Source organism: Nostoc sphaeroides (genome assembly GCF_003443655.1).
In the GTDB taxonomy this organism is placed as follows: Bacteria; Cyanobacteriota; Cyanobacteriia; order Cyanobacteriales; family Nostocaceae; genus Nostoc; species Nostoc sphaeroides.
Genome location: NZ_CP031941.1, coordinates 864900 through 980242, shown reverse-complemented (window position 1 = coordinate 980242; position 115343 = coordinate 864900). Strand labels below are relative to the sequence as shown.

Annotated in this window: 105 protein-coding genes, 1 tRNA gene and 2 pseudogenes (1 of these 108 only partly in view); 48 read left to right on the top strand and 60 right to left on the bottom strand. The window is 42.0% G+C overall.

Annotated elements, in window-relative coordinates:
- The 6 genes from D1367_RS04515 to D1367_RS04490 all read right to left on the bottom strand — a co-directional run.
- Positions 1 to 131 carry the 5' portion of a hypothetical protein gene (locus D1367_RS04515; protein WP_118163573.1) on the bottom strand. 244 nt of this gene lie to the left of the window's left edge, so the window shows 131 of its 375 coding nt (coding positions 1-131); the start codon lies at positions 129 to 131; the stop codon falls past the left edge of the window.
- On the bottom strand, positions 121 to 1128 hold the full coding sequence (locus tag D1367_RS04510) for an LLM class flavin-dependent oxidoreductase (RefSeq protein WP_118163570.1): 1008 nt from the start codon (positions 1126 to 1128) through the stop codon (positions 121 to 123). Before D1367_RS04510 ends, D1367_RS04515 begins: the two co-directional genes overlap by 11 nt.
- 136 nt (positions 1129 to 1264) lie before the next feature.
- Positions 1265 to 1627, bottom strand: coding sequence for a hypothetical protein (locus tag D1367_RS04505; protein WP_181985069.1), 363 nt, complete (start codon positions 1625 to 1627; stop codon positions 1265 to 1267).
- A gap of 541 nt (positions 1628 to 2168) precedes the next feature.
- On the bottom strand, positions 2169 to 2480 hold the full coding sequence (locus D1367_RS04500; RefSeq protein WP_100900567.1) for a hypothetical protein: 312 nt from the start codon (positions 2478 to 2480) through the stop codon (positions 2169 to 2171).
- A 2-nt stretch (positions 2481 to 2482) separates the two neighbouring features.
- A complete protein-coding gene (locus D1367_RS04495) occupies positions 2483 to 2764 on the bottom strand; it encodes a hypothetical protein (protein WP_100900566.1) in 282 nt (93 codons plus the stop codon).
- Between the two features lie 35 nt (positions 2765 to 2799).
- Positions 2800 to 3222, bottom strand: coding sequence for a hypothetical protein (locus tag D1367_RS04490; protein WP_118163561.1), 423 nt, complete (start codon positions 3220 to 3222; stop codon positions 2800 to 2802).
- Between the two features lie 1016 nt (positions 3223 to 4238).
- Between D1367_RS04490 and cysK the strand changes: the two genes are divergently transcribed.
- From cysK to D1367_RS04475, 3 genes are all read left to right on the top strand, one after another.
- The gene (cysK, locus tag D1367_RS04485) at positions 4239 to 5198 is read left to right on the top strand and encodes a cysteine synthase A (protein ID WP_118163556.1); all 960 of its coding nucleotides are present in this window, start codon (positions 4239 to 4241) and stop codon (positions 5196 to 5198) included.
- 640 nt (positions 5199 to 5838) lie between these two features.
- On the top strand, positions 5839 to 7065 hold the full coding sequence (locus tag D1367_RS04480) for a vanadium-dependent haloperoxidase (protein ID WP_118163553.1): 1227 nt from the start codon (positions 5839 to 5841) through the stop codon (positions 7063 to 7065).
- A gap of 179 nt (positions 7066 to 7244) precedes the next feature.
- Positions 7245 to 8138 (top strand): hypothetical protein, encoded by an 894-nt coding sequence (locus D1367_RS04475; protein ID WP_118163547.1) that lies wholly within the window; start codon positions 7245 to 7247, stop codon positions 8136 to 8138.
- A 124-nt stretch (positions 8139 to 8262) separates the two neighbouring features.
- On the opposite strand, the gene D1367_RS04470 is transcribed toward D1367_RS04475, so the two are convergent.
- From D1367_RS04470 to fdxB, 7 genes are all read right to left on the bottom strand, one after another.
- Positions 8263 to 8733, bottom strand: coding sequence for an ArsC/Spx/MgsR family protein (locus tag D1367_RS04470; RefSeq protein ID WP_118163543.1), 471 nt, complete (start codon positions 8731 to 8733; stop codon positions 8263 to 8265).
- A 56-nt stretch (positions 8734 to 8789) separates the two neighbouring features.
- Complete coding sequence (locus tag D1367_RS04465) at positions 8790 to 9401, bottom strand: cysteine dioxygenase family protein (RefSeq protein WP_118163540.1); 612 nt, start codon at positions 9399 to 9401, stop codon at positions 8790 to 8792.
- A 336-nt stretch (positions 9402 to 9737) separates the two neighbouring features.
- Positions 9738 to 10223 carry a hypothetical protein gene (locus D1367_RS04460; RefSeq protein ID WP_118163536.1) on the bottom strand — a complete coding sequence of 162 codons (486 nt, stop codon included), beginning with the start codon at positions 10221 to 10223 and terminating at the stop codon, positions 9738 to 9740.
- Positions 10224 to 10339: 116 nt separating this feature from the next.
- Positions 10340 to 10939 (bottom strand): cytochrome c oxidase subunit 3, encoded by a 600-nt coding sequence (locus D1367_RS04455; protein WP_118163533.1) that lies wholly within the window; start codon positions 10937 to 10939, stop codon positions 10340 to 10342.
- A 529-nt stretch (positions 10940 to 11468) separates the two neighbouring features.
- The gene (ctaD, locus tag D1367_RS04445; protein WP_118163524.1) at positions 11469 to 13157 is read right to left on the bottom strand and encodes a cytochrome c oxidase subunit I; all 1689 of its coding nucleotides are present in this window, start codon (positions 13155 to 13157) and stop codon (positions 11469 to 11471) included.
- Between the two features lie 39 nt (positions 13158 to 13196).
- Positions 13197 to 14186, bottom strand: a complete 990-nt coding sequence (locus D1367_RS04440) for a cytochrome c oxidase subunit II (RefSeq protein ID WP_118163519.1) — start codon at positions 14184 to 14186, stop codon at positions 13197 to 13199.
- Positions 14187 to 14700: 514 nt separating this feature from the next.
- The gene (gene fdxB, locus D1367_RS04435) at positions 14701 to 14994 is read right to left on the bottom strand and encodes a ferredoxin III, nif-specific (RefSeq protein ID WP_109012311.1); all 294 of its coding nucleotides are present in this window, start codon (positions 14992 to 14994) and stop codon (positions 14701 to 14703) included.
- A gap of 1032 nt (positions 14995 to 16026) precedes the next feature.
- Here fdxB and D1367_RS04430 point away from each other — a divergent pair.
- The gene (locus D1367_RS04430) at positions 16027 to 17616 is read left to right on the top strand and encodes a helix-turn-helix domain-containing protein (RefSeq protein WP_118163514.1); all 1590 of its coding nucleotides are present in this window, start codon (positions 16027 to 16029) and stop codon (positions 17614 to 17616) included.
- Between the two features lie 159 nt (positions 17617 to 17775).
- Here D1367_RS04430 and D1367_RS04425 read toward each other — a convergent pair whose 3' ends face one another.
- Entirely contained in the window at positions 17776 to 18753 is a 978-nt protein-coding gene (locus D1367_RS04425) for a sucrase ferredoxin (RefSeq protein ID WP_118163511.1), read from the bottom strand.
- A gap of 924 nt (positions 18754 to 19677) precedes the next feature.
- Complete coding sequence (locus D1367_RS04415; RefSeq protein WP_181985231.1) at positions 19678 to 20052, bottom strand: hypothetical protein; 375 nt, start codon at positions 20050 to 20052, stop codon at positions 19678 to 19680.
- On the opposite strand from D1367_RS04415, the gene D1367_RS04410 reads away from it, so the two are divergent.
- The gene (locus tag D1367_RS04410; protein WP_118163499.1) at positions 19950 to 20702 is read left to right on the top strand and encodes a Mut7-C RNAse domain-containing protein; all 753 of its coding nucleotides are present in this window, start codon (positions 19950 to 19952) and stop codon (positions 20700 to 20702) included. The genes D1367_RS04415 and D1367_RS04410 overlap by 103 nt on opposite strands.
- 17 nt (positions 20703 to 20719) lie before the next feature.
- Here the strand turns inward: D1367_RS04410 and D1367_RS04405 are convergent, their stop codons facing one another.
- Positions 20720 to 20941, bottom strand: a complete 222-nt coding sequence (locus tag D1367_RS04405) for a hypothetical protein (protein WP_118163495.1) — start codon at positions 20939 to 20941, stop codon at positions 20720 to 20722.
- A 114-nt stretch (positions 20942 to 21055) separates the two neighbouring features.
- On the opposite strand from D1367_RS04405, the gene D1367_RS04400 reads away from it, so the two are divergent.
- Positions 21056 to 22027, top strand: coding sequence for an ROK family protein (locus D1367_RS04400; protein WP_118163491.1), 972 nt, complete (start codon positions 21056 to 21058; stop codon positions 22025 to 22027).
- Here D1367_RS04400 and D1367_RS04395 read toward each other — a convergent pair.
- The 9 genes from D1367_RS04395 to D1367_RS04355 all read right to left on the bottom strand — a co-directional run bounded on the left by D1367_RS04395 (position 22011) and on the right by D1367_RS04355 (position 28804).
- Positions 22011 to 22226 (bottom strand): hypothetical protein, encoded by a 216-nt coding sequence (locus tag D1367_RS04395; protein WP_118163488.1) that lies wholly within the window; start codon positions 22224 to 22226, stop codon positions 22011 to 22013. The genes D1367_RS04400 and D1367_RS04395 overlap by 17 nt on opposite strands.
- 102 nt (positions 22227 to 22328) lie before the next feature.
- The gene (locus tag D1367_RS04390) at positions 22329 to 22916 is read right to left on the bottom strand and encodes a Uma2 family endonuclease (RefSeq protein WP_118163484.1); all 588 of its coding nucleotides are present in this window, start codon (positions 22914 to 22916) and stop codon (positions 22329 to 22331) included.
- 52 nt (positions 22917 to 22968) lie between these two features.
- Positions 22969 to 24078, bottom strand: coding sequence for a glutamate 5-kinase (proB, locus tag D1367_RS04385; protein ID WP_118163479.1), 1110 nt, complete (start codon positions 24076 to 24078; stop codon positions 22969 to 22971).
- Positions 24079 to 24335: 257 nt separating this feature from the next.
- Entirely contained in the window at positions 24336 to 24875 is a 540-nt protein-coding gene (locus D1367_RS04380) for a YqeG family HAD IIIA-type phosphatase (RefSeq protein ID WP_118163474.1), read from the bottom strand.
- A 230-nt stretch (positions 24876 to 25105) separates the two neighbouring features.
- Positions 25106 to 25687, bottom strand: a complete 582-nt coding sequence (locus tag D1367_RS04375) for a hypothetical protein (protein ID WP_118163470.1) — start codon at positions 25685 to 25687, stop codon at positions 25106 to 25108.
- 251 nt (positions 25688 to 25938) lie between these two features.
- Positions 25939 to 26511: a DUF3727 domain-containing protein gene (locus tag D1367_RS04370; RefSeq protein ID WP_118163466.1), complete on the bottom strand. Its 573-nt coding sequence runs from the start codon at positions 26509 to 26511 to the stop codon at positions 25939 to 25941.
- A 144-nt stretch (positions 26512 to 26655) separates the two neighbouring features.
- Entirely contained in the window at positions 26656 to 27132 is a 477-nt protein-coding gene (gene ruvX, locus D1367_RS04365; protein WP_118163462.1) for a Holliday junction resolvase RuvX, read from the bottom strand.
- A gap of 2 nt (positions 27133 to 27134) precedes the next feature.
- Positions 27135 to 28373: a GNAT family N-acetyltransferase gene (locus tag D1367_RS04360; RefSeq protein ID WP_181985068.1), complete on the bottom strand. Its 1239-nt coding sequence runs from the start codon at positions 28371 to 28373 to the stop codon at positions 27135 to 27137.
- A gap of 224 nt (positions 28374 to 28597) precedes the next feature.
- Positions 28598 to 28804, bottom strand: a complete 207-nt coding sequence (locus D1367_RS04355; protein WP_118163454.1) for a hypothetical protein — start codon at positions 28802 to 28804, stop codon at positions 28598 to 28600.
- An 89-nt stretch (positions 28805 to 28893) separates the two neighbouring features.
- On the opposite strand from D1367_RS04355, the gene D1367_RS32640 reads away from it, so the two are divergent.
- Positions 28894 to 29019 (top strand): hypothetical protein, encoded by a 126-nt coding sequence (locus tag D1367_RS32640; RefSeq protein WP_267255563.1) that lies wholly within the window; start codon positions 28894 to 28896, stop codon positions 29017 to 29019.
- 12 nt (positions 29020 to 29031) lie between these two features.
- Here D1367_RS32640 and D1367_RS04350 read toward each other — a convergent pair whose 3' ends face one another.
- Entirely contained in the window at positions 29032 to 30012 is a 981-nt protein-coding gene (locus tag D1367_RS04350; protein WP_118163450.1) for a LysR family transcriptional regulator, read from the bottom strand.
- Positions 30013 to 30132: 120 nt separating this feature from the next.
- Here D1367_RS04350 and D1367_RS04345 point away from each other — a divergent pair, with 120 nt between their 5' ends.
- Entirely contained in the window at positions 30133 to 30906 is a 774-nt protein-coding gene (locus D1367_RS04345; RefSeq protein WP_118163447.1) for an iron-containing redox enzyme family protein, read from the top strand.
- A 263-nt stretch (positions 30907 to 31169) separates the two neighbouring features.
- Here the strand turns inward: D1367_RS04345 and D1367_RS04340 are convergent, their stop codons facing one another.
- From D1367_RS04340 to D1367_RS04330, 3 genes are all read right to left on the bottom strand, one after another.
- Positions 31170 to 31661, bottom strand: a complete 492-nt coding sequence (locus D1367_RS04340) for a hypothetical protein (protein WP_118163442.1) — start codon at positions 31659 to 31661, stop codon at positions 31170 to 31172.
- A gap of 153 nt (positions 31662 to 31814) precedes the next feature.
- Positions 31815 to 33971 carry a pentapeptide repeat-containing protein gene (locus D1367_RS04335; protein WP_118163437.1) on the bottom strand — a complete coding sequence of 719 codons (2157 nt, stop codon included), beginning with the start codon at positions 33969 to 33971 and terminating at the stop codon, positions 31815 to 31817.
- A 181-nt stretch (positions 33972 to 34152) separates the two neighbouring features.
- Complete coding sequence (locus tag D1367_RS04330; RefSeq protein ID WP_118163432.1) at positions 34153 to 34494, bottom strand: hypothetical protein; 342 nt, start codon at positions 34492 to 34494, stop codon at positions 34153 to 34155.
- Positions 34495 to 34880: 386 nt separating this feature from the next.
- Between D1367_RS04330 and D1367_RS04325 the strand changes: the two genes are divergently transcribed.
- Positions 34881 to 35321, top strand: a complete 441-nt coding sequence (locus D1367_RS04325) for a hypothetical protein (RefSeq protein WP_118163426.1) — start codon at positions 34881 to 34883, stop codon at positions 35319 to 35321.
- A gap of 42 nt (positions 35322 to 35363) precedes the next feature.
- On the opposite strand, the gene D1367_RS04320 is transcribed toward D1367_RS04325, so the two are convergent.
- The 6 genes from D1367_RS04320 to petB all read right to left on the bottom strand — a co-directional run bounded on the left by D1367_RS04320 (position 35364) and on the right by petB (position 40954).
- Entirely contained in the window at positions 35364 to 35735 is a 372-nt protein-coding gene (locus tag D1367_RS04320) for a hypothetical protein (RefSeq protein WP_118163422.1), read from the bottom strand.
- A 65-nt stretch (positions 35736 to 35800) separates the two neighbouring features.
- Positions 35801 to 36982: a glycosyltransferase gene (locus D1367_RS04315; RefSeq protein WP_118163418.1), complete on the bottom strand. Its 1182-nt coding sequence runs from the start codon at positions 36980 to 36982 to the stop codon at positions 35801 to 35803.
- A gap of 10 nt (positions 36983 to 36992) precedes the next feature.
- Positions 36993 to 37982: a GDP-mannose 4,6-dehydratase gene (locus tag D1367_RS04310; protein ID WP_118163413.1), complete on the bottom strand. Its 990-nt coding sequence runs from the start codon at positions 37980 to 37982 to the stop codon at positions 36993 to 36995.
- A gap of 519 nt (positions 37983 to 38501) precedes the next feature.
- Entirely contained in the window at positions 38502 to 38945 is a 444-nt protein-coding gene (locus tag D1367_RS04305) for an ATP-binding protein (RefSeq protein WP_118171114.1), read from the bottom strand.
- 527 nt (positions 38946 to 39472) lie between these two features.
- Positions 39473 to 39955, bottom strand: coding sequence for a cytochrome b6-f complex subunit IV (gene petD, locus D1367_RS04300; protein WP_069068452.1), 483 nt, complete (start codon positions 39953 to 39955; stop codon positions 39473 to 39475).
- 351 nt (positions 39956 to 40306) lie between these two features.
- Positions 40307 to 40954, bottom strand: a complete 648-nt coding sequence (gene petB / locus D1367_RS04295; protein WP_100900603.1) for a cytochrome b6 — start codon at positions 40952 to 40954, stop codon at positions 40307 to 40309.
- Positions 40955 to 41572: 618 nt separating this feature from the next.
- On the opposite strand from petB, the gene ctpA reads away from it, so the two are divergent.
- A complete protein-coding gene (ctpA, locus tag D1367_RS04290; protein WP_118163409.1) occupies positions 41573 to 42817 on the top strand; it encodes a carboxyl-terminal processing protease CtpA in 1245 nt (414 codons plus the stop codon).
- A gap of 83 nt (positions 42818 to 42900) precedes the next feature.
- On the opposite strand, the gene D1367_RS04285 is transcribed toward ctpA, so the two are convergent.
- Positions 42901 to 43653: an MBL fold metallo-hydrolase gene (locus D1367_RS04285; RefSeq protein WP_118163406.1), complete on the bottom strand. Its 753-nt coding sequence runs from the start codon at positions 43651 to 43653 to the stop codon at positions 42901 to 42903.
- 193 nt (positions 43654 to 43846) lie between these two features.
- On the opposite strand from D1367_RS04285, the gene D1367_RS04280 reads away from it, so the two are divergent.
- The 3 genes and pseudogenes from D1367_RS04280 to D1367_RS04270 all read left to right on the top strand — a co-directional run.
- Complete coding sequence (locus tag D1367_RS04280) at positions 43847 to 45367, top strand: site-2 protease family protein (protein WP_118171111.1); 1521 nt, start codon at positions 43847 to 43849, stop codon at positions 45365 to 45367.
- Positions 45368 to 46033: 666 nt separating this feature from the next.
- The gene (locus D1367_RS04275; protein ID WP_147337329.1) at positions 46034 to 46675 is read left to right on the top strand and encodes a hypothetical protein; all 642 of its coding nucleotides are present in this window, start codon (positions 46034 to 46036) and stop codon (positions 46673 to 46675) included.
- Positions 46676 to 47230: 555 nt separating this feature from the next.
- Positions 47231 to 47920, top strand: a pseudogene (locus tag D1367_RS04270) (IS1 family transposase); the annotation flags it as partial.
- Between the two features lie 129 nt (positions 47921 to 48049).
- Here the strand turns inward: D1367_RS04270 and D1367_RS04265 are convergent.
- The 3 genes from D1367_RS04265 to D1367_RS04255 form a co-directional block, all read right to left on the bottom strand.
- On the bottom strand, positions 48050 to 48616 hold the full coding sequence (locus D1367_RS04265) for a phycobiliprotein lyase (RefSeq protein WP_118163399.1): 567 nt from the start codon (positions 48614 to 48616) through the stop codon (positions 48050 to 48052).
- A 75-nt stretch (positions 48617 to 48691) separates the two neighbouring features.
- Complete coding sequence (locus D1367_RS04260) at positions 48692 to 49372, bottom strand: HEAT repeat domain-containing protein (RefSeq protein ID WP_118163396.1); 681 nt, start codon at positions 49370 to 49372, stop codon at positions 48692 to 48694.
- A 354-nt stretch (positions 49373 to 49726) separates the two neighbouring features.
- Positions 49727 to 49811: transfer RNA gene (locus D1367_RS04255), tRNA-Ser, on the bottom strand.
- Positions 49812 to 49917: 106 nt separating this feature from the next.
- On the opposite strand from D1367_RS04255, the gene D1367_RS04250 reads away from it, so the two are divergent.
- From D1367_RS04250 to D1367_RS31655, 8 genes are all read left to right on the top strand, one after another.
- Positions 49918 to 50286 (top strand): 2Fe-2S iron-sulfur cluster-binding protein, encoded by a 369-nt coding sequence (locus tag D1367_RS04250; RefSeq protein ID WP_118163393.1) that lies wholly within the window; start codon positions 49918 to 49920, stop codon positions 50284 to 50286.
- On the top strand, positions 50276 to 50863 hold the full coding sequence (locus tag D1367_RS04245; RefSeq protein ID WP_228674633.1) for a thermonuclease family protein: 588 nt from the start codon (positions 50276 to 50278) through the stop codon (positions 50861 to 50863). The genes D1367_RS04250 and D1367_RS04245 overlap by 11 nt, the downstream gene beginning before the upstream one ends.
- 220 nt (positions 50864 to 51083) lie before the next feature.
- Positions 51084 to 51896: an inositol monophosphatase family protein gene (locus tag D1367_RS04240; protein ID WP_118163390.1), complete on the top strand. Its 813-nt coding sequence runs from the start codon at positions 51084 to 51086 to the stop codon at positions 51894 to 51896.
- Positions 51897 to 51970: 74 nt separating this feature from the next.
- Entirely contained in the window at positions 51971 to 52921 is a 951-nt protein-coding gene (locus D1367_RS04235; protein WP_118163386.1) for a J domain-containing protein, read from the top strand.
- Positions 52921 to 54135 carry an ATP phosphoribosyltransferase regulatory subunit gene (locus D1367_RS04230; RefSeq protein ID WP_118163383.1) on the top strand — a complete coding sequence of 405 codons (1215 nt, stop codon included), beginning with the start codon at positions 52921 to 52923 and terminating at the stop codon, positions 54133 to 54135. Before D1367_RS04235 ends, D1367_RS04230 begins: the two co-directional genes overlap by 1 nt.
- Positions 54136 to 54320: 185 nt before the next feature.
- A complete protein-coding gene (locus D1367_RS04225; RefSeq protein ID WP_104907250.1) occupies positions 54321 to 54545 on the top strand; it encodes an indolepyruvate ferredoxin oxidoreductase subunit alpha in 225 nt (74 codons plus the stop codon).
- A 94-nt stretch (positions 54546 to 54639) separates the two neighbouring features.
- A complete protein-coding gene (locus D1367_RS04220; protein WP_118163369.1) occupies positions 54640 to 55368 on the top strand; it encodes an ABC transporter ATP-binding protein in 729 nt (242 codons plus the stop codon).
- 757 nt (positions 55369 to 56125) lie between these two features.
- On the top strand, positions 56126 to 56344 hold the full coding sequence (locus tag D1367_RS31655) for a hypothetical protein (RefSeq protein WP_220451004.1): 219 nt from the start codon (positions 56126 to 56128) through the stop codon (positions 56342 to 56344).
- Positions 56345 to 56658: 314 nt separating this feature from the next.
- On the opposite strand, the gene D1367_RS04215 is transcribed toward D1367_RS31655, so the two are convergent.
- Entirely contained in the window at positions 56659 to 57045 is a 387-nt protein-coding gene (locus D1367_RS04215; protein ID WP_118163363.1) for a hypothetical protein, read from the bottom strand.
- 293 nt (positions 57046 to 57338) lie between these two features.
- Here D1367_RS04215 and D1367_RS04210 point away from each other — a divergent pair, with 293 nt between their 5' ends.
- From D1367_RS04210 to D1367_RS04140, 12 genes and pseudogenes are all read left to right on the top strand, one after another.
- Positions 57339 to 59192 carry a response regulator gene (locus tag D1367_RS04210; RefSeq protein ID WP_118163359.1) on the top strand — a complete coding sequence of 618 codons (1854 nt, stop codon included), beginning with the start codon at positions 57339 to 57341 and terminating at the stop codon, positions 59190 to 59192.
- A complete protein-coding gene (locus D1367_RS04205) occupies positions 59189 to 62083 on the top strand; it encodes a PAS domain-containing protein (RefSeq protein ID WP_118163353.1) in 2895 nt (964 codons plus the stop codon). The genes D1367_RS04210 and D1367_RS04205 overlap by 4 nt, the downstream gene beginning before the upstream one ends.
- Positions 62084 to 62096: 13 nt before the next feature.
- Entirely contained in the window at positions 62097 to 62474 is a 378-nt protein-coding gene (locus D1367_RS04200; RefSeq protein ID WP_118163350.1) for a response regulator, read from the top strand.
- A 119-nt stretch (positions 62475 to 62593) separates the two neighbouring features.
- Positions 62594 to 63013 (top strand): response regulator, encoded by a 420-nt coding sequence (locus D1367_RS04195; protein WP_118163346.1) that lies wholly within the window; start codon positions 62594 to 62596, stop codon positions 63011 to 63013.
- A 494-nt stretch (positions 63014 to 63507) separates the two neighbouring features.
- Positions 63508 to 67263, top strand: a complete 3756-nt coding sequence (locus tag D1367_RS32030; protein ID WP_147337328.1) for a diguanylate cyclase domain-containing protein — start codon at positions 63508 to 63510, stop codon at positions 67261 to 67263.
- Between the two features lie 921 nt (positions 67264 to 68184).
- On the top strand, positions 68185 to 68907 hold the full coding sequence (locus D1367_RS04175) for a carbonic anhydrase (RefSeq protein ID WP_118163332.1): 723 nt from the start codon (positions 68185 to 68187) through the stop codon (positions 68905 to 68907).
- Positions 68908 to 69407: 500 nt separating this feature from the next.
- Positions 69408 to 74228 (top strand): family 16 glycosylhydrolase, encoded by a 4821-nt coding sequence (locus tag D1367_RS32020; protein WP_118163329.1) that lies wholly within the window; start codon positions 69408 to 69410, stop codon positions 74226 to 74228.
- Between the two features lie 553 nt (positions 74229 to 74781).
- Entirely contained in the window at positions 74782 to 76290 is a 1509-nt protein-coding gene (locus D1367_RS04165) for a UbiD family decarboxylase (RefSeq protein ID WP_118163326.1), read from the top strand.
- Positions 76291 to 76873: 583 nt separating this feature from the next.
- On the top strand, positions 76874 to 77413 hold the full coding sequence (locus D1367_RS04155) for an SH3 domain-containing protein (protein ID WP_181985067.1): 540 nt from the start codon (positions 76874 to 76876) through the stop codon (positions 77411 to 77413).
- A gap of 70 nt (positions 77414 to 77483) precedes the next feature.
- Positions 77484 to 78220, top strand: a pseudogene (locus D1367_RS04150) (DUF4058 family protein).
- 311 nt (positions 78221 to 78531) lie between these two features.
- Positions 78532 to 78900: a transposase gene (locus tag D1367_RS04145; RefSeq protein WP_118171103.1), complete on the top strand. Its 369-nt coding sequence runs from the start codon at positions 78532 to 78534 to the stop codon at positions 78898 to 78900.
- Positions 78901 to 79028: 128 nt separating this feature from the next.
- Positions 79029 to 79826, top strand: coding sequence for a hypothetical protein (locus D1367_RS04140; RefSeq protein WP_118163317.1), 798 nt, complete (start codon positions 79029 to 79031; stop codon positions 79824 to 79826).
- 159 nt (positions 79827 to 79985) lie between these two features.
- Here the strand turns inward: D1367_RS04140 and D1367_RS04135 are convergent, their stop codons facing one another.
- Positions 79986 to 80372 (bottom strand): hypothetical protein, encoded by a 387-nt coding sequence (locus D1367_RS04135; protein ID WP_118163312.1) that lies wholly within the window; start codon positions 80370 to 80372, stop codon positions 79986 to 79988.
- Positions 80373 to 80502: 130 nt separating this feature from the next.
- On the opposite strand from D1367_RS04135, the gene D1367_RS30445 reads away from it, so the two are divergent.
- Entirely contained in the window at positions 80503 to 80643 is a 141-nt protein-coding gene (locus D1367_RS30445; protein WP_181985066.1) for a hypothetical protein, read from the top strand.
- 44 nt (positions 80644 to 80687) lie between these two features.
- Here D1367_RS30445 and D1367_RS04130 read toward each other — a convergent pair whose 3' ends face one another.
- Positions 80688 to 81152 (bottom strand): endonuclease domain-containing protein, encoded by a 465-nt coding sequence (locus tag D1367_RS04130; RefSeq protein ID WP_118163308.1) that lies wholly within the window; start codon positions 81150 to 81152, stop codon positions 80688 to 80690.
- A gap of 263 nt (positions 81153 to 81415) precedes the next feature.
- Complete coding sequence (locus tag D1367_RS04125) at positions 81416 to 81583, bottom strand: endonuclease domain-containing protein (protein WP_181985065.1); 168 nt, start codon at positions 81581 to 81583, stop codon at positions 81416 to 81418.
- Positions 81584 to 82070: 487 nt separating this feature from the next.
- Here D1367_RS04125 and D1367_RS30440 point away from each other — a divergent pair, with 487 nt between their 5' ends.
- The 3 genes from D1367_RS30440 to D1367_RS04115 are packed head-to-tail and all read left to right on the top strand — an operon-like array spanning position 82071 to position 82688.
- Positions 82071 to 82241 carry a lipocalin/fatty acid-binding family protein gene (locus D1367_RS30440; RefSeq protein ID WP_181985064.1) on the top strand — a complete coding sequence of 57 codons (171 nt, stop codon included), beginning with the start codon at positions 82071 to 82073 and terminating at the stop codon, positions 82239 to 82241.
- Positions 82242 to 82245: 4 nt separating this feature from the next.
- Complete coding sequence (locus tag D1367_RS33200) at positions 82246 to 82440, top strand: chromophore lyase CpcT/CpeT (RefSeq protein WP_244944980.1); 195 nt, start codon at positions 82246 to 82248, stop codon at positions 82438 to 82440.
- Complete coding sequence (locus tag D1367_RS04115) at positions 82350 to 82688, top strand: CpeR family transcriptional regulator (protein ID WP_118163300.1); 339 nt, start codon at positions 82350 to 82352, stop codon at positions 82686 to 82688. Before D1367_RS33200 ends, D1367_RS04115 begins: the two co-directional genes overlap by 91 nt.
- Before the next feature lie 310 nt (positions 82689 to 82998).
- Here D1367_RS04115 and D1367_RS04110 read toward each other — a convergent pair whose 3' ends face one another.
- The 5 genes from D1367_RS04110 to D1367_RS04095 all read right to left on the bottom strand — a co-directional run bounded on the left by D1367_RS04110 (position 82999) and on the right by D1367_RS04095 (position 85675).
- On the bottom strand, positions 82999 to 84246 hold the full coding sequence (locus D1367_RS04110; RefSeq protein ID WP_118163297.1) for an RNA-guided endonuclease InsQ/TnpB family protein: 1248 nt from the start codon (positions 84244 to 84246) through the stop codon (positions 82999 to 83001).
- A gap of 206 nt (positions 84247 to 84452) precedes the next feature.
- Positions 84453 to 84611, bottom strand: a complete 159-nt coding sequence (locus D1367_RS33045) for an HAD family hydrolase (RefSeq protein ID WP_323808647.1) — start codon at positions 84609 to 84611, stop codon at positions 84453 to 84455.
- Between the two features lie 8 nt (positions 84612 to 84619).
- Positions 84620 to 84844: an HAD family hydrolase gene (locus tag D1367_RS33040; RefSeq protein WP_323808648.1), complete on the bottom strand. Its 225-nt coding sequence runs from the start codon at positions 84842 to 84844 to the stop codon at positions 84620 to 84622.
- 235 nt (positions 84845 to 85079) lie between these two features.
- Entirely contained in the window at positions 85080 to 85451 is a 372-nt protein-coding gene (locus D1367_RS04100) for a type II toxin-antitoxin system PemK/MazF family toxin (protein ID WP_118163294.1), read from the bottom strand.
- Positions 85430 to 85675: a ribbon-helix-helix domain-containing protein gene (locus D1367_RS04095; protein WP_118163290.1), complete on the bottom strand. Its 246-nt coding sequence runs from the start codon at positions 85673 to 85675 to the stop codon at positions 85430 to 85432. The genes D1367_RS04100 and D1367_RS04095 overlap by 22 nt, the downstream gene beginning before the upstream one ends.
- A 285-nt stretch (positions 85676 to 85960) precedes the next feature.
- Between D1367_RS04095 and D1367_RS04090 the strand changes: the two genes are divergently transcribed.
- The 3 genes from D1367_RS04090 to D1367_RS04075 all read left to right on the top strand — a co-directional run bounded on the left by D1367_RS04090 (position 85961) and on the right by D1367_RS04075 (position 87951).
- Positions 85961 to 86575, top strand: coding sequence for a Uma2 family endonuclease (locus tag D1367_RS04090; protein ID WP_118163287.1), 615 nt, complete (start codon positions 85961 to 85963; stop codon positions 86573 to 86575).
- Between the two features lie 624 nt (positions 86576 to 87199).
- Entirely contained in the window at positions 87200 to 87616 is a 417-nt protein-coding gene (locus D1367_RS04080; RefSeq protein WP_118163283.1) for an element excision factor XisH family protein, read from the top strand.
- Positions 87604 to 87951 (top strand): XisI protein, encoded by a 348-nt coding sequence (locus D1367_RS04075; RefSeq protein WP_118163280.1) that lies wholly within the window; start codon positions 87604 to 87606, stop codon positions 87949 to 87951. Before D1367_RS04080 ends, D1367_RS04075 begins: the two co-directional genes overlap by 13 nt.
- Positions 87952 to 88286: 335 nt before the next feature.
- Here D1367_RS04075 and D1367_RS30435 read toward each other — a convergent pair whose 3' ends face one another.
- The 6 genes from D1367_RS30435 to D1367_RS04050 form a co-directional block, all read right to left on the bottom strand.
- Positions 88287 to 88457, bottom strand: coding sequence for a hypothetical protein (locus tag D1367_RS30435; RefSeq protein ID WP_181985063.1), 171 nt, complete (start codon positions 88455 to 88457; stop codon positions 88287 to 88289).
- Between the two features lie 17 nt (positions 88458 to 88474).
- Positions 88475 to 93550 carry a WD40 domain-containing protein gene (locus tag D1367_RS04070; protein WP_118163275.1) on the bottom strand — a complete coding sequence of 1692 codons (5076 nt, stop codon included), beginning with the start codon at positions 93548 to 93550 and terminating at the stop codon, positions 88475 to 88477.
- 209 nt (positions 93551 to 93759) lie between these two features.
- A complete protein-coding gene (locus D1367_RS32635; RefSeq protein WP_276469597.1) occupies positions 93760 to 93885 on the bottom strand; it encodes a hypothetical protein in 126 nt (41 codons plus the stop codon).
- 247 nt (positions 93886 to 94132) lie between these two features.
- Complete coding sequence (locus D1367_RS04060) at positions 94133 to 95437, bottom strand: P-loop NTPase fold protein (protein ID WP_118163271.1); 1305 nt, start codon at positions 95435 to 95437, stop codon at positions 94133 to 94135.
- A gap of 333 nt (positions 95438 to 95770) precedes the next feature.
- The gene (locus D1367_RS04055) at positions 95771 to 97126 is read right to left on the bottom strand and encodes a (Fe-S)-binding protein (RefSeq protein WP_118163268.1); all 1356 of its coding nucleotides are present in this window, start codon (positions 97124 to 97126) and stop codon (positions 95771 to 95773) included.
- 63 nt (positions 97127 to 97189) lie between these two features.
- A complete protein-coding gene (locus D1367_RS04050) occupies positions 97190 to 98527 on the bottom strand; it encodes an FAD-binding oxidoreductase (protein ID WP_118163265.1) in 1338 nt (445 codons plus the stop codon).
- A 222-nt stretch (positions 98528 to 98749) separates the two neighbouring features.
- On the opposite strand from D1367_RS04050, the gene msrB reads away from it, so the two are divergent.
- Positions 98750 to 99244, top strand: coding sequence for a peptide-methionine (R)-S-oxide reductase MsrB (gene msrB / locus D1367_RS04045; RefSeq protein WP_118163261.1), 495 nt, complete (start codon positions 98750 to 98752; stop codon positions 99242 to 99244).
- Between the two features lie 480 nt (positions 99245 to 99724).
- Here msrB and mreD read toward each other — a convergent pair whose 3' ends face one another.
- The 3 genes from mreD to D1367_RS04030 form a co-directional block, all read right to left on the bottom strand.
- Positions 99725 to 100342: a rod shape-determining protein MreD gene (gene mreD / locus D1367_RS04040; protein ID WP_118163258.1), complete on the bottom strand. Its 618-nt coding sequence runs from the start codon at positions 100340 to 100342 to the stop codon at positions 99725 to 99727.
- A gap of 25 nt (positions 100343 to 100367) precedes the next feature.
- A complete protein-coding gene (gene mreC / locus D1367_RS04035) occupies positions 100368 to 101162 on the bottom strand; it encodes a rod shape-determining protein MreC (RefSeq protein ID WP_118163255.1) in 795 nt (264 codons plus the stop codon).
- 218 nt (positions 101163 to 101380) lie between these two features.
- Positions 101381 to 102388, bottom strand: coding sequence for a rod shape-determining protein (locus D1367_RS04030; protein ID WP_118163251.1), 1008 nt, complete (start codon positions 102386 to 102388; stop codon positions 101381 to 101383).
- Positions 102389 to 102749: 361 nt separating this feature from the next.
- Between D1367_RS04030 and D1367_RS04025 the strand changes: the two genes are divergently transcribed.
- Entirely contained in the window at positions 102750 to 103109 is a 360-nt protein-coding gene (locus D1367_RS04025) for a single-stranded DNA-binding protein (protein WP_118163246.1), read from the top strand.
- Positions 103110 to 103439: 330 nt separating this feature from the next.
- Here the strand turns inward: D1367_RS04025 and D1367_RS04020 are convergent, their stop codons facing one another.
- Positions 103440 to 104186, bottom strand: coding sequence for an SIMPL domain-containing protein (locus D1367_RS04020; protein WP_118163240.1), 747 nt, complete (start codon positions 104184 to 104186; stop codon positions 103440 to 103442).
- A 29-nt stretch (positions 104187 to 104215) separates the two neighbouring features.
- Here D1367_RS04020 and D1367_RS32630 point away from each other — a divergent pair, with 29 nt between their 5' ends.
- The 5 genes from D1367_RS32630 (at position 104216) to murI (ending at position 112099) form a co-directional block, all read left to right on the top strand.
- Positions 104216 to 104344 carry a hypothetical protein gene (locus D1367_RS32630; RefSeq protein ID WP_267255564.1) on the top strand — a complete coding sequence of 43 codons (129 nt, stop codon included), beginning with the start codon at positions 104216 to 104218 and terminating at the stop codon, positions 104342 to 104344.
- A gap of 226 nt (positions 104345 to 104570) precedes the next feature.
- Positions 104571 to 106049, top strand: a complete 1479-nt coding sequence (locus tag D1367_RS04015) for a cation:proton antiporter (protein ID WP_118163237.1) — start codon at positions 104571 to 104573, stop codon at positions 106047 to 106049.
- Positions 106050 to 106813: 764 nt separating this feature from the next.
- Positions 106814 to 108691 carry an N-acetylmuramoyl-L-alanine amidase gene (locus D1367_RS04010; protein WP_118163233.1) on the top strand — a complete coding sequence of 626 codons (1878 nt, stop codon included), beginning with the start codon at positions 106814 to 106816 and terminating at the stop codon, positions 108689 to 108691.
- A 494-nt stretch (positions 108692 to 109185) separates the two neighbouring features.
- On the top strand, positions 109186 to 111105 hold the full coding sequence (locus D1367_RS04005) for an N-acetylmuramoyl-L-alanine amidase (RefSeq protein WP_118163230.1): 1920 nt from the start codon (positions 109186 to 109188) through the stop codon (positions 111103 to 111105).
- 127 nt (positions 111106 to 111232) lie between these two features.
- Entirely contained in the window at positions 111233 to 112099 is an 867-nt protein-coding gene (gene murI / locus D1367_RS04000; RefSeq protein ID WP_118163226.1) for a glutamate racemase, read from the top strand.
- Positions 112100 to 112258: 159 nt separating this feature from the next.
- Here the strand turns inward: murI and D1367_RS03995 are convergent, their stop codons facing one another.
- Positions 112259 to 112456: a hypothetical protein gene (locus D1367_RS03995; RefSeq protein WP_118163223.1), complete on the bottom strand. Its 198-nt coding sequence runs from the start codon at positions 112454 to 112456 to the stop codon at positions 112259 to 112261.
- A 936-nt stretch (positions 112457 to 113392) separates the two neighbouring features.
- Here D1367_RS03995 and sds point away from each other — a divergent pair.
- Positions 113393 to 114364, top strand: a complete 972-nt coding sequence (gene sds / locus D1367_RS03990; protein ID WP_118163220.1) for a solanesyl diphosphate synthase — start codon at positions 113393 to 113395, stop codon at positions 114362 to 114364.
- A 303-nt stretch (positions 114365 to 114667) separates the two neighbouring features.
- On the opposite strand, the gene D1367_RS03985 is transcribed toward sds, so the two are convergent.
- Positions 114668 to 115141: a hypothetical protein gene (locus D1367_RS03985; protein ID WP_118163217.1), complete on the bottom strand. Its 474-nt coding sequence runs from the start codon at positions 115139 to 115141 to the stop codon at positions 114668 to 114670.
- Positions 115142 to 115343: the final 202 nt, after the last annotated feature.

The following is a 115343-nucleotide window of genomic DNA, read 5'->3' as shown; positions in this document are numbered from 1 at the left end:
ATGCGATCGCACGCTAAAAAAAAGCATCTACCAGTAGACTGTTCTAGCTCCATTTGCAGCATTCCATCCTGTTTCGTTACCTCAGTTGGAGGTAAATCATCGGGAGGAAGCAAATATAGTTTAGAAGACATAATTTCGCACCTCTTGGTTGTAGCGCGTCAAACTCTCTAAGTTTTTTTGCAAATCCGCAGACGAGGGTTTGAGTGCTAGCGTACCTAAATTTAATTCGTCCTGAAATTTCTTGATTTTGTCTCGACAAGTCTCCACATCACCGATAATTGAGTTCTCAATCAAATAATCTTCATCGAAACAAATATTTGTGCGGTCGAATGGTTTTTGGTTGGGATTCGCACTATTTTTCAATACTTCAGCCGAATTAGCTTTCATTTTCTGGCTAAATTGGCGAACGAAAGGTAACGCTTCACTCACAGCCTCGTCAAATGTTTTGGCAACAAAAAAGAAGCGTGCAAGCACAAAGTTTTCCGCACCACTAGAATTTAAGGCTCGATATTTGGTAACAGTATCCTTCAATCTGTGTAGGGAGAATGGCGGCCCACCCATCAAGCTGAAAGAATGTTTAGCAGCAAACTCGATACCATCATCGCTGCCAGTGGCAACATACACGGGTATTTGACTCTGCAATGGTTTTGGGTGAATTGTTAAGCGATCGCATTGATAATACTTGCCATTAAATGATACATCAGTTTCATACAACAGCTTGTGAATTAGTGCGATCGCCTCTAGCATCTTGGGACGGGCTTCACTTGGGAGTGTCGCAAAATGCTTGTTTTGTTGGGGAAAGGGGCCGCCTTTGGCAACTCCAAATAATAATCGTCCATTGCACAGGTTATCCAGAGTGGCGATATCTTCCGCTACCCGAATCGGGTTATGGAATGGCAGTAACACCGCCGCAGTGCCTAATTGGATAGTTGAAGTCAGCCCCGCCAAGTGTGCCATTAACAGCAACATGGAGGGGCTGAGATTGGATTCACTAAAATGATGTTCACTCACCCAGGCTGACTCAAAACCTAAACTTTCTGCCTGTTTTATCAGCGTGACTTGCTCAAAGATGGCACGACGAGCATCTTGGTGATGATTATCGTAATTGCAGAAAATTCCAGTTTTCATTACTTGCGTTAATACTTTGTGCTGGCTATTCTAGTGGTCGATAGGTTCGTAGTAAGCACAAAGCGTGCTTAAATATTTGAGGACTAAAGTCCCCACTACAAACACCTTTACTCCTCTCAATTAATGCGCTCAAAGACTAATTTGCAACCCACTGCAACTCCAACCATAGACGTGGGTTATTGTGTTTGACCTTCGACATCGGATCGCGCAATAATCGCTTGGCATTCATGCAGACTACTTGTACTAGACCCATGTTGTCTGCTACTTCTCTGAGTATTTCTTTGTGGGCTTGCACACAGGAAATCATTTCGTCAGAGCAATAAATTCCTATATATTGCAAGCGTCTCGCAGGTCGTCCCCAAAAACAGGTGATGACTTTCACATAACACCCGTCTAGTAATTCTCCAACTTTTGGGTAGTAGTCATTGAGGACTCTTGTGAATTCTTTGGCTAAGATATCTTCAGCAATCATTGGAACTGATATTTCTGTAGCGTCCATCACGCTATTTAATATAACATAATTTTATCAATAAAATATGACAAAATAGCCTAATAGGCTTAAATAAAATATTAAATATTACAAAAAAAAGAGATGTACCTTATTTGGTATCACCTCCTATTTGCGTAAAGCATCTTTATATTTCAATATGAAAGTATTGGTTGAAATACCCCTAGTCTAGGCGAATGGAATTCGCAGCTATACGACATACATTTGGCTTTGTGTAAAATTGTAGGTTGGGTTAAGCAAAGCGCAACCCAACATTTCCAGGGCTTTGTTGGGTTTCGTTCCTCAACCCAACCTACTAGCGCTAAATCAATCTTAATTTATTTAATTTTAGTGCGTTTTAACGCACTTTAGCTATGAGCAATCAATTTATTGTAGGGCGGGAAAGCAACACCAAACAAAGATTTTATCGGCAGGGATATTTGCAAAGGTAAGATGCACCCAAATACTCTAATATCAAAAATTATGAATTCAAAGAAAATGCATTTAACTAGCACATCCTAATATTGAATTCTCAATTTTGTTTTTTTAATTATTATCGAGCATTGCGTTCACAAACTAATACCTCTGCTACAATATCCGGCACATTTACAAAGTCCGTAAATCCTTCAGAACCACGGATTGGTGATATAAATGTGTAGTTTGGATCGCACACTCCATTGTCATATACTTGAATAAACCATCTATCGGGAAATCCTTCTACACCTAATTCCACAGTGTACCAACTCTCGCCAATCAGACGAGAGTTAAAGATTGTAAACCACTCCCGATTCTCTTCTGAAATATTCCAATCTGCCATCAGCAGTTCTAAAGCTATTTGCCCTGCATCCGTTGAAGTCAACAGCATTTTTACTCCTTATTTGCAGCTTCAGTATTTGCAACTTCAGGGTTGGAAACTTCCGGATATAAACCCAATTCTTTAGCTAGCTCACGCGCTACAAAAAATAAGAACTTAGCACCATCTTGATTGCCTTCATGGGCAAACATAGTTGCTACTTGTAACATTGTTTCTACAAATCCAGAATCAATTAATTCTGGTTTACTTTCCAAAACTTCTGGTTCTTGACCATTTGGGCATTTCAGTAGCTCATCAATCAGATTGAAATAGAGTTGTTGGCGTTGTTCTGACATAATAAGCTTCTTGATTTTGGTGAGTTGTGAATTAATTACTGTTCGATACTGTGCTGCCACAGCCTTTCCAACATTTCAACTTGTTCTTTTAAAACAGCCGCACGATGAACAAGGTATCTGTCGTAAAAAAGAATCCCTAACCCAACACAAATAGGGGTTAGCAAGAAGAACCATTGTAGGATTGTGGCAAATTTATATTGTTCAGCAACAGTCAGCATTTGATGAATCACATTACGGTCAGAGGATTGGATGCTAGTCTGAGGGGAATGTGTACCCTCTGTCCGGGGAGCCAAGATAGGAGTATCTCTACTAGTCTTGTTAACTTCGCAGGCTAAATTCTGGGATTTTACTAACTCCAAATGTCGCTCCCAAACTATGCCAAATACTACTACTCCGGGAGAAAGTACTGCTAAGGTAACTACGCAAACTGTGAGAACATTTAAAAGTTTCGCTTTCATCTTGGCTCTCCCTTGCTAGGTAGTATGCACTCAGCAAGAAAATATCTTTTGCTGTTTATTTTAAGTAGTTATATATTTCTACTTTTCAAACAGGTTTGATATTAAAATATGTGTAAACGGGAATTTTTACAATCGTTAGTTGTCAGTTTTTTATAATTACCACTGACTACTGACCACTGAAAATTTACCAAGCTTTTCACAAAAAGTAGGATTAATCAGTCAGAAATAACGCACTCAAATTCAGAGAACCTGATTTCATCTTCCTCTCAAAAGAGAGATTAAGAAGTCCCCCCTAGTTCACTAAGCTTTCACTCAGGAATGTTGGGGGGTAGAGGGGAATCTCTGCGTAAATCCTATACGATTTATATCAGCCCCTCTCCACAAAACAGTTTACCCTAGCCCCGTTAAGATTATTAAATTCATTAGAATAGTACTCAAAGCTTGTAATCCCCACTTGATAAGCCTTACAAAAATTTATTGGGGTATGGGTGCTAGTGTTTTTGGGACGGGGTTCTAGTATTTTCGAGGTGGGGTTCTGGTATTTCTGTACTCAACCTAAAAGCAGTGTAGGTAATGCTTAAGGACTGTTTTGATGTCTTTTTTGAAAGAAAAAAACTGCACTCAAAATAAAATATCAATGTCTTTTGATAAAGATAGACTAATAATTGGGAAAAAACAATTAAATGTTTGGAAAGTACATTATATTTCTATAACAAATAGAAGATATTGAGAATAAAGGTAAAAATTATGCATATATACAGAATTATGCCCAATAAGCAATAGTCAGCAATTCCAAATGGTAAAATACAAGTATGGTAAGCTAGCCCTCTGCTGAGGTAATAATCAATGGGAATGAACATCTGATAAAGGTTCTTCCTAAACTTTCATATTTTGTGGTTTAGTTAGAATACATAGTATATGCACTCATTGACATTAAACTGCGAATTAAATACACAAAAGCTTATTGTTATAAGTAAATACTCTGTACTAAGATTTAGAATTTTAGGAGTTAAATAATGCGGATTGCTCAAGACATAACAGAACTGATTGGACGAACTCCTTTAGTTCAACTGAATAAGATTCCTCAAGCTGAGGGAGTAGTAGCAAGGATAGTTGTCAAATTAGAAGGGATGAACCCAGCAGCTTCAGTGAAAGACCGCATTGGGTTAAGTATGGTACTCTCAGCAGAAGCAGCTGGCTCAATTTCCCCTGGAAAGACGATTTTAGTTGAGCCTACCTCTGGTAATACAGGAATTGCTCTAGCGATGGTAGCTGCGGCGCGTGGCTACCGTTTGATTTTGACAATGCCAGAGACGATGAGCCAAGAACGACGCGCTATGCTTAGGGCTTATGGTGCTTCTTTGGAATTGACACCAGGCGTTGAGGGAATGCGGGGAGCTATTCGCAAAGCTGAAGAAATTGTGGCTAAGACTCCTGATGCTTTTATGCTGCAACAGTTCCGCAACCCTGCCAATCCCAAAGTTCACCAGGAAACCACCGCAGAAGAAATTTGGGCAGATACAGACGGGGAAGTTGATATTGTCATTGCTGGGGTAGGTACTGGTGGAACGATTACTGGGATTGCAGAAGTACTCAAACAGCGCAAGCCGACTTTTAAAGCGATCGCAGTTGAACCCAGCAACAGCCCAGTTCTCTCCGGTGGTGAAGCCGGGCCACACAGAATTCAAGGTATTGGTGCCGGATTTATCCCCGATGTTCTCCGCCTAGAATTGGTTGATGAAGTAATTAGAGTCAGCGATGAACAAGCGATCGCTTATGGGCGACGTTTGGCAAAAGAAGAAGGCTTATTATCTGGGATATCCTCTGGTGCAGCTTTGTGTGCTGCAATTCAAGTAGGTAAACGTCCAGAAAATGCCGGACGTTTAATCGTGATGATTCAGCCTTCCTTTGGCGAACGTTACCTCAGTACCCCTATGTTTCAAGACTTATCCTTAGAAACTGCTGGCGTTCGTTAAGGAAACCACCAAGAGATACAAAAACTGAGGAGCCAGAGGTCACGATTCTTCTGGCTCCTCGACTGTATTTATATACTTTTGGGTACGTAACTCTACTATTGAGTTAGCTGTACACTTAAGGTTGTTTTCGTGCGATCGCTAGTTTAACCCTAACAAAAGTTCACGTCATAATGATATTTTTATCTATCTTAAGATAGATTTTAAAAGCCAACAGGAACAAATATAATGTAGTGTTATCAACAGTATTTTATGTTCCTGATAGATTATTTATAAAGTAAATTTTAAGATATTAACTGGTATGTGTTTCTGGTAAAGTATAAATTAATGCATCCAACATGGAAGTAAATGTTGGGCTTTGGTTTGTAATAATCAAAGTTTTTTTTTACCTAGAAATCCATCTAGCGTGCTGGCTTTGTCAGCTAGACAGGCTCAATCTTTACTTTATAAGTCATCTTTGATTCATAGCAATCATTTAGATTCTTCTCTAGTGCTTTGCACAACACATTTAGCCTTTACTTCGTAAGCCCCGCACTGTAACTGTGTTCAGTTTGGTGTCGGGATATATACCAGAATTCTAAGCCGTATTTTACGGTAGCAAACACGGTTTAGGCAGTTCACTATTTTCTCTCAATTGGTAAAAATGAAAAATTCGTTCTTTATTAAGAGTGCATCTGCTGCATTTCTGCTTGCTATTGCTGCCATTCCAGCAGCTTTTGCTCAGGTTCCCAATCAGCCTGATAGTGTACGCTTCAATCCTAAAGATACTTTCGCAAATCCCCAGTTTCCAACAAGCTTAGACGACTCGCAAATTGTTGCTCCTACTGCCCCCAACTGGGTGATCCCCGAGAATCCGGTGAGAAAATTTGACAAATTCATCCTTCCTCCACCGCCCTCTAATACCTCTGTCCAAACCGCAGATGAACTAAGGGAATTGAACCAATTGGCAGCTACTCGTAACAATCCCAATGTCATCAAGACTATCACTCGTTGGAATTTTGACCCACCTGCTTCAAACTACAACTACTATTTTGACCATTTAGTTCAACTTTATAAATACAGTCCACCCTTAGCAGCGCGTTGTAGCGCCATGCTGAACGAAGGCATCTATGCTGGTCTTTTAGCTGCCTGGTACAACAAATTCACGTACCTGCGTCCCCGCCCAGATCAAGTAACTAATTATACTTTTAAAGCTGCTAATCCCATAATGCCCACACCTTACCATCCGGCTTACCCCTCTGGTCACTCGACCTCCGCCGGTGTCTTTATCGCTGTGGGGGCTGCATGTTTTCCTGAAGAACCAGTGGAGAACTTCGTTGCCTTGGGTAGAGAAGCCTCCCTTTCGCGCAGACAAGGAGGTGTACACTACTACTCTGACTCAGTAGCTGGTGAAGCCCTGGGGTATACCATTGGTAGTGCAGTAGTAAGGGGTTATAGAGACGATGCTTCCCCACTTGGTGGCAATACTGCCGCTTCTGTGTATAGTCGTCCACCGTCGTTTAATTCTAATGGTACGCCGACTACTACCCTCGTACAAAAGAAAGCCACCATTACTGTAGGGCCACAATTGAGTTCAGACCCAGGTAATCCTGGCAAGCAGAGGATCATCTTGGCGCCCATAAAGCCGAACGGACAGTTTTCAAATGCTCCTGTGGTACAGAATCCACCTAATTCACTGTTCATTATCCCAGCAACTAGTACAACACAGCTTGGCCCTGTTGCACCAACAACTGTCAACCCGACTGGAAGAGAAAACAACGCCCCAGCTACTTTCTCTGATCCAAACCCAGTCCCTGGTTTGTTTATCATAAATAATTCTGGCCCTATAGTTCCGTTAAATCAGATAGATTCTGCTCCCTCAAGCAAATAAACTTCCCAAAGCATTGGTTTAGAAGTCCTTCAAAATTAGCTGTTGTGTATGTAAGTTAAATACACAACAGTTTAAATCTGCTTCATCTATTTGAAGTGATTGGGCTTTGAGTCAGCGCCCTTTATTAATTACCAATATAGCGGTGCTTATCAAGGTAAACTACAGCTTTATTTACTATCATGCCATTACAAGAGTTTATTCCAGTGAAATTGCCTCTTCAGTTATGCGTTGTAGCATTCAGCCTCACAGCTACCGCTACACCCTTAATAGCTCAAACTCCTAACCCCAGACAGAATCAAGTTCACACTGAGTCCCAAGGCAATAACAAACCTTCCTTTTTGCCGAAAATCCTTAGTGATATTAAGATTAAGCGTCAACCTGTGAAATCTAGCCTGTTATACGAAGGTATGACTCAAGCTGAGGTAGAAAAGGTAATGGGAAAATCAACCGATATCAAGGTGTTTTCCAATCCAGATATGCACATCGAAATCCTGAATTATCGCCAAGAGTCAGTTATCACTAAAGTCTCAATGATTGATGGTTATTTGTCAGGTATTGCTTGCGAAGTCAAAACCATAACTACTAATGATGTTCCTGCTTTTGCTCAGGGCATTAAAATTGGCATGAGTCGTCAAGAGGTGCTGAAATTAATGGGCGAACCCATCTCGGAGCAACGCAATGACATTTCTATTTACAAACTTGAGCGACTCGCATACGCAAAAGATGGTCAACTACCAGTAAATATAATTCTCACAGATGGTCGGGTGGAGGCTATGAATGTCGGATTGGAAACTCCAGCCAAAATTCTGGGGATCATATTGCCAGCAGAACCAGCCATGCCAAAAAGCGGGTCTGTCTCCCAACGTATCCGAGTTGGAATGAACCCGCAACAGGTGATATCGATTTATGGTCAACCTACTTTTGTACAACCTTCAGTGTTTAAGCAACAGAAGGTTGTAGACTTCGTGTACGCTGCGCTCAATACAGATGCTTCCACTAGATTTACATTTATTGACGACGTGCTGACACGTTTCTCTTTTATTCCTCAAGCAAATTTATATCGTTCTAAGTAGTGTGGCACGAGTAGCAAATTACGTTTATATCGGCTATATCGGCTTTTAGATCAATGTGATTTTCCAGAAAACTGGAAAATCACAAATCTTGTCTGACTGTAGGTGTTAGTGAACAATATGTCTATTAATGTTTACAGCCACCTTCCTTATGGTGTTTATGCCCATGATCCTTACCGTGGGAACAGCCTTGCAAATTCTCCTTCATGAGATTGTCGCTGATTTGTTGCAAGGATTCATCCACAGCTTGTAAGCCAATCCAAGCATCAATTTTTTGGACATCAAATCCTACCTCGCGCTGTTCGCCTACTTCTAATAAAGGACGGCGAATCAACAATGGCTCTTTCAGCATCAGCGCCAAAGCGGTTTGTTCATCCACTTTTTCAGGAACCACCTCACCAGATTTTACCTTTGGGGCGGAAAGATTAAACCATTCGGCTACGGGGCGATCGCCAAAAAATGAACGCAACCGCTCAACTGTCCAAGGTTCTGTTAGCAGGTTGTGTGGTATCACCTCATGACCAGCAGCTGTAAGCAAAACTTTTTGCTTAGTACCACCTTTACAGCCTGGTTTGCTATAGAAAATTACTCTTGCCATTTAACAAACTCCTAATTACTCTTTAGCGCTAAAGCGCCAACTACGAACCGATGAAATTAAAAATTCCTAGCTTTATGGCTAGCTAAGTCAAACTCAAACCTCTCATTTGGATCAGTTTCGCCATAAATATTAAAAGTCACAGTTGGTTCATCACCCACTGCTTCTACACAGTGAATTGCATCGGGAGTAAAGCTAATAATATCTCCTGGGAAGAGAGTTAGCTCTCCCGTTGCTTCAATTTTGTCCTGAAATTCTGGGCTAGGAGTGCGTCGCCAAAAACTATTTTTTTCCTGGCCTTTTAGCACCGCCACGATTCCCCACGTCCCATGATTATGAATGGTTGATCGGGTTCCTGGTGCAAATGTTACTACTTGCACAGTCAACGGAAAACCCAATTCATCATATAGGAGTAAAACAGAGGTTCCCGTTTTGGGCGAAGGTTCTAAATATTGACTTCGCACCCAGTAGGAATTCACTATCAAGCGCCTTACAAGCATTCGGATTTCTGGCAGACGACTGGTTTGATCGTCCACACTATTGAGAACATCTTCGATTTCAGTTAAGAACCGATAAACGCGATAATTTTCTCTCAATAAATCCCATGCTCTCACAGCTTTACAGGCTTGATGCTGACCATCCCCCGTTAGCAGCCAATCCTGACCTTTCATAACTTTTAAATTGATAGCTGAGAAGATTTGATGATCAGGATTGGAGAGACATTAGGAATCTTATTATCTCCAGGAAGTTTAGTAGGTATGGTGATTGGAGGAAAGATAGAGTTACTATCAGTAGCTGCTCCTAATAAGGAGTAAGAGGAATATGATGTGGTAGATAACCAATTGTTCATGATTGTTCACTAAAAGAGAATTGGGAATTGGGAATTGGGAATTGGGAATGGGTTCTTCTGCTTGTGTCCTTGTTTCCCTTATCTCCCCACTTCTTACAGACGCGATGAATCGCGTCTCTACAAGGTACATTGTCTGGTCTAGATGGGCATTGACTAATTAATCATCTTCTTCTGCTGGACGTGTCAAAATATCCAGGAGAATTCCGGCTCCAAAATCATGCTTTTCGTCTATCTCTTTGACTTTGGTGCTGATTTCTTTTGCTTCCTCGATTGCTCCTAACTTTGCTAGTACTAATCCAGAAGCAGCATAAGCATTTAAGTACAATCGAATTTGTGGGTCTTCTTTGCGATTGACTAATATAGGCTTAAGTTGCTCCCAGCCATCAGGAAGTTTTTCTATTTCTTTAATTTTATCTAATAATTTGGCTGTTGTTTGTAATGCAAGAGAATAATTATTTTTATAATAGAAAAATCTATATGCTGATACCAATACATCTGTATTCTCACCAGTTTTTGCTAATGCTTGTTGAATATATTTTTCTGACTGTGATGTGTTCTCCCAGGTTTGTGCAGCTAAAATTAATAGATTTTTGATGTCCTCTGGAACCTGGAACCATGAAAATTTATTTGTATCAAGTTGCATAATTAACTCCTGAATAGAGATAAGGAGGATCAGGGATATGAGGCAAGAGACGCGACAAATCGCCATTATTGTAGAGACGGCGATTTATCGCGTCTTTGCTTTGCCCAATGCCCAATTTAAAACAAAGTAAGAACGTACACCAAGGTGAATAAAACAATCCAAATAATGTCTACGAAGTGCCAGTAAATTTCTGTCATTTCGATGAAAGTATGATTGGTTGCAGAATATTCACCCCTGAGACGCGATCGCCACAATGCACGTAATATCAATAACAGTCCCACAAAAACGTGCAAACCGTGGAATCCTGTCATGATATAAAAGCAGTTGGCGAAGACGTTGGTAGTCAGTCCGTATCCTAATGTTGAATACTCATAAACCTGACCACCTAAGAAAATTGCCCCCATGATTGCAGTAATTGCATACCACAGTTGCATTCCCTTAACGTTATTCTTTTTAATCGCTGTATCACCGAAGTGAATCACGAAACTACTAGACACCAGAATAATGGTGTTAATTGTCGGCACAAGTAATTCTACTTCGCTTCCTTCTGGAGGCCAAACTGCTGTAGTACCACGGAAAAACAAATAAGTGGCAAAAAATCCCCCAAACATTAGGGATTCAGAAGCGAGGAACGTCAACAATCCCCAGACTCTTAAATCTGGATGTTCTTCGTGTCCTGCACTGTGATCTTCGCTTGTGGTTGTAGCTATAGTCATAGATTTTTTGACAATATTATGCGCTGCGTCTGTTGTGGAAGCTTGAATGAAGAATGAAGTCTGAAGCGGCAAAATATTTCATTCTTCATCCAAAATCCTTGTTTAACATCAATTCACAAAAATCCTGATACATATAGATTTCTCGTAGGGGCATGGCATTGCCATGCCCTTACCAGAGTATTTGTATCATTATTAAAGTGAAATGGTATTAACTCTTGACTTGTTCAGGAATTCTCAAAATTCCGAGTTCCGAGTTCTGAAGCTCAAGTTCCGAGTTCTGAAGCTCAAGTTCCGAGTTCTGAAGCTCAAGTTCCGAGTTCTGAGGCTCAAGTTCCGAGTTCTGAAGCTCAAGTTCCGAGTTCTGAAGCTCAAGTTTCGAGTTCTGAGGCTCAAGTTCCGAGTTCTGAGGCTCAAGTTCCGAGTTCTGAGGCTCAAGTTCCGAGTTCTGAGGCTCAAGTTCCGAGTTCTCAAATCAAATCACTAGAAATTGTAGTCAGCTTGAGAGCGATCGCAATACTCAATATACTACCTAAGCACTAGCTGACGGCGTTGCAGATGGCTGCACTTCATTACTATGACCATGACCGTAGTCATAAGGGCCATGAGTCACAACCGGCAACACTTCCCAGTTTTCAATTGCAGGTGGTGAGCTAGTTGTCCATTCTAAGGTCAAACCTTGCCAAGGATTATCACCAGCCAAAGGCCCTTTCAGCCAACTGTAGATCATGTTGATGGTGAAAGGAATTACCGATATCGCCAAGACAAATGAACCAAAGGTACAAATTTGATTGAGGTCGATAAATTGGGGGTCATACATTGCCACTCTTCGCGGCATTCCTTTTAAACCCAATTCGTGCATAGGTAAAAAGGTTAGATTAGTGCCGATGAAGGTAAGGGCAAAGTGAATGCGTGCCAAGTTTTCATTCAGCATTCGTCCGGTCATTTTGGGGAACCAGTGATAAATGCCGGCGTAGATGCCAAACACGGAACCGCCAAACAGAACGTAATGGAAATGTCCTACTACATAATATGTGTCGTGGACATGAACATCAAAGGGGGCTGTTCCCATCGTCACACCACTTAAGCCGCCCATGACAAACATTGATAACAAGCCAATGGCGAAAAGCATCGCACCTGTGAAGCGGATTTTACCACCCCAAAGGGTAGCAACCCAGGCAAAAATCTTCACGCCAGTGGGAACTGCAACTATAAGAGTGGAGATAGTGAAGAACATCCGCATCCAGCCGGGTGTGCCACTGGTGAACATGTGGTGTACCCAGACGAACAAACCGACAACGCAGATGGCTACACTAGAATAAGCGATCGCTTTATAACCAAAAATTGGCTTACGGGCGTGAACTGGAATTACCTCCGACATGATGCCGAAGATGGGCAGAATCATTAAATATACTGCCGGGTGAGAATAAAACCAGAATAAGTGTTGATAAATTACAACGTTACCGCCTGCATCTGGTTTAAAGAAGGAAGTGCCAAAGTTGAGGTCAAACAACAGCAGAACTAAACCGGCTGCTAATACAGGTGTGGAGAGCAACGCTAGAATGGAGGTTGCCAAGATTGCCCAGCAAAATAGGGGTACTTGATCCCATTTCATGCTAGGAACCTTCATCATCAAAATGGTGATTACGAAGTTCAGTGAACCCAAAATTGAAGAAGTTCCCACCAAGACGATCGCTAATATCCACATAGTTTGAGCGATTGGTGCTGTTACCAAACTCAAAGGTGGGTAAGCTGTCCAACCAGATTGCGAACCGCCAAAAATGAAACTACCTAAAATCAGCGCACCGGCTGGGGGATTTAACCAAAAAGCGATCGCGTTCAGCTTTGGAAACGCCATATCCCTGGCACCAACCATCAACGGCACCAAATAGTTACCAAATCCCCCAATGGCGCTTGGGACAATCCACAGGAAGATCATAATCGTCCCGTGATTGGTCATGAAAGCGTTATACAGATTGGGGTCGAGTACGTCTGATTCTGGTGTTGCTAATTCCACACGGATAGCAACAGCCATCAGTCCGCCGATGAGATAGAACACAAACGCCGTCACTAGGTATTGAATACCAATAACCTTGTGGTCAACATTAAATGTAAAATAGTCCTGCCATTTCCACGCCTTCGGATGAGAGGTGTGGCCAGCCACTATTTTCGGTTTATTCTCTTCTGGTGGAGTATTCCGTGGAAATTCTACCTGCGTCATATTTTTGTACCACTATGCGCGACTCTTGTACAGACGCGATTAATCGCGTCTCATGACTACTGACTCTAGAGTTGCTGCACTAATGCCCATATCATGGGTGTGGGGCGCGAGAAACTCTGATGTTGATAAGTCGGCTGGATTAACTGCAACAACTTGATTGAGGTTTTGCTGTTGAGCAATCTGGTTTTCTGTCCGCCAGTTATTATATTCTTCTGGTGTGTGGACAATTACTTGTGTCCGCATTGAACCGTGATAACCACCGCACAATTCAGCACAAACTACGGGATATGTACCTGGTTTAGTGGCGACAAATCGTAGTTCGGTAGGGATACCAGGAAGTGCATCTTGTTTCAAGCGGAAGTTTGGCACCCAGAATGAATGAATTACATCTTGTGCTGAAAGGTTGAGTTGGACATCAGCACCAACGGGTATGTGCAATTCCCCAGAGGTAATGCCACTATCAGGGTAATTAAATATCCAGGCGTACTGTATGCCTTTGACATCAACAACTAAATCGGCTGGTTTGTTTAGGGTTTGAGGAGACGCGCCGATGCCGATTGTTGGGGCGATCGCTGGGGCTGTTGTTGCTTCAGTATCGCTTAATGTGGCTGCGATCGCACTCCCCGGTATATGAGCAACATGAGCTGCTGAATGAGGATGACCCGCAGGCTCAAAGCCGCCCATTCGGTTAAAAACATCTACACTGTAGATGCCCAAGCCGAGAACAATCACTGTTGGGATTGCTGTCCAAAAGATTTCTAAGGGAACGTTGCCTTCTACTCGCACACCATCGGTATCGTCACCGCGACGGCGACGAAACTGAATCAAAAAAAGTACAATTGTTCCTTCTACCACTAAGAAGAGTGCGATCGCAATGGTAAACATGACGTTAAAAAAACCGTCTACCAAAGGCGCTTGTAACGATGCTTGCATCGGCATCAAAGTGTGATTCTGACCAATCCAAATACTGATTGCTGTAACTACTATCCCAGCAACCAGAGTCCATAGTGAAACAGGAACTTGTTGCATACATGCTACCTGTGTAAACAGTCTTTTATAGGTACTGGGTATTGGGTATTGGGTATTGGGTACTGGGGATTGGTAATTGATAATTGGGCATTGTTATTTATTCCCTATTCCCTATTCCCCATTCCCCATTCCCTATTCCCTTTTCACTTATTAACTTTCTAACGTGCAGCCATAAAAAATGGGGGAAACTTCCAGATTTTTTCCATATCTTTCCCCCAGAAACTTACAAATTATATTTCAACTCCTATGAAAAAGGTAGCCCCCTGCTCCCAGAAAGAGCTAGTTGTTCCAAGAGGGCACTGTTAGACCTAATATTGATTAGGCTATATTAGCAGCAAGTTTAAATTTGTTAATAGCAAACATTTGGCGATTTACGGATTTGTTTACTGTGAACTTTCTATTAGTTACAGTAAATATTTAATATTCCCCTCAAGTTACCTTGCCTAGCGCATTTGCGCTTTATACAAACAGTGCCTCCTTGAATGAACAACAATTTTGACTAACTTCAAAAACCTTAGTTGTTTAATGCAACATGGGTGTAGCAATTCTTGGGGCAAATCCGTGAACACGCTTCACAACCAATACAGTTTTCTGGAGAAGTAACTGCCATTACTTTCCGTTCAATTTCATCATCATCTTCATCATCTACAAATTCGCCTTCTTCATTGAGCGCCTTTAAACCCAAAACATTGTAACCGCATACTTTAACGCATCTGCCACAACCGATACATTTATCCTTGTCAATTTCTTGAGCGAATTTTGGTGTCCAAGCCTTACCGCCAAATGTCAAACCTGTTAGCTGTGCCATGAATAATCCTTCGGCAATTTTGCCTTTCAATCTGTTTGTGCATTAATCATCATATTATCCTAATCTTTTATTCGTTTATATTCAAAAGTTACTTTTTAGTCATCAAATTACGATGGCTTTGAACACAAAATTACATTGTTTTTAATTTCAAATTACAGATAAAACTTATTGATAATAATTATCCAGTTTTAGGGGGCTAAAGTAGCTACTTACTACTGTGTATAGATAATTATTATTTCCACCAGATACAAATATCTCTATAAGACAATACGGTTCAGTTAAGCATTTCTTCTTCTCTCTGCTCCCTCTGCGCCTCTGCGGTTCGTTAAAAAACTTGACTTTGATAAAGAGTTTTAGCTTTAACTAAACCGTATTGCCCCATAAGAGTGATGATATTCTTTTTCAAGTATTTTTTTGATTAATCAGATAAATATATACAAATAGTAGTAACCGATACAAAAATAAATGTTTGTGAATTACATTTTTATATATGCAATATGTATTTTAAAAGCCAACAAGTTTTGATTTTCCTTGAATCAATCTATTTAGATAAATGATGACAAAAGAGATTATTCTCTTATATCAAGAAAGTAAAGCTAATTATGAAGTAACTGTAAACTTGGTAGCAGAATATTATCATGCATTAAATATTAAAATCATTAATAAATCAGATGAAATGTAATTACAACAGGCTTAAATGTTTCCTAAAAGCACTTTATGGTTAAAGGTAAAATGTTCAATGAGGTAGATTTTCTCAAATATTAATATTTTCTTTAAGCTCGACACGAACAAATTAATGATTATTTTTATGAAATGTATAGTTAATAAATAAGTTTTATCCATCTCGGTTTTAAAGCCTTAAATAGCTTCCAATTGGATGCGAACTCAAAATATGGATGTGGGGAGTGAGTGTGGTGAGAAAAGATTATTCTCGCCAGAAAGATAATGTGGTAGCGAGTCATGAATAAACAGGACTCATCCAGGGGAGACCTGAGCCAGACATCTCAACGATTAGAGTGGGAAAAGAGCCTTATGCCTTATACAATTCCTAACAACAGTTGCGTTGGATGTGACAACTGCCGCCCCCAATGTCCTACGGGTGCAATCAGAATAGAAGACAATGAATACTGGATTGATCCTGGTCTTTGTAATAATTGTGAGGGCTATTATTCAGAACCGCAATGTGTAATAGCTTGTCCAACAAATTCTCCGATTCCCTGGCAATCGAAAAAGGGGAGATGCAAAATAGAACCGAGAGATGCTAGCAGTTTAGACTTGTTTTCTAACGGCAAGAATAATCCATTTGCTTCAGCGATCGCAATTTGGGAAGCTTGTAATGTATTAGCACAACGCACATCACTACATTGGGAAACCGATGAAGAAGGCTATATAAGTTACAGCCGACAAATCAATCAGGGACGAGGTGCGATCGCTTTTCACATCCAAGATCCATTCAAAGTTAACGATAAAGCCACAGATTTAGCAGCAGTTGAGGGGCTTGACATCAGAGCCGCTTGCATACATCTAATTTTTGCAGCTTATGCTACAGCCTTAGATCAATCTTGGGAGCAAGAATTTGCGATCGATGAGCGGCAAATTGAGAAATATTTGGGGATGGAGAAACGCAAAGATTTAAGTAAAGCAGCCAAACTCGCTTTAATGAAAAATCTTGTCCAGCAAGCTTGCTCCCTGGTTATCTCCATTGACTGGCCTCAACAAGGGCGAATTAACGGATTCTCTATTACAGGTAGCCGCCTATGGCACTTAGTAGATATTCAGCACCACTTTCAAGAAGACAATCTTGGATGCAAATATCTGATTGGGCTAACTTTTAAAGTAAAAGCAGGCTTATGGGCGCAATATTTCTTAAATAAACAAGCATGTAAAGAGCGAACCGCATTCTATCAATACGGCAGTCTCCCCAAAACGCTGCTAACCACAGTTATGAGTATTTGGCAGCAACATGAAGGGGCAGTTCGACTAATGCTGTGGTTGCTGTTTAAAACCAAAATGGGTAAAGAACAACGCATTACCATTCCTACCTTGCTGCGGATTGCTTACGGCGAAGAAAAAGTTGCCCTTGCATCCAGACAACGGGAAGAACGCAAACGTCTACTGCGAACTTTTGAAAGCGATTTGGAAATTCTCAATCACTATGGAATGAAACCACTTTTCGATCCAGTTACCTACCCGCCAGAAATTCAACCTTTGTGGGCGAAGTTAATTGATCTTCCCGAAGATCCAGATGAAGCATTAGAATTTTGGACTAATGACGGTGGTGCTGAAACCCGCCTCACAGACACAGGCCCCCGTGGTAAGTGGAATCTCTTAATGAATGCGCGGATTTTAGCTTTTGAACTTCCACCAGAATGGGAACAGCAAATCTCAGAATCGGAAAAAAAGAAAACAAGAACAGCTAAAGCCAAAAAGAAGCCCAAAGCTACAAACGATTTGCTGGGTGAACAGATTTTGCAGGCGCGAAAAAATTTGAATCTCTCCCAAAGAGAATTAGCAAAACTTACAGGTAAAAGCCAAAGCTGGATTCGAGATATTGAAAATGGCCGTTTAAAAGCCAAATTAGAAGACCAAATACTTTTAAGAAAACTCTTAAATATGACTTAATCTTGATTCGGAATTTAAACGCAGAGGAACGCAAAGGGAAACGCAAAGGTACGCAGAGATTTTATTAATCATTTGTGCAACGTTATACTAAATACAGCAATACTCCGCGTACCTCTGCGCTTCCCTTTGCGTCCCTTTGCGTTTAAAAACTCTCCTCTTTTAAGTACTATAACTCATCACCTTACTAGAACTAACCCAAAGACTACCCACAGCATATTTAGTAACTACCAACTCTCGTGTAGCATTGCATGAACTCTTCAGTTGTTGAGTCTTAGTTTCATCTCTCACAAGTTTAGCCTGATAAGTGTAAAGAGAACCAGAAGGTTGTTCAAAACTTAGCTCACCTAGAATAGTATTATTATCTAAACTTTGCTCCAAAATTTTGCCTGCAACTTTGTAATTAAACCAATCCCACCCATTGCAAAGCATTAGTTCTCTTTCCAAAATCTGAAGTGCAGCAGGCAAAATCCCCCAGCCTCGATAAACTTTATTTAAGCATTCAATATCGCCAGTCCGAGCCAAAATCGATCTAAATGAATCTATATCTATACGACCGTAATATCTTCCTTCTGGCAAGTCTATAATTGTTGGTGCAAAGCGATGTCCACCAAAGTGTGATGATTTCCAAATTCGCACATTATCTAAGCACAAATCAGCATTCTTTGCTGTAACATTGAAGTAAAAGGGAGCGCCATATCTGGCACAACATTTATCATGGCTACCGTGGGTACAAACTAAAATATCTCTAGTTGTACTAGTTTCCATCTCAGAATGAGAACTGATACCCCATATCCATTTTTGGACAACTGCTGCTACTTGCTCAATATTTGCTAGCTTAAACTCTTTTTTCTGGTATCCATTACTTAGCCCCTCTTCTTTTTGATAAATCAGAAGTGTAGTGTGATTTACCTTGTGCGATACATCATTAGCAATTAAGAGGAATCTAATCGGTAGATTAGCACGCTTCACTTCCTCTACCAAAATCCTCAAATTATGGGGCACCCATTTGGAATTAAAGGCTTCTGATGTCCAAGGTAAAGGACACTCAACTAAAATATAAGTTTGATAATTGGTGGCGCTACCAATAACATCTTCTCCTATTTCACGTGAATCGTCAGAACAAAAAAAAGTATTCATCTCGCTGTACTCATTAGCGTATTCTATGGACAAAAAGTATAACAAAATACAATTGTGTTCTTAGCTACAATATCCTTGGCTAAAGGAGATAAAAAAGAACAATATTCATTTCCCAGTTAAAACTAGGTAGCCACTTTATAACATCATTATTGATCGAGGTCTTTCCGGTTAATAAACTCTCCACAATAGAGATAAACAGTGTCAAGATAGATTTTTCCGTATAAGCGGCGTTAATTTTGTATCTAGTTTTATCGTTATTTGGTATCTTGTAAATTTTCACTTGCTGAAGCTGGCCTTTTCTGAACTTGGTTTCTTTCGCAAAATCAAATATGTTCAATCTTGAGCGTAGATGCATTAGCGTTGGCGTTCGCGGAGCGTCTCGTAGAGAAGCGGTAGCGACGTTCGCGTAGCGTCTCCAAGAGTTGGAGCGTCAGCAGCTTGTCGTCAGACATCGCTTAGAGAGTAACAGGCGATCAACTTGCTTACAATATGAATGTAGCTGATATTACAATCAAAAATATTGCTAGCAGCAACATAATTATTTAAAGTTTTGCTGAACTTTTTTAGATAGCTAGTTACAGTTGTTGTTTTTACACATAAAGATATAATTTTATGTTGTTTTTGTTTGAACATATTCCTAAAAGTAGATGCGAGAACACCTGATAAACAGGTAAACTTTTGAAAATTCAATATCTTTTTAAACGTTTTTATCTGCTTTTAATGTATTTATCCATATTGAAAATAATTCTCAACTAGCTTAGAAAAAATAAAGACAATTAAATTAGGGGTAAATACTTTATTGCCCCATACTTCATGCACAATAAGTTAACGATCAAAAATAGTGACTAATTACTAGCAGCGTCACTAACATCAACATTAACAAACCTGGTATTTACCCTTTTATCTAATCTAACTTCCTGAAGCTCATGTCAGGGTTTGATTATATGCCTCTGCCTTGACTGTAACTGAACTCAATAATAAATGCAAGTTTTTGAGAATCTTTCTAATTCCTTTACCGTTTGTCGCCTCTAGAAGGTTGGTTAAATCAAGGTTAACTGGGCTTTTATAGTGGAGATAGCTCACTTGAGCAAGTATTGATTCTTTCAATAGAATAGATAAAGTTTGGCAATTGTGAAAAATTGTTGCCATTAAGGGGACACAGCAGTGCGCTCCTAGTAATCCAAAGATTTTTAAGTATGGCGATCGCATATTTCTATTTTCATGGAGAACTGAATCATTTTTTACCACGGCATCATAAGCAGGTGAAAATATCCCATTTTTTTGAGGAGAGGGCGTCAATTAAGGACATGATTGAGTCCTTGGGTGTCCCTCATCCAGAAGTTGATTTTATAAATGTTAATGATGAATATGTAAATTTTTCTTACATAGTTGCGGATGGAGATATTATCAATGTTTATCCAATTTCTGCTATGTCTACTATTATACCAAGCATTTCTGTCATGCCAGAACCGCTTAGTATTATCCGTTTTGTTTTAGATATCCATTTGGGGAAGCTGGCGACATCTCTACGACTTTTAGGTTTTGATACTTTATACCGCAATGACTACGAGGATGAGAAACTAGCCCAGATATCCTACAGCCAAGCACGGATTCTCTTGACTCGTGATAAGGGTCTATTAATGCGTAGTTTGGTAACGCATGGGTATTACGTTAGAAATACTAACCCTCAACAACAAATCTTGGAAGTATTACAACGCTACGACTTGTTTAAATTAATCTCACCATTTAAACGGTGTTTGCGTTGCAATGGATTATTAGAACCTGTAGATAAGCAATCGATTATTGAGCAAGTGCCAGAAAAGGTGCGATCGCTCCTTTATGAATTCCAGCGTTGCCAAGACTGCGATCGCATTTATTGGAAAGGTTCACATTATGAACGATTGCAACAATTTGTTGACAAAGTACTCAACTCACAAAGAGATAAGTAACTTAGTAATGGCAATATTCAACCAGCTGAAATATTGCCACTAATTATTTGACTACCCCCGATTCTTGGATCTTCATCTTCCCTATTTAAATCATCAGGAGTGGGGTTTTGCTTACTCTCTCCAGTTACTTCTTCAGGTTCAATGGGATCTGCCTCTTGAGCTTTATCGATATCAAGAGAAATAGGAGGTTCTTTGGCTTGAGAGAAATCGATGAGTGGATCGGGTTGTTCGGGAGTCATAAGTTACTAAATTATTATGCCGTTTTCTATAGTGTTGAATTTATTTTGCTTGCAAACATCTTTCTTGAGAAAGAAACCATGTATTGTAATAATTCAAAAGAGGTATAAAAAACTATGACATTAATTTTATCTCTAGATTTTGGCGGAACTAAATTGGCGGCAGGATTGGTAAATGTCGGTTCTAGAAAGTGGTTGCGTTATGAACGTCGTCTCTCGCCAGCGAATGCAAATGCTAGTACTGACTTGGAAATTATGCGATCGCTAATATACTCTCTGTTAGAAGACACAAAACCTGCTGCGATCGGTGTCAGCTTTGGCGGCCCTGTAGATGCTTCCACGGGGACGGTGCGACTATCTCATCATGTGGCTGGATGGGAGAATATTCCTCTCAAAGGTTTGTTGGAGGAGGAGTTTGGCGTGAGTGTTGGTGTAGATAATGATGCTAATGTTGCTGCTTTGGGTGAACATCGTTTTGGTGCGGGACAGGGGTACGATAGCTTGTTTTATATAACTGTCAGCACTGGTGTGGGTGGTGGTTGGATACTCAACGGCCAGCCTTGGCGGGGTGCTGGTGGGATGGCTGGCGAAATTGGACATATTGTTGTAGATCCTGCGGGGCCAGTTTGTTTGTGTGGGAAGCGGGGATGCGTGGAACGTTTGGCGTCGGGGCCTTATATGGCGCAAAATGTTAGGGAAATTTTGGAGAACGAACCGCCAAGTCGCCAAGTACGCCAAGGAGGAGAGGTGTTGAGGGGTTTGGTGGGGGATGATTTAACTTTGCTGACGGGGCAGTTGGTAAGTGAAGCGGCGGCGGCTGGTGATGATTTGGCTAAGGAAGTTTTGCATAAGGCTGCTTGGGCGCTGGGTGTGGGTATTGGCAATGTGGCGAATTTGATGAATCCGCAGCGCTTTGTGTTGGGGGGCGGTGTGATGAAGGCGGGGGAAGATTTTTGGCAGGTGGTGCGTCAAGTGGCGCGGGAGACGGCTTTACCGGAGGTTGATTTTGAAATTGTGCCGGCGGTTCTGGGGGATGATGCGCCGTTGTGGGGCGGTGTGGCGATCGCTTCTATTATGGTAAAGGCATAATTTCACCATGTAAATTATCGGGTGTTACTCGTGACAGTAGTTCATCAAGGTTATGTACTTTTTCAGTCAAGTAAGGTACATTGTTCGTAATGCTTTGCAATGCTAAGGATTCTATAGATTGACCAGTTAACTCAGCAAGATAATGCAATTGCTCAAACAAAGATTCTGGAATTTCTAACGTTAGTTTTTGGTTAGTCATTTTTCACCAGATTTGATTGTAGTTTTCTTTAATTATGAGTCTCACAATCAAAATTAACATTTTTAGCGATATTCAAATATTTTCTTTTATTTAAACCTACTATTACTGCTGAATACCCTGGCGAAACTCTCTAAGCGCTTCCAAGGGAGACGACAACAAAATACAACGATTGAGCAGGGATAAATCTAATTCTGGTAATAGCTCACTTGTAACAACTTTCTCATATTCTTGCTCTCGTAAGCAGTAAACTTCAATTGTGCCATCTTCCCAAAACCAAACTTCCGGGACTCCCATTAATTTGTACTTCTGTAACTTTATGGGACTACCGCTAGTAATCACTACTTCAATGCACAAGTCTGGTACAGATTTGTCCGTTCCAAAGCAATAAGATAAATCTGCTTGATATTCTAATATCTTGGGAATAATCTGGCTAAAACTACCACTAGGAAAAAATTCAATACCTTTGATTTCAAAATAATTAATCAATAGTCCAGCAATTAAACACTTAATCACCTCATGAGGTTTACCAATAGTCACAATTTCTAAGATCCCCTCACAATAAAACAACCGTACTCCCGGTACATTTTCAAAGCTGGCTTGAATCGCTTTAAACTGTTCCCAACTTAATCCACGTTTGAAGAAGCGTTGTTCTTCTGGTAAGTTAACAGCATTTTCTAACGTTTGAGTCATAATATTTTTCACTCTTGCAGTTAGTAGTCACGAAATTTATCTTATTTCCATCCTAAATCAAAACCAAATTATCCCGATGAATCACGGTTTCCACACCCGCATAGCCTAAAATTGCGGAAATTTCCCGCGAATGACAGCCGCGAATCTTTTGCAATTCATCGCTGTTGTAATTCACAAGTCCTCTAGCAATTTCGTTGCCGTTACTGTCACACAATTGCACAGCATCCTGTGTGCGAAACTCTCCTTCTACTAGCTTAATTCCAGCTGCTAATAACGATTTTCCCGCTAGAGAAATTGCCGCGATCGCACCTTCATCTAAATACAATTTACCCGCAGGTAAAAGTCCGTAAGCTATCCAACGTTTACGCGCCGAAGTTGGTTCAGGTTGCGGTTCAAAATGCGTCCCAATCAGTTCACCCTGGATAATTTTTTCGATATTCTGGGGAAATCGCCCTTGGGTAATTACAGTACGAACTCCCGCCGCGATCGCAATTCTGGCAGCCGAAATTTTTGTCGCCATACCGCCAGTACCCCACTGAGAACCTTGGGAACCTGTTTGTATTTGTAATTGAGCTAATTCTTTAATGCTACTCACTAAAGCGATCGGCCGCGCATCTGGTACGGAACGCGGATCGGCTGAGTATAGTCTATCGACATCGGTAAGTAAAAATAGCCAATCTGCTTCTACTAGGCTGGCAACCAATGCCGAAAGGGTGTCATTATCACCGAATTTTAGTTCATCTATGGCTACAGTATCATTTTCATTGACTATAGGGATCACTCCCAGTCCTAGTAGTTCCTGAAAAGTGTTGTAGGCATTGAGATAGCGGCTGCGCTGTACCAAGTCGCTGCGAGTCAGTAATACTTGAGCAATCGCCTGTTGCAAGGTAGTAAATAAATCATCGTATATCCGAATTAACCTGCCTTGTCCAACTGCTGCAACAGCCTGTTTTAGTGCGATCGCTTTGGGACGTTCAGTTAAGCCTAACCGCGCACAACCTACGCCCACAGCCCCAGAGGAAACCAAAATTACCCGATGTCCCTGGCGTCTTAAATGGCAGAGTGTCTCCGCCAAGGTAGCGATGGTAGAAAGTGCTAATTGTCCTGTTTCTGGTTGGGTTAGGCTAGAAGTGCCGATTTTGACAACAATTGTTAATGACATCTAAAAAGTTAGGAGTTAGGAGTTAGGAGTTAGGAGTTGAATTTAATTCATAACTCATAACTTCTAACTCCTAACTCAATTTGTAAAGCGCCAATCCCTCTATAGTGAAGGTTGACGCTTTACGGGTTTATATTTATTTTGTATGCTGTAGGGTCTTTTTCGGCTGACCCCATGTTATTAATACTTATGATCCCAGATTTTTGGATTCCAGTAAGATTCTGTAATCATTTCTTTAGATTTACTTTCCTGATGATTTTTTACCTTTTATGAATCTTGCTTTTCTTGGGGGTAATAGAGGCTCCCAGAATTTCAGATACCCAAACTTCAAAGTTGCGGACAGGATGAGAGCGGAGAGCCGCGTCTGCATGGATAATCGGTTCAACTAGAATGGTAAACATCCCCAGGCGATTACCTGCGATGACATCGGTAAATAAGCGATCGCCTACCATCCCCACTTGATGCACTGGTAGATCCATTCCCCTAAGGGCTGCCCTAATTTTGCGTCGGGAGGGCTTGGCTGCACCCAAATAGTAAGGTAGATTGAGCGATCGCGCAATTCCACCAATTCGCGCTTCACTCAGGTTGTTACTCACCAAGCACAATGCAGTACAGGTACGAATTTGCTCCACCCACTCTCGTAGTTCTGGGGAAGCTATTCCTACTGTAAAGGGTACTAAAGTTTCATCTACATCCAACACCAGCCCTTTAAGCCCGTATTTTTGGATAATATCTGGTGTTAAATTCAACACTGAACCTTCTAAAATCAAGTCAGGCTGTAAAAGATTGTTCCAGGCCATAGTCAACAGTGAAATTTAAGTAGCTCTAGACAAATGAGCATAACCCAATATAGTTTAGTTAGTCGAACTCGATCCTTGTATCTCTCCCTGAACACTTTCAGATAAAATCCCTAAAATCTTATCGATTTCTTTGATGTAATAATTACTCAGGGAACTCCAAAAAATAAATTATTCCACATTAAAGTCGTTGACTGTTGACTGTTGACTGAAAACTCGTGAACCGTCAACGGTCAACAGTGAACAATAGCAATGGAATATTTTTTTACTTGGAAGTCCCTCAAATCAATAAATATATCGTTTTCTTCTAACTTCAAAAACTTCCAAATATCCCCCGTTGTTACCGCGCCATAAATTTTCCTAATTTCATTTCCTTCTTGTTGATTAAACAATTGTGCTGCCAACATTGCCGCCGCACATTCACCTAATCCACCTTTAATATTTTCATTTTTGGCTTCAATAATAACCACCACAGGCACATTAATTGTTAATTGTTCTTTAGCACGACTGATGATAAAATCACAATAGCCATTTAGACCTTTTTCGGCATCTACATTAAAATCTGTTCCCGAAAATAAACTAATTGGATAATTAGCCCTGCGTCTTACCTCCAACAATATCGGAGTGGTGATCATTTCTGAACGAGCTTTTTCAGTATTAATTGCTAAAGCCAGTTCTGTCGTTTCTTCTAAAGAATTTGTGAGTTTATCGCTTGGCTGTAAAGGTTCTATGTCGGCATATAAATCAGTTTCTTCATCAATGTGGATGCTGAATGACTTTTTAAATTTACTTAATGTAAAGTCGCTATAAGCCATTTTCAGCACCTCATACCAATTTTGGATTTTGCGAAAAGTTGTAAGGAGGGTTTCCCTCCGTGGCAAACTTTTCAAGACGGATAATGAAATTTAAAATCACAACCAAAATGCTTTTTACCGAATCTTAAACAACACTAATCGCTTCCACATTTAATGGGACATGGTAAAAGGTTTAAGTAGATTTTGATTACAATCAAAAATTTCCAATTAAAAAACTCAAAATGAAAACGTTACATTTTGAATTTTTAATCTTATTCCACTTCATTAAAAAGATGTTCCTCTAACAGAGGTTGCACTTTGCGAAACTCTTCTGGAGAGAGTAATTCAGGTTCACCTGTTTTTGTTATCCGTGCAAAAAATAATAGGGGATCGAGGGGTGTATAAATTGCATACTCCTGATCTTCATCATAGAAGCTAGCGAGTAGCTGTAATTGTTCCGGATCTAAATCCGCCTCTTCGTCTTCGATTTCTAAGGTGAACAGTTCCGATTCTTCAACAGGCGGTAAGTCACCTGCAACAGTCAGAGCATAAGCTGTGTTCTTCAATATCAGGTTCTGCTCAGATAGTACAGCTTGGGCAGTGGCAAAAATTTGCTCAATAATGCTGTCATCTTCTACCAGAACCGCTTCTTCTTCCTCACCGTCACCTTCCCAAGAAAAAATTTCTACAGGTGAGTCTACAGGAAGAAGTAAAACGTATTCTTGTTCATCGACTTCGAGGGAATGCTCTATGTAACATTCGAGCGATCGCCCTTTTTCGTCGGTTAAAGTGATGGAACCCGCATGAGCGTTATCATTTTCTTCAGAGAATGGAGAGGAAAACATAGCCGAAATGTAGAAATTTAATAAATACCAGCAAGTTTGGAAATCGCTTAACTATTTTTTAATAACATATTATATCAAGCAAATAGCTTTATACGTAGATACAACTGCTGGCTAATCGTTTTCAGAATATCATGTTAAAAGGTATCAATACTCAATAGCCGCCACTGAACTGCGGGAACTGGCACGCTTAACATCCAACCATTGTTGTAAAATCAAAGCGGCTGCCTTACGGTCAATCAAACCTTTATGGCGTGACGGGGAGCGGTTCTCAGCTATCAGCAGTTGTTCTGCTTGATATGAAGTTAATCGCTCATCCATATATTCCACAGGCAGATTCAGTGCTTTAGCAAGTCTTGTAGTAAATTTCTGAACTTGACGCGCCTGAAATCCTAGTGAGCCATCCATTGAATAAGGTAAGCCCATAACTAGGATTTGCACCTCGCGTTCATTAACTATTTGCCGGATTTGCTCGACATCCTGCTCAAAAGATGTGCGCTCAATTGTGGTAATCCCTGTCGCAATTAAACCTGTGCGATCGCACCCGGCCACACCAATCCGCTTGCGACCGAAATCTAGTCCCAACGCTGAAATAAAAGGTTTTGGTTGCTCTTGGGATATCACAATTAATTCTCCTGCTGTACATCTGCTGATTCAGGAATCGGCCATGCTTCCATGCTAGGATTTTTTACCGAAAAGTTAATCGGTTCTGACAAGCTTTGCAGTGGTTTATCTGAGGATGGCAACTTGCCTGGTTGTATCCATGACATTCCACCTGGTATCGGTTTACGTGCCGGTTGTAAACCTTGTAGCATATCAGTCCACTGAATCCCTTCTAAGGAGACGAATTTAGACTCCCGTAGCTTGTGCCACACGGAGCGAGACATAACTAATGTATGTTCTATCCGTTTTGCTCCAATTCGCTCCAAATACTCTTCTCGCTCTGCCTGATAGTCTGAGGAAGCGAGTTGTAAACCTTGGTGGGGAAAATCTTGGGCAATACGAGCCAGCTGAGATAATAATTCTGGATACAGCCAGGTATAAGCAGGATGAACCGTCAGCGTTGCAACGTGGGGGACTTCACCCTTACGGTCAATTTGCACCTGAAAATAGCCGATCGCAGCTTTGCGTTGCGGTTCAAATACGTAACCACTCACTACTTCTATTTTGCTCACCCATTGCATTACCGCATCAGTTAAAGCACCAAACAAACTGGTTTTAAAGTCGCGCGTGTTCCGGTCAAAAACCTGACGTACCAAAGGTGGCATCGATGCCGTATCTAGTTGATATAGCAACTGGGCATCAGCATTACTTACTGGCAAGAGGTTGGGTAAGTCTGGCTCTGCTTGTGCTAATTCAGCCAGTAATTCTGGCCCAATTTCCCAGTAGGTCATTTCTGCCAGACGCTGAAATCCATTTTGTCGATATAGTGCCAGCGCCTCTATGTCATTGATATTAACTTCCAGTAACCAAGTCCGAGCTTCCAGAATCGATTCAAAGCAATGACGCAAAAGTTGCGAACCAGTTCCTTGTTTATCGATACCACGCTCTAACAGCACTTGATCGATGCGCCAAGTGCTGCGTGTCCGGTTAAAGGGTGACACTTGAATCATCCCTAGAAGCATCCGCCCTTGCTCTGCTATGTACGCACAGAGGCGATACTGTAGCGGGTTAGGAAACCAACTCAAAAACTTGAGTAATCCATACCAGCGACGCAGCATGAGCATCTGGCTGATGGCAAAACCTGCTCCCTTGGGAGTGAGGGCTGCGAATGACTCTTGAGTTATGCGCTCAATCCCGTCCAGATCCCGGTATTGGACTGGTCGGATAACAACGCTGAGGTTTCTGGGAAGTAATGAAGTCATTTTTATTCGAGCCGCTATTTAGCCTTAATTAACTGCTCTTCAAAGGTACTGCTGCAATAATATTAACTGCTTTTTGCCCTTTACTATTGCGCCAAAAGGGTGATTTTGGTAACTCAATACTTAAAAAAGCAGAAAAGGCAGACCTTGTGAGAACACCATTGGCATTAACCCAACAACATCTGCCTTATATTTTATTGGAATTTTGATTAAAATTTGTATATATTTTATAGCCCTTGTCGAGAAACTAGCTTTTCAAAGTGGGCTTGGGTTTGATGGAGTAATTGCTGGCGACTATCTACCAGTGTTTGCTTCAGGGTTGGAACAAGATTGCGAGCTTGCAGAGTCATGTGAAGTTGCAAGTTGGCGACATATTCACTGAAATCTTGATTCACTTCATTTGCGCCCGCATCTGTTAATAAATTTGATTCCATTGCCACTGTGTTCTCCTGTGTTAATCCTGTGCTGTCTCTCTTCATCACCAAAAACTATCACGTTGTTTGGACTAACTTCTTAATTTGCAATGAAGTTTAACGCTTATAGCAAGATAGCGATCGCAGTAGGGTTTGGGTTCGAGGTGGGAGATTTGCTTTTCATGGCGATCGCTAGAAAAGCAAACGTTGTTAGACTCCTGTTTCGCCAGGGCTGAAACTCTTATTGGTTAATTAGCAGGCGATGCACAACGTTCTGCTATCTCTTGAACTACCGTGAGGAATTGGCGCAGCAAGATCGAATCGGTCGGTGCTGGCTCTAACAAAGCCTTGATATCTGCCCGTCGCCACACCACCGCAATTGCTCTTGTAAACGGGGTGTCTTGAAGCTCTCGGTACACCACACCTTGACGTTGAAGCGTTTGCACGTTATCCGGTAGAATCGATACGCCTACGCCTGCTGCCACTAAACTGAGGTTGATTACCATCCAAGTGGCTTTGACCGTTTCCAGCAATGTTGGCTTGAATCCCCGAAGCTCAAATTGTGATAAGACCACTTCGTAGGAAGGCACCGCATCAAGCGGCGGCAAAATCAGCTGCTCGTCCTTGAGTGCTTCTAGTGGAATGTGCTTGAGCGCCGTCAGGGGATGATGTTCTGGCAATGCAACCACAAAGGACTCTTGCACAATCGAGAGAAAATTCAGAGTTGAATCACCTGAATAAGGATTGGGCAGATGTTCAAATCCAACATCGATTGAGTTATCCCGTAGTCCTTGGATCATTTCCTGGATCGTCATCGATCGCAGTTCTAATTCCACCTTCGGATAACGATCGCGAAAGATTTTGAGAATATCTGGAAGTAAACTATTGGCGATCGCAGTGTTCACCACCACAACCAACTTGCCAATTTCGCCACGACTCGCTTCTTGCGCCCGTGTCACCGCCCGTTCCAGTGCAGTGACGGCAACCTGAAGTTCGGTGAGAAAAACCTTTCCCGCCGCCGTCAACACCGGAGGGCGACGAGTGCGATCAAAGAGTTCTACGCTCAACGCCGCTTCCAATGCCGCGATCGTTTTGCTGAGATAAGATTGTTCCACATCTAGGCGTTCAGCTGCTTTGCTAAAGCTTTTTTTATCGCCTGTTTCTGCAACAAGCTCTATAAAATAGTGTAGCTGTCGCATTTCAAGCTGATTCCAAGGTCGAAGGGTCATTTTATCAAAATAGTATAATTAAAATATCATACTAATATAATCAAAATCCTCTTACTATCATAGTAATCATCTTCTAAGCTTGCTTTCATGAACTCATAACTTGCAACTAGGAGATTATTTATGAAAGTGGAACCTGCGATCGCTCAGACCTCTAGCCGCTTAAATCGAGACATCGAACTATCGCCTGCGGTGAAAGCGCAAGAATCGGCAATCAGTTCTAGAACAATCGCTTATTGTCATGAAGTCCTTGATCGCAGTCGTTTTTTTTGCCTACTCAAAGCTGGAGCCATTACTCCACCACTAATGCAATATGTTTTTCTTCAGTATCATTTTTGGCGCGATCGGCTGCATCAGTGGTTCGGCTTATGCATCGTCAAAGCTAGCAGTTGTACTGACCCAGACCAAAAATCTGCCATTATGTCTCTAGCAGATCATACCTTCACAGATTTGCAAGATGATCATAGTGAGATGTACGTAGAATTTCTTCACGATCTGGGATTGAGTGATGCTGAAATTGCAGCATCTCAACGAAGTGCCGCGACTGCATCCTATGAACGCTCGTTTTTCGATGAATTCGGCTACGGAACCGATAACTTCTACGAAGCCCTGGCTGCGCTGAGTGGTCGAGAACTGTGTGTGTCAATCCGAAATGCCAGAATTCTCCAATCCTACTTTGATGCTCGTGACATGAAGCACCCAACTTGGTTGAGCTTGCACGCGGAATTAGAGGTGAATCATTTCCAAGATTCTATTCGTCCGGTGCTGACTCGCTACGATGGGGATTCAACCAAACTTCATAGCGTAATTAAAGCCGTCGAGTGTGGGATTGATCGACACGTACAATATTTCGAGGATCTGCTGCATGAGTACGAATCCCTTGGCAATGCTGTTTAGCTGCTCCACAAATCCCCAAATTAAAAAACACGCGAAAACGCTCAGTGCTATTTTATTAATGAACTGCGCGTTTTAATATAATTTTTCAGGCGATCGCCCAAAACAAAACCCCCAGTACGACTACTGGAGGTTGGTTATTTTTTGCACTATAGCTACCATCTCAAACACGTTGATAATGCTAAAATAAACAATGAGTAGCAATTTACACTGATGACTTGGTACTCTTTGCTCGGCACTGTTTTGGTGACTCTTTCCAATGCCCATTAAAATCTCAAACCAACACCACCTTGTACAGAGATAGCTGTACCACCGCTATCACGGTAGGCATCAAAAGCAATAATGGCATTGCCAAAAAGCACAGTATTGCTATTTGGGATCATATAATCGATGCCCGGTTGTAAAGCAAAACTAATTTTGTCGCCCACAGGAGAAGATCCACCACCACCAGCCAAAACTAACCCAGCGCCCAAGTAAGCATCAGCTTGCCAGTTGAGGGGAAAATCGTAAGAAACCGTTGGCACAATTGCTGTATTATTACCAACTAACACTTGGGCGCGGAGAGAAAGTGGCGCTTCCAAAAGCTTGTAACGGCCAGCTATAACCCCCCCCAATTGGATACCATCAGTAAAACCAATAGCGGGGCCTATACCGATATAACTGCCATAGGCTACTTGAGCTTGTGCTGGCTTAGTACTCGCCAGACTCAAGACCAAGCCAGCCCCCAAAACTGAAACCAAATATGGAATATATTTCATAACCGAACTCCTCACACCAATTAGTCATTAGTCATTAGTCATTGGGCATTGGGCATTGGGCATTAGTCATTAGTCATTGGTTATTTATTCGCCTCATCTCCCTCATCTCCCTCATCCTCCCCTGCCCCCTGCTCCCCTGCTCCCCCTCTAATTCTACGGGCAACGGGGATGAATGCCTCCTTGAGTACAAATGTACGCTAATTGCTTAGAATCTAAATTTTTGGCTTTAGAAAAATCAACCCCTTGGACTACGGCAGATACTGAGCCTAAATCTGGGGTTTGAACAAATTGATCGGCTGGATCTTGTTTACTAGGAGCGAGAATTGCCCCCTTAAAATCTGCTCCAACAACATTTGCCCCCCGTAAATCTGCAAGACTCAGGTCGGCATTTTGCAAGTTAGCGTTTTCCATTTGGGCAGAACGCAAAACAGCACCAGCTAGACGAGTGGCGCCCAGGTTAGCATTGCTGAGATTAGCACGATCCAAATAGGCTCCTGATAAATCTGCCCCTTGCCAATCAGTGTTAGTTAAGTTGGCAAAGGATAATTGCGTTCCTATGGCAGTGGCGCGACCTAAACGGGCAGCGTAGAGATTGGCTTCGTTCAATTTAGCGTCACCTAAATCTGCTCCAGTCAAGCTAGCTTTTTCCAAAACAGCGTTTCTCAGATCGGCTCCTACTAGTTGGGCGCTGTTGAGTTTAGCCTCATATAGACGTGCGTTGGATAAGTTGGCTCTGTTGAGAGTGGCGCGGCTCAAATCAGTCCGGTTCATCAAGACGCGACTGAGATTAGCATCAGTAAGATTGGCTTGCTGCAACTGAGCTTGGCTTAAATCAGCCATCACATCGTCGTAGGTATCCCAGCGTCCATCTTCACCCACATCTCGAAAGCGACTACCCTTAAAGCTGGCTTGGTTAAGATTTGCAGATTTAAACTTAACTCCTGATAAATCAAGGTTGTCTAGTACCAAGTTGAAGAAGGAACTTCCTGGAATTCCACTTTGACCTAATTGGGTGCTAGTAAGGTCAACGCCCTCGATTTTACCACTGTAAACAGAGAGAATCTTGTTGATCGTTCGCTGGTTTCTTTGTAGCCGCCCTTGCCGTAATTCCCGTTCTTGGGTTGCAGTGCTACCCACAGACTCTAGTTCGCTAACCAAAAACTGATTCTTATTTTTTAATTCCGGGATGGCTTGGGGCCCGACAGTTGTCAAAGCTTGTTGAATCGTATCCTGGATGCTGGGGTTGGTTTCACTAACCAAGAGATTCGCCAGAAATTTGATGGACTCTGGGTCATTAAGACCACCTATAGCCAGAATTGTACTTTGGCGTTGCTCATTAGTCGCCCCAGAGTTGGGAGCTAATTGTTTGACAAGTTCGAGGAACTGTTGGCTGTTGATTTTCTCGGTTGTTCGCTGGGATTGTTGAATTTGGATATAAACTTGAGTGCCGATTAAAGTTGCCAATACAGCAGTCATACTCGTAAGCCCTACCCCAAACAAAGTCAGATTAGGATTTTGCTGTATCCGTCGCCATATATTGGGCGACTGATTGGTTTGGGCTGCCGCTAATTCTTCTCCCTCGTGCCATTCTTCTACTTCATCATTACCGTTAGTAGCCTCAACTTGTTTGTTGTTAGCTAAGAGTGAGGATGCTTGCGGGCGAGTCGCATCTATTGTATAAGTGCCTGCAAGTTGATCGTGCAATGCGCGACGACCCCGGCGCGACGGTAAGCCTATCCCTTCACCCACAATCATTAACAAAGACAAAAATGTGAATAATCCTAAATTAGGAAAAGCAAAGCTGTAGCGCCACAGCAGATAGGCGATGGAAATAGGTACAGTCCAACGCCCGACTCCTTCTCTAATTACAACTGCCCCTAAACCGGGTGGACTTCCTTGCTCGTTGACAACCCGCACTTTTAACCAACGTTTAGGAATTGTGCTACCAGTCTTAGCCAGTAAATACAATTGCCACCATGAGAGAGTTACAGGTGCTAACAGGGCGATTGTCCACAAAATATTAGTCGGCCATGCCACGTTACGGATGCCATAGCTTACAGGTAGAGCCAGGGGTCTAGCGATCGCTCTTTCTGTGACTACCAGCACGGGGTTAAGCGGCACTCGGTTAAAATCGCTTCTAGAATCGGCATAGACACCAATGCCAAAGGGAATCAACCCACTAGTAACTACTAGTGTAATTTCAGCCGCCCAAGCAGCAAAACGCCTGCTTGCTAGCAGCAGCGAATTCGCTCTTTCTGGTTGTTTTGATTGACCAGATTGATTACTTCTTTTAACAATTGGTGTCGTCATCGCATAATTTCCTTTGATATTATTTATACGCCGCGATCGGCACAATTAAAATAGACTAAGCTAATCAGCAAAAACAAAAGCATATTGAAATAGAATTTTGCAGTCATAAGTCAGGAGCCTTTTGTATCATGGCTCCTGACTTTCATAACTACGGGTATGCAAAGTAGATGCAATCAGCTTATTACTTACGTTGAAAGCTACTAGACACAAAAATTTTGTATCCAACATACACTAACACTGCCAAAAGTGCCAGACTTATTACGGATGCAACTAGTTTAAACACTGCTTGCAGCATCGCCAAGCCTACTAGCACCGTCACACCTGAAACTACCAGCTTTTTTGTTCGAGATAAGCTATTGAACCAAATCTGAAATCGCTCCAGTTGCAAGTTAAATTTTGCAAAAACAGATGTCTCAGTCTGTTTTTGCTGTTGTGGTTGGGGAACCACTTCCGGCGAGGAATTAATCTCTGCCTCTAGCTTATTGAGGCGACGCTGCAAGTCTTCTTCTCTTTGAGGATTCATCAATCTTTTTTACCTCAGCTAGGTCACTTATTCCACAACAGACCAACCAAATTCTATTTTTGGTGGTTGTCTTAGTGATTTTAGCTAATGTCTGTGTATGTAATACCTTTTTGGGCAGTAAAAATTATGATGATTTTTGGAATTTTAGCGTGTTACGGATTGAAATGCAGAATGTAGGGTAGAATATTTTGGTGCAAAAGCGCCACCACACATAGATAATTTGCACGATTAATCGTCTTTACACCCATCAAATCTTCACAAAAAACCCTTAAGCGAATGGTGTTGCTTTATACGACATTTTTGGGAACTAAGACGGATTGCTGTCGTCTATATAAATCAGACCATATAACAATATTGCTCTAAAAAAATTTGGAGCATTAATTAAAATGAAAACGCTTAGGCTACTTACAATTGTTCCCACAGCTTTGGCGATGAGTTTGGTTTTTGCCCAAACTAATTTGGCACAGAAACCAACAATCCAAATTAATCGGAATCTCCAAGTAGATCCACTGGTTTTGAAGGGAAAGTCTGGGGGAACTGTCAAAAGTAATTGTGGCAATATTACCACTGAACCTAATCAAGTTATCCAGGTTACAGAATCACTACCTTATTTGCGATTAACAGTAGAGAGTGAAGGCAAGCCAACCCTATTAATTGATGGGCCTGGGGGGCGTTTTTGTGTAATGGCAGATAAATATTCTGGAGGCAAGCCAGAACTTTCTGGTTTCTGGCAGGCAGGAACATACTCAGTGTATCTGGGCGAACTGGACGTATCCCAAGCAGAGTATAACTACACCCTTTCAATCTCGCAAATAAATAGTCATTAGTCCTTTGCTAATGACTAATGACCAATGACCAATGACTCTTAACTAATCTTCCAGTGATTTGGCTGGGACTTCCACAGCTTTGATATCAATTGTGCCTTCTGGTGTGAAGCGCTGAAAATGGCTATTTTGTACTAACAGTGACTCTCCACAGTTAGGACACTGCAACTGACTGTTATTTAAACCTGTAAATTCATATCTACAAACGGGACACTGGTCAGCAACCAAGTTACGTTGCAGCCACCAACGAAAGCCAAAAAAAGCCACAATGGGTGCCAAAAACAGCAACCCGACAATAATTAGCAACGAATTAACTAACCAACCCAAGCCCAGTGATGCTAGCAACCAAATAACTGCCAGCAGGGTAAGCCAAGGGCGGAGATTTAAAAGATTCAATTGAAATGACTTAAAGCTCATTTTTTAAATTTCGTCCTGCTCTCCTTCTAGGATAGCGATTTTGGTCATTTGTCATTTGTCATTTGTCATTTGGACTTCATTGCTGAGGATAGAAGAATTTTTTGCAAGTGCTGTTGAAAGGCATCTATGCCAAACAGAGCGATCGCTTGTTCTCGTAGCCACTCTCCATTACATCGCTGGTCATTCCCTTGAAGCATTTCTATACAAGCCGTTGCTACCGCATCAGGACTGCGGTGTGGGACTCGCCATCCTAGTTTACCATCTTGCAAAGGATCGGCTGAACCATCGTCGTCACCGGATAATACAGGCACTCCACAAGCCATTGCTTCTAGATAAACTATGCCAAAGCCTTCTTGTGAAGGCATAATATAGGCATCAGCAAGGCGGTAATGTTCCATTAATTCTTCTGTACCAACAAAACCAGCAAATACGACGCGATCGCTCACACCTAAATATAAAGCGAGTTTAGCTAATCGCGGTTGGTCATCACCGCGACCAATTACCAAATATTTCACTTCTGGGAAAACTTGAGCGATTTGTGGTAATGCCCGAATCGTTACATCTACACCTTTGTAAATATCCCCTGACCATAACCGCGCTACTGTCATTAACACCTTAGCACCAGTTAAGCCATACTTCTTTTCTAATTCTGGCTGCTTGGAACCTGGAGTAAATTTATCCCCATCAATTGCACAAGGCATCATCTGTACCATTTTCGGGTTTATACTATTAGCAGCACAAGCGCGATCGCGGCTGTAACGGCTAATTGTCCAAATTCTAGCTGCTGATGTCAGGGCGCGACGTTCTTGATTTTTGAGCGGTTCCCAGACTTCTTTGCCGTAAGTTAGCACTGTGTAAGGAATCCCCAAAGGCTGACAAAGAGTTTGTACTAATACTCCTAAGTTAATATGACCACAGAAAACTTGTTCTGGACGGTTTAGCAAAAGACACTTGAGTAAAGCTGCTGCCATTTGCAATCTCCCCAAATAGGGAGACTGATTTTTAAAGTAGTGAAATTTTAAGTTATCGTCTTCAAACGGATTTAAGCTATCAGGATTATCTCGCAGCAAAAAGACTTCCGCTTTGTAGGCTTGGCTCAATCCCAGATAGGCGCGAAAAATATCTTTTATATATGATTGGATACCGCCTTCGTGGGCAAAAATTTCTAAAAACACGAAGACATGGTTGGTTTTTTTGTTAATTTTATCACCTAACTTTAACTTTTCTGTCACTGTAGTGATATGCATATTAGCTTATTTATACTCGCGGTAAAGGCGCGATTGCACCGCTTTGTAACCGCTCTAAATCTGCTTTTACCATTTTTTCTAAAAGTTCCTCAAAGCTCACTTGGGGTTCCCAACTAAGGTTTATTTTAGCTTTACTGGGGTTAGCTACTAGTTGAAAATGCTCATCTTGTCGTAATAAGCTAGTATTTAAAACTATATGGTGCGTCCAATCCAATCCTACAGACTCAAAGGCTGTGGCAACTAAATCTCTAACACTGTGCAGTTTACCAGTGCCTATCACATATTCTTCTGGTTCATCAACTTGCAACATTCGCCACATTGCTTCTACATAATCTCCCGCAAAGCCCCAATCGCGTTTGGCATCTAGGTTGCCCATTTCTAAGGTGTCAGTTAAACCCAATTTGATCGATGCAGCTGCCAAAGAAACTTTGCGTGTAACAAACTGAGGTGGACGGAGAGGAGACTCATGGTTATATAAAATTCCACTACAGGCAAATAGCCCATAGCGCTGTCTGTGATGCACCATAGTCCAATGGGCGTGCATCTTGGCCGCCGCATAGGGATTTTTGGGGCGAAAAGGCGTTTCTTCATCTTGAGGCGAAATAAATACATCGCCAAACATTTCTGAACTGCTGGCTTGATAAAATCTGGTAGACAAACCAACTTTTCGTACTGCTTCCAAAAGCCTGGTAGCCGTACCAGTTATCAAATCCAGGGTTCCCAATGGGTCGTTCCAAGAGTCGGGTACAAAACTGGGAGCCGCTAAATTGTAAATTTCTTGGGGACGCAGCTGCTCAACTGCGGTCAACAGCGCCGCATTATCCCTTAAGTCAACCGTAAAAATTTCTACCTGATTTGCCAGTGTTCCTAGTTTGGTCAAATTAGGTTGTCGATGCGGGGGTACTAATCCTACAACTCGGTAACCACGGTTGAGAAGCAAATGGCTGAGATAGTAGCCATCTTGACCAGTTATTCCTGTAATTAGGGCTGTCTTAATCATATTTTGTCCCCTATTTCTTCTATCTCTTTAACCACAAAATGGCACTTGTTGGAGAACAAAAATAAGACTCTCAACACTGCTGACAAATCTTAACAAGGGAGCTAGTGTAACTCGAATGTTATCTTTACTGTATTCATTAATTCTTTTTATACAAGAAGATTTTTTGAGGCTTTACAAAAAAATCATAATAAATAAGTAATTTAACGTAAAAAATATATTACTCCAATCCAAATAATATTGAAAAAAGAGTATACTTTTGTCAATCAAATAACTAGATGTTTGAGCAATTTGAGCATATACTGCTTGCGCTCCTGCTTCTGTTTAAAAGTGAGTAGCTCAACTTTGGGCAAAATGTCCGCCCCTTGCGCGGCGGACATAGGAGAAGTTTTGTTTGTCGTACTCCTAATTATAATCAAGCTACATATAGTGCTATTGCTTCCCTAAGCTACGCCTTGGCTCAAAACCCAAAATTGGCATCAGAAGTATTTTTACCTTCCTTTACCTTTGACTACTTGATTTTTACTTTTGTGCTTCTTGAGAGTATTTGACGATGAGGAGGCAATTTCTATCATCTGCACCACGTTCGTACACAACACGGTCAGCCAAACGCCGCAGCAGAAACCATCCATACCCGCCTACTTGCAGCGTACCTGGCTCTGGTTCTGCGATCGCATCAGGATTGAAAGGTTTTCCATGATCCCAAATTCTAATCTCTAGTCGGTCAATCCAAAGATAAATGTTAATCTCAATGGTTGTTTCTGGGGGTAAAGCATGATGAGCGTGACGAACAGCGTTGGTAAAGCCTTCTGCTAATGCTAAATTTAGGCGATCAAGTTGGGTTTTTGACCAGCCAAGTTGAGACAAATGTTGCAGACAAAATTGCTCAAACCATTCTTGCACCTGGTTTAGGAGACTGAGTTCGCTCTTAACCGTCAGATGGTCTTGCTGCACTATGCTAAACATTAACTGTGACTTAAATATAAGTAAACCTAAGTTACTAGTTATTAAATTTTGCACTATTCGCAGAATTTCTCTGATATAGAAAAATCTAAATTGAGATATTCTATGTCCCAAAAGACAAAACATGAACGATTTTGGCATTTCGAGAATTGTAACTAGCAACTTACGTTAAGTAAGTGAAAAATGTTTGTATTTGATGACTTTTGGTGATTTTAAATTTTGGAATAGTTTTTCCATCCAAAACTTCAGATCCTAGATGTAATCTGAATTATTAAATCAGTGAACAGTCAACAGTTATCAGGTGTAGAGGGCGTAGGTTTTACACCCGCCACTAACACCCAGCACTAATCGGCGGCATAGTGATTAATTTTCAGTTGGAAGTTTTCGCCCATATAGTGGCGGGCTTAAACCCAGTTATCAAAATTTTTAACTGATAACTGTTAAAATTGACGCCTGTAAATTTATTTCAAAAGCACATCTGCATCTGCTTTTGAAACTCACAGGCGTCAAAGCACTTTGTGGTAACTAATTTAGAATAGTCCCAAGGTCAAAGATTTATCCAATGGCAAGGCAGCACCAATACCCAGCCACAAGGTGACAAGGGTACCAAAGAGGAAAACTGTGGTTGCTACTGGACGACGGAAGGGGTTTTGGAACTTGTTAACGTTCTCAATAAAGGGAACGAGGATTAGCCCCACTGGTACCGAACCCATTGCTAACACTCCTAAAAGTTTGTTAGGAAGCGATCGCAAAATTTGGAAAACTGGATATAAGTACCACTCTGGCAAAATTTCCAATGGTGTGGCGAAAGGATTTGCTGGTTCACCGGTCATAGCGGGATCTAGCACAGCTAGAGCCACAATCGCAGCGAAGGAACCCATGATCACGATTGGAAATACGTAAAGTAGGTCATTAGGCCAAGCGGGTTCACCGTAGTAGTTGTGACCCATGCCTTTAGCTAGTTTGGCTCTTAACTGAGGATCGCTCAGGTCAGGTTTTTTTTGTGTTGACATTTTGAAATGTGCTCTCCTGCTTAAGTTAAATTAAAGCATTTGTGAAAGCTATCAGCTACTAGTACAGGTCGGCGGAAATAAACCTAGCATTTCATTACAGCCAGAAAGCCAAAAATTAAAGCATTCTGACTTTTGACTTCCGCCTTGCGGTACTAGGCAACCCTAGCAGGCGGCAAACAGCGTTTGTCTATTTACACTCAGCCGCCTGGAGAGTCTCTACAGCTTTAGCTTTCAGATACAAGTGTTTGTTTTTTGGAACTTATGTACAATTAATTTCTTGTGTTTCATAAGTTTAAAACAAACAACTTCATCTGGGAACTGATAAATGTTGCCAAGGGCTAATAGCTGAGATTACAAAGGCCCGGAAATGCCTTGTTTGCGGATCATCAAGAAGTGAAACAGCATGAAGACTGCAATCAACCAAGGCAGTACAAAGGTGTGTGCGCTGTAGTAACGAGTGAGTGTTGCTTGACCAACACTCGAACCGCCGCGCAGCAGGTCGGAAATCAGAACGCCAACCACAGGAATTGCTTCTGGTACGCCGCTAACGATTTTCACAGCCCAGTAGCCAATTTGATCCCAAGGTAGGGAATAGCCGGTGACTCCAAAGGAAACTGTAATCACAGCCAGGATGACACCACTTATCCAGGTCAGTTCGCGGGGTTTTTTGAAACCACCAGTCAGATAAACCCGGAAGGTGTGCAAAATCATCATCAATACCATCATGCTGGCAGACCAGCGATGGATGGAGCGAATTAGCCAACCGAAGCTGACTTCATTCATGATGTACTCCACAGAGGAGAAAGCTTCAGTAACTGTTGGTCTGTAGTAGAAGGTCATCGCAAATCCAGTGGCAAACTGGATGAGAAAGCAAACCAGGGTAATTCCACCCAAACAGTAGAAGATGTTGACGTGGGGAGGGACGTACTTACTAGTAACATCTTCGGCGAGTGCCTGAATCTCCAGGCGTTCCTCAAACCAGTCGGAAACGTTGGCCATACAATCTCAAGTTCCTAAAAGTCGGTTGCGGTTGATAAATCCCGAAGTTCTGAATCGGCAAAAGCCTTCGCTCAGACTTCTCTCCCAATTAGCAATTTTGGGATTTTAGTAAAGGGGAGTTTTTTTGTTTACTTGTCAGCTTTTGGCGTGCTAAGAGACTTCAGAAACTTTACACTCTTTAACATACTCCCCCGAATCCGCTTGCCTAAAGGCACGCTGCGCGATCGCTAAATTCGGGGGATTCTGAGCTTCTTAAAGCAATTGCAGGCATAGCCTGACATCGCCTAACCCAGTGTTTTCGTTGCCCCGACTGCACAAAGGCTGAATTTATTCAGCCTCAGAACTTATATCTCCCGGTTTCTAACCGGGGGATATAAGTTTCACGCCCCGTAAAGAGGGAATATATTGCGATCTCTTTACGCCCCTACACACAAAATGGTGGACACAAAGTAGATTTTATCCTTTGGTGAGTGGATACGATGCATCAGTTGACTGAACAACTTGATGAGAAAAATGCACCACTTCTATAAAAAAAGTAACATAATCGAGAGATAGATTTCATCAACAACAGGGGAAGTGGGCATTATCTAGGCAATTTGGGTTGAGGTGGAATTGATAATGGGGTTCATGAATAAACAAGTCTTTCGGGTTGGATTTTCATTGTTAATGGCGTTTTGGTTGGCGTTGGGTACGCTCACCCAGCCGGCGATGGCTTTGACGACAGAACAAAAGCTGGTTTCGGAAGTTTGGCGAATTGTTAATCGCACTTATCTAGATGAGACGTTTAATCATCAAAACTGGGCGGCTGTGCGGCAAAAGGTTCTAGAGAAGCCACTGACAGACTCAAATGCCAGTTATGCGGCAATTGGGAAGATGCTCAAGAGCCTCGATGATCCTTTTACCCGCTTTTTAGATCCAGAACAGTACCGCAGCTTACAGGTCAATACTTCTGGGGAACTGACTGGGGTTGGATTACAAATTGCCCTAAATCCTGAGACTGGGAAGTTGGAAGTAGTTGCTCCCATAGCAGGTTCACCAGCAGATAAAGCGGGAATTAGACCACGCGATCGCATTCTCAAAATTGAAGGCGTTTCTACAGAAAATCTTACCCTTGATGAAGCTGCGACTAAAATGCGCGGCCCCAGTGGCAGCCTTGTGACTCTCCTGATCGAACGGGACGGAGAGGCAGAAACGGAAATTAGACTGACACGCGATCGCATTGCTCTCAACCCTGTGGTTTCGGATTTGCGTGTTTCTACTGAGGGTACGCCCATTGGCTACCTTCGTCTGACTCAATTCAATGCCAACGCCTCAACGGAATTGGCACATGCTATTTCTAGTCTAGAAAAAAAAGGCGCTGCTGCCTACATTCTGGATTTACGAAATAATCCTGGGGGGTTATTACAATCAGGAATTGAAATCGCCCGTCTGTGGTTAGACTCTGGTACTATCGTCTACACTGTTAACCGACAAGGTATTCAAGGTAGTTTTGAAGCCTTTGGCCCAGCCCTGACGACCGATCCTCTGGTGATTTTGGTGAATCAAGGAACTGCTAGTGCTAGTGAAATTCTTGCTGGCGCACTCCAAGATAATGGTCGCGCCCAGTTGGTAGGCGAAACTACTTTTGGAAAGGGCTTAATTCAATCTTTATTTGAATTATCAGATGGTTCGGGCTTGGCAGTCACAATTGCTAAGTATGAAACTCCTCAACATCGGGATATCAATAAACTAGGTATTAAGCCGGATAAAGTGATTTCCCAAGAGCCAATTAACCGCGAACAGATTGGCACCGAAGCGGATCTGCAATATCAAGCAGCAGTGGAACTTTTGAAGAAAGACTCGGTTGTGGCGGGGAAGGCTTAAAAAATTAGGAGTTAGGAGTTAGGAGTTTGGAGTTTGGAGTTAGGAGTTATTATTTTCCCCTGCTCCCTCTGCTCCCCCTGCCTTTAAAGCGGCTGTATCGGCAGCAAAGCTGCTAAATCCAGACAGGCGAGGTGCTGATAAGCTTGATCTATGAATCGCTTGCCTCTGAGAAAACCTGTATTAGCGCCAGGACAAATATACCGGAGAGTTTCTGGTGTAAAACGTTCTAACAATAATCGAAGACTGTTAATTTGCCTTGGCCAGTGAAAGGTTTTAGCTGTCCGTAATGGTACTGGTTCACCCTGCTGGTTAGGGAGTAAATGGCGACCAGAAAATAATATACCTCCAAGTTCACTGTAGTAGAGACAAGATGAGCCGGGAGAATGACCTGGTGTCCAAATTACTTGTGTAGCTGCATCAAGAGTAAATTCCTGCCTAAAGGTAGTTACGGTTAAGCCTGGTAATAAATAAGCTTCTTGCTCTTGAATCAGCACCTCGCAGCCAAAGGTTTGCTGAAATTCAGCAGTCTTGCCAATAGCGCCTCGATGGGTGAGAAATAACCAACGCACGCCACCATGCGTAGGCGTAGCCCGCCGGAGGCATCGCAAAAAATCTAGATTTGTTTGGTCTAGGGCAGGGCAATCTATGAGGATATTACCTTCATTTCTTACAATAAGATAAGAGGTTCCCCCTAATGTGTCCCGATTGGGTGGAAAAGCAAAAATGCTCTCTGGTGCGAAGTCCGATTGTAGAGAACCTCCGCTAGGAACTTCGTTAGGAAAGACAGCCCGTGGTGGCTTAGTTGTATGACTTGGCACTTGAGGTAAAGGGCACATGATCAAAGAACCGAAAGTGAGGAGTTGTGGACAATCTGGTTACAGTGTGGAAATTCTAAAGAATTGAAACTTGAGCGTTAACCAGCACTGTTAACCGTTGTGAAAAAAATTGGGATTTGAGGTCTGCCTTGTAGTTAATGCTATGGTGCTGAAGCTACTGGTAGGACGTTTTGTCAAAATTACTGAAAATAATATGGCATTTTGGTTTCTATTTATCCTCCTACTGGGGCTAGCTACTTATCTAATGGTGCAGCACAGCGTCGCTCAGATCACCCGGACGCCAGTATGGTTGTTGTGGCTGGTTTTAATGGCACCAGCATTACTGTTGAGTGGATGGACGCTGATGTATGGGCCGAAACAACCCCCGCCGCCAGCGCTGATTCTTTGGTCGATATTTGTCTCCACAGTGTTGTACTGGACATTGTTTCAATGGGGACGTCGATCGGCAAGAGATACACAGGCCCAAACTCAAGCCCAAGCCTCAGAATCACCGCCGACTATCCAGCCTATTGCAGAACCAATAGTGCGTCCCATTGAGCTAACAGAAGAAACTCAACTACGAAATTGTTTTCCTTGGTCTGTATACTACGTTCAAAATATTGAGTATCGACCACAAGCCGTGATTTGCCGTGGTCAGTTGCGAACTAAAGCTAGCAACGCCTACCAGCAGATTAAAACTAATATTGAAGCACAATTTGGCGATCGCTTCTTGCTGATCTTTCAAGAAGGTATGGATAGCAAACCTTTCTTTGTGCTAGTTCCCAACACTCAAGCTGCTAAAGAGAGAAATACACCACGACGCGAACAGGAACGCTTAACTCGTCCAGGATTAGCACTTCTACTGCTAGCAGCTACTTTGGTAACTACTACCTTGGTGGGAGTGGAAATTGCTGGTGTTTCTCTGCCGCCCATATCACAAACTGGTTCTTTGTTCAAAGTTCTATCTAACCCAGATGTTCTATTCAAGGGATTGCCTTATGCTTTAGGGTTAATGACTATTTTGGGCATTCACGAACTTGGGCATTATTTGACAGCTAAATTCTACAAGATTCGCTCGACGTTGCCTTACTTTATTCCCATACCTTTCTTCTTGGGAACTTTTGGTGCATTTATTCAGATGCGTAGTCCCATTCCCAACCGCAAAGCTTTATTTGACATTAGTATCGCTGGGCCAATTGCAGGCTTTGTCGTGACAGTGCCATTACTAATATGGGGCTTGGCTCATTCTGATGTGGTTTCCATCACTGAAAAAACCCAACTTTTAAATCCTGATGCTCTTAATCCCAAGTATTCCATTTTACTTGCGGTACTATCGAAGTTAGCCTTGGGTAGTCAGTTAACGGCAAAATCAGCCCTTGATTTGCATCCAGTTGCAGTAGCTGGTTTTTTGGGACTAATTGTCACAGCCTTAAATTTAATGCCTGTGGGACAGCTAGATGGAGGTCACATTGTCCATGCGATGTTTGGACAACGAACTGCGATGATTATTGGTCAAATTGCTCGCGTGTTGTTGCTATTACTGGCTTTAGTAAGAGAAGAATTTTTGGTGTGGGCGATTATCTTATTATTTATGCCATTAATTGATGAACCTGCATTGAATGATGTCACTGAATTGGATAACCAGCGTGACATTTGGGGATTACTGGCAATGGCGTTGTTGATTGTAATTATTTTGCCACTACCGCAGGCGATCGCTAACTTTTTGCAAATTTAAAAAGGAGCAGGACAGAGAGAGCAAAGTCTCTAAATTTTATTTTTTTCCAACTATGAAATGAACCATCGGTTGGGATTTTTTATTTAAATTATAAATAGTATTCAACAATAGCCTTCTTTTAGGGTTTTCAAATGTTAAGAGATATTTCGCCAACAGCATCTGATGATACTCATACCCCAGCAACTCAGGGTAAGCGCATCTAGTTTTGTAGCTCTTGATACAGATAAAAAGCTTAAAACTCTATCTGAATATCAATTTTTCATTCAAAATATGACGAATTGTCGTAAATGATTGAAAAAACATGGGTCAAATAGCTTTTTATGTTTTTTAACCACATAAAAGTGAAAATGTCAATATTACCCCTTGGCTCAGTGTAGTAATTTTGAACTCATTTGTGCTTTGGGTGAACCCCAAAACTACCGTGTCAATAGGGTTTGAGATGCGCTTACCCTGCCCAGAAACTAGCATTATTAAGAGATTTTGGGACAAAATTATTTTAGTTTGGTCGCAATTAAATTTCAGAAACTTATCTAATTACTTGACATCATTTATTAAATTATTTTAATGTGAGATAAATGCCATCCATTAACCTCTGCTTATTCAGATTTAATAGGAGTATGCAGATGAATTATGTTCAACTTAAATTAGTAAAATAAGAAGAATAAAATGTCTATAATCCCAATGAAAAAGAAGAATATTTTAACCCCAATAATATTAACGTTAGGAATTGCAATAGGAGGAATTTTCCCTGAAAAGGAAGCTTTGTCACAGACAATTCAAATTTGTTCATCCTCTGCTATTCCAACAGGTTTTGTTGTAACTGGTGTTTCCACTAACTTTGCTCAGTGTGGTGGTGGTTTCAATAATATTTTGACAATTCAAAATGCTAGTATTCTCAGACCCGGTAGTTCATTAAGTATTTGTTCATCCTCTGCTATTCCAACAGGTTTTGTTGTAACTGGTGTTTCCACTAGCCTTGCTGAGTGTTATGGTGGTTTCAAGAATATTGTAACGATCAGGCGTGCTGAAGGCTTACCTAGTGGTAGTTCATTAAGTATTTGTTCATCCTCTGCTATTCCAACAGGTTTTGTTGTAACTGGTGTTTCCACTAGCCTTGCTGAGTGTTATGGTGGTTTCAATAATATTGTAACGATCAGGCGTGCTGAAGGCTTACCTGTTGGTAGTTCATTAAGTATTTGTTCATCCTCTGCTATTCCAACAGGTTTTGTTGTAACTGGTGTTTCCACTAGCCTTGCTGAGTGTTATGGTGGTTTCAATAATATTGTAACGATCAGGCGTGTTTTTTAAAGCTTTCTGCGCTTTTAGGGGACTTCTATAAAATAAACTAGGTTCTTCAGTATTTGTTATGCCAAATTATTAGTTAAACATCAAAATTAGACTTTAAAATCAAGCTTAGAACGCCTAAGTCCTTAGAAAAGCCTAAAATGTTAAAAATAATGCCTGTTTTTTTGTACAGCAAGGTTTTAAGCTTTTTAGCAGATCAATTTAGCATATAGGAGTCATATTTGATTTCTGAAATATACGTAGGGTGCGTTAGCCTTTGGCGTAACGCACCAGTTAACGATTTAGGTGCGTTAGGCTACGCCATAACACACCCTACAGATACTTAGATTTTTTCAGAAATCAAATCGCACTCCTATACTAAGTACTGAAGAGCCATAAACTATTCGGCATTGCATAATTGAAGTATGAATTTGAGCGATGCCTTCGGCGGGCGTAGCCATCGCTATGCAGTGTCCAAGGTGTGCATCAACTCATACAGCATTTACGGCAGGAAATATGGTCAGGACTTACGCAAAACTTCAGCCGAAACCCTTATTTTCACGTAGAGGCAATTCATGAATTGCCCCTGAGCGCGTGTACTTTTGCGTAAGTCCTAATGGTAAACAAAATCACATTTGTGTTTCTTGTGGTCGTCAGTTTATAGATTCTTATGAATACCAAGGTTATTCAGCAGAAGTCAAAAAAGAATGTTTAGAAATGTACGTAAATGGTTTAGGATTCCGTGCAATTGAGCGAGTGAAAAAAGTACAGATGCTCGCGGACTCGCTAACGCTTCGCTATCATAACTACTGTAATAAATTGGGTAAGAGAGCTTGGAAAGACGTTACCAGATTCACCTGAATATAATGAAATACCGGAAATTACTAAAGTTGATGAACTGGAAACATTTGTAGGTAAAAAAACAAAATTTGGTTGTGGACAGCACTAAATAAGCATAATCCAGGAGTTATAGCCTGGGTTTTAGGTGACCGCAGTTCTAAAACTTTTAAGCTTTTATGGCAAATTATAAGCTGTTGGCATTCTTATTTTTATGTGACAGATGGTTACCCAGTTTACCCTGATTTTATCAACAATGAAGATCATATTGTTAGTAAGATTTATATGAAACTCGTGATGTGCGAAAATACCCGTCTTCGGCATTATTTGGCTAGACTACATCGTAAAAGTTTTTGTTACTCTAAGTCAGAAGAAATGCTGAAACACTCTATTAGACTGGTTATACATTATCTCAAGTATGGTTCAGTGCCGCACATGTTGAGTGGCACTTGTCGGATTGCAGCCATCGCATCGCATAATTCATACTTGGATTCAGCAACGCCAAAAATAAATATTAAACTTTATTCCCCCTATAAACAGGGGGAATATATTGTATTAAAACTAACTCGATACTGAATTAGCCGCCTCGGAAGCCTTCGCAGCTGGTGGAAAGCCGCCCATGCGAATCTCAGAAGTAAAGGAAGCGATACTAAATCCATCAAAACTCTTGAGGACATTTACCCGCATTCGTAAATTGGGGCTAGCAAACCACAGGCGCTCCTCTAACGACATGGTTTCATCCTCTATAGTTAGGATCAAAGCACCATCACTATCAAATTTATAGTGTCCGGCAACTGGAGTTTTATCGGTATCAACCACTTCCCGCAGTAACTTACCTTGACCAGGATTATCTGCATCAGTTACAGAAACTAATACAGTTGAACCACTGTGTTTTGTTTGATCTTTTTCTATTGTGCCGTTCCAGCTAATTTTGGCAGCACAAGAGGCGGAACTAGGATTAATTTCATACTGTTGACACAGTTTGATCACTTTTGGATCATCTAGTGCCAGCGCCTCAATGATGATGTCTGACTTACTCTCTTGAGATTGGTTAAAAGCCAAATGTTGACTAGTCCGATGAGAAAACCATTTACCAGTACTTAACTGAAAAAACTCTTCAATATTCATGAATAAAATTACCCTGCATCAAAATGCTAAAATTCCCACTTAATTATTATTAAAAAGTAGCAGGAAACTTTAATATTAAGCTTGATTGCCCATTTCCTCAAGTTTCTTGAGGCCAATCCTGGCTGCCTCAGCAACGTTGAAATGATTGTCTTTTTCCAGGTATTTTAAAGCTGAAACACTCTTGGGAGTAGGCAGATTTCCCAAAGCTTCTGCCAAACGCTGCCTTACTAACCAATCATCTGATTGGGCGAAGCGCAGGATTTGATCGACTGACTCAATGTCTTGAATTTCTCCCAGTGCAGAGATTGCAGCTTGTTGCAACACTACTTCTTTACTATCCAATGCCTGAATAAGTATTTGATGGGCACGAGGGTCTTTAATGTTACCTAGAGAAACGGCTGCACTAAAGCGTACTAGCCAATCAGTATCTTCATAAAATGCCCGTGACAGTACCTCAAAGGCTCTGGCATCACCCAAATATCCTAAAGCACCAGCAGCATCAGCGCGTATCCCATAATCTGGGTCATTTTCGAGAATTCTGACCAAAATTGAATAACATTCTGGTGTCGGCTTGATTCCAAGAGCAAAAATTGCCATCGATCGCAGTTGCAAAGATTCGTCATCTAGTACCTTTTTAATCAAAGGAACTGCATCATCAGGGGACACATGACGCAGATTGGCTAGGGCTACCATGCGATCGCGTAAATTCGGACTTTCTAACTGAGTAGAAATTTCTTCTAAGCTTAGACTTGCCATTTAATTCAAATCATTTTCTTTACTTATCTTAATTTACTCGATCATTTCCTCAAGCTGTCGCCATAGTGAAGTAGGAGTTTGGCGACTTTACAAAATGGCTCAATTATGAGTGAAAAATAAAGAAATGTTACGAGAGGAGGTCGAGGTCAGGAGGAAAGAAGCAAGGTGTAGGGGCACGGCATGTAAACGAGAACCGCTATAACTAAACCATATTGGTTTGTACGATAGCTTTCCTGCGGAACGCTAACGCACTGTCAAAGCAATTTTAAGAATTTGGCAATATCCTGCTATTTATTTAACCTGACTAATTGTATAAGTCTGGTTCAAACTATATATTTAGACTAGGTTTGAGAACGGAGAGGGGGGGATTCGAACCCCCGTTAAGTTTCCCTAAACAGACTTTCCAGGTCTGCGCCTTAAACCACTCGGCCACCTCTCCAGGTGCCACAAGTTACGATCATACTATAGAATCCCAGAAAATGCAAAGATAAAGAAAGATATTTTTGATTTAATCTGAAAGTCCTAATTCCAAAACGCAAATCCAGATGTCCCGTACATACACAATTAGAGTTCGCGATCGCGCCACTGGCAAAACATACACCCTAGAAGTCCCAGAAGACCGCTACATCCTGCACTCTGGCGAAAAACAAGGGGTAGAACTGCCGTTTTCTTGCCGTAACGGAGCTTGCACCGCTTGTGCGGTGAGAGTTTTATCGGGAGAAATTTACCAACCGGAGGCGATCGGATTGTCGCCAGATTTACGTCGGCAAGGTTATGCCTTGTTGTGTGTGAGTTACCCCCGTTCTGACTTGGAGGTGGAGACGCAAGACGAAGATGAAGTCTACGAACTCCAGTTTGGCCGCTATTTTGCTAGGGGGAAAGTTAAAGCGGGTTTACCCTTAGATGAGGAATAAACATAAACAATTCAAAATCACCGAATTTTTAATACCTGTGCATCTTGGTGATTGGGTGCGAAAAATAGCTATTTTGGGTTGCTTATTGCTCTTGGTGAGTTGCCAAAATAAAAACCAACTGCCAAAGAATGAGGCTCAGGTGAAAGTAGCGCGGGTAGTTAGTGGGCAAAGTTTGGAAGTCTTAGGCATGGCTGAACAACCAAATTTGATTTCTCAAGTGCGGTTAGTTGGTATTGATGCACCAGATTTGCGACAGAGGCCTTGGGGGGAAGCAGCAAAAGAACAGTTAGAGAATCTAATTGGTGGTGCAGAACAATCGGTAACGCTGGAGTTTGATTTAGAAACAAAAGATAAAATCGGGCGAACTCTAGCTTATGTGTGGAAAAATAAGGTGTTGTTGAATGAAGAATTAGTCAAACAAGGGAATGCAATGTTTGTGGGGCGATCGCCTAACCACAAATATGACCAGCGTTTAGAACGTGCCCAACAATGGGCTAGACTCATGGGCCAAGGAATCTGGAACCCAGAAAAACCCATGCACCTCACTCCTGCTGAATATCGCCGTCAAAATCTTTAAAGAGTAGAGACTAGGGGCAGAGGGAGCAGGGGAGAATAATAATTCCTAACTCCTAACTCTTAACTCCTAACTCTTAACTCCTAACTCCTAACTTCTAACTCCTAACTCCTAACTCCTAACTCCTAACTCCTAACTCCTAACTCCTAACTCCTAACTCCTAACTCCTAACTCCTAACTCCTAACTCCTAACTCCTAACTCCTAACTAATGACAAATAACAAATGACTAATCTACAAATTTTTCTAGATATTGCGACAGAAGCAGCCTTAACTGCTGGTGTCGTTTTGCAAGGTTATTTAGGTAAATTAGAAGACGCAATTATTGAAAAAGGTCGCCCTGGTGATTTAGTCACTGCTGCTGATAAAGCCTCAGAAGAGGTGATTTTAGAAATTTTACGTCGCCACTTCCCCGATCACTCCATCCTTGCTGAAGAATCAGGGAAATTAGGTAATCAAGAGAATAAATACCTTTGGGCAATAGATCCTCTAGATGGCACAACCAACTACGCTCATCAATACCCATTTTTTGCTGTTTCCATTGGGCTGTTAATTAATGGCGTTCCGCAAGTTGGTGTAATTTATGACCCTTTTCATAATGAGCTATTCCGGGCTGCTGCTGGCTTGGGAGCAACGCGTAACCGTCGCCCCATTCAGGTTTCGGTAACATCGGAACTGAATAAAAGCCTACTAGTGACAGGATTTGCTTACGATCGCCGCGAAACCTCTGATAACAACTACGCAGAATTTAGTCACCTGACTCATCTGACTCAAGGAGTCAGACGTAGCGGTTCCGCATCGCTAGATTTGGCGTATGTTGCCTGTGGACGTGTCGATGGCTACTGGGAACGAGGGCTTTCTCCTTGGGATATTGCCGCCGGGATAATTTTGTTACAAGAGGCTGGGGGCAAAGTCAGCGCCTACGATGGTACTCCTGTCAAAATTGAGTCAGGTAGAATTCTCGCCACAAATGGTTATATTCACGACTCCCTCAGTAACGAACTTTTACAAGTTCCACCACTGTCAGCATGGGTTTAGCAGGTGGGAGCTTTCCCTGTGACTTTGGGTAAACTAAAAAGAATCTAAATGCTGCTTTGGTGCAAAACCTCTATATGTCTTTCAAAATAGATCGTGGACTATTTAAATATGATTTCATAGATCATCACGCAGTTTTATGCGTTCCAGTGGATGCAGATGTCAAAGAGATTCGGAAACGCTATCTCAAAATTGCCCGTCGCTTACACCCGGATAGTAGTTTGACTGAAACTGATGAACAAAAACAGCTAGGGAACGAATTTTTATCAAAGTTGGTTAACCCAGCTTACGAAAAACTGTGTAGCGATCGCACTCGCACAGAATATATTTTAATTTTGTCGCAAATTGGCAAGCGCCTGCTACAAGAATCTACTTCGGTGACTCTCAATACCGACTTGGGTAAACAGTTAGCCCAGACACCTAATCTCGATCAATTCTATAAAAGTGCGATCGCTAAAATTGGCGAAACCCAGTATGATTCTTTAGAGGAAGCGCTGCAATTTATTGCCCAAGTGAGTGAGTTGAATTTAGTGTATTTAATGCGGAGTGCAAGCAAACCATCCGCAGCGCCCCCACAACTTGCTCAACCCACAGTCCAATCAGGTACACCCCAATCAAATGCACTAAAAAATCCACCACCAGCGTTACCAAAAGAAGACTCGATTGTAGATCAGTATGTTCGTCGCGCTCAATCTTTGATTGACAAAAACCAATTCGCCCAAGCCAAAGTAGAGTTGCAAGAGGCCCTAAAGCTAGAACCGAAAAATAGTCGCTGCCATAGCTTAATTGCAATGGTGTATTTGAAGCAAAATCAGCTAAAAATGGCAAAAATCCACTTCGACAATGCTCTCAAATTAGACCCCAATGACGAAACGGCTCTGCAATGGAAACCTAAAATAGATAGAGCTATAGGACAACAACTTAGTGATCAGAAAGTGACTTCATCCGCCAATAATGGAGATAAGCAACCAGAAAAATCTGGTAGTGGTGGTTTGTTCGGTGGTTTGTTTGGTGGGAAGAAAAAATAATGGTGTATCAACCAGCAGCAGGAGCCAGGGATTTATTGCCCTTGGATGTGGAGAAAAAACGCTGGATTGAAGATAGATTACAGCAGGTGTTTCACCGTTGGGGATATCACAGGATTATCACCTCGACTTTAGAGCGGATGGATACTCTGATGGCGGGGGAAGCAATCCAGCCTCAGATGGTGATTCAACTACAACAAAATGGCGAAGATGATGAGTTAGGGCTACGTCCAGAATTAACAGCATCCATTGCTCGCACGGTTGTCACTCGCATGGCTTATGCAACTTATCCGCAACGGTTGTACTACAACGCTAATGTGTTTCGCCGCACTTGGGAAAGTAGGCATAATCGCCAGCAAGAGTTTTATCAAGCTGGAGTGGAATTATTAGGTGCTGGCGGATTGCTGGCGAATGCGGAAGTATTACTGTTAGTAGCAGATTGTTTAGCAGCACTGGGGTTGCGGGAATGGCATTTAATTTTAGGTGAAGCGGGAATTACCCGATCGCTCCTGAGTGCTTTTCCGGCTAATTTACAGGATAAAGTTCGCAGTGCGATCGCTCATCTTGACCGCATTACTATAGATACTTTACCCCTAAGTGACAAACTACGCGATCGCGCCCAAACCATGCTGGATTTGCGTGGCCCCAGTGCAGACGTGTTGCAAAAAGTTAGTAGTTTGGATCTAGACGAAGAACAGCGAGAGGCAGTAAATAACCTCAAATCCCTAGTAGAATTACTGGAATTAGAGAAAAAATTTCCCTTAATCCTCGACCTCAGCCTCATCCAGACCATAGATTACTACACTGGTATCGTCTTTGAAGTTGTCAACGATACCGAATCTCAAGCGAGAGTTTTAGGGCGCGGTGGTCGCTACGACCAGCTTTTGGGGCTATATCATCCCCAAGGAGAAAACATACCTGGTATTGGTTTTGGACTCAGCATTGAAGATTTATACCAAGTTTTGTTGTCTACTGGACAATTACCACAAGTAACCCCAGCGAGTGATTGGTTGGTAGTACCAGAGACAGCTAGTGCTAACGCCTCTGCCTTTGCTTACGCGCAAAAACTCAGAGATTCTACTGATTTGGTGCGGGTAGAAATTGATTTGGGAGGAAGAGACGCAGACGCTATTCGCCAATATGCAAGCGATCGCGGCATTGCGCAAATTGCTTGGATGAAAGCTGATGGCTCCTCAAAAATTGAGCCATTGCGTTAAGTGAGTTGGGAATTGGGCATTGGGCATTGGGCATTGGTGAAGAGTTAATATTTATAACTCCTAACTCCTAACTCCTAACTCCTAACTCCTAACTCCTAACTCCCCACTCCCCACTCCCCACTCCCCACTCCCCACTCCCCTGCTAGGCTAGAAATAGCCGATACAGAAAAGAGGGAATCAAGAACATGCCGCACACAATTGTTACAGAAGTCTGTGAAGGCGTAGCTGACTGCGTAGATGCCTGTCCAGTAGCTTGTATTCATGATGGCCCAGGCAAAAATGCCAAGGGAACCGATTGGTACTGGATTGACTTTGCCACTTGTATCGACTGTGGAATATGTCTCCAAGTTTGCCCAGTAGAAGGGGCGATTCTTCCAGAAGAACGACCGGAGTTGCAAAAAACTCCTTAATAGTCCATAGTCAACAGTCAATAGTTATTTTTAACTTGACTGTTGACCAATGACAAACGACAAATACTTCGGCTTCGCTCAGTACAAGTGACAAATGACAAATGACTATTTACTAGATGTCCAAAATGTCCACGCTGGATACATCAAAGATGTAGATATCCTGCAAGGTGTAAATTTCCGGGTTGCACCAGGTGAATTGGTAACTGTAATTGGCCCCAACGGTGCTGGTAAATCTACTTTAGCAAAAGCAATTTTTGGGCTTTTGATCCCGCACACAGGGACAATTACCTTTAAAGGTGAAAATCTCGTGGGGCTAAAGTCCAATGAAATAGTTCAGCGAGGAATGTGCTACGTACCGCAAATCGCCAATGTTTTCCCCTCCCTTAGTGTTGAAGAGAACTTGGAGATGGGTGCTTTTGTGCTTAACGTTCCCCTGAAACCAATTAAAGATAAAATATTTACTATGTTTCCCAGACTAAGCGATCGCCGTCGTCAACGCGCTGGTACTCTCTCTGGAGGAGAACGCCAGATGCTAGCGATGGGCAAAGCTTTGATGTTGGAACCTAGTTTGCTGATTTTGGATGAACCATCTGCTGCTTTGTCCCCGATTTTGGTGACACAAGTGTTTGAACAGATTAAACAAATTAATCAGGCGGGAACTGCGATCGTATTAGTGGAACAAAATGCCCGTAAGGCTTTAGAGATGGCTAATCGCGGCTATGTACTAGAGTCAGGACGCGATGCTATCTCAGGCCCAGGTCAAGAACTGTTGAATGATCCTAAAGTGGGTGAGTTATATCTGGGAGCAGGTAAAAGACATTAATCTGGATTTTTCACTCTTGCCCCATTCAACATAAGACCACTTTAATAAGGAAACTTCACCAGGCGATAGCGATGTCTAAGGCGGGGTGCGCCTACGCTATCTATAGACTAATACAAAAGCTATAACAATTCCTGCCACTGCCGCGACCGTCGTTTTCGATGCTCAAAGAATTCTCCCCAATAATCCTTGCGTTTCTAATCACATCTACAGCGAGTAGAAAGGTAAAACAGGACATTCATTCAGGAAAAAATAATCAAAATGTAAATTACCCAAATCTGCCAGAATCCCCATTAACAATTCGCAATTCATAATTACGTAATAGATGGGTATTTAGACACCAAGCATAAGGTTGTAACCTATACAAGTGTCTTAGTCTAACTAGTTTCTTAATTACGAATTACCTTAGCGAGTCCACCAGCGTCATTACGAATTACGAATTAATAATTATGTTGAGTGCTTTTGGCAATTTGGCATCCAAAATTTTTCTGTTGCAGTTTTAATTGAGATATCAACAGGGTTACAGGGAGATTGAGAAAATTCTACAAGGGATGATTCCCGTCTCAAAATCCCACCCAATGGCCAGTTGTTGACGCTTATGCTCTCCGAACCACCTGAAAGTGGATGCAGCGCGTCACCGCTTCACCACAACTGGCTAGAAATTAAACAGAAAACACATATAGCAATAGTCCAAATGGACTTAGGGACTTCCAAGTAAAAAAATATTCCATTGCTATTGTTGACTGTTCACTGTTGACCGTTGACGGTTCACGAGTTTTCAGTCAACAATCAACAGTCAACAGTCAACGACTTTAAGTGGAATAATTTATTTTTTGGAGTTCCCTTATATCAATTAGTTATGAGGATGCACTTAATTAATTATTACGCCTTCTCGGAGCGTCTCGTAGAGAAGGGAGAAGGAGCAATAATTAAGTGCAACTTTAAAGGTTGTCTAATTTATTACTCGCCGAGCGACTAGAAGTCGCGGCTACACGAAACTTTACCCACCTCCGTGGGTTAAAAACCTTGATTTTGTATTAGTCCACGGAGGTGGACAACGCTCAATACGGTTCGGTTAAGGCAAGAGACGCGATAAATCGCCGTCTATACAGAGGACTGATTATTGTAAAGACATCGATTTATCGCGTCTTTGCGATTAGCGGCGTGTCATTAAAAAACCTTATCCGAACCGTATTGGGACAACGCTAGTGTAGTAGCGAATTCTATTCGCCCAATACTTTGAAAACATCCTCTTACAGAAATTGGTATTACACAGATTTAAGTTAGTTTATGTCAAGCTAAGTTTTGTGGACAGTAGCCCAATCCACGGATAAAACTTTGTCGGAATGCTTCAATCTCATTAGGCTGCGGTCTACCATGAGAAACTATTGCTACCTTATAGCGTCGCATAACATTGGTTGCTGATTGTCCAGCTTCCAAACTGCTCAGAACATTACTAATGAATTCGGGTGGTGAGTAAACAATTCCCACTTCGCTCAAGAAAGCTTTAATATCTTTATCCTTTTGTTTCGGTACAAAAGATTTTATTTTGACGTTGATTATCCAACCATGAAATTGATTAATTACAGTAATAAATTCAAGAGACGAGTCATTCCTACTAAAATATTCAACAACCCGCAGTGTCAGACTAGCATTGGCTAGATAGTATAGGTATTGCATAATTAAGAGAGCAGAATTGAGACTTTCAAAAAATAATCTACAAATCTAAAGATTTAATGAGGATTCTAAGTTTTTACAGAAAAAATAATTAGATAAATTTCTCATAATCAAAGTAAAGGGAAATACTACTTTGTATATTAATGTTTGTAAATAAATATGTCGGAGTGCAAAATTTAAATTAACTTGTTGTGTTGTTTGTAACAATATATTAAAATTACACAAAGTTTTGACCACGCAGAGGGTGTGTCCTGCGATCGCGAAGATGCTTATGACATCTTCTTTTGATACGACTTATGAAAATTTTGTTGGTAGAAGATGACGTATTACTGAGTAAAGCACTCTTTGAGTTGTTGAGTGCAAATCGTTATACTATCGACATCGCCAGCAATGGACAAGCTGGATTAGAACTAGCGCTATCGACTGAATATGAGTTGATTTTGCTGGACTGGCTAATTCCCAAACTAGATGGGATTACCTTATGTCGGCAACTGCGATCGCAAGGCTATCGTAAATCTATTCTGTTGCTAACCGGGAAAAATTCTAATGCAGATATTGTGGCGGGGTTAGATGCCGGAGCCGATGATTACGTTATTAAGCCATTCAACCCAGAAGCATTACTAGCAAGAATTCGCTCTTTATTGCGACGCAATGGGGCGATCTCATCATCCACCTTAACCTGGGGAAATCTCTGTTTAGATCAAAATGCCGGGAGAGTAACTTATAATCAGCAGGAAATTCCCTTCACAGCCACAGAATACAAACTGCTGGAATTGTTTTTGCAAAACCCAGACCGGATCTTTAGTCGGGCAGTGATTCTAGATCGGCTTTGGGGATTTGATGATGCACCGACTGAAAATGCAGTTTCGACTCATATTAAAGACTTGCGAAAGAAACTCAAACCAGTAGGTCTGGGAGAAGAATTTCTAGAAACGGTATATGGTATGGGCTATCGCCTAAAGCCTGCACCTAATCGCTCCATCTCTGTTAGAGAAACGAATCAAGATGGAAAGAAAAAACCCAGCCCTAAAGATATGACTTCTGTAAATCGGGTGCTGGAGCGATTTCGTAATTCCTTTGTGGGACAGGTTGCAGTGCTAGAGCAAGCAAAAACTGCACTCTTGGCAGGGAATTTAAATGAAGAGTTACAGCAGAGTGCATTACATGAAGCCCATAAGCTAGCAGGCTCGATGGGTTCGTTCGGTTATCCAGAGGGTTCCCGGTTAGCACGGAAAATAGAGCATTTGCTACTTGAAAAATCCTCCCTATCTCCACATCAAATCTCTGATTTCTCGCAACTGGTAACAGCATTACAGCAAGAATTAACCAAGCCTGCTGTTACTGATACCGCTCAAAGCTTCCCGATGAAGCAAACTTATCGTCTATTAGTAATCGATGATGATGCGACGCTGACAGAGCAGTTGCAAGCAGAAGCCGATTCGTGGGGAATCAGAATGAAAGTTGCACCAAACTTAGCAACAGCCCGATCGCTTTTTTCCTTAAAAACTCCTGACGCTATTTTACTAGATTTGAGTTTTTCGACAACAGAGGAAGACGGATTAATATTATTGAGCGAGATAGTTGAGCGATCGCCAAATATCCCAGTAATTGTTTTTACAGGACGAGATACCCTAACAGATCGACTGAGAGTGTCGCGTTTAGGAGCTAGACAATTTTTGCATAAACCGGCGACAACCCAGGAGATTTTTCAGGCGATCGCTCGTGTCTTACCTCAACCTCAAATTTCCGAAGCCAAAGTTTTAATTGTAGACGATGACCCTGTAATGCTGGCTGGATTATCGGCGTTGTTAACTCCTTGGGGGCTGGAAGTCATAACTCTTTCCCAATCACAGCAATTTTGGAAGGTGCTGATTGCAACATCTCCAAACTTGGTGGTGCTAGATTTAGAAATGCCAATAGTGAATGGGTTAGAGTTGTGCCAAGTCGTGCGCCAAGATGCCCAATGGGGAGATTTACCTATTTTAGTAGTTACAGCCCATACCGATGCAGAATCTCTTCAGCAAGCTTTTGCTGCCGGAGCCGATGATTTTATCAGCAAGCCAGTGCTAGGGCCAGAACTTGTGACACGGGTATTAAGCCGGATTCAAAGAATGCGCTGGCGCTCTCAGCCAGGGAAAAGTCAAGCATGATCAGAAATTATCAGGGATTATTGAACTACGGTGTTGCGATTGGCTCAACTGCGATCGCCCTGCTGCTGTCACTCTGGCTAGAACCATTTATATCTCGAACTGTTGGTGCTTTTTTTTATATAGCTATCATCGTGAGTAGTTGGTATGGTGGCTTTCGACCAGGGATTGTTACAGTTATCCTTTCGACACTGGCAATTGATTATTTATTTATCCTGCCGCGATATCAATTCTTGATCTATCAACCACAAGAATTATTGCGGTTAAGCATCTTCTTACTGGTTGCTTTAAGTATTAATCTGATCACTAGCAATCTTCAGCACAGCAGACAAAAGATTAAACAACTTAGCCAAAAATTGGCTCAGGAAAATGCCGAGCAACTGCGGATGGCTCTATCGGCGGCGCACATGGGAATGTGGGACTGGAATATTGTCACAGGAGAAATCAAGTGGTCGCCAGAACACGAACAGCTATTTGGGTTGACTGTTGGTAGTTTTGATGGTAAATATGAAACCTTTGATACTCATTTGCATCCTGACGAACGCCCTTCCCTTAACCAAGCAATACAACAAGCGCTGCAAACTCACAGCACCTACCAGCATGAGTATCGGATTATTTGGGCAGATGGTAGCATCCATTGGATTGAAGGACGGGGAAACGCATTTTATAACCAAGCGGGTGAGCCTGTCCGTATGACGGGAACTGTTATAGATATTGACGATCGCAAACAAGCACAAGAAACGCTGCAACAGCAATTTGAACAACAGCGTTTAGTGATGGAGATGAGTCAGCGTATCCGGCGATCGCTCAATTTACAAGATATCTTGCAAACCACTGTCGATGAAGTCCGGGATTTTCTGAAGTGCGATCGGGTTATCATCTTCAAATTTTTTCCTGGCTGGGGTGGAACTACGATTGTTGAGTCCGTTGCACCAGAATGGATGCCTATTTTACCACTCCAAATTTCTGACCCTTGCATTGGTGAAGAGAACGTCGAACCCTTTAAAAAAGGCTTAGTCACGGCGAAAGCTGATATTTATAATGCCGGAATTAGTCCCTGTCACATTGAATTTTTGGCAAGTCTCCAGGTAAGGGCAAATCTGGTAGTTCCCGTTTCCTTGGGAGATGAATTGTGGGGATTACTGACGGCTCATCACTGTGCAACTCCTCGTGAGTGGCAATCTTCAGAAATTGCTCTGTTGCGGCAGTTAGGAGCGCAGGTAAGCATTGCGATCCAGCAGGCAAATTTGTTTGAACAGTTACAGACAGAATTGACAGAGCGCAAACAGGCAGAAATTGCCCTGCAACAACTTAATGCCGAACTTGAGCAACGCGTGCAAGAACGGACTGCACAACTGACAGAGACGAATCATCGCCTGCGAGAAAAAGTGATCGAGCAGCAACAAACCCAACTCACACTTTTAGAACAGACACATAAGCTGGAGCTTCAAGCTGTAATTACCCGAAATATGGCGGAAGGCATTTGCTTAGTCAGAGCCGATAATTCAGTTATTGTCTATGCCAATCCGAAATTTGAGCAGATGTTTGGCTATGACTCTGGTGAACTCAATGGTCAGCATGTTTCGATTGTGAACTTTGTCACAAAATCGGTAACTGCTGAAGATGTAAGTCAAGCGATTATGTCTACCGTCTTAGAAAATAGTGAAGCCACTTATGAAGTCCAGAATGTTAAAAAAGATGGTACTCCATTTTGGTGTAGTGCGACGACTTCTGTATTCAAGCATCCCGACTACGGCGACGTTCTAGTTGCGGTTCACCAAGATATCACTGAACGCAAACGCATTGAAGATGCTTTACGCGACAGCGAAGAAAAATTTCGTCAGCTGGCAGAAAACATCCAAGCAGTATTTTGGATGACCGATAATCAAATTCAGCAAGTTCTATATGTGAGCCATGCATACCAAACCATCTGGCAAAGAAGTTGTGAAGACTTATATCACAACTATTCAAATTGGTTAGATGCAATTCACCCAGAAGATCGCCAGTGCGTCGAAATTGAACAGATGAGAACAGGGCAATACGATAAAAAATATCGGATTATCCGTCCTGATGGTTCAATCCGTTGGATTCGCGATCGCGCATTTCCGATCAAAAATGAACTAGGCGAGGTAGTTCGGATTGCCGGTATTGCCGAAGATATCACTGAACTAGAACAGATTAATCTGATCAAGAGTGAGTTTATTGGCATTGTTAGTCACGAACTCCGCACTCCCTTAACTGCAATTCGGGCAGCGTTAGGCTTACTACAAACTGGTATCTATGACAGAAAACCAGACAAATTCAAGCGAATGATTGAGATTGCAGCCATCGACAGCGATCGCTTAGTGCGTCTTGTCAACGATATTCTTGATTTGGAACGCTTAGAATCGGGTCGAGCTGTCTTAGAAAAAACTAGCTGCAATGCGGCTGATTTAATTCAACAAGCTGTAGCGGGAGTACAAGCGATCGCCAATCAGCAAAATATTACCTTTAAGATCCACCCTACCAATGCTCAAGTTTGGGCGGCTGCTGATGCAATTGTGCAAACACTTACCAATTTGTTAGGTAATGCGATTAAATTCTCACCTGCTGATTCTAATATTACCCTGAGTGTCCAACAGCAAACAGACCGCGTACTATTCCAAATAACAGATCAAGGCCGAGGTATTCCAGCAGATAAATTAGAAGCAATCTTTGGAAGATTTCAGCAAGTAGATGCCTCTGATTCTCGCACCAAAGGCGGCACAGGCTTGGGATTGGCAATCTGTCGTAGTATTATTAATCAGCACGGTGGGCAAATCTGGGCTGAAAGTACTCCTAGTGTTGGCAGCACGTTTTTCTTCACTCTACCATTGCCGATGACAAATGACCAATCACCAATGACAAATGACTAATGACTAATGACAAATGACTAAAAAATTGTTGATTGTAGATGATGAAGAACGAATCCGCGAATTAGTACAAGCTTGTTTGGAAGACTTGGGAGGATGGGACACCCTGACAGCTGCATCAGGGACAGAAGGGCTAAAAATCGCCCAGACAGAATCTATTGATGCCATTCTACTTGATGTCTCTATGCCTGACATGGATGGCTTTGCAGTCTACGAAAAACTTCAGGAAAATTCTGTAACTCAAGCAATACCAGTGATTTTGTTAACAGCGAAAGTCCAAGCTAGCGATCGCGCCCGTTTCGCCCAGATGGGAATTGCCGGGGTGATTACCAAACCCTTTGAACCCACCTCTATTTGCAACGAAGTTACCAAGATTCTGGGGTGGGACGATTAATTGTTAAGTTTTGTAACAACATCTATATCTTTATTAGTTTTTTATTTTTCTAATTTATATTTTTTGCTTATAGATAAAAATATTTTATACCATCAAAAAGGTATATGAAATGAAATGAAATGAATATGCTAAAGGAGGTAAATATAACGGGCAAAACGATATTGCTCATTGATGATGAACTGAATGTACGTGAGATAGTAAAATTTTGCCTCCAAGATTTAGCTGGTTGGAATGTAATAACTGCTGATTCTGTATTAGAAGGATTGCAGAATGCAGTACGTCATAGTCCTGATGCGATTGTATTAGATATATCAATCCCTGACGTGGATAGTTTTAAATTGATGAATAAACTAAGAAAGAATCCAGAAACTCAAACTATTCCTGTAGTCTTGCTCAGTGCTAAAGCGCGATGGTTAGATTCACAAATTCTGCGACAGTATCAAATCGCAGGTGTAATCCCCAAACCCTTTAATCCAGTTACCCTCCCTGCTCAGGTTGCTCAATTGCTAGGTTGGGATTTTACTTCACTAATTGATTAAACAAGAATGGATAAAACATCCAATATATAGAGATTTGCAATTTTTTGGAGTACAAAAAATTCGTAGTGACGCATAGCTAACTGTGCATCCCTAGCGTATATACAGCAGATTGCGCTCTCATAGAATACACGTAGAGACGAAGAAAAGCTACGTCTCTACAAGGCTTTGGGTTTTATATATGTACTTCATTTACCTGAAATCTGCTGTATATCTCATTCAAATTAAAATTGCTAGAAATTCAATACTGCGTAGGTTTTGCCTAAAAAATAACTCCAATGTAGGTTGGGTTGAGGAACGAAACCCAACATTTTCAGGGATTTGTTGGGTTTCACTAAAGTTCAACCCAACCTACAAATCTTCTTAACCGAACAGTATTGGCTAGAAATTGCATTACAGTAGCATAACTACTTACCAGGAGATGAGATGTTTTTTTCACTGGAAATCCCTAATTTGGAATAAAATAAAGTTAAAGTACTTTTTTACACTTCAACTAAGTGAATGCACTTATTTCTCTACTATATATTGCCATGCTGTTCAATCGTCTATCGGGTTCTGAAATTGATTTAAAGCAAATCCTCGATCAAATTAGGATGCTGGCTGATCAAATTCACCAGTTGCTTGAAGTGAGTGAAATTCTCAAGATTATTGTCAGCGAAGTGAGAAAAACTTTAGAAAGCGATCGCGCCATTATCTATCGCTTTTTGCCCGATGGAGATGGAGTCATAGCAGAAGAGTCTGTAAGTCATGGATGGAAACCAATTCTAGGGCAATTGATTTATGATCCTTGCTTCAATGCGACATGGGTGGAGCAATATCAAGATGGATGCGTTGGTGTCATTGAAGACATTTATACTACAACCCTTGACCCTTGTTACAAAAAGCTATTAACGGACTTGCAGATCCGAGCTAATTTAGTAGTACCAATTTTAGTAAACAATCAAAAAATTGATGGAGTTTCTACTACATATCCTCATTTGTGGGGCTTACTAATTGCTCACCAGTGCAGTGGCTCACGTCAATGGAGTTCTTTAGAAATTGAGTATCTTCAACTAATAGCCGCAGAGCTACGAATCGCTCTTGGGGAAGCAGAACGCCATAAAGGAAGGGCTACATCCTGCGAAAAGCTAACGCCGCAACTCAATCAAAACCTGAAAAATTTGACAGTTCAGCCAAAGTTGAAGTTGAGGTCAATTAAAAGAACTCTCTATAAGAATTTTAGAGGATCCATTATCACAACAACGGCATTGCCGAAGAATATATCAGTTGCAGACTTAATTGCATTTGACCGATTACAAACTCCAGTTTGGATTTATGATATTCAAAACTTGCAGATGTGGTGGGCAAATCAATCTGCTCTGCATATTTGGAATGCTCAAAGTCGAGAAGAATTGCTCAATCGCAACTTCAGTGATGTTTCCGAGTCTACTCACACTCGAATGCAAAGCTATCTGCAAGAATTTCAGCAAGGGAAAACCATCACTGAAAATTGGACATTTTACCCAGAAGGAAAACCTGTTTCTGCTCGCTGTCTCTTTTCTGGAATTCAAATTGAACAAGGGCGAATGGCAATGCTGGTTGAAGCAACAACAGAAGTTATCAATCAGATTGATCAAGGAACACTGAGATCGATTGAAGCCCTACGTCACACCACAGTGATTATCTCACTTTACACGATGGATGGTGTACCTTTGATGCAAAACCCGGCAGCCCTTCGCTGTTATCGGGATACCCTGCACCCTAACTCGTCAGTTGAGAATATTTTCCTGAGTCACTTTGTTGACAAGAGTGTTGGGGAACAAGCTATGAAAGCAGTTAATTTCGGTGAGGTATTGAGCATAGAGGCTCAAGTGTTCACCACTGAGGGGATTCAATCGCATGAGATGGATATACGATGCACTCGTGATCCAGTAACGGGTAACTCCATCATCCTCGTCAATGAAAAGAATATTACCAAGCAACAAGCTGCATTACAAGAACGCCAGGGTGCAGAATCAGAATTGCGCTGGCGGGAAGCTTTGCTGCGTTCTATGACTGAAACTTCTTTGCTGGGATTCTTTGTTGTTGACAATCGCACTGATGAAATCCTCTATTTCAATCACCGCTTCTGTGAAATATGGGGAATCGAACATCTAGAAGCCCAAATGCGCTTGGGTGCTTTAAAAAACAATGACATCATTCCTGAGTGTATACCTTTAATTGCCGATGTGCCCGCATTTGCCGAATCTTGTAAACCGTTGCAGTCTGAAGAAAATCGTTGCATGATTGAGGATGAAATCTCATTTGTCGATGGGCGAACGATTCGCCGTTTTTCCAGCCAAATTCGAGATACTCAGGATCAATACTTTGGGCGGTTATACATTTTTGAAGACATTACCCCACGTAAACAAATCGAAGCCGCACTCAAAACCAGTGAAGAAAGATGGCAGTTTGCCTTAGAAGGAAATGGTGACGGAGTTTGGGACTTAAATGCTGAAACTAACCAAGTCTTTTTCTCCCGGCGATGTAAAGAAATATTAGGGTTTGCAGAGCATGAAATTGGAAATTCCCTCAGTGAATGGCTAGAGCGAGTGTACTTAGATGATAAAGCGAGGGTTTACGAGGAAATTAGCAAGCATTTGTGCGGTGAAACCCAACAATATGTCAGTGAATATCGGATCGAGTGCAAAGATGGAACCTACAAGTGGATTCTAGATCGGGGGCAAATTTCCAGTCGCGCAGAGGATGGTCTTCCCCTACGGATGCTAGGAACCCATACTGATATTACTGAACGCAAGCGTATAGAAGAAGCACTACGAGAAAGTGAACAACGGTATCGTTCTGTAATTACAGTGATGGCAGAAGGTATTGTCCTACAGGAATCAGATGGGCGAATTACCGCCTGTAACGAGAGTGCCGCAAGAATTTTAGGGTTAACAGCCGATCAAATGATGGGGCGAACTTGCATCGATCCACGATGGCAAGCCATTCATGAAGATGGTACTTCTTTTCCAGGCGAAACTCATCCTGCCATCGTCACCTTACGCACCGGACAACCCCAATTTAACGTCATTATGGGAGTTCACAAACCTGATGGCAGCTTGACTTGGGTTTCAATCAATTCTCAACCACTGTTTGAATCTGATGAATCAAAACCCTATGGGGTAGTCGTATCATTTACCGATATTACAATTCGCAAACTGGCACAAATTGCCCTGCAACAGCAAACAGAACGAGAACGCATGGTTTTTGCGATCGCTCAACACATCCACGAGTCTTTGGACTTGGATGAAATTTTGAACACAACTGTTGCCGAAGTTCGAGATTTTCTGCAAACCGATCGCGTCATCATCTACCGCTTTAAACAAGATTGGAGTGGTGTAGTTGTCACGGAGTCTGTAGCATCCGGTTGGCAATCGATTTTGAATATGGAAATTACAGACAACTATTTTGTCAAAACACGGGGACAGTCTTATCAAGAAAGTACGCTCCAAGTCACTCCAGATATCTACACCGCCGGACTTTCCCCTTGTCATGTAGAGTTATTGGAAAAGTTGCAAGTCAGAGCCAAGCTAGTTGTACCAATTTTAGAAGGCGATCGCCTTTGGGGACTTTTGGTTGCTCATCATTGTAGCGCCCCGCGTCAGTGGCAACCTTGGGAGAGCGAACTACTTCAGCAATTGGCAACACAAGTAGCGATCGCTATTCAACAATCAGAAATTTATCAACAATTGCAGCGTGCCAACCAGCAACTTGAAAATATGGTGATGGTGGACGAATTAACTCAAATTGCCAATCGCCGATGTTTTGATAATAAGCTTAATTCTGTCTGGCAATATCTTTTACGAGAACAAGGTTTTATCTCACTACTTTTATGCGACATTGATTATTTCAAACAATATAACGATACTTATGGTCATGCCACCGGAGATGATTGTTTGCGTTTTATTGCCCAAGCTTTTAAACAAAGTGTCAAACGTTCTAGAGATTTAGTTGCTCGTTATGGCGGAGAAGAGTTTGTTGTCATCTTGCCTAATACTGCTAGTGATGGGGCTTTTTACGTTGCCCAAGAAATTCATAAAGCTCTAGAACAGCTAAATATTCCCCATGCTGCATCGGCTGTGAAGCATCACGTCACCTTGAGTATCGGAATTGCCACAGTGATTCCGACACCTAATATGGTTCCTTTGGATTTGATCGAGGCAGCAGATCAAGCCCTTTATCAAGCCAAAGCAAACGGGCGTAATTGTTCTTGTATAAATAGACTGTCTTAACGAGTGAGCGATGCCTGCCGTTCAATAAGCCTACGCTAATCAAATGCTTGTTGATATTTTTTAAAATTTGTTAACTACTTTCATTTCTTTATTAGTTCTTTATTTTCTGTTTATAAATTAAAACTGTTGGTAGTGAAGCCAAGAGCAAATTACCTGTTCGTGTTTAACTTTTTTAATAAAACAACAATTCTATGAGCAACTGCCCTTGCTGTTCAAACCAAATGCTCCGTCACATTCGCTTACAAGAAACCTACTGGTTCTGCCGTCAGTGCTGGCACGAGATGCCTAACCTGAGTTCAGAAATGAAGAGAAGTACTTTAAATTTGACTAGAAAAATCCCATCATTAGTTAGAGAGCCAATTTCAGTCAAGCACAAATCTTATTTTTGAAAATGAACGTAATAACAGAGGTTTGTGCCACTGTGAATCAGCAAGCAAACATCATTGATCATAGAGCGATAAGCCTGACGGACAGGCTAGTACCGCAAGGCGGAAGTCAAAAGTCAAAAGTCAAAAGTCAAAATGAATACAATGTAAGCGTTTCATTGATTTTGAATGGGTCGGTTATTTATGCCGTGCTGTACTAGCGCTTACCGCTTTCAGGTAGCTATGGGTATCGGCTGAATGCTGACTAATACGTTGAAAGATAATATCCCTGCATTTACCTAAAATTTTCCCATACTAAGACTTGTAAAAAAAATTTGGTTAATTGGTTATTTGAATATGCAAAAGGAGCGATCAAGCCGCTTTAGGGACTATCTAATCTTGCATATTCAAATGCTCTTACCACTTGCACGAACTGGATTCAAAAACTCTAAATTCCGTGAAGATTAAATAAGTCTTAAACCGTGTAACAAGGTACTCTTGCATCTTGCTTAAGTCTGATATATTCCTGAGAACAGCTTTGTTGTCAGGTAGATTGATGAGTCGAATTAATGGATTTGTAGGGCGACGTGATTTCTTAAAATTCGCCAGTGTAGTAGGTATTGCAGCTACTGTTTTTGGTGATAGTTTTTGGAATCCAGAGCAAACTGCTGTTGCTGATATTCACCCAGTTAACCCTAATCCAATCACTCCAAATGAAGCCGTCAGACGCTTGTTGGATGGTAATCAAAGATTTATCCATCAAAAACGTCAATATCCCGATCAATCACTAGAACATCTGCAATTAGTTGCTAAAGCTCAGTATCCCTTTGCTGCCATATTAGGTTGTGCAGATTCTAGAGTCCCTGCGGAAATCGTTTTCGATCAAGGAATTGGAGATTTATTTGTCGTGCGAGTTGCTGGTAATGTCGTCAGTGACACGGTTATAGGTAGTCTGGAATATTCTACAACAGTATTAGGTTCGCAGTTGATTGTGATTTTGGGTCATAAAAGATGCGGTGCAGTAGCAGAAGCCATCAAAAACGAACCACTTCCTGGCAGAATAGGTTTGATTATTGAGGGTATCAAACCATCTGTAGAAAGGGTAAAGTTAAGAACGGGTGATAATATGCAGAATGCAGTTATAGCCAATATCCAGTATCAGGCTGAAAAATTGCAGGAAAGCTCGACAATTTTAACTAAATTGCTCAGTGAAGGGAAATTAAAAATTGTTGGCGCTTGTTACGATATTGACACAGGTAAGGTCAACATTATTACTTGAATACTCACATCGCTCAAATTAGTACACTTTTGCCTTAACTTGTAACGTTTTTAAACGCAGAGTTTTTGCAAATAAAATTCGCTACGAATTAATGAGATGTTGTAGTTAGAAAAACACTCGTTATCCCATAGCGATTTAGTGGCGTTTTCGGACGCGATCGCCACTGGCTCATAGCTGGCGATCGCTACATATAAGGTAGAAATACTTGAATTAAATATTGAATTTTACAATATATCTTAAAGTCTTTATGAAGAATAAGTAAAAATCCTATTATTTAAATTTATTTCTGGATCAAAATAATTCCGATGCTAGTTATTTTTATTTAATTTTATATTTATATATCATTCTTATAAAGCAGTAGTTTAGCTGAGGCTATTCATTTAAAATCAATTTTTAATTGAAACAGAACATCAACTTTGTTAAAGATTATGTTAGGAAGATTTAAATTGCCGTAACAAAATATAATTTTTTCAAAAAATACTAAAATTCGAGAAAAGAAAATGGCAAAGAAAACAATTTTTTTAACTGAAAATTCCGATGTTTGGGGAGGCTGGGAAAGTGGTGTTGACTATGAGATATCCGCCTTCGATGGCAACGACAAACTTTATGGCTATAGTGGCAATGACACTCTAAATGGTGGTGAAGGTAACGATCAAATTTATGGCGGTAGTGGTGATGATATTTTAATTGGTGGACAGGGACAAGATTTGTTAGATGGTGGCGACGGGAATGACATCCTCGATGGTGGTGGAGGTGACGATACTCTTATTGGCGGTAATGGCAATGATGTAATTAATGGTGGCGATGGCAATGATGTAATTAATGGTGGCGATGGCAATGATGTAATTAATGGTGGTGATGGCGATGATGGCTGGATATTTGGTGGTGCTGGTGCGGACAACATAAATGGTGGTACAGGGAATGACACCCTAGATAGTGGCGAAGGCGATGATACCCTTATTGGCGGTGGTGGCAATGATCTGCTCATGGGTCATAATGGCAATGATCTCATAGATGCTGGCGTGGGTAATGATGTGATAGAAGCGGGTGCTGGAAATGACATCATTTATGGTGGAGAAGGCGACGATAGAATTAATGGCGGCGCTGACAATGACAACATCTGGGGCGATGTCGGCAATGATTACATTAGCGGTGGTACAGGAAATGACACCATTGGTGGGGGTATCGGTAATGACATCCTTGATGGTGGCGATGGCAATGATGTCATCTATGGTGGGGAGGGTAATGATATTTGGATATTCGGTGGTTTAGGTGCAGACAAGATAGATGGTGGTGCAGGTAATGACATCCTTGATGGTGGTGAAGGTGATGATACCCTCACAGGTGGTGATGGCAACGATCTGCTCATGGGTAGTAATGGCAATGATGCCCTCTATGGTGAAAGCGGTAATGACAACATCGATGGTGCTTCTGGAGTTGACACCATTGGCGGTGGTGACGGTGATGATAAAATCAATGGCGGCGCTGATGACGATACCATCTGGGGTGATGCCGGCAATGATTACATTAGCGGTGCTTCTGGAATTGACAACATTGCTGGTGGTTCTGGAGTTGACACCATTGCTGGTGGTGACGGCGATGATAAAATCAATGGCGGCGCTGATGACGATACCATCTGGGGTGATGCAGGTAATGATTACATTAACGGTGGTTCTGGAATTGACACCATTTTTGGCGGTGTCGGGAATGACATTATAGATGGTAGTGACGGCAATGACATCATCTATGGTGGTGACGGCGATGATGCTTGGATATTCGGTGGTTTAGGTGCAGACAAGATAGATGGTGGTGCTGGAAATGACATCCTAGATGGTGGCGAAGGCGATGATACCCTCACAGGTGGTGAACACAGTGATGTTCTCAGGGGTAGTAATGGCAATGATGCGCTCTATGGTGAAAACGGCAATGACAACATCGATGGTGGTTCTGGAATTGACACCATTGGCGGTGGTAACGGCGATGATAAAATCAATGGCGGCGCCGACGACGATACCATTTGGGGCGATGCAGGTAATGATTCTATTAACGGTGGTTCTGGAATTGACACCATTTTTGGCGGTGTCGGGAATGACATTATAGATGGTAGTGACGGCAATGACATCATCTCTGGTGGTGACGGCGATGATGCTTGGATATTCGGTGGTTTAGGTGCAGACAAGATAGATGGTGGTGCTGGAAATGACATCCTAGATGGTGGCGAAGGCGATGATACCCTCACAGGTGGTGAACACAGTGATGTTCTCAGGGGTAGTAATGGCAATGATGCGCTCTATGGTGAAAACGGCAATGACAGCATCGATGGTGGTTCTGGAATTGACACCATTGGCGGTGGTAACGGCGATGATAAAATCAATGGCGGCGCCGATGAGGATATCATTTGGGGCGATGCAGGTAATGATTCTATTAACGGTGGTTCTGGAATTGACACCATTTTTGGCGGTGTCGGTAATGACATCATAGATGGTAGTGATGGCAATGATGTCATCTCTGGTGGTGACGGCGATGATAGCTGGATATTTGGTGGTTTAGGTGCAGACAAGATAGATGGTGGTGCTGGAAATGACATCCTAGATGGTGGCGAAGGCGATGATACCCTCACAGGTGGTGAACACAGTGATGTTCTCAGGGGTAGTAATGGCAATGATGCGCTCTATGGTGAAAACGGCAATGACAGCATCGATGGTGGTTCTGGAATTGACACCATTGGCGGTGGTAACGGCGATGATAAAATCAATGGCGGCGCCGACGACGATACCATTTGGGGCGATGCAGGTAATGATTCTATTAACGGTGGTTCTGGAATTGACACCATTTTTGGCGGTGTCGGGAATGACATTATAGATGGTAGTGACGGCAATGATGTCATCTCTGGTGGTGACGGCGATGATAGCTGGATATTTGGTGGTTTAGGTGCAGACAAGATAGATGGTGGTGCTGGAAATGACATCCTAGATGGTGGCGAAGGCGATGATACCCTCACAGGTGGTGAACACAGTGATGTTCTCAGGGGTAGTAATGGCAATGATGCGCTCTATGGTGAAAACGGCAATGACAGCATCGATGGTGGTTCTGGAATTGACACCATTGGCGGTGGTAACGGCGATGATAAAATCAATGGCGACGCCGATGAGGATATCATTTGGGGTGATGCAGGTAATGATTCTATTAACGGTGGTGCAGGAAATGACAACATTTTTGGCGGTGTCGGGAATGACATTATAGATGGTAGTGACGGCAATGACATCATCTCTGGTGGTGACGGCGATGATGCTTGGATATTCGGTGGTTTAGGTGCAGACAAGATAGATGGTGGTGCTGAAAATGACATCCTAGATGGTGGCGAAGGCGATGATACCCTCACAGGTGGTGAAGGTAATGATGTCTTGTCAGGTAATAATGGCAATGATGCCCTTTATGGTGGTGCTGGAAGTAACATCCTAGATGGTGGTGAAGGTGATGATATCCTCATAGGCGGTGACAGCAATGATATCCTCAAAGGTGCTAATGGTAATGACAGCATAGAGAGTGGTGCTGGTAATGACATTATTAATGGCGGCGCCGGGAATGATGTCCTCAAAGGTGGGAATGATAATGACACCCTTGATGGAGCAGGTATCTCTAGTATTAACTCAATTGATATTCTAGTTGGTGGAATGAATGCTGATACATTTATTCTGGGCGACAACATCAAGGCTTACTATGATGATGAAAACACTACTACAGGTGGGGTAATAGATTACGCTCTCATTGAGGATTTCAACCGTTTTGAAGACGTGATTCGCCTTCATGGTTCAGCCAGTGAATATGTTGTTGATGCTATTCCCGCTCAACTCACGACTGCCTTTACTGCTAGTAATGCATCGGGTATTTATTTAGATACCGATAAAAGTGGGAGTTGGAGTAATACAGACGAATTAATTGCAGTTGTGAAAAATCTTACTCCCGATCAGTTGGTGCTGGATGCAGATTACTTTCAATACACTGAGACACCAAATGCAGGTTACTGGCATCCAACTAAAGATTCGGAATGGGAACTAGTATTTAGTGACGAATTTAACGGAACTGAGCTATCTCTAAATAATTGGAATACCCGCTATACTCTCCAAAATTTCTACGGAGGTAGAAATAACCCTTGGAATAACGAATTGCAGTACTACGTTGGTGATAATGAAGTCATCAATGGCAAAGTTTATGACGGTTTTGAATTTAAGAACGGCATTGTTAGTATTGTTGGAAAAAAACTTGAACAGCCCATCAACGCAGAAATTAGTGAGTTTTCTCTAGGTTTTGACCAAGTGAAAACATTCGATTACACTTCCGGTATGCTCAACACTGAAAATAAGGAAGCTTTCACCTACGGCTATATGGAGATTCGCGCTAAAGTACCTGGCGGAAAAGGACTTTGGCCAGCCTTTTGGATGTTACCCTCTTCAGGAAAATGGCCTCCAGAAATTGACGTTATGGAAACAGTGGGACAAAACAAAGATACTGTAATTAACTCAGTCCACTATCTAAACTCCGAAGGATTAAACCAACATACGGCATCTCAGACATTTTCTGAAATTGATTTTACTCAGGATTTCCACACCTATGCAGTCAAATGGGAATCAAACAAATTAACTTGGTACATCGATCAGCATGCTGTGTTTGAGACGAAAAATAATGTTCCCGATGTACCTATGTACTTGCTAGCAAATCTTGCCATTGGTGGTAAGTTCCCAGGTTCTACAGATGAAACTACTCCTCTGATCAATAATTTAGATATTGATTACATTCGTGTTTACCAAAATGCATCAGGTAGTCTGTACGGTGGCTCTAAAGATGACGTATTGGAAAAGCAATTGGGCAGTATTTTTGGACTAGCAGGAAATGACATTCTCAAAGGCGGGATAGGTAATAATGCCCTGGATGGTGGAGATGGCAATGATGTTTTGATTGGCGTGAATAATACAGTTATTCAACCTGGTGTAGGTGAGATGGATATATTAACAGGTGGAGCAGGTAAAGATAAATTCGTCTTAGGTGATGCTACCAAGTTCTACTATGACGATCGCAATAATTTAGTAGCTGGTTTAGGAGACTATGCTCTAATTAAAGATTTCAATGCTGCCCAAGATGTCATCCAGTTGAATGGTAAAGCCAGTGATTATTTACTTGGTGCTGTATCTTCCCTGACTGGTACTGCAATTTATCGAGATACTAACACTGATATAACTCTCAGTTTGACAGATGAATTAATTGCAGTGGTGCAAGGCGATACTGGATTGAACTTGACACAGAATTACTTCCTTTACGTTTAGAGAATTGGGGTAAAGGGGAATGGCACTCTTATAGCGGTTGCCATTCAAATGAGGTACAAAATTATATCGCAAGGTGTAGGGGCACGGCAGTGCCGTGCCCCTACGAGTTTACGTCACTAGACCGGGAAACGCTATATAAAGCTATTGAACAGTGGAGGGATGGATCAGGCGATTGTCCTTGATAAAGCAAGGCATAGTCCAAGGTTGTAACAAATAAACCCAGCAGAGGCCATATAACAAGGCCGCCTGCCAGGAAGGTATAGTATATTCCGGCCATGTTTGATTAGGTTAGCGCTTATTTGTAAGAAATAATTGCGTATCCCTAAATACAATAACTTTGGACTTTGGAGAACACAGTTAAGACAAGTTACTAAATAGGTTAATTTCCAATTAAAACCAACAATTTCCCAAATGGCGAGCAGGGGAGACAAGGAAGAATTATTGAACAAGTTTCTTCCTTGTCTTCCTTGTTTGTTTGCAATGCCCAATCCCCAATGCCCCATAATATAAGAAAGCGCTTCACACTTCTTAAATAATCAGCTTTATTAGAACAATGGCCAGAGACTTGCGGGGATTCATTAAAATTTTGGAAGAGAAGGGACAATTACGGCGAATTTCAGCTTTAGTTGACCCAGATTTAGAAATTGCTGAGATTTCCAACCGGATGCTGCAAAAAGGTGGGCCAGGGTTGTTGTTTGAAAACGTCAAAGGCGCTTCCTTCCCGGTGGCGGTGAATTTGATGGGAACTGTGGAAAGGATTTGCTGGGCGATGAATATGCAGCATCCAGAGGAGTTGGAAACTCTGGGGAAAAAACTAAGTATGCTGCAACAGCCAAAACCGCCGAAGAAGATTTCCCAAGCGATAGATTTTGGGAAAGTGCTGTTTGATGTGGTGAAAGCGAAACCAGGACGTGACTTTTTCCCTGCTTGTCAGCAAGTTGTGCTTCAAGGTAATGATTTAGATTTACATAAGTTGCCGTTGATACGTCCTTATATTGGTGATGCTGGCAAGATTATCACGCTAGGATTGGTAATCACCAAAGATTGTGAGACTGGTACACCAAATGTAGGTGTGTATCGCTTGCAACTACAATCTAAAAATACGATGACAGTTCACTGGTTATCGGTGCGGGGTGGGGCGAGGCATTTACGAAAAGCGGCAGAACGTGGGAAGAAATTAGAAGTTGCGATCGCACTTGGTGTAGATCCTCTAATTATCATGGCAGCTGCCACACCCATCCCTGTAGATTTATCAGAATGGCTGTTTGCAGGGCTTTACGGCGGTTCAGGTGTGCAGTTAGCAAAGTGTAAAACAGTCGATTTGGAAGTTCCCGCAGATTCCGAATTTGTCTTGGAAGGAACGATTACACCAGGAGAAGTTTTACCAGATGGGCCTTTTGGCGACCACATGGGTTATTACGGCGGCGTAGAAGATTCGCCGTTGGTACGCTTTGAGTGTATGACGCACCGGAAAAATCCGATTTACTTAACAACATTTAGCGGTCGTCCACCTAAAGAAGAAGCGATGATGGCGATCGCACTAAATCGCATCTACACGCCCATTCTGCGGCAGCAAGTATCAGAAATTGTTGATTTCTTCCTACCAATGGAAGCTTTGAGTTACAAAGCGGCGATTATTTCCATAGATAAGGCATATCCCGGACAAGCGCGACGGGCAGCTTTAGCGTTTTGGAGTGCTTTACCACAATTTACATACACCAAATTTGTAATTGTTGTGGATAAAGACATAAATATTCGTGATCCGCGTCAAGTTGTGTGGGCGATTAGTTCCAAAGTTGACCCAGTGCGCGATGTCTTTATTCTGCCGAATACACCTTTTGATACGTTGGATTTTGCCAGTGAGAAGATTGGCTTAGGTGGACGGATGGGAATTGATGCGACTACAAAGATTCCGCCAGAAACAGACCATGAATGGGGTTCGCCTTTGGAATCTGATCCAGATGTGGCGGCGATGGTAGAAAGGCGATGGGCGGAGTATGGTTTGGCAGAGTTGCAGTTAGGAGAAGTAGACCCAAATTTGTTTGGCTATGATATGAGGTAATACCATTTCACTAAATACCTGATAAAGATATAGGAATCATATTTGATTTCTGAAAAAATCTCGGTAGTCTTGTCGTAGTGCCACACAGCTAAAATGATGCAAGAAATTTTCTTGTGGTGTGGGCATCTTGCCCGCACTGGACGGGCGAGACGCCCATCCCACAAGACGAAAGCTAATGCAGTAAGTAGTCGGACAAAAATATTTACAGTCATTGCGAGCGAAGCGAAGCAATCCCAGCCCTTGCGATTGCTTCATTCCGCTTCGCTCCATTCGCAATGACATTGTGTAATTAATTCTGTCTGACTACTTATTTTAGCTGTGTCATGACACTACGTGTATTTCAAAAATCAAATACTAGTCTAAACTTTCAGCTGCCTCACCCGCCTCGAACTAAAGTTCAAGGCTCATAGTTAAAGTCTACTGAAGTAGACTAAATATTCCTAAAAATCTTTAGTCTACTTCAGTAGACTTTAGCTATTATTCTTGGAACTTCAGTTCCTTGCGGGACATGGCTTTCACGTTAAGTTGACACCAATGTACAGATGTACGCCCCTACATCTGATGCCATAAAATTGAAGAAATTATGATAAAAAAAGTGAAAAGTCCAGCATCAAAGTTAGCGATAGGATTGGCATTCAGTTGTATTAGCCTGATGCTCAATACTGGTATAGCTAATCAAATAGCTTTAGCGAAATCAAGTAATTCTCAAAAGTGCGATATTTTTGCCTACGTCACCGATACAGATTCGCAAGGGTTAAATGTGCGGAGTGGTGCAAGTACAAATAACCTCATTATAGGACAAATACCCATTAACGAAACAGTTCAGGTTATTCGTGCTGTTGGAGATTGGGTACAGATTACTAATGCTAGTAATGGTTTTCAAGGAACTGGATGGGTATTCGTGCCAAAGTTAGGTTTAACAACGCGGGGCTACGGTACTAATGGCGTGGATTTATATACTAGTAGCAGTCAAGAAAGCCAGAAAGTGGGGAAAATTCCTGCTAATACGGCTGTCAAATTGTTAGGCTGTCAGGGAGATTGGGCGCAGGTGGAATATCAAAATGTTAAAGGTTGGTTGACAAGGGAAGATCAATGTGGTGCAGCCCTTACTAGTTGTTCTTAGAACCCCACCCCGCTCTTCGAGAGCTTGCTTTGAGAATTAGGTTTAAAATTTTGGTTTTGGGATATTTGTTATGGCTTATCCATTTCCAGGAATGAACCCATATTTAGAAGATCCTGAACTATGGCCAGGAGTACATGGGAGACTAATAGTTGCGATGTCTGACGACAAGCGGCTTCGCATCTACGCAGATTATCTCTCTCCTCAACTACGTCCTAAATATTTTGTCGCCATCGAAGAACGCATTTATCAAATTACTGGCGATGATAAACTCTTGGTTGGTATTCCTGATGTAATAGTACAAAATTCACAGACAACAAAAATGTAGCAGTAGCCGCACCAACGTCTGAACCTATAAAAGTAAAGATTCCTATGCCTGTTGGCATTAGGGAAGGATATTTAGAAGTGCGAGAAGTAGGAACAGAGGCATTAGTTACTACTATTGAAATTCTATCTCCTACTAATAAACGTCCGGGGAAAGGACGGCAGACATATCAAGAGAAACGCGAACAAGTATTAGCAAGTCGTAGTAATTTAGTTGAAATTGATCTACTGCGTAAAGGTGAACTAATGCCAATGATCGGCAATGATATTCAGAGTCACTATCGAATTTTAATTTGTCGTGGCGATCGCCGTCCTTATGCTGACTTATATGCTTTTAATTTAGCAGATATAATTCCACCTTTTCCCCTGCTTTTGCGTTCTGGAGATACGGAACCAGTTATAGATTTGCAGACATTGTTAAATCAGGTATATGATATCTACGGCTATGATTTGGTAGTAGATTATAGTCCAATACGGTTCAGTTAAGGATTTTTGGTACTGATTTTAGACCTGTAGAGACGCGAAATTTCGCGTCTCTACCAAGGTTTTTGGGTTTAACTGAACGGTATTGGATTATAGTCAACAACCAGTACCAGCGTTGTCATAAGCAGATGCATCTTGGGCGGATGCACTGTTGCAGCATAAGGGTTTATGGTAAATCAAAATACTGTGAATTCTAAGTATATAGTTATGCGATCGCAATATTATCTTAGTTTTTCCTTAACGCTTGATACATATTGCTAGAAAATTAAAGAGTAATTTTTGACATGGTTATTCTCAGAGTTCTGAGAATAACCATGTCACCAAATCACGAAGAATGCCTTGCCCTACTTGAGCAAATTCGCTGGAGTGGAAAGCCAAAATGCCCATATTGCGAATCAACCAACGCTACTGCATACAAGAATGAGCGTAGATATCACTGTAATGAATGCTTTACTTCATACAGTGTTACAGTGGGTACACTTTTTCACAAGACTCATGTAGAATTACAAAAGTGGTTTGTAGCGATTCACCTTGTGCTAAATTCTCCAGGGGGTATTAGTGTGCGTCAGCTTGCCAAAGAAATCGGGGTTAATAAGAATACAGCCTGTTACATGATTGAGCGTATCCGTAACGCGATGCTTGAGGAAAGGGATTTCCTACAAAAACTCATCACCCTACCCTAAATGACAGTGATGTATTGCGTTGATTTTAAGGGTTTTATACATTATCAAAGACTTTTATTAGAGATAGAAAATTTTGCTTTTCTATCTTTAATAAATAAATCAAAAATAATGAGTTGAGGAATTATTTTATGAGTTGGAGTAATTTGGGCAAAATTAAAGCATCTTTAATTTTTGTTTTTATTTTCGGTGTGTATACATTTGCTCTCGGCTTCACATATAATAAACTGCCAGAGAGCTTGTCAGATAAAGAAAAACAACTCATGTCTTTTCTAGGCGCTCCTGCCTTAACACTAGCATTTTTAACTTTCGTCAATTATGTAATATCACAAGAAGTTAAAGCTGATGTAGAACAACAAAGGAATATATTAAATGAAGAAAAAGAGAGAAGCTGCGATAAAGAAATTGAAGCTTTTATGAATCAATATAATGAGTCTTTAAAAGAAATACAAACCGCGATTAGGTCTTGGAATAATTCTGAAGAAAGAGAGAATTTGCAAAACTCTTTGAATGCGTTATCCTCTGCAAAGGATATCTATAATAATAGACGTTTTGCAGCAAAACAGATTGCTAAATGGTTTGATATTAAAGGAAATAAGTTAGCTTTATTCAAGACGGCTCAGAAAGCTGTCTCGCAGGCTAAGTGCAATATTCCTAAACAGTATAAGCAAAAGTTTGATCAGGATATCCGTCAATGTATCAACTGGCTGCACGATAGTGTTGATGAACGTATTGCGTTTGAAGTGCAAACGAGTAAACATGCTTCAGCAATAATTGATATAAAATATATACCTTACGAAGTTGCTTTGAAAGCTATTGAAAAACATTTAAAAGAACGACAAGAGCTAAAACAACACTATGAAACAACTAATATTGTCACAAAAGTAATAGATGATCTTATTAAAGACTTAAAAGAATTATCTGCATAATTAGAATACACTGTTTTGACAAATATAGCGTTTTTTAAGCAAGTGACATACACCCAAATCTTGTTTGACAAAGCTAATAGCTTTAAAAACGTAGCTCACCAGGCCGGTAACCGCTATATACATAATTTAGTAATTATTTAATATAAATAAAGTATTTAATTAAAATTTTGTATCACGGTTTCGTGTTTTTGGTCGGCCTTTACCTGAACGAACTTTTATCTGATAACTTATTCTCGATGAAAGCTCGGAAAGTAGTGTATTTAATGAGTCATTAACTTTAATTTTACTTAATTTTGCTTTAATCTCCTCTATTTTTTGTTGGTAAAAAAGCAGTTCATCTAAATATTCATCTGTGTAGTCTGGTAAATTTATATTGAAAGGTTCTGTTAACTTATGTTTAGTCTTTTCCAATAGTTCGCTTGTTTCTTGAATGTGCTTATTTAGATTCTTCACATCTGTGTCTTGGTTTTGTTTTTTTGCAGTATCTAAATAAGTTTTAAATTTTTTCAATTGGCCGGATAATTCTTCTATAAATGATGGAGTCATTCAACACCTCTTGGTCTAGGATAGTTTATTTTGAGCGCAGTTTAGTATTGTTGAATATCAACTTAAATAATAATCACTTGATTTTATCAAGTCACTACCACTAAATAGGACAACGCAAGTTTATTGATACGTGTTAGTCACAGATAAAATTAGGATACTCGGAAGTGGTGCAACTAGTGCGATCGCACTCCCACTATCAAATTCAACTTACAGCCAAAATTCGCAAGACATGACGCAAAGCGATCGCACTTCCTCATCAAAAAACCCATAATTAGCCCCCTCCTCGCTTGCGGGGAGGGGGTTGGGGGTGGGGTTCTATCTCTGCAACCAAGCAGCAATATCCTGCAACACCCCCTCCATCCTCTCCAGAACATCCTCATTTCTAAATCGCAAAACCTGCAACCCCAAACTCTCCAAAAATTCTTGACGTATCGCATCTTCTTGTTGCGTATAGTCATGAATTTCGCCATCTACTTCCACCACTAACCGCGCTTCATTACAGTAAAAATCGACGATAAAACGGTCAATTGTTTGCTGACGGCGGAACTTAAAACCCAAAAGTTGCTTGTGTCTCAACTTATGCCAAAGTAGCTTTTCTGCTGGAGTTGGTTCACACCGCATCTGTCGCGCCAATGGTTTAAGTTTTTTCCAAAGTTCGTGTGGGGTTTGCCAAGGGTATCCCGGAACCCCACCCCCTAACCCCCTCCCCGCAAGCGAGGAGGGGGGACTGGAGTTAGTGAGAGGCTTTGGGTTAGGGTTGGGGTTGTGATTTTCGGTCATTTGCGATCTTGGTGGTTAGCTAATTAATATTTCATGTATTATTCCCAGCGATCGCACTCTCCCAACTCTTCAAAACTCTGCCATAATCAGACATGGCTGCGCCTAAAGAGCTAATTAAAAGCTTTACGCCAACTGGATATTTTAATAGAATAATCTCATCAAAAGATTCGCAGAAACATAAATGGATTGGATTACACTACTGCGATCGCACACACCACCAAAAACCACATAATTAGCCCCCTCTTGAAGATCGGGGTGGGGTTCTATCTCTGCAACCAAGCAGCAATATCCTGCAACACCCCCTCCATCATCTCCAAAACATCCTCATTTCTAAATCGCACAACCTGCAACCCAAAACTCTCCAAAGATTCTTGACGTATCGCATCTTCTTGTTGGGTATAGTCATGAATTTCGCCATCCACTTCCACCACTAATACCAATTCATGAAGATAAGTAGTCGGACAAAAATATTTACAGTCATTGCGAGCGTTCGCGTTAGCGTCTCGAAGAGAAGCGAAGCAATCCCAGCCCTTGCGATTGCTTCATTCTGCTTCGCTCCATTCGCAATGACATTGTGTAATTAATTCTGTCTGACTACTTATAACAATGCAAAAAGCTAATCTGCGTAACCGTTTGAGCAACCTCAAAACATTGATATGACGGGCGGCAAAATCATCAGTATCACTGAAGTTGCTTAGATTTGCCTAAGTACAGATGAAAAAGGGACTAGGAACAACGGGGAGAATAATAACTTAGTATTCCTAACTCAGCACTGGCTCAATGCCTTGCGATCGCTAACAGTACTTAGCACATCTGAATGCGGTTATGATCAAGAAAGGTAGTATCTCGGCTGGGATAATAACTTTTTAGCCAAGATCCCTTTTGGATTGTAAGCTACTTTTTGAAACCACTTTTCTAATGGAAATTACTGAATCCTTTGAACTTTCAATTGGACGATCGCGATCGCACCATCGCGATCGTTATCTAGCATTCGCTCACCTTGAGCAAGTGCTTTCTAACACTGACACTGAGCCTCCATTCGTCGATGAGTCGGCGGTAGTAAAAATCTGTTTGGATAAATCTAGATAAAGGTATGGATATTGAAACCCACGAGCAAATATGGAGGACAACTCCTGGCCCTTTGCGGTTTGAAAAACGGGAAAGTTTTGCTGATGATTTATGTGCGGTGAGCGCTTTATGTCGATTCAGCTTGAATCTATTAAATCTAAAATGTTACCTCCACAAGCTGAAAAAAAGATGCGCTGCTGGATTCGCAGTCGCCACTTGATTTGTTCGGGCAACTTTTTTATTTTCGAGACGGTAGAATATACCACCATTGAAAGATTCTCTCAATGTGTCGCTTCTTTAGGAGGAACAGTGATATCCGTTGAACCCATTAATAAAATTTGGATGGGTGATCATCGCCAAGTAATTTTATATCAGGCAAAAGCTAGTTTACATACGCCTCATCATACTTTGAAACAATACTGGATAAAATCTGGTAGTGCATACACTAAATTTGATGAGCGTGTTTGAGAGTTACTATCCTGCGGAAACGGTTCTGACAGGCGTTTGCACTCTAATTCAAAATTAAGTTTTGAATTTTAAATACTCACTTTGGGGATTGACGGCTAATTGTTAATGTCTAATTGCTAATTTTTTTATAATGATTAGCTGTTAGTTATTACCAGTTAGCCGTCTAAGTTTGTTAGAGAATGTAACTAAAAAGCTTTCCAAGACGTAAACGACAAACGCTTTAGCACAAGTTAAAAACGTAGCGATCGCTTACCCTTTTAGTATTTAAGCATTTGCACCCAGAATAGAAGAGTCATAGTGCTGTAGTGAACTACCCAACACCCATCTGAGTACAGATAGGGTGTGGGCTTCCCAATTCAATAGGGACTGCCTCGGACTTCATGGATTTTTTACGTCCCGAAGACCTTGGTCTTATATCCCCTCCAAGGGCAGAAGAGCTAGTTCCTAACTCCAAAAGTCGCAATCCTTCATTTCTAATATTTATTGCGGCGTTGATATCTCTATCATGCTGTTTCTGACAGTGGGGACAATCTACAAACCTTACGCCCAATGAATCATACCCATGCTGCAATATTGGGATTGGTAGTAGAGTCTCGCTACAAAGTTGAGAAGATGGAAAGAAACGTCCAATCTCTTGATAAGTATGACCAAATCTCTCAGCTTTGTACTTAAGCATGGTTAGAAACATTCCCCAACCTTGGTCTGATATTGATTTTGCCAAGTTGGGATTTTTAACCATATTCTTAACTGCCAAGTCTTCTACACAAATAACTTGGTTTTCGTATGCTATTTTGCGAGATAGCTTGTGTAGAAAATCAACTCTTACTCTAGCGATTTTGCTAGACACTTTTGCAACTAGCCGTTTAGCTTTACGACGCTTGTTAGTTGTTTTATCTGTTTTCTTAGCTAGTTTTTTCTGTTTGCGTTTTCTATTCTTCTCTAACTTAGCTAGCCTCTTTTTAGGAAGGTCATATTTTGAACCATCCGAAGTTATAGCAAAGTTCTTCAATCCCAAGTCAACGCCAATAGCTTCCTTAATCGCTACTACAGGATTGTCATTTTGGTTGAAAAGAATAGATGCGTAGTACTTACCGTCTGCATTTCTTGATATTGTTACAGTCGTGAATTTGGCATCGGAAAGTTCCTTATGAAACACGGTTTTCATTAACCCCAAATTACCAGGAAACTTCATTACAGAATCGAATGGCATCAGTTTTACATTTTGAGGATATTGAATCGATTGCTTACCATGTTTAGATTTAAAGTTAGGATATTTAGCTCGTCCTTCAAAGAAATTGACAAATGCACTAGAAAGGTTAAATGTTACTCGTTGCAATACTTGACTATATGCAAGTCCTAACCAGTCAAACTCCTTTTTTAATCCTGGCAACAATTTATCCATTGCAGCCTTAGAAAGACCTTTCCCCGTTTCTTTGTACGCTGTAGTTGTGGCATTAAGCATATAATTCCACAACCATCGTGTGTTCCCAAAACACTGAGCAAGATAAGATTCTTGCTCATCAGTAGGATAAATTCTAACTTTAATTGCTCTATACATGGTATCGACCTTACCGTGTTTGTATATTCATGGTAACAGAGCTTTTGATAATTGTTGTACCAAAAACAGAATATTTTGCTCGTTTCGTCGTCGTAGTCTTCCCGGTTTTCGCTGCGCTCAAATATGGTCAGACTACACTCCTCAACTCACGCGCAATTCATCTCAACACTGACCTGAGTACAGGTACAGTGTGAGCCTTCTTGCTGTTAAAGGTAAATTGCGATCGCTTGCGACAGTTGTTCATCGCTAAAGCCACCGCAGCGCAAAGCAATCACAGCTACCCCTGCTTTGCCGGCAGACTCAATATCGTAGGGCGAATCTCCTAGCATCACTACTTTTTCAGGTGTGATTTGCCCTTTATTCAACGCAGCTTCTACAATGTCAGGAGCAGGTTTAGATGCTTCAGCATCAATTGTTTTAATTCTGGCACTACTTTGGGAATCAATTGATCTCCACCCATGCCCATGAGTGGGCTGACTGTTTCAAATGGCATTTCTAAGTCATAAGCTGCAAATGCCTCTACCCAAGTATTTGCATGAGCATCATTACTTAAAACCAGTGTTCCATCAATATCTAAAATCACCCCTTCTAATGCCATGAAAAACCTCGGCTGACGTTTTGTTTCATAGCTGATGATGGCATGGCAAATAATTTACTTCATCGTCCTAACAGAAGAGAAGGGGGTTAGAGAAGAGATGGCGATCGCCTGAGATAATTCCAGAAAGTGCGTAGACGCATTAGCGTTGGCGAAGCCTCTCGTAGAGAAGCGGTAGCGACGTTCGCGTAGCGTCTCGCAGAGAAGGAGCGTCAGCGGCTTGTCGCCAGACATCGCCTCAAAGCTTCACTAGGCCAAGGCTGATTTGAATTGCTCGATCTACCTGTGCAATCGTTTCTGGGTGCAGAATTTCCAAACGTTTAATCAGCCTTTGCTTGTCAATTGAGCGAATCTGATTGAGAAGTACAACCGAATCATCCTCTAAACCGCCTTCTGGTACTCTAATCAGCACTTCAGTGGGATACAAAGGTTCTGCAAACTTTGAGGTGATGGCAGCTACAACTGTGATTGGACTATGTTCGTTAGAAACATCATTTTGCAAGATTAAAGCTGGGCGTGTTTTTTTAATCTCTGCACCAATAGTTGGATCGAAATTGACTAAGTATACTTCACCGCGTTTGGGATAGTTTACTTTTGGTTTTTGTGCCACAATTCTTCTTCCAAGTCAAACCACTCTTCTACTAAACCCAAATCACGTTCTGCGCGTTGAATGGCTCCTTCCTTTAACTGTTCTCTAAGATTGACTAAGGCTTTCTGAGAAATATAATATTGCACAGCTTCGTTGATGAATCGACTGCGATCGCCTTTTTCAATGACTTGATCAATTAGTTTAATTGTCTCATCTGGCAAGGTGATGTTAATCCGGCGATGCATAATTTTTCGCTCTATTTTGCCTATCAAGTTTATTATACACATTTAAAGTGTGTATAGTTGTGTTAAAAGAGCGTAGTTTACCGCCGTAGGCATCGCCTGAGATAATAAAAGAAAGTGCGTAGTTTACCGCCGTAGGCATCGCTTATAATTATCTGCAATTGCGCTTGCGTTCGATAGGCTTGGGCGATCGTACAGTGCCGGAGGCGGACGCTAAGAAAGCTTGTAGAATTTGTTAGTTAATAGGGTAAGCATCATTTACCGAATCCCTATTGGTAAGAGGTCAACATGGTACAAACACCCGCTAGTCCAGAAACCGAAACCCTATTGATTGAGTTGCCTAAGTCGATTGGGCTGTATGTTACCCAAGAACAGTTTGCTGCTTTAGCCGCAGCCAACCGAGACTTGAGACTGGAAAGAACCGCACAAGGAGAATTAATAGTGAACCCACCAACAGGCTGGGAAACTGGAGCGCGAAATTGCAGTATTTCTGGCGAATTGTATTTGTGGTGGCGTAATGCGGGTGAACCGGGTGAAGCCTTTGACTCTTCTACAGGCTTCATTTTACCCAATGGTGCGACTCGCTCCCCCGATGCCTCTTGGGTGAGTGGAGAACGATGGCAGGCGCTTACTTCGGCACAAAAAGGAACGTTTGCTAATATCTGCCCCGATTTTGTGGTTGAGTTACGCTCTAGTTCAGATACTCTCAAGTCCCTGCAAGATAAATTGAGGGAGTATATCGACAATGGCGCTAAACTTGGTTGGTTAATCGATCCGCAGCAGCGACGGGTGGAAATTTATCGACCGGATAAAGATGTGGAAGTGTTGGAGAATCCTGCTGAGTTGTCGGGTGAAGAAGTGTTACCGAGTTTTGTCTTGAATTTGCGTCGGGTGTGGGATTGAAAGCATCTTGCTCGCTACGGGTTAATTAAATAGTTTTTATATCAGAAAATAATAGGGAAAATCCTGATGCCTTATAGTAAATTTACCCTCAGTAAAGCTGTAGAGGATTTTCAACTCACGATCATTGAGGGCTATCCGCTAAACAGTGGACATTAGTGGATAACTAATACAAACCATTGGAGAGGTAGCCAGTCTAAGTCCTTTGCGGACTACGTTAAAAAGGTCACGACACCAAAGAATACTTTCCAGTTCTCTGCTCTGTCGTTCAGTTTTAAACATCCGTATTTAGCTAAAGAAGTGAACTGAACATGACAAGCCTTTTTAACCTTGACGAGGAAAACTTTACCCCAGTAATGTACGGGCAATCCTCCCAAAAGGGAAGTTTGCAGGTACTCATGTCGGCAGGTTAACTGTCCGAGAAAGTGGCGTGTTTGAGATGAGAACAGCACACGGTAAAATTAGCCCAGTTCGCCATAAGTACTGCAAGTCAATTCATTGTAATGACGGGTATATGTATGCGTTTTCCACAAATGTCCACGCTCTTCAGCGATTAGAGGAGTAGCGATCGCTATGACAGCTTGGTGTGATAGGTTTGAATTGCACCTCTAGATCGGATCGTCTGTTGTGGCTAAGGATCGTTTTCATCAAGTCGTTAAGACGGCTCTTGAATCAGATGGGTGGAATGTTACTCACGATCCGCTTCAGATTAAAGTAGGTGGTGTAGATATGGAAATTGACTTGGGGGCAGAACGATTACTGGCGGCGGAGCGAGGAGATAAAAAAATTGCGGTTGAAGTCAAAAGTTTTTTGGCTAGTGCATCGGCAATTTCAGAGTTTCATACAGCACTGGGGCAGTTTATTAACTATCGGGCTGCATTGCGTCGTCAAGAACCTGATCGCATTCTCTATCTAGCCGTCCCCGATCTAATCTATAACAGCTTCTTTCAACTTGATTTTCCCGCCTCAATGCTACAAGAAAATACCGTAAAAATGATTGTTTACGACATTGAATTGGAGCAAATTTCACAATGGAAGGACTGACGGATAAATTAACGAACTATCAGCAAATCGTGCAGCAATTGTTGATGGGTTACGCAGAAGTTAAGCCAGCTTATGGTGATATTGAGGTTGAGACTATCTTTGATACGCCGCGAGATCACTATCAAATTGTGCATCTGGGCTGGCAGGATAAGCGCTGGGTACATCATTGTGTCATGCATCTGGATATTCGGAATGAGAAAATCTGGATTTTTTACAATTCAACAGAGCATGATATTGCGGCAGATTTAGTCGATTTGGGCGTACCAAAACAAGATATTGTGCTAGGTTTTCATCCTCCTTTCATGCGTGAAATGAGTGACTATGCAGTGGGCTAAAAGCCAATACAGTTCAGATAAGACCAAAACACTTGTAGAAACGGCGATTTATCGCGTCTCAAAACCCAATATTTTGTACCAATAACCCTTAACCCAACCGTATTGGGCTAAAAGCAGAAGGATTAAAGAAGCGATCGCCTGATGGACAAGTAGTGCTATCGCGCTTTGGTTAAAATGGCTTTGATTCAATATGAGAGGGCGATCGCCAAATATTGCTTGAGCTACATCGAATAGATAGAAGCGATCGCCTATTATATAATCGCAATCTGTTTTCTGGCGATCGCATTGCTACCGGATGGAGCAATTATATAATGTTCGGTATATTACAATACGGTTCAGTTAAGGATTTTTGGTACTAATTTTAGACCTGTAGAGACGCGAAATTTCGCGTCTTTACCAAGGTTTTTGGGCTTAACTGAACTGTATTGCGGTATATTAGTTGTGATATGTCGTTGCGATCGCAATGGCGTTTTATCTGGCAAGCTGATATTAATCCAGCGAGGCATAATTTTTCCCTTGGCTTTTACTTGATATCGTCGCAGAGATGGCGATCGCGATCGCTCAAATTCGAGTTATTCTGCAAATAATCATGCAGCCAATTGCAACCCCGCACCAACAAGTGGTCTAAATTCTCCACAGGCCACAACCGCGCTGTGTTGTCATCTGATGCCGTGGCGATGGTTTTGCCGTCCGGGCTGAAACTCACACTTAAGACATAGCCTTGATGCCCTTTGAATTCTTGTAGCAGTTGCCCGTTGAGCGTCCACAACCGCGCTGTGTTGTCTAATGATGCCGTGGCGATGGTTTTGCCGTCCGGGCTGAAACTCACACTTAAGACACTGTTTTGATGCCCTTTGAATTCTTGTAGCAGTTGCCCGTTGAGCGTCCACAACCGCGCTGTCTTGTCAGATGATGCCGTGGCGATGGTTTTGCCGTCCGGGCTGAAACTCACACTTAAGACATAGCCTTGATGCCCTTTGAATTCTTGTAGCAGTTGCCCGTTGAGCGTCCACAACCGCGCTGTGTTGTCATCTGATGCCGTGGCGATGGTTTTGCCGTCCGGGCTGAAACTCACACTTAAGACATAGCCTTGATGCCCTGTGAATTCTTGTAACAGTTGCCCGTTGAGCGTCCACAACCGCGCTGTGTTGTCTAATGATGCCGTGGCGATGGTTTTGCCGTCCGGGCTGAAACTCACACTTAAGACATAGCCTTGATGCCCTGTGAATTCTTGTAGCAGTTGCCCGTTGAGCGTCCACAACCGCGCTGTGTTGTCAGATGATGCCGTGGCGATGGTTTTGCCATCCGGGCTGAAACTCACACTATTGACTAAGCCTTGATGCCCTGTGAATTCTTGTAACAGTTGCCCGTTGAGCCTCCACAACCGCGCTGTGTTGTCTAATGATGCCGTGGCGATGGTTTTGCCGTCCGGGCTGAAACTCACACTTAAGACATAGCCTTGATGCCCTGTGAATTCTTGTAACAGTTGCCCGTTGAGCCTCCACAACCGCGCTGTGTTGTCAGATGATGCCGTGGCGATGGTTTTGCCGTCCGGGCTGAAACTCACACTATTGACTAAGCCTTGATGCCCTTTGAATTCTTGTAGCAGTTGCCCGTTGAGCGTCCACAACCGCGCTGTGTTGTCAGATGATGCCGTGGCGATGGTTTTGCCATCCGGGCTGAAACTCACACTATTGACTAAGCCTTGATGCCCTGTGAATTCTTGTAACAGTTGCCCGTTGAGCGTCCACAACCGCGCTGTGTTGTCATCTGATGCCGTGGCGATGGTTTTGCCGTCCGGGCTGAAACTCACACTTAAGACATAGCCTTGATGCCCTGTGAATTCTTGTAGCAGTTGCCCGTTGAGCCTCCACAACCGCGCTGTGTTGTCATCTGATGCCGTGGCGATGGTTTTGCCGTCCGGGCTGAAACTCACACTTAAGACATAGCCTTGATGCCCTGTGAATTCTTGTAGCAGTTGCCCGTTGAGCCTCCACAACCGCGCTGTCTTGTCTAATGATGCCGTGGCGATGGTTTTGCCGTCCGGGCTGAAACTCACACTTAAGACATAGCCTTGATGCCCTGTGAATTCTTGTAGCAGTTGCCCGTTGAGCGTCCACAACCGCGCTGTCTTGTCAGATGATGCCGTGGCGATGGTTTTGCCGTCCGGGCTGAAACTCACACTTAAGACATAGCCTTGATGCCCTGTGAATTCTTGTAGCAGTTGCCCGTTGAGCGTCCACAACCGCGCTGTCTTGTCAGATGATGCCGTGGCGATGGTTTTGCCGTCCGGGCTGAAACTCACACCCCAGACACTGCCTTGATGCCCTTGGAACTGGTTACGTTCTTTAATTTTATTGAGAATACTATCCAAAGCAAAAATAGGGCTGATAGCTGGATATTTTTCTAAAGGGCGACCATCTTTTACCAAAGATTTTAACTCTTTACCAGTCTGCACTGCTGACACTAGCGATTCTAACTCGGTATATTCAAACTGTCTTAAGGCGTTAACACCTGCGCGTTCTAATTCCGTTCCCTTTTGTGCTTCTTTTTGTGCTGTCTCTGCTGTTTCTGTTGCTTTCTCTGCTTGTGCAAGTTTTGCTTGCGCTTGGTTAAGAGTGGTTTGGGCTTGTTGAGCTTGAGATTCTGCTTGCTGTTGTTTTGTCGCTGCTTGTTGTAATTTTACCTCAGCAGTTTTTATTTTTTCGCTTGCCGTTTTAATGCTTTCCTGGGCTTGGGCATTTTTCTCTTGTAATTCTGAGGCTTTCTGGTTTACCTGTTCCAAGTTTTGATTTACTAACTTGTATTTAGCTTCAGCCGTTTTAACTTTATTTTCTGCCTGTTGCTTTTCATCATCAGCATCTTTAGCCACTTGAATTTGACTCAATGCATATAAGGATGATATACCTGCAAATAATAATAGACATACCGCCAAACCAGAACTCACTCTCAACTGCATCCGCCCTTGGCGAATTTGCCGCTTGGCTTCTTGTTGAGCATTAACTAATATCTGCTTTGCATCTTGTTCAAGCTTCAGCTTCTCTTCTGCTTGCAAGCGTTGTTCTCGCTCTCTAGCTAATTCTGCTAATATTTCATTACCCTGTTGTTGGCGAATGAACGACACAAGGTAATCATGCACCAATTGATAACGGTCAGCCGGCGATTCTGGTAATAGCAACACTAACCTTGATGCCACAAAAATCTCTAACACCAAATCTAGTTTATCGGCTTCTACTACCAAATCTGCGGCTAACTCAGCACGAGTCTTCAGGGGACGAGTCCCATTTTCATCTGTGAGTAAATATAAAACCAGTCGTGCAACCTGTTCATTCTCCGCGCCACAGTCTGTAATTACTTCTTCTAAAAATCGCTCAACCAATTTTTCTTTAGTGCCAAACTGACGATATTTATCTAAAGTTGTAATCTTCTCAGTTTGCAGTTGCGTCCCCACAATTTGTAACTCAATTGGGCGAACCTCCCCCAATTCTCCTGCTAAATCCCGCACTAATTCATCAATCAAATCAGGTTCAAGATAAAAGTGAGAGCGTTCTGTTAAACTCTGCACAACAGCCATAGCATCGGCTGGCGAAAAGTTACCCAAATAATAGCGGATATTTTTATCGAGAATATTATTATTAATTGCAGTCAAATTAAACAGACGGTCTAATTCTAATAAATAATGCAAGTAATCTTCCCGCAAAGACAGAATTACCTTAACAAAAGGAATATCTAGACAAACTCGCAAAAACTCATAAAATGCTCGTCGTTGACTTTGGTCTGGATAAACAAAGAAAAACTCCTCAAACTGGTCAAACATTAAAACCGTCAACAAATTCCGGTCAGCATTTCTCCGTAATTGTTCTAAAATAGCTGCTGAAGAATCAAGATTAGCAAATAATTGATTACCTCTGACTTCCTCAAAAGCCTTAGCCAAACTCTGCCCCAACATTCCCACCCAATCTGTATAAACTCGCAACAAAATAGGTAAAGCATCTCGTTCACCAATTGCTTCTTGTTGCAACGCCGGGATTAATCCACCCTGCAAAATCGAACTTTTACCCACTCCTGACTGACCATGAATTACAGTCAATTTATGCTCAGTCCCGCCAATTCTTTCTCGCAATCGCTTAACATCTTGTCCACGACCAGAAGCAGCAATTTCTTGAGCAATGGTTTCAGGGTTTTCAGCTTGCAACTGTGCAGAATTAATTGCTTGTCGCTGCGGGTTGAGATAAGATGCACCAACAAAAGCGCGAAAACCATACTGCTGTTCAATTTGTAATTGCTTTTGCTTAATCTGAAAAGCTTTGAGATATTCACGTTGCTCAAAATAGAGCTTACTTAAATTCTCTAATATAGATATATATAATCGTGGGTTGTACTGATGATTACTTTCAGCTTTTGCAGTTTCTAAATTGCTAATTGCTGCTTTAACTAGACCTAAACCCTGTTGCGATTTGGCTAAAATAAACCGATACAATCCAAATTCATCTAATTGTAGATTAGGTATATCAGCTAATATTTGCAATGTTTGCCCCACGAATTGATTAGCGTCTTCCCAGCGTGACTGTTCCAAGGCTACTTCTGCCAAAAAACCATAATCTTTAGCCAACTGCAACGGCGTGCCATAATTTTGATGTAGCGGCAGAGATTTTTCCACAAGCTTTTGCAACTCTTTCCACGCTTGTAAATGTCGCAGCACTTCACCCAGTTTAGTAATATGTTTTGCGACTAAATCTAAACGTTGTGCTTGTTCAAAAATCTCAATAGCTTGCTGAATATAATTCCTAGCCTCTTGCCAATACTTGATATTATCTACTTGATTTTTTTCAGCTTGGCGCTCATCCGCTAAAGCAATATTAACAAGTAATATACCTTGTCGTTCTAAATTATTACTTTGTTGCCAAAAACTCAAACTCTGTTGATAGTGTTCCGTAGCAGCATCTATCTGGTCATATAAATAATCATTGAAACCAAGGACAAATTCTAAACTTGCTTGCAGCGCTGGTTCTAAAACTTCTTGACGGTTGTGCAAATCATGACGGGCGGTTTCAAGTTCCCGGCACATTTGGGGATTAGGCGTGACATCACCAGCAAAGATTTCATCAGTTTTTTGCTGAAGGAAGTTGACTAAATCATCAGTAGGGTTTTCCAACTCAATGATAGTTGCCCAATTTTCTAAATCAGTTGCTAATCGAATAAATTTTTGCAGAACTTGGTCATTAACCCACAACAATATCGGAAACGGGAAGTTTTTTCTAAATTCCTCCCGCACTTGGTTAGCCGAAGTCAGAACTGTATCAATATCTTTAACCGACTCCAAACCAAAAATCATTAATGCTAGTGGCTGTTCATCTAAGAGTTGTTCGCGTATATTTGTGTAAAGCGTTTTGACTGATGCGGGTAAAGTAATTTCGCGGATTTGTACAGGAGATAATTGGCGGAGGCGTTCTACCATGCGCTGACGTAAATCAGCATAGTTACAGCGCAAGAAAATCAGCGAAAATTCTCCCTGAGAAAGGGTAATTGCTCGCACCAGAGTTTGCAATGACCGCTCATTGTCAGGGGCTAAATTTTCTGACTCTTGCTGATGACTCATAACATAAATAATTTACTTTATACTAGCTGTTTGTATGGTTATTGGAAACGTTTTCCTCTCGTCGTCTCGTTCGTCTCGTTCCCAGTCTCCGACTGGGAATGCCTTCGTTGAGGCTCCGCCTCCCTTGCTGGCGGCAGAGCCGCCAGGAGCAGCATTTCCAGCCCAGAGGCTGGAAACGAGATTTGAAAAGAGCGCAACCCAACATATTATCAGGATGTTGGGTTACGCAAAGCCTCCACCCAACCTACTACTTGTTGACATGGTTCCCGCACTTGTTGATATAGCTCCCGCACTTGTTGATATAGCTCCCGCACTTGCTGATACGGCTCCTGCACTTATTGATATAGCTCCCGCACTTGCTGATACGGCTCCCGCACTTGTTGATATGGCTCCCGCACTTGCTGATATAACTCCCGCACTTGCTGATACGGTTCCCGCACTTACTGATATAGCTCCCGCACTTGCTGATACGGTTCCCGCACTTACTGATATAGCTCCCGCACTTGCTGATACCGCTAACCTTGTGCCATTTTACAAAATACCTGAGATAAGAGCGTACAACTCTACGCCTCTACAGCCGATTTATAACCCGAATTCCTTAGCTTCAGCCAAAATCGGATTGATATCAAACCACGAACCATCTTCATCGCGGTATTCAAATACAAACATACTGCGAAGCAAAAGTTCGTATCTTTCATGACCTCTCAAATTTTTCTCTTGCGCTACCTCACGCAGTAATTCCCATTCATCGGGCGTAATTGCCAAAGTTAACTCATTACGGCGTTGTTTAATCACTCTATTTACGCACTCTGGCGATAAAGGCGGGTCTTCTTGCTGAAGACAGCGAAATAATAACATTAACAAGTTACGCAAATGACCGCCGCTAACTAAGCACAGCCGTTCTAAACTATCAGCACTATCAAAAACTTCAGTAATCAAATGCTGGCTTTGTTCCCAACTGACACCAGGAAAAGCTCTCGCCATAATCATCTGTTGCAGCAGCGTGATTCCTTGTGAAAATTGCGAACCATCTTGTAATTGCACAGGAACCATCGGCAAAACCTTGGGGTCTGCGCCAAAGCGATTTGTTAACCGGCCTAAAGCGTTGGAAAAAATCAACACTAGGGGAATAGTATAAACAACATGACAATTTAGCTGGTTTAACTGTTCACCCCGTTCAACAAACAGATATTCTGGCTGGTAATGACCGGAAGGCTTTAAAGAATTATCTACTCGGTCGAGATTATCTATAATTACCACCAGTCCTTTTTTACCTTGCTGCTTCAGTTTGTCTCTAGCAGGCTTGAGCAATTCTTTGTTGATTGATTCTAAAATGCCATTGGTACGCGGTTCTAAATATTGGCGTAACTGTCCGCGAAGTTTAGGACTGTCTTTCGTTTTGGCGGTAATCTTGGCAATACCTACAGATAACTCAGCCTCAACCCCAATATCTAACGGCGTTTGCAAAAACTCTGAAATTTCCGTAAATAGATTTTTAAAGTATCCAGGTTTGAGATTAATTTTTATTGCTTCCAGACTTTGACTCACTTCACGAGCGATCGCTAGTAAAATATCTGTAACATCAATATCAGCCATATCCAGGCTTTGGCTAGACTCAAAATAAACCACATGAAATCCCTGCTTCTCTAACTCTGTTTTTAGCCGCAGTAATTCCGTAGATTTGCCACAGCCGATATGTCCGGTAAACAATTGACAAGTAGGTTCTTCAGGTGAAAGGCGGGTGATAGTTCGCCCTAATTCTTCAATAATCTTGGCACCACGCACTTTAGAGAAATCAATATAATATTGTCTATCCTCCGGTTTGCTCACAACCAGAGTCTTACTGGGGTTGCAAGCTTGAAAAAACCTGACTAAATCTAGTTTCATCACAAATCACCCAAAATTAGGCTGACACTCTTGCCCATTTCAGTGATTATACAGACGATAAAGCCGTTATTTCGGAAAAAGCTTCTTTAGATTAGACCTCTTGCACAAATGTAAAACTTGCCCTCATCCCCCAACCCCTTCTCCCAATTTTGGGAGAAGGGGAGCCAATTTCAAAGTCCCTCTCCCAATCTTGGGAGAGGGATTTAGGGAGAGGGTTTTTGATTTATGCAAGAGGTCTATTGACTGATTAAAATATCTAACTTTTCTTCTGGGGTGGGTGTCTCACCCGCCTACAACCAAGGGCGGACAAGATGTCCACCCCACAAGAAATATCTACAATTTCAACTTTTCACCCCGAATCGAATAATCTAACAACTCCATCGGGTGAATAACTGAAATCTTCTTACCTTGCGACTGCAAATGCTTAGTAATCTGCAAAGTACACCCAGGATTAGCAGAAGCAATTAACTCAGCACCAGTATTCAACAAATTCTCTACTTTTTGCCGACCCAATTCTTCAGAAACTTCTGGTTGCAGCATATTATAAACCCCAGCGCTGCCACAACATAAAGCTGCATCTATTGGTTCTCTCAACTTCACCCCTGGAATTTGCCGCAATATCTGACGCGGTTGTACACTAATCTTTTGTCCATGTAATAAATGACAAGCATCTTGATAAACTAAATTCAATGGTTTATCAGTCAACGCTGAAAGTTTCGCTGTTAAGCCAACAGTTGCCAAAAACTCTTGGGCATCTTTAACTTTAGCTGCAAAATCCTTCGCTTTTTCCCGATATTCTAGATCATCTTCTAAAATATGACCGTATTCTTTTAAAGTATGACCGCAACCAGCAGCATTGATTATCACGAAATCGACATCAGTGTTGGCAAAACTATCAATCATCTGCCTTGCTAAAGCTTTCGCCTGTTCTGTTTGTCCTTGGTGTTCGGGAAGCGCCGCACAACAACCTTGAGATTTCGGAATCACCACTTCACAACCATTCGCCGTTAAAACTCTTACCGTTGCTTCATTCACGGGTGAGAAAAACAACCGTTGCACACAACCCAAAATTACCCCAACGCGATACCGCTTCTCACCTTTCGCAGGAATCACACTAGGCAAATTATCTTGAAAAGATTTGAGAGTAATTTCTGGCAGAATAGATTCCATTGCTGCCAAACGGGGCGATATTTTATTCAGTAAACCCGTAGCGCGAAAGAATTTAGCAAACCCCAACTTTTGATAAACCAACAACGGAACTAATAAAATCCGTAAAAGATTAGGATAAGGAAACAAAGAAAATATCAGTTGACGAAAAAATTTATCTGGTAAACTGCGGGGATAATTTCGTTCAACTTGATGACGAGTTGCAGAAATCAACTTGTCATACTGCACACCAGAAGGACAAGTACTCACACAAGCAAGACACCCCAAACAAGAATCAAAATGTTCTACAGTTGCCGTATTTAAAGCAATCTCACCCTCATTAATTGCATCCATTAAATAGATACGTCCTCTAGGAGAATCCATCTCCTTACCCAGCACCCGATAACTCGGACAAGTCGAGAGACAAAATCCACAATGCACACAACTATCAATCAACTTTGGGTCAGGCGGATGACTCTCATCAAACCCCTTCAAATTCTTTAAACTAGCCGTATTATTAACAGAATTTTCGGAAACTTGCATAATTAATTCTTTTCCCCTCTTCCTTTGCGTCCTTGGCGTCCTTGGCGGTTCGTTTCTTATTTCTTAAATTCCACCCACAAACCGCCCAGGACTTAAAATATTCTTACTATCAAACTGTTCCTTAATACGGCGCATCAAAGGCAAAGCATTTCCCGTATAACCCCAAACATCTATTTGTTCTTTAACCGCCACTGGTGCATCCAGAATTGTTAAAAAACCACTATTAGTTTGAGTGCGATCGCCTCCGGCGGATCGTAGCTCATCGCGCACTTTCAAAACTTTATTTTCATCCTCTAATTGTAACAAACCTAAACCACTACTTATATGAATTAAACCCAACTCCACCTGAGTTAAAATCTCCACAGCAGCAGTCGGTAACACTCCTATTTTGCAGGTAATTACTGATTCTGTAGCAGTAGTATGGATTCGTTCTTGCAATCTCTGCCATAGATTAGCCTCATCACCATCAGCAAAAATTGCCCCATCTAAACCCAACTTTTGCCCTACTTCCAAAACTCGGTTTGACTGTTCCTTAACACTCTCACTAATACTTTGAAACCGGGCAATTAATCCCAGTCCTTGCCCCAAACCTAAACTAGACACCAACTTAGTTGATAGCAAATCAGCCTGAACTGGTGTTAACGCCGAACCTCGAAGGATATCAGCCGCTTGAGATACAGCCTCTGCACTACCCGTTAGTACCACCGTTCCCGATGCCTCTGCTAGCGGATACAGGCGAAAAGTTAGTTGACTAATAAAGCCTAATGTGCCATAAGATCCAGTAAGCAACTTCATCAAATCATATCCGGCGACATTTTTAACTACTCTTCCCCCAGCTTTAGCAATTTCTCCATCAGCACGTACAAAAGTAATACCTAGTAACTGGTCGCGCACACTACCATAACGTTGTCGCAGAGAACCTGTATCACCTGTGGCAACAATACCACCAATGGTTGCAGACTCTGGTGCTGCGGGGTCAAGAGCAAGAAATTGCCGCGATTTTGCCAAAAGTGCTTGCAAATCAGAGAACTTCATCCCAGCTTCTACTGTGACAGTCAAATCCCCAACAGCGTGTTCAATCAGTTGGTTCATGCGTTGTGTACTAACTACAACATCAACGCCCTTAGCTAAACCGCCCCAGCTAAGTTTACTGCAACTACCACAGGGGAGAATACGCCAGTTGTTAGTGTAAGCTGTAGCGATGACTGCGGCTAGCTGTTGTTGAGTGCGGGGATAGACGATACAACTGGGAGAATTTCCAGAAGCTATAGCCTGTTGGATAGGTTTTTGCTGACTTAGTTCTATATTTTCCCACAGACAAACAGCATTTTCTTCGCCGACGATAGATGCAAAATCAGAAGCGCAGACGGCTTGCGGCTTGTCGTTAGACATCGCTTTCATTTAGTTTATTTTTTTACGCCCTATATTTAAAATACTTGCTAACCTGACCAAAAAAGCACCTTGCCATTAATATACGGTGACTTTATTTGGTTATTTCTTAGCTAATTTTAATCAGTTTATCAGGGGGAATTCAGAGCGATCGCTGATTATAGTCATTAATGTAGGGAATTCCGTACTAGAGTTGATTGCCCAGTGAACCCGAAAATAGAAAATAATAGATATATGGACAAACGGTATTTTTTACAGGCTAGTGCAGTAATAGTCGGCACAGCCTTGTTATCAAGGTATATCAATTGGGGGTCAGAAGCGATGACAACTTCTAATAGTGGATTTGAAATTACCAAACCTGAAGAAGAGTGGCGTACTATTTTAACGCCAGAACAGTTTAATGTATTGCGTAAACACGGGACTGAACGCCCTCACACCAGCCCATTGGATAAGGAATACGACAATGGTACTTATTATTGTGCTGCGTGTGAACTCCCATTGTTTACATCTGATACCAAATTTAACAGTGGTACTGGCTGGCCTAGCTTCTTTAAGCCGATTGAAGGTGCGATCGCTACTACTGTAGATCGGTCGTTGTTTATGACCAGAACTGAAGTGCATTGTAGTCGCTGTGGTGGTCATCTGGGTCATGTTTTTGATGACGGCCCTGCACCCACAGGCAAGCGCTATTGCATGAATGGGGTTTCCTTGAAGTTTACTCCTGCCTAATTTAGTTGCAATCGCACGCACTAACCTAAATTATGAAATTTTGAGGCTTGACCAAGGGTGAATAGATTGTTGACAATAACTTCTCCTACCCAATCCTACTGGACGAAGTATTGTCAATTTAAATAAATACAACTCTTGGTCTTCGCTAAAGCTATTTACTTAAATCGTTCTATTTATTTGAGTCGTTTTTCTCCTTTTTGTCTTTGGGATCTTTTTTAGGCTTTTTAACCTCTTTATTACTTTTTCTTTCCTTTGACATTAGCGTTCTCCAATTAGATTACTTAGTAAAAGCTTCCACATTCTACCCTCAGGAAATCAGGATATGACTTACCTGATATTCTTTTAAGGCAAAAAAGAAAGTATCAAACATAAATGCCACTAACTACCATGATAGGGTGTTGTTTGATTATCGGGGTCAATCCAAAATTTAAAATCTAAAATCCAAAATCCTTTGACTTTTGACTTCCCCGCAGGGGCTGACTATTGTTCCAACAATTTCATCCGTTGCCACCAAAGATTTAGCGGATAATAGACCACAGGTGCCCACAGACTACTAAGAATGGCAGAGGCTAGGGCGACACGCTGGTAATATGTCCAAATATCTGTTACTTTGCGCTCATTCCCCATCAAAGTTAATTGCAACCCAAAAATAGTTTCTGCCAAAACTGCCATCACAAAGACAATTACAGCAATTGAAATAAAATCTTCTTCGATAAAACGCTGTTTCTGGAGCAGAGCAGTTAAAATTCCCACTATACCTAAACTAAGAGCATGAGTAGGGTTAGGTGATGTCATTGAATCTTGAAGTAGCCCCAGAACTATACCTGCCAAGGCTCCGGCAAACACTGTGCGCTTCACACTCCAAGCTACCACCCAAATTAACAGCCAGTTTGGGGCAATTCCCAATAATTCCATACCCGGTAAGCGGGTTGGCAATAATAGCAAACATAAGAGTACAGAACTAGCCGTAACTATCCAACCCAACAACTGACGTACACCAGGATGCCAACGAGAAAGTGGCTGGATTCGGAATTTCGATTTTCGCTGTGATGATTTTGGCTTTTTCTGCCTGCTACCACCAAATGCAGGAATCTTCATTTTTATATAGATTTTTTTGAAGAATTTACTTAGATTTTTTCGGCGCTTGATTTACCAACTCTTGGTTTTCTGGCTTTGGATAAACAGCTACCCAATCAAGAGAGCGGATTGGCGGAAAAAGCTCAATTTTCGCTACTGATGCCGGGAGTTTCTTTAAATCCAGCGACTTGATTCGTCCTACTGCTAAACCAGATGGGAATTTCTGACTATAAGTAGATGTGGAAACTAAATCTCCTACCTTGACATTTGGGACTTTTTCATAAAACTCCAGCACAGCTTCTGCTGAAGAATCCCCTCGCAAAACGCCTTTAGCTGCTGTGCGGCTAACTGATACACCCACTTGACTTTTGAGATCGCTAATTAACAACACGCGGCTAGTATTGGGAGTTACGCTCTCGACTAAACCCACTAATCCGCCCTCTGCCTTGACTATGAAGCCTTCCTGAATCCCTGCATTGGCACCGCGATTCAAAGTAACTTGTTGCCACCACTGGTCAGCACTACGTCCTACTACCCGCGCTGGAATTGGCCGTGATGCCAATGGCTCTTTTTCCACATAGCCTAATAAATCTTGTAGCTTGGTCTTTTGACTTTCCAAATCTACTATACGGGTTTCCAATTCCAATATCCGTGCATCTCTGAGACGTTCTTCTGGAGTTGGCCCTGACTGCAACATCTCTAACGGACGGGTAATTGCCTGGTATGTCTCAAGCACCAGTTCACCTTGAGTTTGTCGCAATATCCAAGCACTACCAACTACTAGAGCTATCAACCCGATTTGTAACCCTTTATGATCCCACCAACGCCGTATTGTAACCATATATACCTCAACATATTTAAAAAATTAAGTTCTACTTGGATTCTATTTATATAAAACCCAAATAGAACTCAAATAGAACTCTAGTGGTCTGTCTCATTAATTCTGAAGGGTTATAAAAGTTCGTAGTAAGGACTTTAGTCCTTGATTTGAGCGATAAATCGCTCACTACAAACCTGGGCATTACTAATGGGACAGACCACTAGTCTGATATTTTTTTGCTACATATTGCGAGAGCTTTCAGTGACAACTCGTTCTAACTGTTTAAAGTTTTCTAACACACGACCTGTTCCCAACACAACACAGCAGAGAGGATCGGCAGCAATGTGGGTGACAATCCCCGTTTCATGGCTAATTAAGGTATCTATGCCTTTGAGCAAAGCACCACCACCAGCTAACATAATACCTCTGTCGATAATGTCTGCCGCCAGTTCTGGAGGTGTACGTTCTAGTGTCCGCTTCACAGCTTCTATAATTACTGATAGCGGTTCCAACATACTTTCACGGATTTCAGGGCCTTTGATGGTTACAGTTCGCGGAAGACCAGAAAGCAGGTGTAAGCCTCGGACTTCCATCATCGCGTCATTATCATCATTAGTAGGATAGGCAGAACCAATCCGAATCTTGATGTCCTCGGCGGTACGTTCACCAATAACTAAGTTATGAACTTTCTTAATATACTGAATGATCGCTTCAGTCAGTTCATCCCCAGCAATGCGTACTGATTCACTGATTACCGTACCCTGAAGACTCAGTACTGCAACTTCTGTTGTGCCACCACCAATATCGATGATCATGTTGCCAGTGGGTTCAGCAACAGGTAGTCCTGCACCAATGGCAGCAGCTACAGGTTCATCGATTAAATAAACTTTTCTTGCTCCTGCTTGATGAGCTGCATCCATTACAGCTCGCCTTTCTACCCCAGTGACACCACTGGGAATACCAATAACAATTCGAGGTAAAATTAATGATTTGCCTTCATTTACACGTTGAATAAAGCTTTTGAGCATTAGCTCGGCTATATCGAAATCAGCAATTACACCATCGCGCAAGGGGCGGAGGGCAATCACATTTCCAGGTGTACGACCGAGCATTTTTTTGGCTTCTTCTCCTACTGCCAGTGCTACCTTTTCATTGACATCGATAGCAACTACAGAAGGCTCTTGCAGTACAATACCTTTACCAGATACATAAACGAGGGTGTTAGCAGTACCGAGGTCGATACCCATATCCCATGATGTGCGAAAGTTCCTAAAAATACCCACGCGTCTATAAGCCCCCTATGTGCGATACTTCTTGACTACAACGGTAGAGTTGATTTGATTATGTTTATATCCTGAGTTCAGTAAACTAGACTATATTTTTATATGATTCCCAGGAATATTTACTATATGTCACTTATCTGTTTATTGATATTTTATGGTTAGCTTAGTATATCTGTATACTTTTATGTGTTTCTCCCAGTAGTATGTATAATTTTTCAAGTCAATTATATTGTTAACTGTTTAACGCATTATTTTCAAGTGTTTCACAATTCGCTATGATGAAAGTCTAAATTACTAAGTACGCATGTACTAAAAGGTAACGCACATGAGTATTAATGTTGTCACCCTCATTGGTCGTGTAGGCGGCGATCCAGAGATTAAGTATTTTGAGTCTGGTAGTGTTAAGTGTAAATTAACACTAGCTGTTAATCGCCGTACTAAAGAAGGCGAACATACTGACTGGTTTAATTTGGAGCTATGGGGAAAAACGGCTGAGGTGGCAGGTAATTATGTACGTAAAGGCAGGCAAATTGCAGTCAAAGGTTCCTTGAAGTTTGACACATGGAGCGATCGCCAAACAGGAGCAAACCGATCCTCACCAGTTATCCAAGTAGATCAACTGGATTTATTAGGTTCTAAGCGCGATTCAGAAGGGGGCGGAGATTTTTCGCCAGAGAATTTCTAATTGGGCAAAACAGTGGTGAGTTAGGAGTTAGGAGTTAGGAGTTAGGAGTTAGGAGTTAGGAGTTTGGAGTTAGGAGTTTGGAGTTTGGAGTTATTCTCCCCTCTGTCCTACTGGTCTGTCAAATTCATTTTGACGGTTAGAGAGACGCGATAAATCGCAGTCTCTAGAGGGAATCTACGCATCAATTATTTATTGACAGACTACTACTCAGCACTGGCTAAACCATCGCTATCCGCTAACGGAACTTGGAACTCAGCACTCTTGAGGGAGATTCGGCATTAATTATTAGTCCTTTGCCTTTACAAATGACAAATGACAAAGGACTAATGACTAATAACTAATTTGCAATGTCACCGATGCTTCTACTTGCTGTTCACCACCAACGACAGGGGTGGAAGCATCGGCGTTGGCTAACTTTGAAGCCTCAGCCCGTAAAAACATCGGTGGTGGAGGCGCACTGGCATTATTAACTTGAATGCTCACCACTTCTTTGGATTTGAAACCCAAGGCACTGAAAACGGCATCAGCTTGCTGCTGGGCGTCTTGGGTAGCTTCTTTTAATGCTTGTTTTTGAGCAGCCGCGATCGCTTCATCATTAGCAACAAAACTAATACCATTAATTTGTGTTGCACCCGCTTTCACTGCATCATCCAATAATGTACCAGCTTTCTCGGTAGGAATGCGAAAACTTACTGTGTTATTGGCAGCATAACCTGTAATCCTCTGCACATTATTGGTGTAGCTGTAAACTGGATTAAGCTGAATACCAGTAGTTTGTAATTTTTCGACATTTTGGCTCTTGAGGAACGCAACTACAGCCGATGACCTCCGGGCGGCTTCTTGCTGTACCTCCTGGGCTGTTTTCCCCTGAATCTCCACTCCTAAACTTACTTGTGCCAGGGTTGTAGGAATTGTTTCAACTCCGCGACCACTGACACTGAGGGTTCGCCACAATTTCTCTTTTTCTTGTGCCAATGTAGGCAGTGTAAAAGCTACACATAATAGTATTGCTAAAGGCAGTATTTTCCACAGGTTTCCAGATGGAAACTTAGAACCGGATAAAGCGGCTCTAGTCATAAGATTTGCACTCCTCAAAGTATCCACAGATGTTTTTCATCAACGTATCTAGCAATTTTTTGGTGGCTGTTAAGAGTCAACAGTTACTACAAGTTTTTCACAACTCAAGTGCGATCGCTAGATCCGATTTGTATGTTATTACTTTGACACTGCCATAGTCAAAAGCTGAAATGGTTACATTTTTGGAAACTAAAAAAATTACACCAGTACTTTCTTAAGCTTGTTTTGAGGGTTTGTAGTAAGCAATTTAGTGCTTAAAAATAAGGACTGAAGTCCTTACTACGAACTGGTGACAAATTAATTTATTTAATCTGTCAATCGCATTTCCATAGGATGTTTTTCAGAAACGCGTCAAAATCAAAGAGAAGGATTTTCAGAGAACCCATGCATTTGTTAGATCCAATCAACTTCTCTTTTCCTCTGCTGGCTACCGCAACAGAAGCCGCAGACAGTTCAATGGTAGTAGCAGCAGTGTTACTAAGCTTAGTAGTCGTTTATCTCGCCAGCAAAGTTGGTGGAGAGTTATCAAACCAAGTGGGTTTACCGCCTGTCTTAGGCGAACTTGTAGGTGGCGTGGTAGTTGGTATCTCTGTTTTCCACCTTTTAGTGTTTCCAGAAGGCGGCACAGACAGTTCTAACTCTTTGATCATGTCCTTCCTTCAAATCACTGCTGGTTTAACGCCTGAAGCCACTCCAGCCGTGTTTGCAGCGCAGTCTGAGGTCATTTCCGTTTTGGCAGAATTGGGTGTGATCATCCTACTGTTTGAAATCGGTTTGGAGTCGAATTTAAAAGATTTAATGGCAGTTGGTATCCAAGCCACCGTCGTTGCAATAGTGGGGGTAGTAGTACCCTTTGCTGCTGGTACTGTGGGACTGATGACTTTGTTTGGAATTGCTGCTGTACCGGCAATTTTTGCCGGGGCAGCTTTGACTGCAACTAGTATTGGGATTACTTCTAAGGTGCTGTCAGAGTTGGGGCGACTCAATTCTAAAGAAGGGCAGATTATTTTGGGTGCTGCCGTCATTGACGACGTTTTGGGAATCATCGTTTTAGCAGTAGTTGCCAGTCTAGCTAAAGATGGCGTGGTGGATGTCAGCAAAGTTATTTATTTGATTATCAGCGCCACTGGTTTTATTTTGGGAGCAATCCTACTAGGCAATATTTTCAATAAGTCCTTTGTGGCGATCGCTGATAAACTCAAAACACGCGGTGGACTGGTGATACCAGCATTCATCTTCGCCTTTGCTATGGCATACCTTGCCGCCGTCATCCACTTAGAAGCAATTTTAGGAGCTTTTGCGGCGGGTTTAGTTCTAGAAGAGACAGATAAGCGCAAAGAACTGCAAAGGCAAGTCTGTCCCATTGCTGATATGTTAGTGCCAATTTTCTTTGTAACGGTTGGCGCAAAAACCGATTTGGGAGTTTTAAACCCAGCAATTCCCGATAATCGGGAAGGTTTAATTATGGCAACTTTCCTGATCATAGTAGCCATTCTCGGTAAAGTAATCACAGGCTTAAGCGTCTTTGGTCAACCGGAAATCAACCGTTTAGCGATCGGTGTGGGGATGATTCCTAGAGGGGAAGTTGGATTAGTGTTTGCTGGTGTCGGCGCAGCCAGTGGCGCTCTCTCGAAACCATTAGGAGCGGCAATTATCATGATGGTTATCTTGACAACCTTTTTAGCTCCTCCTTTGTTACGATTTGTATTTCCAGACCCAAAAACTGGGGATTCAGTCTCAGACCAACTGATTTTAGATGGTTCCTCTGGAACTTCGTTGGTAATTGAATCATCTCAGTCAAGAGTGCCAGCATCAAATGACAGTGGCAATTTGGAAGTGACCCCAGAATCTAGCGATCGCTAATCTTTGGGAATGGGGAATAGGGAATGGGGAATGGGAAGAAACTTGTTCAATAATTCTCCCTCATCCCCCTCATCTCCCAATTATGCAGTGGAAACTTCTCTTCCTAAATTTCCGTCCCGTCTGATTGTAGAATAATCGTCTGTTTATAATTTCTACCAACATTCGGAATGTTATTTATTTCCAGTCCTCCTTGGCTTGTGAGCCTTTATTTGAAAATTTTCCAGGTAATTGGGGAGTAACACCCATAAATTTTGCTAGATCCTCTCAAAGGAATGGGAATTATCTATTTAGTACATTGATGGCGAAAAATAAAAACCAGTTATCAGTGAACGGTTATCAGTTATTAGTTTTCTAGCTTCCTTGGGAGTCAGAGTTCCTACCTGTAAAGGTGGAAAATTTCACATGGGGATTTAGACCCAATATGAAACCTGATAACTAATTTAAGCGTGTCTTTATACCAGCTTAAAAAATCAAAAAAGGCATCAGAGGTCAAGTTTAGGTGGTGACGGTGTGATGATTTGCCAATAAGTTGAGATATTGAACAAGAGGCAAGGGAGCAGAAAGGAGGGAGCAAGGGGGATGGAAAACAAGAATTGGGGCAGAGTACAGCTTTGCTGGGGGAAGAGGAATTGGGGACAAGGGAGAAGACTTGTTGCAAGTTGTCACCTCTTGTCACGTTGTCACCTTGTCTCCCCTGCTCCCTGCCCCCTTCTCCCTGCCTTTTCGTTGACAGCTCCCATGAACGTGAATTAGGAGAAAGGACTGTGAAATTACACTGGTTACTACCCAGCACTATTGGAACTATCTTCATGCTATCGTCGCCGGTAATGGCTGCGAGACTTGAATCTTGGCGCTTTGATGCCAATCAAAACAGGCTGGAAATTAATACTGTGGGAGCAGTTCAACCCCAGGCACAACTAATTTTCAACCCAACTCGACTGGTAATTGATTTGCCAGGAACCACATTTGGGCGTCCGCAGGTAACCCAACAGGTGGGCGGTGGAATTCGCTCGATCCGGGTTGGGCAGTTTGATGCAGAAACAACCCGGATAGTTGTCGAACTGACTCCTGGTTATACTTTAGACCCCAAACGAGTGCAATTTGTAGGTACAGATGGCGATCGCTGGAGGGTGCAATTACCTAGACCAGAACTTGATAGAGTAGCCGCTTCTCCCAGAAGTGCTTACACTGTTGTTACCCCAGACTCTGAGCCGCAACCTGGTATTTCCAGGGTTGCCAATACTACAAGAGGGGCAACTCAAATTGAGAACTTACAAGTAACAGGTGATGGGTTGTTCATTCGCACCAGTGGTGGTGGTAATTCTCCGATTCGGGTAATTCGCAGCCGCGATCGCGCTACCATCTTCATGGACATCTCTGACGCATCTTTATCACCACGTCTGACGCAACAGAATAATATCCCCGTTAACAAACATGGTATTAGCCGTGTCGAATTCACCCAACTACAAAGCCAACCTCCTGGCGTTCGCCTGACTTTACGGGTAGATCAAAATAGCCCCGACTGGCAAGCAAGTAATAGTAACGGCGCTGGTTTAGTAGTTCTACCTAGTCGCGTTGTCAGATTGCCTGGAAATAATAATTCTGACAATCAGTCACAACCACCCTCCTTTCCCAGCAGACCATCTGCTAACAACTCCCCAGCAACAATAGAGTCTGTACAACTGACTGATAATGGCACACAACTGTTAATTAGAGGCGACCAAACCTTATCTGCTACGGGAACCTGGGATAGATCCTCAGGTCTGTTCCGTGTCACAATTACAAATGCCAAGTTATCTCCCAGAGTCACAGGCCCTACTTTTGTTGCCAATAGCCCCATTCTCCGGGTACGTCTGCAACCCCAAGAACCCAACACAGTAGTTGTTTTAGTTCAACCAGCAGCCGGAGTGCAACTTGGGCAACCCCAGCAAATTGGCGACCAGCTTTTGATACCAATACAAGGCTCTCGGCGAATTGTCGCCCTCCCCGGAAGACCCCCCTTTGCTTTACCTGGACTACCACCGCCAAACCGGGGGCCATTCCCAGACCCAAACAATCCCAATCCCCAGCCCCTAAGACAACCACAACGCCCGCTTACCAATGGACGAGTAGTAGTCCTCATTGACCCCGGACATGGCGGTAAAGACCCTGGAGCAGTAGGTCTTGGGGGATTACGCGAAAAGGATATTATTTTGTCTATTGGCAAAAGAATAGCTCAGGTTTTGCAGCAAAATGGCGTACAAGTAGTTATGACGCGGGATTCTGACTATTTCGTTACCCTTCCGGGGCGGGTGCAATTAGCAGAGCGAGCGAATGCTGATGTCTTTGTTAGCATTCATGCTAATGCAGTTGGGCCAGGTCGTTCGGATGTCAGTGGCTTAGAAACGTATTATTACGGCAGTGGTTTGGGTCTAGCTCGCACTGTCCATAACAGTATTCTTCAAAATGTAAATGTCAGAGATAGGGGAGTGCGGCGAGCCAGATTTTTTGTCCTCAGAAAAAGTTCCATGCCTTCTATTCTCGTAGAAACAGGTTATTTGACTGGTCGAGATGATAACGCTAAACTCAGAACCTCAGCTTACCAAAATCAAATGGCAGATGCGATCGCTCGTGGCATTCTTCAGTATCTAAAGAGAAGATAAGTAATTTAGTCAAAATTATTGAGTAAATACATCTAATCTTTACCAATTTTATCCAATTTAGTACTAAATAATTTAAGTATTTTTGCGGCGGGATAGCAGTAGCTTCTTTGTTATTGTCATCTGATGATTTGCAAGCCAAGCAATTTTGGATTTTGGATTTTGGATTAACCCCACCGATAAAGGGATAGGGGTTGATAATTTTAAATTTTCGATAATGGAATTATTTCACGCCACAAGGAGTGTTAGTGTATCAAAGCGTTAGTCCGCCATGAACCAAAAATCAAAAAATCTAAAATTAGGAATCTAAAATCTAAAATTGAAAGTCAAATTTATATAGGCTCATGGCATGGCAAAATCAAAAGAGCGTGCTATATTTTACGCCATTGTGTCTTAATAACAGCGCAAAACTCAAGTGTGCGCGGTGACGGTGTGAGGATTTGCCAATATGTTGAGATGTTGACGGCTCCCATGAATGTGAATTAGGAGAAAGGACTGTGAAATTACACTGGTTACTATCCAGTACTATTGGAACTATCTTCATGCTGTCGTCGCCGGCAATGGCCGCGAGACTCCAATCTTGGCGTTTTGATACCAACCAAAATCGTCTGGAAATTAATACTTCGGGGGATGTTCAACCCCAAGCACAATTAATTTTTAACCCCACTCGTTTGGTAATTGATTTGCCAGGAACCACATTTGGGCGTCCGCAGTTAACCCAACAGGTGGGCGGTGCAATTCGCGCTATCCGGGTTGGGCAGTTTGACGAACAAACAACGCGCATAGTCGTTGAACTGACTCCTGGTTATACACTTGACCCCAAAGGAGTAGAATTTGTTGGCACAACTGGCGAATCCTCTGCGGGGACACTTCGTGAACGCTGGATGGTACAATTACCTACACCAGTGGCTGAAAATACACCCTCAAATACTGGATGGCAACAAGAACAAGCTATAGCAACAGAGACTTCACCGAGAACATCTCCATCAGTGTTCTCCCAAAGAAATATTTACAACGTAGTGACACCAAACCCTGTCAATCCGCCTAAAAACGGAATACTTGCCGCCAGAGTTACTCAAATTGAGAACTTACAAGTCACAGGCGATGGTTTTTTCATCCGCACCAATGGTGGTAATCCTCAGATTCAGGTAAATCGTAGCAACGATCAAAGGGCAGTTAATATCGATATTACTGGCGCTACTTTATCACCAAATCTAGGGCAGCGCGATTTGCCGATTAATCGCTATGGTGTCAGCCGCATTCAGTTCAGCCAACTACAAACAAGCCCATCTGTTGTTCGGATGACTTTACAGGTGGACGAAAATAGTCAAAATTGGCGGGCAACAACTAGCAGTATTGGTGGTTTTGTAGTTCTGCCCAGTCGTGGCGTTGCCCAGTTGCCTGGAGGTAATAGTCTACGCCCAATACCATCTACTAACACCTCACCTGCTACCATTGAGTCTGTGCAATTAGCTGGTAATGGGACACAACTTCTGATTAGAGCAGACCTTGCTTTATCTGCTATAGGAGGCTGGGACAGAACTTCTGGTCTGTTCCGCATCACCATCAACAATGCTCGGTTAGCCCCCAAAGTGACAGGCCCGAATTTTAATGCTAATAGCCCTATCCTGCGAGTCCGCCTGCAACCACAAGAATCCAATACTGTCGTCGTCTTGGTTCAACCAGCAGCCGGCGTACAAATTGGGGAACTCAATCAAGTTGGCGACCAGCTTTTGGCTTTAGAATTACAACGCTCTGGTAGCGTCACACCCCCTATTACTTTACCTCCTCTGCCATCGCCAAACCTAAGTCAATTCCCAAACCCCACAGATAACCCCCGTCCTATCTCCCAGCCACAGCCGCGTCCCTCAGTCAAGAGAGGGAAATTACTAGTTGTGATTGACCCAGGACATGGTGGAAAAGACTCAGGTGCCCCAGGTCTAGGCGGACTTTTAGAAAAGGACGTAATTCTGCCCATTGGTAAAAGGGTAGCAGCCATTTTAGAGCAAAATGGTGTACAGGCTGTACTTACACGAGATGCTGACTTTTTCGTAGAACTTCAGGGACGGGTAGAAATTGCCGAGCGAGTTAATGCGACTGCCTTTGTCAGCATTCACGCTAATTCGGTTGATAATCGCCCTGATGTTAATGGGTTAGAAGTATATTATTATGATAGCGGTTATGCTCTGGCTGAAGTAGTTCGCAATACCATCCTCCAGAACATCAGCACAATTAAAGACCGGGGAACCCGCAAAGCCAGATTCTACGTTCTTAGAAAAAGCTCTATGCCCTCGATTTTAGTAGAAACAGGTTATATGACTGGTCGAGAAGACAATCCCAGATTGGGAACACCAGAGTATCAAAATCAAATGGCAGAAGCGATCGCTCGTGGCATCCTAAAATACTTACAGCGTTAATATAGTACAAATTACTATTAAAAGGTGGTATTTAGACTTTTTTGGTATCCAGAATTTAGTAGTCAATTTGTACATTGTCTGCTAAATTCTGTATTTTAAATCCCAAAACCTAAATTTATATTTGCCCGTGTATTCATCTTCGATCTTTGAAGCGAATCTTGACAATTTTTCTGAGCAAGAACCCCAACGTGCCCCAATTGGCATCTTTGACAGTGGTGTGGGTGGACTGACAGTACTGCGACAACTATATCGGCAACTCCCCAATGAATCAATTGTTTACTTTGGGGATACAGCTCGACTCCCTTACGGAATTCGTTCCCAAACAGAAATTTTACAATTTACGCGTGAAATTATTACCTGGCTACAACAGCAGCAGGTAAAAATGGTAATTATGGCTTGTAACACCAGTTCTGCCCTAGCCCTTGAAACCGTGCGTCAGGAATTCAACATACCGATTTTGGGAGTAATCCTACCAGGTGCAAAAGCTGCGGTGCAACAAGGGAAGCGGATTGGTGTAATTGCCACTCCGGCTACAGCGAAAAGTAATGCTTATAAGCACGCAATAATCGAAATTGCTCCTAATGTCCAAGTCTGGCAAGTTGGATGTCCAGAGTTTGTGCCACTCATCGAGCAAAACCGGATTCATGATCCCTACACTGCTGAAGTAGCACGAGCCTACCTAGAGCCTTTACTAGAGCAGGAAATTGACACTTTAGTTCACGGTTGTACTCATTATCCCCACCTTACACCAGTATTGCGATCGCTCCTCCCCTCCCATGTCCAACTGATTGACCCAGCTGTTCATGTCGTAGCAGCTTGTGCCCAAGAGTTAGACTTGCTAGGCTTAAAAAATACCCACCTCCCACTACCAACTCGCTTCGCTGTTAGCGGTTGTCCGAAACAGTTTTCCCAGTCAGGAGTACAGTGGCTAGGCTATACCCCAATGGTTGAAGAGGTTTGCTTCACTGATACCGCTATTTCCCAACTCCATTGAAGGAGGCAGGGGGCAGGGGGCAGGGGGCAGGGGGCAGGGGGCAGGGGGCAGGGGGCAGGGGGCAGGGAGTAAGGGAGAAGAATTTTCCCCTCAGCAAGAGCAGCACCCCGCGCCGAGCCTCTTTTTAATGCCCAAGGACAAAGGACAAATAACAAATGACTATTGACTATTAACTGCTTCAGTCACCTTTGCCCTTACCGATATCTCCTGCTTGTGTTTTCCTTCGGTAGATGAAGGGAAACTTGTCGGAACAGTCTTTGTACCTGTTCGCTTTGCCAGTGCTAATAACAGGTAAACTGTGAACAAATATCCAGACGCTAAAATAAAAATCATCATAGGTACACTTCCGTAAATCATTGTTCTACTAGCAGCTTTCTAAATAAATATAAAATTCCATAAAATTAGTAGAACCTCAGCCAAGCAAGTACTTTCTTGATGGCTGGAGTTTCCTATGGTAAAATTACCTATAAAGATAGAATTCTCTACAGATAAATAATTTATTGTCTAATGCGGCTTCTTGCAGACCATAGATCCCACAGCATTTAGATTGCTAAAAGGCAATCTAAAACTATGATTCTTTGCGGTCTACTTGATCTGCTTTATTTTTGCTCACATTGCTGTGAAAGGAGCAATGCTTGCGCTCAACGTGCGCTTAAGACGTGTAGCGGCTTCCCATAGGGATATCGCATAGCTCCAAACCAGGAGTTCACGGGTCGTAGGAAAAATAAAAGGAATTATTTCCCTAATTTTAAGCTACGACTAATTATTTTAGAATTACATCACCGATCCAGTAAAATCAACTACTAGGTGACTTACTTTTCGGGTGTTAATATCTGAAAAATTTAAAATTCCTATATTTTAGCGTAACACAACGACCTTAAATTTTGAGCCGATTCGACTGCTAAATTTCAAATTTTTTGAATAGCCACACTTCAGTCTTGAAGAAATTTAGTCCGACTCACTTGTGAAATAATTAGACTACATCCATTTTGTCAATAGGCAATATTGCTTAGGAATGTGGCGGTAAACCCGTACCGGGAAACTACTTAATAGAATTTTAGCTGATATTTATTCCCATCTACTTATAAATCATGTTTTAAGTTACTTTAAAACATGATTTAGCAGAAATTAAGCATAATTGCTTATTGACAAACACATCAGTAACCTTAATTATCACCCATAGACTCATGAAAATGGGATTACCTTATGAAAACTTTGCGCTGGCACAGGGTTATCTTAAAATGAGTGTAGGATATGTAAACTTTCGTAACCTAAGTCAGAGTCCGCCCATCCATGACCCCAGCCACCTCCCTGTTTACCCCTGTGGAAGCAGACCTGCGACTACTAGCAGATAACCTAAAACAGCTAGTTGGAAATCGCCACCCCATTCTGTTTGCAGCAGCCGAACATTTATTCGGTGCTGGGGGAAAGCGTATCAGACCAGCAATTGTCCTGCTAATATCGCGGGCAACAATGTTAGAACAAGACATTACACCGCGTCATCGCCGCCTAGCTGAGATTACAGAAATGATTCACACAGCTAGCTTGGTACATGACGATGTGGTAGATGAATCAGATGTGAGGCGAGGCGTTCCTACCGTTCATAGTTTGTTCGGTAATCGCATTGCCATATTAGCAGGAGATTTTCTTTTTGCCCAATCGTCCTGGTATTTAGCAAATTTGGACAATTTGGAGGTAGTGAAACTCCTCTCAGAAGTCATTATGGATCTAGCTACTGGGGAAATTCAGCAGGGATTGAATCGTTTTGATGCTAGTATCTCTATTGAAACTTACCTGCAAAAGAGTTATTACAAAACAGCTTCGTTAATCGCCAACAGTTCTAAAGCTGCTGGGTTACTCAGCGAAGTTTCACGAGAAACTGTTGAGCATTTATACAGCTACGGTCGTCATTTTGGTATAGCATTTCAAATTGTTGACGACATTCTAGATTTCACCAGTACAACAGATACTTTGGGTAAACCAGTGGGGTCGGATCTTAAAAGTGGTAATCTGACTGCACCCGTTTTATTTGCTTTAGCCCAAAAACCATCCTTGGAAGTGCTGATTGAGAGAGAGTTTGCTCAAGAGGGGGATTTAGAGCAAGCACTAGCACTAATTCAAGATAGTCAAGGCATACAGCAGGCGCGAGAGTTAGCTGCTCACCATGCGAAGTTAGCAATTGAACATCTCGCAGTTCTACCACCTTCAGAATCCCACCAGGCATTGATTAACATAGCCGAGTACACACTGAGCCGCCTTTACTAAATCAATTACCAGTTAACAGGTACTTTAGGGGACTTTAGACCCCAAGCGAAACCTTCCACCTGTTCTTAGGTGGGAAAATTTTGCTTAATGGTCAACTAAATTTGGAAAAATGTTCACTGAGAACTGTTTGTTAACCAATTTTAGATTACGCGGAAAATTAAGCTGATCGCTTGCTTCTTTAAAGAACTAGAAGGTTGATAACTGGCATTAATTTATTTTGATCAAAAACTTTTTCAAACAAATTTGAGATTTAAAATTTTGGATGTGGGATTGTATCTAAAAAATCCCACATCCAAGTTTTTTCTATGCAATATCAGGGGGTATCTGTTTAGGCGATCGCTGTTGTCGTAGCTGTTTCTGCATGAGTTTTTCTAGTTCAGTTCGCCGAATTTCAACGGTATGAGTGGTCTTACCCGGCGTCTCCAAAAAAATGATGCTATCTACGGGTTCTAATGCCACCAATTGGAACAAAATATGGGTGACAGGGATAATTTTAGCTAGCATTTGAGGGTCAAGCCCAGCAGGGGAAATTAGAGAGACATCCTGTATGGTAGGAAAAGCGTAAAGAACGCGCTTTTCCAATCCTGGATTAGTAAGATTGCTCAATGTAGTTAAAACCCAGCTTGACTCTGAATTTTGGAGAATATAGTACTGGGAGTGACGTAATTTTTGAGCGATCGCTCTAAGGGCAGGAGCAATTGCTGCAATCAAATTTGGTGTTATACCATCGCGGGGTGCATTGTCAATCAGCAATTGAATTTGTGCTTCTAAATCCATAATGACTTGTATACGGCTCCTGGGTAATGGCAATAACATCTATCAAAGTGTGAACAATCCCATCGAAGTTGGGAATAATAAAATCAGCCACATTCTCAATGTAGGATTGGTCTGCGTTTAGCTTATACGTAAAATCAAAAAAGCCAATACCCACAGTCGTACAGGTTGTATTTAAATACTTAGGGTCTTTTGAAAACTGAGA

Coding starts and splice junctions, on each gene's coding strand:
- D1367_RS04510 (WP_118163570.1), bottom strand. CDS start 1,128: ATGAAAACTGGAATTTTCTGCAATTACGATAATCATCACCAAGATGCT.
- D1367_RS04505 (WP_181985069.1), bottom strand. CDS start 1,627: ATGGACGCTACAGAAATATCAGTTCCAATGATTGCTGAAGATATCTTA.
- D1367_RS04500 (WP_100900567.1), bottom strand. CDS start 2,480: ATGCTGTTGACTTCAACGGATGCAGGGCAAATAGCTTTAGAACTGCTG.
- D1367_RS04495 (WP_100900566.1), bottom strand. CDS start 2,764: ATGTCAGAACAACGCCAACAACTCTATTTCAATCTGATTGATGAGCTA.
- D1367_RS04490 (WP_118163561.1), bottom strand. CDS start 3,222: ATGAAAGCGAAACTTTTAAATGTTCTCACAGTTTGCGTAGTTACCTTA.
- cysK (WP_118163556.1), top strand. CDS start 4,239: ATGCGGATTGCTCAAGACATAACAGAACTGATTGGACGAACTCCTTTA.
- D1367_RS04480 (WP_118163553.1), top strand. CDS start 5,839: ATGAAAAATTCGTTCTTTATTAAGAGTGCATCTGCTGCATTTCTGCTT.
- D1367_RS04475 (WP_118163547.1), top strand. CDS start 7,245: ATGCCATTACAAGAGTTTATTCCAGTGAAATTGCCTCTTCAGTTATGC.
- D1367_RS04470 (WP_118163543.1), bottom strand. CDS start 8,733: ATGGCAAGAGTAATTTTCTATAGCAAACCAGGCTGTAAAGGTGGTACT.
- D1367_RS04465 (WP_118163540.1), bottom strand. CDS start 9,401: ATGAAAGGTCAGGATTGGCTGCTAACGGGGGATGGTCAGCATCAAGCC.
- D1367_RS04460 (WP_118163536.1), bottom strand. CDS start 10,223: ATGCAACTTGATACAAATAAATTTTCATGGTTCCAGGTTCCAGAGGAC.
- D1367_RS04455 (WP_118163533.1), bottom strand. CDS start 10,939: ATGACTATAGCTACAACCACAAGCGAAGATCACAGTGCAGGACACGAA.
- ctaD (WP_118163524.1), bottom strand. CDS start 13,157: ATGACGCAGGTAGAATTTCCACGGAATACTCCACCAGAAGAGAATAAA.
- D1367_RS04440 (WP_118163519.1), bottom strand. CDS start 14,186: ATGCAACAAGTTCCTGTTTCACTATGGACTCTGGTTGCTGGGATAGTA.
- fdxB (WP_109012311.1), bottom strand. CDS start 14,994: ATGGCACAGCTAACAGGTTTGACATTTGGCGGTAAGGCTTGGACACCA.
- D1367_RS04430 (WP_118163514.1), top strand. CDS start 16,027: ATGCCTTATACAATTCCTAACAACAGTTGCGTTGGATGTGACAACTGC.
- D1367_RS04425 (WP_118163511.1), bottom strand. CDS start 18,753: ATGAATACTTTTTTTTGTTCTGACGATTCACGTGAAATAGGAGAAGAT.
- D1367_RS04410 (WP_118163499.1), top strand. CDS start 19,950: ATGGCGATCGCATATTTCTATTTTCATGGAGAACTGAATCATTTTTTA.
- D1367_RS04405 (WP_118163495.1), bottom strand. CDS start 20,941: ATGACTCCCGAACAACCCGATCCACTCATCGATTTCTCTCAAGCCAAA.
- D1367_RS04400 (WP_118163491.1), top strand. CDS start 21,056: ATGACATTAATTTTATCTCTAGATTTTGGCGGAACTAAATTGGCGGCA.
- D1367_RS04395 (WP_118163488.1), bottom strand. CDS start 22,226: ATGACTAACCAAAAACTAACGTTAGAAATTCCAGAATCTTTGTTTGAG.
- D1367_RS04390 (WP_118163484.1), bottom strand. CDS start 22,916: ATGACTCAAACGTTAGAAAATGCTGTTAACTTACCAGAAGAACAACGC.
- proB (WP_118163479.1), bottom strand. CDS start 24,078: ATGTCATTAACAATTGTTGTCAAAATCGGCACTTCTAGCCTAACCCAA.
- D1367_RS04380 (WP_118163474.1), bottom strand. CDS start 24,875: ATGGCCTGGAACAATCTTTTACAGCCTGACTTGATTTTAGAAGGTTCA.
- D1367_RS04375 (WP_118163470.1), bottom strand. CDS start 25,687: ATGGCTTATAGCGACTTTACATTAAGTAAATTTAAAAAGTCATTCAGC.
- D1367_RS04370 (WP_118163466.1), bottom strand. CDS start 26,511: ATGTTTTCCTCTCCATTCTCTGAAGAAAATGATAACGCTCATGCGGGT.
- D1367_RS04360 (WP_181985068.1), bottom strand. CDS start 28,373: ATGACTTCATTACTTCCCAGAAACCTCAGCGTTGTTATCCGACCAGTC.
- D1367_RS04355 (WP_118163454.1), bottom strand. CDS start 28,804: ATGGAATCAAATTTATTAACAGATGCGGGCGCAAATGAAGTGAATCAA.
- D1367_RS32640 (WP_267255563.1), top strand. CDS start 28,894: ATGAAGTTTAACGCTTATAGCAAGATAGCGATCGCAGTAGGGTTTGGG.
- D1367_RS04350 (WP_118163450.1), bottom strand. CDS start 30,012: ATGACCCTTCGACCTTGGAATCAGCTTGAAATGCGACAGCTACACTAT.
- D1367_RS04345 (WP_118163447.1), top strand. CDS start 30,133: ATGAAAGTGGAACCTGCGATCGCTCAGACCTCTAGCCGCTTAAATCGA.
- D1367_RS04340 (WP_118163442.1), bottom strand. CDS start 31,661: ATGAAATATATTCCATATTTGGTTTCAGTTTTGGGGGCTGGCTTGGTC.
- D1367_RS04335 (WP_118163437.1), bottom strand. CDS start 33,971: ATGACGACACCAATTGTTAAAAGAAGTAATCAATCTGGTCAATCAAAA.
- D1367_RS04330 (WP_118163432.1), bottom strand. CDS start 34,494: ATGAATCCTCAAAGAGAAGAAGACTTGCAGCGTCGCCTCAATAAGCTA.
- D1367_RS04325 (WP_118163426.1), top strand. CDS start 34,881: ATGAAAACGCTTAGGCTACTTACAATTGTTCCCACAGCTTTGGCGATG.
- D1367_RS04320 (WP_118163422.1), bottom strand. CDS start 35,735: ATGAGCTTTAAGTCATTTCAATTGAATCTTTTAAATCTCCGCCCTTGG.
- D1367_RS04315 (WP_118163418.1), bottom strand. CDS start 36,982: ATGCATATCACTACAGTGACAGAAAAGTTAAAGTTAGGTGATAAAATT.
- D1367_RS04310 (WP_118163413.1), bottom strand. CDS start 37,982: ATGATTAAGACAGCCCTAATTACAGGAATAACTGGTCAAGATGGCTAC.
- D1367_RS04305 (WP_118171114.1), bottom strand. CDS start 38,945: ATGTTTAGCATAGTGCAGCAAGACCATCTGACGGTTAAGAGCGAACTC.
- petD (WP_069068452.1), bottom strand. CDS start 39,955: ATGTCAACACAAAAAAAACCTGACCTGAGCGATCCTCAGTTAAGAGCC.
- petB (WP_100900603.1), bottom strand. CDS start 40,954: ATGGCCAACGTTTCCGACTGGTTTGAGGAACGCCTGGAGATTCAGGCA.
- ctpA (WP_118163409.1), top strand. CDS start 41,573: ATGGGGTTCATGAATAAACAAGTCTTTCGGGTTGGATTTTCATTGTTA.
- D1367_RS04285 (WP_118163406.1), bottom strand. CDS start 43,653: ATGTGCCCTTTACCTCAAGTGCCAAGTCATACAACTAAGCCACCACGG.
- D1367_RS04280 (WP_118171111.1), top strand. CDS start 43,847: ATGGCATTTTGGTTTCTATTTATCCTCCTACTGGGGCTAGCTACTTAT.
- D1367_RS04275 (WP_147337329.1), top strand. CDS start 46,034: ATGTCTATAATCCCAATGAAAAAGAAGAATATTTTAACCCCAATAATA.
- D1367_RS04265 (WP_118163399.1), bottom strand. CDS start 48,616: ATGAATATTGAAGAGTTTTTTCAGTTAAGTACTGGTAAATGGTTTTCT.
- D1367_RS04260 (WP_118163396.1), bottom strand. CDS start 49,372: ATGGCAAGTCTAAGCTTAGAAGAAATTTCTACTCAGTTAGAAAGTCCG.
- D1367_RS04250 (WP_118163393.1), top strand. CDS start 49,918: ATGTCCCGTACATACACAATTAGAGTTCGCGATCGCGCCACTGGCAAA.
- D1367_RS04245 (WP_228674633.1), top strand. CDS start 50,276: ATGAGGAATAAACATAAACAATTCAAAATCACCGAATTTTTAATACCT.
- D1367_RS04240 (WP_118163390.1), top strand. CDS start 51,084: ATGACTAATCTACAAATTTTTCTAGATATTGCGACAGAAGCAGCCTTA.
- D1367_RS04235 (WP_118163386.1), top strand. CDS start 51,971: ATGTCTTTCAAAATAGATCGTGGACTATTTAAATATGATTTCATAGAT.
- D1367_RS04230 (WP_118163383.1), top strand. CDS start 52,921: ATGGTGTATCAACCAGCAGCAGGAGCCAGGGATTTATTGCCCTTGGAT.
- D1367_RS04225 (WP_104907250.1), top strand. CDS start 54,321: ATGCCGCACACAATTGTTACAGAAGTCTGTGAAGGCGTAGCTGACTGC.
- D1367_RS04220 (WP_118163369.1), top strand. CDS start 54,640: ATGACAAATGACTATTTACTAGATGTCCAAAATGTCCACGCTGGATAC.
- D1367_RS04215 (WP_118163363.1), bottom strand. CDS start 57,045: ATGCAATACCTATACTATCTAGCCAATGCTAGTCTGACACTGCGGGTT.
- D1367_RS04210 (WP_118163359.1), top strand. CDS start 57,339: ATGAAAATTTTGTTGGTAGAAGATGACGTATTACTGAGTAAAGCACTC.
- D1367_RS04205 (WP_118163353.1), top strand. CDS start 59,189: ATGATCAGAAATTATCAGGGATTATTGAACTACGGTGTTGCGATTGGC.
- D1367_RS04200 (WP_118163350.1), top strand. CDS start 62,097: ATGACTAAAAAATTGTTGATTGTAGATGATGAAGAACGAATCCGCGAA.
- D1367_RS04195 (WP_118163346.1), top strand. CDS start 62,594: ATGAATATGCTAAAGGAGGTAAATATAACGGGCAAAACGATATTGCTC.
- D1367_RS04175 (WP_118163332.1), top strand. CDS start 68,185: ATGAGTCGAATTAATGGATTTGTAGGGCGACGTGATTTCTTAAAATTC.
- D1367_RS32020 (WP_118163329.1), top strand. CDS start 69,408: ATGGCAAAGAAAACAATTTTTTTAACTGAAAATTCCGATGTTTGGGGA.
- D1367_RS04165 (WP_118163326.1), top strand. CDS start 74,782: ATGGCCAGAGACTTGCGGGGATTCATTAAAATTTTGGAAGAGAAGGGA.
- D1367_RS04155 (WP_181985067.1), top strand. CDS start 76,874: ATGATAAAAAAAGTGAAAAGTCCAGCATCAAAGTTAGCGATAGGATTG.
- D1367_RS04145 (WP_118171103.1), top strand. CDS start 78,532: ATGTCACCAAATCACGAAGAATGCCTTGCCCTACTTGAGCAAATTCGC.
- D1367_RS04140 (WP_118163317.1), top strand. CDS start 79,029: ATGAGTTGGAGTAATTTGGGCAAAATTAAAGCATCTTTAATTTTTGTT.
- D1367_RS04135 (WP_118163312.1), bottom strand. CDS start 80,372: ATGACTCCATCATTTATAGAAGAATTATCCGGCCAATTGAAAAAATTT.
- D1367_RS04130 (WP_118163308.1), bottom strand. CDS start 81,152: ATGACCGAAAATCACAACCCCAACCCTAACCCAAAGCCTCTCACTAAC.
- D1367_RS30440 (WP_181985064.1), top strand. CDS start 82,071: ATGGAAATTACTGAATCCTTTGAACTTTCAATTGGACGATCGCGATCG.
- D1367_RS33200 (WP_244944980.1), top strand. CDS start 82,246: ATGGATATTGAAACCCACGAGCAAATATGGAGGACAACTCCTGGCCCT.
- D1367_RS04115 (WP_118163300.1), top strand. CDS start 82,350: ATGTCGATTCAGCTTGAATCTATTAAATCTAAAATGTTACCTCCACAA.
- D1367_RS04110 (WP_118163297.1), bottom strand. CDS start 84,246: ATGTATAGAGCAATTAAAGTTAGAATTTATCCTACTGATGAGCAAGAA.
- D1367_RS33040 (WP_323808648.1), bottom strand. CDS start 84,844: ATGGCATTAGAAGGGGTGATTTTAGATATTGATGGAACACTGGTTTTA.
- D1367_RS04095 (WP_118163290.1), bottom strand. CDS start 85,675: ATGCATCGCCGGATTAACATCACCTTGCCAGATGAGACAATTAAACTA.
- D1367_RS04090 (WP_118163287.1), top strand. CDS start 85,961: ATGGTACAAACACCCGCTAGTCCAGAAACCGAAACCCTATTGATTGAG.
- D1367_RS04075 (WP_118163280.1), top strand. CDS start 87,604: ATGGAAGGACTGACGGATAAATTAACGAACTATCAGCAAATCGTGCAG.
- D1367_RS30435 (WP_181985063.1), bottom strand. CDS start 88,457: ATGCCTCGCTGGATTAATATCAGCTTGCCAGATAAAACGCCATTGCGA.
- D1367_RS04070 (WP_118163275.1), bottom strand. CDS start 93,550: ATGAGTCATCAGCAAGAGTCAGAAAATTTAGCCCCTGACAATGAGCGG.
- D1367_RS04060 (WP_118163271.1), bottom strand. CDS start 95,437: ATGAAACTAGATTTAGTCAGGTTTTTTCAAGCTTGCAACCCCAGTAAG.
- D1367_RS04055 (WP_118163268.1), bottom strand. CDS start 97,126: ATGCAAGTTTCCGAAAATTCTGTTAATAATACGGCTAGTTTAAAGAAT.
- D1367_RS04050 (WP_118163265.1), bottom strand. CDS start 98,527: ATGAAAGCGATGTCTAACGACAAGCCGCAAGCCGTCTGCGCTTCTGAT.
- msrB (WP_118163261.1), top strand. CDS start 98,750: ATGGACAAACGGTATTTTTTACAGGCTAGTGCAGTAATAGTCGGCACA.
- mreD (WP_118163258.1), bottom strand. CDS start 100,342: ATGAAGATTCCTGCATTTGGTGGTAGCAGGCAGAAAAAGCCAAAATCA.
- mreC (WP_118163255.1), bottom strand. CDS start 101,162: ATGGTTACAATACGGCGTTGGTGGGATCATAAAGGGTTACAAATCGGG.
- D1367_RS04030 (WP_118163251.1), bottom strand. CDS start 102,388: ATGGGTATCGACCTCGGTACTGCTAACACCCTCGTTTATGTATCTGGT.
- D1367_RS04025 (WP_118163246.1), top strand. CDS start 102,750: ATGAGTATTAATGTTGTCACCCTCATTGGTCGTGTAGGCGGCGATCCA.
- D1367_RS04020 (WP_118163240.1), bottom strand. CDS start 104,186: ATGACTAGAGCCGCTTTATCCGGTTCTAAGTTTCCATCTGGAAACCTG.
- D1367_RS32630 (WP_267255564.1), top strand. CDS start 104,216: ATGTTTTTCATCAACGTATCTAGCAATTTTTTGGTGGCTGTTAAGAGT.
- D1367_RS04015 (WP_118163237.1), top strand. CDS start 104,571: ATGCATTTGTTAGATCCAATCAACTTCTCTTTTCCTCTGCTGGCTACC.
- D1367_RS03995 (WP_118163223.1), bottom strand. CDS start 112,456: ATGATTTACGGAAGTGTACCTATGATGATTTTTATTTTAGCGTCTGGA.
- sds (WP_118163220.1), top strand. CDS start 113,393: ATGACCCCAGCCACCTCCCTGTTTACCCCTGTGGAAGCAGACCTGCGA.
- D1367_RS03985 (WP_118163217.1), bottom strand. CDS start 115,141: ATGGATTTAGAAGCACAAATTCAATTGCTGATTGACAATGCACCCCGC.